This window comes from Sphaerisporangium corydalis, from assembly GCF_025506355.1.
Taxonomy (GTDB): Bacteria; Actinomycetota; Actinomycetes; order Streptosporangiales; family Streptosporangiaceae; genus Sphaerisporangium; species Sphaerisporangium corydalis.
Window position 1 is genome coordinate 20,109 of sequence record NZ_JANZYP010000026.1, and the last position, 84,128, is coordinate 104,236.

At 71.7% G+C, this 84,128-nt stretch carries 61 protein-coding genes; 22 read left to right on the forward strand and 39 right to left on the reverse strand.

Annotated elements, in window-relative coordinates:
* Window positions 1-11 precede the first annotated feature (11 nt).
* Window positions 12-725: a GNAT family N-acetyltransferase gene (locus NYZ98_RS19190; protein ID WP_262844191.1), complete on the reverse strand. Its 714-nt coding sequence runs from the start codon at window positions 723-725 to the stop codon at window positions 12-14.
* A gap of 63 nt (window positions 726-788) precedes the next feature.
* Between NYZ98_RS19190 and yaaA the strand changes: the two genes are divergently transcribed.
* Complete coding sequence (yaaA, locus tag NYZ98_RS19195; protein WP_262844249.1) at window positions 789-1,553, forward strand: peroxide stress protein YaaA; 765 nt, start codon at window positions 789-791, stop codon at window positions 1,551-1,553.
* Here the strand turns inward: yaaA and NYZ98_RS19200 are convergent.
* The 3 genes from NYZ98_RS19200 to NYZ98_RS19210 form a co-directional block, all read right to left on the reverse strand.
* A complete protein-coding gene (locus NYZ98_RS19200; protein ID WP_262844192.1) occupies window positions 1,540-2,424 on the reverse strand; it encodes a hypothetical protein in 885 nt (294 codons plus the stop codon). The two genes, yaaA and NYZ98_RS19200, sit on opposite strands and share 14 nt — an antisense overlap.
* A 223-nt stretch (window positions 2,425-2,647) precedes the next feature.
* Window positions 2,648-4,363, reverse strand: coding sequence for an RNA polymerase sigma factor (locus NYZ98_RS19205; protein WP_262844193.1), 1,716 nt, complete (start codon window positions 4,361-4,363; stop codon window positions 2,648-2,650).
* A 237-nt stretch (window positions 4,364-4,600) separates the two neighbouring features.
* Window positions 4,601-6,700: a SpoIIE family protein phosphatase gene (locus tag NYZ98_RS19210; RefSeq protein ID WP_262844194.1), complete on the reverse strand. Its 2,100-nt coding sequence runs from the start codon at window positions 6,698-6,700 to the stop codon at window positions 4,601-4,603.
* A 468-nt stretch (window positions 6,701-7,168) separates the two neighbouring features.
* On the opposite strand from NYZ98_RS19210, the gene NYZ98_RS19215 reads away from it, so the two are divergent.
* Window positions 7,169-7,456 carry a hypothetical protein gene (locus NYZ98_RS19215; protein ID WP_262844195.1) on the forward strand — a complete coding sequence of 96 codons (288 nt, stop codon included), beginning with the start codon at window positions 7,169-7,171 and terminating at the stop codon, window positions 7,454-7,456.
* A 291-nt stretch (window positions 7,457-7,747) separates the two neighbouring features.
* Window positions 7,748-9,508 (forward strand): hypothetical protein, encoded by a 1,761-nt coding sequence (locus NYZ98_RS19220; protein WP_262844250.1) that lies wholly within the window; start codon window positions 7,748-7,750, stop codon window positions 9,506-9,508.
* A 69-nt stretch (window positions 9,509-9,577) separates the two neighbouring features.
* Here the strand turns inward: NYZ98_RS19220 and NYZ98_RS19225 are convergent, their stop codons facing one another.
* The 6 genes from NYZ98_RS19225 to NYZ98_RS19250 form a co-directional block, all read right to left on the reverse strand.
* Window positions 9,578-11,284 (reverse strand): ABC transporter family substrate-binding protein, encoded by a 1,707-nt coding sequence (locus NYZ98_RS19225; RefSeq protein ID WP_262844196.1) that lies wholly within the window; start codon window positions 11,282-11,284, stop codon window positions 9,578-9,580.
* A 39-nt stretch (window positions 11,285-11,323) separates the two neighbouring features.
* Window positions 11,324-13,435, reverse strand: a complete 2,112-nt coding sequence (locus tag NYZ98_RS19230) for a dipeptide ABC transporter ATP-binding protein (RefSeq protein ID WP_262844197.1) — start codon at window positions 13,433-13,435, stop codon at window positions 11,324-11,326.
* Window positions 13,432-14,340, reverse strand: a complete 909-nt coding sequence (locus NYZ98_RS19235; protein WP_262844251.1) for an ABC transporter permease — start codon at window positions 14,338-14,340, stop codon at window positions 13,432-13,434. The genes NYZ98_RS19230 and NYZ98_RS19235 overlap by 4 nt, the downstream gene beginning before the upstream one ends.
* 3 nt (window positions 14,341-14,343) lie before the next feature.
* Window positions 14,344-15,327 (reverse strand): ABC transporter permease, encoded by a 984-nt coding sequence (locus NYZ98_RS19240; protein ID WP_262844198.1) that lies wholly within the window; start codon window positions 15,325-15,327, stop codon window positions 14,344-14,346.
* 141 nt (window positions 15,328-15,468) lie between these two features.
* Window positions 15,469-17,826, reverse strand: a complete 2,358-nt coding sequence (locus tag NYZ98_RS19245) for an AAA family ATPase (protein ID WP_262844199.1) — start codon at window positions 17,824-17,826, stop codon at window positions 15,469-15,471.
* Window positions 17,827-17,966: 140 nt separating this feature from the next.
* Window positions 17,967-19,781: a CHAT domain-containing protein gene (locus tag NYZ98_RS19250; RefSeq protein ID WP_262844200.1), complete on the reverse strand. Its 1,815-nt coding sequence runs from the start codon at window positions 19,779-19,781 to the stop codon at window positions 17,967-17,969.
* Between the two features lie 300 nt (window positions 19,782-20,081).
* On the opposite strand from NYZ98_RS19250, the gene NYZ98_RS19255 reads away from it, so the two are divergent.
* From NYZ98_RS19255 to NYZ98_RS19270, 4 genes are all read left to right on the forward strand, one after another.
* The gene (locus NYZ98_RS19255) at window positions 20,082-21,692 is read left to right on the forward strand and encodes an MFS transporter (protein WP_262844201.1); all 1,611 of its coding nucleotides are present in this window, start codon (window positions 20,082-20,084) and stop codon (window positions 21,690-21,692) included.
* A gap of 60 nt (window positions 21,693-21,752) precedes the next feature.
* Window positions 21,753-22,538 carry a DoxX family protein gene (locus tag NYZ98_RS19260; protein ID WP_262844202.1) on the forward strand — a complete coding sequence of 262 codons (786 nt, stop codon included), beginning with the start codon at window positions 21,753-21,755 and terminating at the stop codon, window positions 22,536-22,538.
* 251 nt (window positions 22,539-22,789) lie between these two features.
* Window positions 22,790-23,359, forward strand: a complete 570-nt coding sequence (locus NYZ98_RS19265; protein ID WP_262844203.1) for a dihydrofolate reductase family protein — start codon at window positions 22,790-22,792, stop codon at window positions 23,357-23,359.
* Window positions 23,360-23,482: 123 nt separating this feature from the next.
* Entirely contained in the window at window positions 23,483-24,658 is a 1,176-nt protein-coding gene (locus NYZ98_RS19270; RefSeq protein WP_262844204.1) for a low temperature requirement protein A, read from the forward strand.
* 4 nt (window positions 24,659-24,662) lie between these two features.
* Here the strand turns inward: NYZ98_RS19270 and NYZ98_RS19275 are convergent, their stop codons facing one another.
* From NYZ98_RS19275 to NYZ98_RS19285, 3 genes are all read right to left on the reverse strand, one after another.
* Window positions 24,663-25,670 carry a LacI family DNA-binding transcriptional regulator gene (locus tag NYZ98_RS19275; RefSeq protein ID WP_262844205.1) on the reverse strand — a complete coding sequence of 336 codons (1,008 nt, stop codon included), beginning with the start codon at window positions 25,668-25,670 and terminating at the stop codon, window positions 24,663-24,665.
* Window positions 25,667-28,555, reverse strand: coding sequence for a glycoside hydrolase family 3 protein (locus tag NYZ98_RS19280; protein ID WP_262844206.1), 2,889 nt, complete (start codon window positions 28,553-28,555; stop codon window positions 25,667-25,669). The genes NYZ98_RS19275 and NYZ98_RS19280 overlap by 4 nt, the downstream gene beginning before the upstream one ends.
* Before the next feature lie 213 nt (window positions 28,556-28,768).
* The gene (locus tag NYZ98_RS19285) at window positions 28,769-29,980 is read right to left on the reverse strand and encodes an ROK family transcriptional regulator (protein WP_262844207.1); all 1,212 of its coding nucleotides are present in this window, start codon (window positions 29,978-29,980) and stop codon (window positions 28,769-28,771) included.
* 385 nt (window positions 29,981-30,365) lie between these two features.
* Here NYZ98_RS19285 and NYZ98_RS19290 point away from each other — a divergent pair, with 385 nt between their 5' ends.
* From NYZ98_RS19290 to NYZ98_RS19300, 3 genes are all read left to right on the forward strand, one after another.
* Window positions 30,366-32,075, forward strand: coding sequence for an extracellular solute-binding protein (locus NYZ98_RS19290; RefSeq protein ID WP_262844208.1), 1,710 nt, complete (start codon window positions 30,366-30,368; stop codon window positions 32,073-32,075).
* 165 nt (window positions 32,076-32,240) lie between these two features.
* Window positions 32,241-33,179, forward strand: a complete 939-nt coding sequence (locus NYZ98_RS19295; RefSeq protein WP_262844209.1) for an ABC transporter permease — start codon at window positions 32,241-32,243, stop codon at window positions 33,177-33,179.
* Window positions 33,180-33,252: 73 nt separating this feature from the next.
* Window positions 33,253-34,158: a carbohydrate ABC transporter permease gene (locus NYZ98_RS19300; RefSeq protein ID WP_262844210.1), complete on the forward strand. Its 906-nt coding sequence runs from the start codon at window positions 33,253-33,255 to the stop codon at window positions 34,156-34,158.
* Window positions 34,159-34,215: 57 nt separating this feature from the next.
* Here the strand turns inward: NYZ98_RS19300 and NYZ98_RS19305 are convergent, their stop codons facing one another.
* The 8 genes from NYZ98_RS19305 to NYZ98_RS19340 all read right to left on the reverse strand — a co-directional run bounded on the left by NYZ98_RS19305 (window position 34,216) and on the right by NYZ98_RS19340 (window position 44,496).
* Window positions 34,216-34,467 (reverse strand): hypothetical protein, encoded by a 252-nt coding sequence (locus NYZ98_RS19305; RefSeq protein ID WP_262844211.1) that lies wholly within the window; start codon window positions 34,465-34,467, stop codon window positions 34,216-34,218.
* Window positions 34,468-34,659: 192 nt separating this feature from the next.
* On the reverse strand, window positions 34,660-34,860 hold the full coding sequence (locus NYZ98_RS19310) for a DUF397 domain-containing protein (protein WP_262844212.1): 201 nt from the start codon (window positions 34,858-34,860) through the stop codon (window positions 34,660-34,662).
* The gene (locus NYZ98_RS19315) at window positions 34,851-35,681 is read right to left on the reverse strand and encodes a helix-turn-helix domain-containing protein (RefSeq protein ID WP_262844213.1); all 831 of its coding nucleotides are present in this window, start codon (window positions 35,679-35,681) and stop codon (window positions 34,851-34,853) included. The genes NYZ98_RS19310 and NYZ98_RS19315 overlap by 10 nt, the downstream gene beginning before the upstream one ends.
* A 265-nt stretch (window positions 35,682-35,946) precedes the next feature.
* Window positions 35,947-38,904 (reverse strand): glycoside hydrolase family 3 protein, encoded by a 2,958-nt coding sequence (locus NYZ98_RS19320; protein WP_262844214.1) that lies wholly within the window; start codon window positions 38,902-38,904, stop codon window positions 35,947-35,949.
* A gap of 69 nt (window positions 38,905-38,973) precedes the next feature.
* Entirely contained in the window at window positions 38,974-39,861 is an 888-nt protein-coding gene (locus NYZ98_RS19325) for a carbohydrate ABC transporter permease (protein ID WP_262844252.1), read from the reverse strand.
* A complete protein-coding gene (locus NYZ98_RS19330) occupies window positions 39,861-40,799 on the reverse strand; it encodes a carbohydrate ABC transporter permease (protein WP_262844215.1) in 939 nt (312 codons plus the stop codon). The genes NYZ98_RS19325 and NYZ98_RS19330 overlap by 1 nt, the downstream gene beginning before the upstream one ends.
* A 69-nt stretch (window positions 40,800-40,868) precedes the next feature.
* Window positions 40,869-42,179: an ABC transporter substrate-binding protein gene (locus NYZ98_RS19335; RefSeq protein ID WP_262844216.1), complete on the reverse strand. Its 1,311-nt coding sequence runs from the start codon at window positions 42,177-42,179 to the stop codon at window positions 40,869-40,871.
* A 19-nt stretch (window positions 42,180-42,198) separates the two neighbouring features.
* The gene (locus NYZ98_RS19340; RefSeq protein ID WP_262844217.1) at window positions 42,199-44,496 is read right to left on the reverse strand and encodes a TIM-barrel domain-containing protein; all 2,298 of its coding nucleotides are present in this window, start codon (window positions 44,494-44,496) and stop codon (window positions 42,199-42,201) included.
* 185 nt (window positions 44,497-44,681) lie between these two features.
* Between NYZ98_RS19340 and NYZ98_RS19345 the strand changes: the two genes are divergently transcribed.
* Window positions 44,682-46,886 carry a beta-galactosidase gene (locus NYZ98_RS19345; RefSeq protein WP_262844218.1) on the forward strand — a complete coding sequence of 735 codons (2,205 nt, stop codon included), beginning with the start codon at window positions 44,682-44,684 and terminating at the stop codon, window positions 46,884-46,886.
* A 242-nt stretch (window positions 46,887-47,128) separates the two neighbouring features.
* Window positions 47,129-47,308: a hypothetical protein gene (locus NYZ98_RS19350; RefSeq protein ID WP_262844219.1), complete on the forward strand. Its 180-nt coding sequence runs from the start codon at window positions 47,129-47,131 to the stop codon at window positions 47,306-47,308.
* Window positions 47,309-47,380: 72 nt separating this feature from the next.
* On the opposite strand, the gene NYZ98_RS19355 is transcribed toward NYZ98_RS19350, so the two are convergent.
* Entirely contained in the window at window positions 47,381-47,851 is a 471-nt protein-coding gene (locus tag NYZ98_RS19355) for a MarR family winged helix-turn-helix transcriptional regulator (protein ID WP_262844220.1), read from the reverse strand.
* Between the two features lie 81 nt (window positions 47,852-47,932).
* Between NYZ98_RS19355 and NYZ98_RS19360 the strand changes: the two genes are divergently transcribed.
* Complete coding sequence (locus NYZ98_RS19360) at window positions 47,933-49,351, forward strand: MFS transporter (RefSeq protein WP_262844221.1); 1,419 nt, start codon at window positions 47,933-47,935, stop codon at window positions 49,349-49,351.
* On the opposite strand, the gene NYZ98_RS19365 is transcribed toward NYZ98_RS19360, so the two are convergent.
* Window positions 49,323-50,738 carry an MFS transporter gene (locus NYZ98_RS19365; protein ID WP_262844222.1) on the reverse strand — a complete coding sequence of 472 codons (1,416 nt, stop codon included), beginning with the start codon at window positions 50,736-50,738 and terminating at the stop codon, window positions 49,323-49,325. The genes NYZ98_RS19360 and NYZ98_RS19365 overlap by 29 nt on opposite strands.
* Window positions 50,739-50,854: 116 nt before the next feature.
* Here NYZ98_RS19365 and NYZ98_RS19370 point away from each other — a divergent pair, with 116 nt between their 5' ends.
* Window positions 50,855-51,682 carry a LysR family transcriptional regulator gene (locus NYZ98_RS19370; RefSeq protein ID WP_262844223.1) on the forward strand — a complete coding sequence of 276 codons (828 nt, stop codon included), beginning with the start codon at window positions 50,855-50,857 and terminating at the stop codon, window positions 51,680-51,682.
* Window positions 51,683-51,788: 106 nt separating this feature from the next.
* Here the strand turns inward: NYZ98_RS19370 and NYZ98_RS19375 are convergent, their stop codons facing one another.
* A complete protein-coding gene (locus NYZ98_RS19375) occupies window positions 51,789-52,598 on the reverse strand; it encodes an MBL fold metallo-hydrolase (protein WP_262844224.1) in 810 nt (269 codons plus the stop codon).
* 91 nt (window positions 52,599-52,689) lie between these two features.
* The gene (locus NYZ98_RS19380; protein WP_262844225.1) at window positions 52,690-53,871 is read right to left on the reverse strand and encodes an epoxide hydrolase family protein; all 1,182 of its coding nucleotides are present in this window, start codon (window positions 53,869-53,871) and stop codon (window positions 52,690-52,692) included.
* A 61-nt stretch (window positions 53,872-53,932) separates the two neighbouring features.
* On the opposite strand from NYZ98_RS19380, the gene NYZ98_RS19385 reads away from it, so the two are divergent.
* On the forward strand, window positions 53,933-54,913 hold the full coding sequence (locus NYZ98_RS19385; RefSeq protein WP_262844226.1) for a helix-turn-helix transcriptional regulator: 981 nt from the start codon (window positions 53,933-53,935) through the stop codon (window positions 54,911-54,913).
* On the opposite strand, the gene NYZ98_RS19390 is transcribed toward NYZ98_RS19385, so the two are convergent.
* The 6 genes from NYZ98_RS19390 to nrdR all read right to left on the reverse strand — a co-directional run bounded on the left by NYZ98_RS19390 (window position 54,903) and on the right by nrdR (window position 61,791).
* A complete protein-coding gene (locus NYZ98_RS19390; protein WP_262844227.1) occupies window positions 54,903-56,090 on the reverse strand; it encodes a Cmx/CmrA family chloramphenicol efflux MFS transporter in 1,188 nt (395 codons plus the stop codon). The two genes, NYZ98_RS19385 and NYZ98_RS19390, sit on opposite strands and share 11 nt — an antisense overlap.
* 296 nt (window positions 56,091-56,386) lie before the next feature.
* Entirely contained in the window at window positions 56,387-56,959 is a 573-nt protein-coding gene (locus NYZ98_RS19395; RefSeq protein ID WP_262844228.1) for a TetR/AcrR family transcriptional regulator, read from the reverse strand.
* A 180-nt stretch (window positions 56,960-57,139) separates the two neighbouring features.
* Entirely contained in the window at window positions 57,140-57,532 is a 393-nt protein-coding gene (locus tag NYZ98_RS19400; protein WP_262844229.1) for a VOC family protein, read from the reverse strand.
* Window positions 57,533-57,774: 242 nt separating this feature from the next.
* The gene (locus NYZ98_RS19405) at window positions 57,775-58,140 is read right to left on the reverse strand and encodes a hypothetical protein (protein WP_262844230.1); all 366 of its coding nucleotides are present in this window, start codon (window positions 58,138-58,140) and stop codon (window positions 57,775-57,777) included.
* A gap of 179 nt (window positions 58,141-58,319) precedes the next feature.
* A complete protein-coding gene (locus NYZ98_RS19410) occupies window positions 58,320-61,199 on the reverse strand; it encodes a vitamin B12-dependent ribonucleotide reductase (RefSeq protein ID WP_262844231.1) in 2,880 nt (959 codons plus the stop codon).
* A 130-nt stretch (window positions 61,200-61,329) separates the two neighbouring features.
* A complete protein-coding gene (nrdR, locus tag NYZ98_RS19415; protein ID WP_262844232.1) occupies window positions 61,330-61,791 on the reverse strand; it encodes a transcriptional regulator NrdR in 462 nt (153 codons plus the stop codon).
* A 647-nt stretch (window positions 61,792-62,438) separates the two neighbouring features.
* Here nrdR and lexA point away from each other — a divergent pair.
* Complete coding sequence (lexA, locus tag NYZ98_RS19420; RefSeq protein WP_262844233.1) at window positions 62,439-63,152, forward strand: transcriptional repressor LexA; 714 nt, start codon at window positions 62,439-62,441, stop codon at window positions 63,150-63,152.
* A 117-nt stretch (window positions 63,153-63,269) separates the two neighbouring features.
* Here lexA and leuS read toward each other — a convergent pair whose 3' ends face one another.
* A complete protein-coding gene (gene leuS / locus NYZ98_RS19425; protein ID WP_262844234.1) occupies window positions 63,270-65,732 on the reverse strand; it encodes a leucine--tRNA ligase in 2,463 nt (820 codons plus the stop codon).
* Window positions 65,733-66,320: 588 nt separating this feature from the next.
* Between leuS and NYZ98_RS19430 the strand changes: the two genes are divergently transcribed.
* Window positions 66,321-68,222, forward strand: a complete 1,902-nt coding sequence (locus NYZ98_RS19430) for a hypothetical protein (RefSeq protein ID WP_262844235.1) — start codon at window positions 66,321-66,323, stop codon at window positions 68,220-68,222.
* 51 nt (window positions 68,223-68,273) lie between these two features.
* Here the strand turns inward: NYZ98_RS19430 and NYZ98_RS19435 are convergent, their stop codons facing one another.
* From NYZ98_RS19435 to NYZ98_RS19450, 4 genes are read right to left on the reverse strand one after another with little or no spacing between them, the layout of a single operon-like run.
* Window positions 68,274-69,554, reverse strand: coding sequence for a cytochrome P450 (locus NYZ98_RS19435; RefSeq protein WP_262844236.1), 1,281 nt, complete (start codon window positions 69,552-69,554; stop codon window positions 68,274-68,276).
* Between the two features lie 48 nt (window positions 69,555-69,602).
* Window positions 69,603-70,463 carry an alpha/beta fold hydrolase gene (locus tag NYZ98_RS19440; protein ID WP_262844237.1) on the reverse strand — a complete coding sequence of 287 codons (861 nt, stop codon included), beginning with the start codon at window positions 70,461-70,463 and terminating at the stop codon, window positions 69,603-69,605.
* A 21-nt stretch (window positions 70,464-70,484) separates the two neighbouring features.
* The gene (locus NYZ98_RS19445) at window positions 70,485-71,744 is read right to left on the reverse strand and encodes a cytochrome P450 (protein ID WP_262844238.1); all 1,260 of its coding nucleotides are present in this window, start codon (window positions 71,742-71,744) and stop codon (window positions 70,485-70,487) included.
* 47 nt (window positions 71,745-71,791) lie between these two features.
* Window positions 71,792-73,336 carry a GMC family oxidoreductase gene (locus NYZ98_RS19450; RefSeq protein WP_262844239.1) on the reverse strand — a complete coding sequence of 515 codons (1,545 nt, stop codon included), beginning with the start codon at window positions 73,334-73,336 and terminating at the stop codon, window positions 71,792-71,794.
* A 155-nt stretch (window positions 73,337-73,491) separates the two neighbouring features.
* Here NYZ98_RS19450 and NYZ98_RS19455 point away from each other — a divergent pair, with 155 nt between their 5' ends.
* Entirely contained in the window at window positions 73,492-75,045 is a 1,554-nt protein-coding gene (locus NYZ98_RS19455) for a long-chain-fatty-acid--CoA ligase (RefSeq protein ID WP_262844240.1), read from the forward strand.
* Window positions 75,046-75,176: 131 nt separating this feature from the next.
* Entirely contained in the window at window positions 75,177-76,484 is a 1,308-nt protein-coding gene (locus NYZ98_RS19460) for a M14 family zinc carboxypeptidase (protein ID WP_262844241.1), read from the forward strand.
* A 116-nt stretch (window positions 76,485-76,600) separates the two neighbouring features.
* Here NYZ98_RS19460 and NYZ98_RS19465 read toward each other — a convergent pair whose 3' ends face one another.
* Both NYZ98_RS19465 and NYZ98_RS19470 read right to left on the reverse strand, forming a co-directional pair.
* Entirely contained in the window at window positions 76,601-77,860 is a 1,260-nt protein-coding gene (locus NYZ98_RS19465) for an SAM-dependent methyltransferase (protein WP_262844242.1), read from the reverse strand.
* A gap of 13 nt (window positions 77,861-77,873) precedes the next feature.
* Window positions 77,874-79,256, reverse strand: a complete 1,383-nt coding sequence (locus NYZ98_RS19470) for an FAD-binding oxidoreductase (RefSeq protein ID WP_262844243.1) — start codon at window positions 79,254-79,256, stop codon at window positions 77,874-77,876.
* Window positions 79,257-79,490: 234 nt separating this feature from the next.
* On the opposite strand from NYZ98_RS19470, the gene NYZ98_RS19475 reads away from it, so the two are divergent.
* The gene (locus NYZ98_RS19475; protein ID WP_262844244.1) at window positions 79,491-80,651 is read left to right on the forward strand and encodes a CaiB/BaiF CoA transferase family protein; all 1,161 of its coding nucleotides are present in this window, start codon (window positions 79,491-79,493) and stop codon (window positions 80,649-80,651) included.
* Window positions 80,652-80,775: 124 nt separating this feature from the next.
* Here the strand turns inward: NYZ98_RS19475 and NYZ98_RS19480 are convergent, their stop codons facing one another.
* Window positions 80,776-81,282: a GyrI-like domain-containing protein gene (locus NYZ98_RS19480; RefSeq protein WP_262844245.1), complete on the reverse strand. Its 507-nt coding sequence runs from the start codon at window positions 81,280-81,282 to the stop codon at window positions 80,776-80,778.
* A 195-nt stretch (window positions 81,283-81,477) separates the two neighbouring features.
* Here NYZ98_RS19480 and NYZ98_RS19485 point away from each other — a divergent pair, with 195 nt between their 5' ends.
* The gene (locus tag NYZ98_RS19485; RefSeq protein WP_262844246.1) at window positions 81,478-82,917 is read left to right on the forward strand and encodes a GuaB1 family IMP dehydrogenase-related protein; all 1,440 of its coding nucleotides are present in this window, start codon (window positions 81,478-81,480) and stop codon (window positions 82,915-82,917) included.
* A 341-nt stretch (window positions 82,918-83,258) separates the two neighbouring features.
* On the forward strand, window positions 83,259-84,128 hold an 870-nt coding region (locus tag NYZ98_RS19490), incomplete at its 3' end, for a general stress protein (RefSeq protein WP_262844247.1).

Sequence of the window (84,128 nt, forward strand, 5' to 3'; positions counted from 1 at the left end):
CCGGGGTAGGTTTACCGCCCCGCCGGGGTTAACCCACCCCCGGGGCACCGGGGGGGGGCGGGGGGGTGCGCGCCCACGGCCACCAGATACGCCCGCACGGCGCCCTGCCCCCGTCCGTGGGCCAGCAGAGCGCGCAGCACGCTGCGGCCGAGTCCCCTGCGCCGCGCGGCGGGCATGGTGGCCATGCAGTAGATCCCCAGCGTGCCGTCCTGGAGCACCGAACGGCCCACGGCCACCGGCCGCCCGTCCTCCGCCACGGCCGCGTAGGCCGAGGGCGCCCCGCGGACGATCCGCGCGGCGGCGGCCCGGCCCCCGTCGCCGAACCGCCCGTCCACCGCCCACCACGCGTCCAGCCACGCCTCCGAGGGCATATCGGACACCTCCACCTCGTGGGCGGCGGGCCGGGGCTCCTCCTCTAGCGAGGCGACCATGTAGGCGGTCTCGTCCACCACGCGGTAGCCGCGCGCGGCCAGCGTCTCGTCCAGGCCCGGCGCAGCGCGCGGGCCCATGGAGAACACGCACGGCAGCCCCCGCCCGGCGTAGAACCCCTCGGCGGCCTCGATCGCCTTGTGAACATCGTCCGGTTCCGCCCAGGGAAGGACGGAGTTGGCGCGCTTGGTCACTCCGTCCGCGAAGCGCAGGACCCAGCCGCCGAGCGCCTCCTGGTACGGCGCCGGCCACGCCCGGTGGACAAGATCGTCGAAATCAAGATTCTCCCCGCTCACGCCGCGCAGACTAGCCGATCCGGCGCACCCGGCTGACCTGCGGGGAGGCTAGGATCGGTGGCCGTGCTGATCCTGCTGCCGCCGTCCGAGGGCAAGGCCGCCAAGGCCGCCGGGCCCGCCCTGGAACTCGGCGCGCTGAGCTTCCCCGCCCTGACCTCCGCGCGGGAGAAGACCCTCGACGCCCTCGAGGCGCTGCTCCGCGGGCCGGACGAGGCGGCACTGGCCGTGCTGGGCCTGACGCCCGGCCAGGCCGGCGAGCTCGGCACCGACCGCCGGCTGCGCACCGCCCCCGTCCTGCCGGCGGCGCGGCTCTACACCGGCGTCCTGTACGACAATCTCGGCCTGGCGACCATGGACAGGGCCGCGCGCCGCCGGGCGGATCGCTCGGTGATCGTGTTCTCGGGGCTGTGGGGCGCCCTGCGGCTCTCCGACCGCGTTCCGCCCTACCGGTTGTCCATGGGGGTGCGCCTGCCGCCCCTGGGGGGCCTGGCGGCCCACTGGCGCCCTCACCTGGCCGAGGTCCTGGACCCTCAGCGGGGGATGGTGGTCGATCTGCGGTCCTCGACGTACGCCCAGGCGTGGCGGCCGGGCTCGCGGGCCACGACGGTACGGGTGCTGCGGGAGGCCGCCGGGGTGCGCACGGTCGTCAGCCACATGGCCAAGGCCACCCGGGGCGCCGTCGCCCGCTCGCTCGTGGAGTCCGGCTCGGCCCCCCGGACCCCACGCGATCTCGCCGACCTGCTGTCCGGTCTCGGCCACCTCACCGAGCTCGGCCCCCCGCCCCGCGCGGGCGGCCCCTGGACGCTGGACGTCGTTATCCGCTCGTGATCACATTCAGCCGCGAGCAGGCCTTGGTGAACTCCCTCGCCGGATCGCCCAGGTGCGACCACGGCAGGGCGCTGAACCTGCCGTCGGTGCGCGACAGGTGGCCTCTGGCCGGGCGGCGCATGTCCGCCAGGTAGAACGCCGCGCCGAACGCGTTGTGCGCCTCGACCGCTCGCGGGTGGGGCCGCGCGCCTCGGGCCTCGTGCCACTGCCCGGCCGCCGCGGTGATCTCCCGCTGCACCTCGTAGGAGATCCAGGCGCGTGACCGTCCCGACCGCTCGCCCTCGACGTGCTCAAAGTAGGCGAGAGGGAGCAGCGCGGCCATGGGGTCGCCTGCGGGGGCCTGCCGGGCGGCGGTGCGGGCGAAGTCGAACATCTCCTGGCTCGTGCCGCCCCAGCCGGGCGACAGCGTGATCAGCCGGGCGACGCCGGAGGCGAACAGCGTGCGGTGGCGCCGCCAGGACTCCGCCCAGATGGAGTCCTTCTCCTCCCTCGGCCGGTCCATGCCCAGGGCCAGCCAGAGCAGGGACGCCCAGGGCGCCGGGTCGGCGGGCATGAGCTGGGCGGCCGTGAGCAACGGGCCGCGCGCGGCCTCCATCGCCCGGTGGAACACGCGCGTGCGGTCGGCCTGCACGGCCCGCGCGCGCACGTCGGGTTTGATCTCCCATGCCTCCTCGACGCGGGTGCGGCCGAGCCACAGCCACAGATCGGGGTTGACCCGATCGCGCGAGATGAGGGCCTCGATGCCGTCCGTGAGACCCACGGCGGCCCTGGACAACGCCTCGACCCGCAACGCGCGCACCTCGGGATCGCCCCGGGACGCGACGAGCGCGGGAATGGCGGGTTCGAGATAACCACGTCCCAGAGCGTCCACCGCATGGTCCAGCACGGTGTCCGCCCACGGACGGCTTGCGATCAGTCGTGGCCCCCGAGCACGCGCCCGATCCACTTCGATCACACCCATGGCGGGTGAGCCTAGAAGCCGTCAAGACTCCTGCCGCTACCGGGCCGTTACGGCTGCGTTAACGACGATCTCAGGCGGTACCCCGCCGGGCATGGCGAGGCCCCCGCCCGGTGGGGGCGGGGGCCGGCCGTCATCAGTCGAGGTAGTCGCGCAGGACCTGGGACCGCGACGGGTGGCGAAGCTTCGACATGGTCTTGGACTCGATCTGCCGGATGCGCTCCCGCGTCACCCCGTAGACCTTGCCGATCTCGTCGAGCGTCTTCGGCTGGCCGTCGGTGAGGCCGAACCGCATGGACACCACGCCCGCCTCGCGCTCCGACAGCGTGTCGAGCACGGAGTGGAGCTGCTCCTGGAGCAGGGTGAAGCTGACCGCGTCGGCCGGGACGATGGCCTCGGAGTCCTCGATCAGGTCGCCGAACTCGCTGTCACCCTCCTCGCCGAGGGGGGTGTGCAGGGAGATGGGCTCCCGGCCGTACTTCTGGACCTCGACGACCTTCTCGGGGGTCATGTCGAGCTCGCGCGCCAGCTCCTCGGGAGTCGGCTCGCGACCGAGATCCTGCAGCATCTGCCGCTGGACCCGGGCCAGCTTGTTGATCACTTCGACCATGTGGACCGGGATGCGGATGGTCCGCGCCTGGTCCGCCATGGCGCGGGTGATCGCCTGGCGGATCCACCACGTGGCGTAGGTGGAGAACTTGTAACCCTTGGTGTAGTCGAACTTCTCGACCGCGCGGATCAGGCCCAGGTTGCCCTCCTGGATCAGGTCCAGGAAGAGCATGCCGCGGCCGGTGTAGCGCTTGGCCAGCGAGACCACCAGGCGGAGGTTGGCCTCCAGCAGGTGGTTCTTGGCGCGGCGGCCGTCCTCGGCGATCCACTCGAGCTCGGCGCGCACGTCGACAGGGAGCCGCTCCCCGTCGTTGGCGAGCTGCTCCTCGGCGAACAGGCCCGCCTCGATGCGCTTGGCCAGCTCGACCTCCTGCTCGGCGTTGAGCAGCGGGACCTTGCCGATCTGCTTGAGGTAGTCCTTGACCGGGTCGGCGGTGGCACCGGCGGCGGCGACCTGCGCCACGGGCGCGTCGTCGTCGTCGTCGGAGAGGATCAGGACCTCGTCGTCGCTCTTGTCCTCGACGCCGGGCTTGGGCTCCTCCTCGACCTCGGCCTCGGGCTCCACCTCGACCTCGGGCTCGGCCTCGACGGCCTCCACCTCGACCTCGGGCTCCGCCTCGGCCTCGACGTCGATGTCGATGTCGATGTCCTCGAGTTCGAGGTCACCCTCGATATCGAGCTCCTCGTCATCATCGGAGGCGGCCTTGGGCTTGGTTTCGATCTTTGGCGATGGCGACGCGGGCACGGCGACCTCCGGCTTGGCCTTCTTGGCGAGGGCGGCAGGGGTTGCGACCTTGGCGGGAGCGCCAGGGGCTGGGACGGCCTTCTTCGCCGGCGCGGCCTTCTTGGCCACGGGCTTCTTGGCTACCGGCTTGTCGCCGGACGCCACGGCCTCGCCCCCGGCACCGCTCACCACGGCCGTGACGGTATCGGGCTGCTCCTTGGCCGCCGCGGTGGCGGTCTTGGTCTTCTTGACGGGGGCGGCGGTGCGACGCTTGGCCGGGCCACGAGATTTCTTGGGCGCCGCCGAGTCCGCGGCGGTCACCACGACGGTCACACCCTCCTTGCTGAGGTTCCGCAGGAACCCAGCGGCGTGCGACATCGGGATGTCCGCCTCCTCGAAGGCCTTGCGGACATCCTCAGACTCGAGGAAACCCTGCGAGCGCCCACGCTCGATGAGCCGCTGAATGACGGGCTCGTTCAGCTCAGACGGCTTCGAGCGAGTCGAACTTGCAGGCGACACGAACACCTCTCGAACGAACGCGTGGTGAGAATGGACCCAGGTGCCCGCTAGGGGCGCTTGCTTCTTTTCGGTGGTGGGCCGTGCGAACCGCGATGGACCTGCCCAGCATTCTGGCACGACCCCGCCGTCCATACGGCCGCCTCACGGCGGTTGCCCTCCACCCTAGGCCGACCTGAACAGTAGTGCGTACGGAAGCGGGTCACCGATACCCGAAAGCAACCCTTATGACTGTTTCATTCAGTCACTCTTTGTGGCGGCCGGGACGTGGACGGCGAGCACCGTGACGTCATCGTCCTGCTCATACCCTGCCAACATCCGATCGACAAGGAAGTCCAGCAACATATGCGGATTTCCGAGGACTTCAGGGGGTGCCTCGCCGACGACAGAACAAAGTTCCGCCAGCCCGGCGTCCAGGCCGCGCTTGCGGTTCTCCACCAGACCGTCCGAATACAGGACGGCGGTGTGGCCCGGCGGGACGCAGAACCGGAACTGCTTGCGGATCGTCGGCCAGCCGAGCGGCGTGCCGGGCTCGCCCTCCGACAGCACGCCCGTGCCCTGCGGCGACACCAGCAGGGGCGGGGGGTGGCCGGCCAGCGCGAGGGTGCCCTCGCCGGTGCCGGGCTCGACGACCATGTAGGCCAGGGTCGTGACCTGCTCCTCGTCCTCGGTGGCGTCGAAGACGCGGTCCAGGCCCGTGAGCACGGCCGCGGGCGGCGGGTTGGTCAGGGCCAGCGCGCGCATGGCGTTGCGGATGCGGCCCATGCCCGCCGCGGCCTTGACTCCCTTGCCCATGACGTCGCCGACGACGGCCGCCACCCGGGCGTCCTGCAGGACGAACGCGTCGTACCAGTCGCCGCCGACCTGGACGTGGCGGCTGCCCGAGCGGAAGCGCTGGGCGAGCACCAGGCCCGGGATCACCGGCAGCCGGTCGGGCAGCAGGCTGCGCTGGAGCGTCTCGGCCGTGCGGTGCTCACGCTCGAACAACGTCGCGCGCTCCACCGCCAGCGCGCACTGCCCGGCCAGGGCCTCCAGGAAGACCCCGTCCTCCTGCGAGATCTTCTGCGGGCGGGTGAAGGCGAACCGCAGCGCGCCGAGCGCGCGCCCGGCGGCCAGCAGCGGGAGCCCGACCCAGGCCCGCTCGTCGCTGTGGGACAGGAAGCCCGAGATCACCGCCTCGTCGCCGCCCGCCTCCATGAGCTGGGCGCGCAGGCTGTCGGGCGACTCGGCGAACACCGGCCTGCGGCTGTTGACCGCCATTGTCATGACGCTGGACTGCGAGAGCGGGATCTCCTCGCCGGCCGCTCCTGGCACGTCGGGCACCGAGCCGCTGTTGGTCAGCTTCAGCGCGGCGCGGTCGGTGTCCAGCAGGGCCACGGCCGACCTGTCGGCGGCCAGGGCGGTGCGGCCGACGTCGATGATGACCTGGACGACCTGCTCAACGGTGAGGGCCTCGGCGAGCATGGCGGTGGCGCCCTGGAGGCGGGCGGTGCGCAGGGCGGCGGCGCCGAGCTGGTCGGTCAGGCGCCCGCGCATCTCCTCGGCCTCGCGCTGCGGGGTGACGTCGCTGTTGGCGCCGACCCACTCGACGACCCGCCCGTGGCGGATGATCGGAACGGCGCGCACCTCGAAATGGCGGTAACCGCTTGCCCGGGTGCGCACCCGGTAGCTCCACTCGAACAGGGTGCGGCCGCGGAGCGCGTCGCGCCAGGCCTCGTCGGCGGCCGGGCGGTCGTCGGGGTGCACGGCCTCCAGCCAGCCGTAGGCGAGGTACTCCTCGAGGCTCTGGCCGGTGATGGCGCGCCACTGCGGGGCGTCCTCGATCACCGCGCCGGTGGGCGAGGTGATCCAGACGAGCTGCTGCTGCGACTCGACCAGCGAGCGGTAACGCTCCTCGCTGCGGCGCAGCTCCTCTTCGGTGACCTGGCGCTCGGTGACGTCGACGCCGAACATCGCGACCCCGGCGACCGACCCCTTGTCGCCGTGGATCGGGTAGAACGACAGGCTCCAGTGCCGCAGCTCGCCCGTGGTCGACATGCTGCGGTAGCGCTGGTCGCCGTTGGCGACCGCGCGGTGTTCCTCGACGACCCTGCGCAGCGCGGCGTCGATCAGCGCGGACAGGTCGGCGGCGAGGATCTCCGACGCCGTGTGGTCGACGTGCTCGTCGGCCGCGACCCCGCTGACGTCGGCGAAGATCTGGTTGACCCGCCGGAACCTCCCGGCCGTGTCGAAGAACGCGAAGGCGAAGGGCGCCTCGGCGAGCAGGCCCTGGAACAGGGCGGGGTCTGAGATGTCCACACCCGACTCCCGGGGACGGGGCACGGAGGTTTCGGCGCTCATGGTCGGCACCTCCGTCGCGTGCCAGGGTCTCCCACGAGGCACATCTCCATAACTTTGATTGGTAGCGCGGAACTGCACTACATCATCGGCGATGGGCACACGCGGACGGAAGCCCCGGCCGCGATGCGGTCAACGCATCCTGTCAAAAACGCGCCGCGGTACGCAGCAAGATCGACCGACTTTCTCGGCACCCGCCCTATGGTCTGCCCCGTCTGCGCCACCTCGGCCAAGCCTTCACCTTCCGCCGTGTCGGACCGGACATCATGCCTCGTGCCAGGGGGCACGGCCCGTCCGGAGCCGAACGCGCTTGGACCAGCTTCCCACAGGAGAGGCCGCGAGGTGCCGGATGTGCCCCTAACCCTTAGGGGTTGACACCTCCGGGATACAGGATGGAATGGGAACGCACGCTCCCCAGCGCACTGGTCCAGGGGAGGATCTCCCTTGGCACACCGGAGGATGGGAACGCTCATGCCTGCTGTAGCAACGCGTTTCACCGGGGGAACAGCCGACCCGCGCACATCCGGATCATGTGGGGCCCCGTCACGGGCCGCCCACGCACAAGAGCCCGTCAGCGCGAGGCTCTCCGACGAGTTCCTCACGGTTCCCGTCGCCACCGTCGACCGATGCGTCGAGGACGTACGGGCGTGCGCCGCCCACCTCGGCGTCGACGTCAGCACGGCCGTCGTCGAGCGCATCGCGCGCGAGCACCTCCTCGCCCGGGTGAACTCCGCCCCGCTCGTGGACCCGCCGGGCTAGCCCTGGTCAGCCAGGCGGCGGGGCCTTCTTCAGGCACGCGCGCGCGGCTCGGGCCGGCCGTGCGAACGGCCACCGCCCGGCCCCGCGCGCATGCTCCCGCGCGCCCGCGGCGGGAGGGTCTCCCCTGCCGTCTCCGGAGGACAGGCGTCCGGTCCTCCGGGTAACAGCGGGGTCACCAGGCGGCGTTCCGTGCACCGTTTGGGCCTGGAATGCGAGAAGGTAAGGGGCGTGAGCCGCCGACGACGACGAGACCCCCGGGGCACCCAGCCGCCGGACGACGTGTTCGCCGAGATGCTCCTGGCGGCCCGCGAGCTGCTCGCCGTGCGCACACCGCTGGACGCCGAGCTGATGGTCTCCGACATGCTGGGCGCGTGGTGGGGGCACCGCCTGCGGCGGGGCGACGTCGAGGAGTTCCTCGGCGAGGGCCTGGTCGACTACGCCGCCAAGGCCGGCACGCCCGCCGCGCTCACCCTGCTGATCGCCGTCGCCTACCTCGGCACCGCCAGGCAGGCCGCGAAGGCCGAGGGCGCCGCGCTGGCGCTGATGGAGTCCGACGTGGCCCGTCCGCGCTGGGCCGAGCGCGTTGGAGCGGTCAAACCCCGAGGCACCTACGTCTCCAGGGACGCCTACGGCGACCAGGACACCGTGATCTGCACCTTCGCCTACCGCGGCGTGCCCGACCCCGCCGCCCGCGCCGGATCGTCCGCCTCCGGGCAGGCCACGGTCGCGGTCCCCGGCCACCGCTCGGTCGCGGCCGGTCACGAGCGCGCCGCCGCCGCCAAGGCGGCCGACCCGTCCACGGCGGGCACGGCCGGGGCCGGCGCGGGGGTGCCGGGCGGGAGCGGTCCAGAAGAGGGCGCGCCGGTTCCGGAGGCGGCGGGCGCGGCCGTGGAGCCGTCCCCGGGCCCGCAGGCGCCGAGCGAGGACCCGCACGCCCTGGTGGTGATCGTCGACTACAACATGCGGGGCATGGCCCGCAACGCCTGGGTCTCCTCCCACGTCGACGAACTGCTGGAGAAGGCCGGGCTTGAGGCGGCGGGCAACCCCATGCTGCGCTTCGAGGAGATCGAGCCGAAGCAGGCCAGGGCGCTGCTGGAGTTCGCGATGAAGGCCACCACCGAGTCGCTCGGCCGCAAGTCGCCGAGGCTCGTCAGCGACAGCTACAGCGCCTACCACGCCTTCGCCAGGGCGCGCATCAAGGCGCTGCCGCCGGGCCGCAAGCGTCCCGCCCCGCTGTTCAGCGAGGCCCCCTACAGCAGGGACCGCCGGGCGATGCTCGCGGCGGAGTTCCTGGCCTCCGACGCGGCCGAGCACCTGTCCGACCCCTCGGCGGCGTCGCGGTGCGCCGACCACATCATCGACTACGGCTGCGACCAGGACTTCAACCGCCCGCTCCGGGTCAGCCCGACCAAGTGCGAGACGTTCCTGCTCGACTGGCTGCCGCGCAAGGTCCTGCTCGGCCCGGCCGAGCAGGACGCCATGCCCCACGTCATGCTGTCGTGGGTGCGCTTCGCCGCCCCGAAGACCGGCCTGCCCGAGGAGGGGCTGCGGGCTACGCTCGACGCGGTCTGGGAGGCCACGGGACGGTTCACCGAGGCCTACCGCGACCCGACGACGTTCGGGCTGGACCGCTCCCTGGTGGAGCGCCTGCTGCCCGACGGCGACCTGTCGGCCCTGGCCCGCCGGGCCTTCGCGTTCCCGTTCCTCGAGGGCACGCACGGCGACATCGACCTGGAGGCGCTCCACCCCGCCGAGGACGCCGACCGCCGCATCCTGCTGGAGATCGACCACGCCGCCGAGCGCGACCGGCCCGACTTCGCCGAGCACCTCGCCTGGCACGAGGAGATCGCCAAGCGGCTGTGGGACGGCGACCCCGAGCAGCTCTGGGAGGCGGCGCAGCGCCTGCTCGACCTCGGTCACGAGCGCCACGACGTGCTGCACGTGCTGATGGAGATCGCGGAGCGCATCGGCGACCATCCCGACGAACTGGCCGCCGCCCTCGACGACATCGCCGACATCCCGGACGAACCCCTCGAGGATCCGCCGGGCTGACGCCGCCGGGCGGACACACGGCGGCCCACGGACGAGCCCTGGCACCCCGGTCGAGCCCGGGGCGCCCGGTCAGCGGGTGTAGCCGATGTCGGCGTACCTCAGCGTGTAGAAGCCGGGCGGGCCGATGTTGGCGAGGCGGGACCGCACCCCCCAGTTCTGCGGGCGCTGGTAGAGCGGGAGCACGTTGACCTCGCGCCAGACCAGCTTGTCGGCCTCGTTGGCGTCGCCGCGCGCCCGCGCCGGGTTGAGGTCGGAGGACGCCCGCCGCATCGCCGCGTCGATGTCGGGCCCGCCCGACCTGCCGAAGTTCGCGTTCCACTGGAGCTTGCCGTCCGATCCCTTCACCCCGGCGGCGTAGGTGCCGTAGCTGCTGGAGACGGGGAACGGCGTGCCGATGTAGGAGAACGGCGCGATGTCGAAGTTGCCGGGGATGATGTATTTGGAGAAGAAGTCGTCGTTCGGCACGGACTGGATGGTCACCTTGACCCCGATCCGCGCGAGCATCGACTGGGCGATCTCGCCCTCCGCCTTGCTGAGCTGGAGGCCGGCGGGGATCACGAAGCGCACCTTCAGCTCCCTGCCGCCCTTGAAGCGGGTGGGGCTCGCGCGGTGCCAGCCCGCGGCGTCGAGCAGTTTCTCGGCCTTGGCCGGGTCGTACCGCCCGAGCCCGCCGGAGTTGTCCTGGTAGCCCGATTGGGTGTCCATGAAGAAGTGGTTGTTCAGCAATGTGCTGTTCCAGTTGAGGCCCTGGAGGTCGGATCGCGTGATCGCCTTCCGGTCGAGGCCGAGGACGATGGCCTGGCGGACCCGGACGTCGGACAGCGCGGGGCTCTCGCCGTTGAAGGTGAAGTGCCGGAAGTCGGGGCCGGCGGCCTGCCGGATCACCCCGTCCTTGGCGTTCGCGGCCCGCGCGTAGTCGGGCGCGGACGGCCCGATGTCGAAGACGTCCAGCTCGCCGTTGGTGAAGGCCCCGACCAGGCCGCCGGAGTCCATCGACCGGTAAATGATCTTGTCCAGCTTGGCCCTGGCGCCCCACCAGGCGTCGTCGCGGACGAGCGTGGTGGTCTTGGCGGTCTGGTCGAACGAGCCGAACTTGAACGGGCCGGCCGTCACGGGGACGCGGTTCAGCCAGCCGGTGTTGAAGGTGTCCGGCGTGGCGTTGGTCGACTTCGGATACAGCGGCCAGAACAACGACTGCCATTCGGCGAACGGGCTGGCGAAGGTGACCTGCACCTCGTAGTCGTCCCGGCCGCGGGTGACGCTCGCGATGTCCTGGTATCCGGTGGTCGCGGCGACGTGGAAGTCGGGGTTGCGCCCGTTCAGCGCCTTCCACTGGGCCGCGTAGTCCTGCCAGGTGATCGGCCTGCCGTCCGACCAGCGGGCCCGGCGGTTCAGGGTGTAGGTCACGACCTGGCGGGGGACGGTCGCGGTCACCCTGGCGTCGGTCACGTAGTCGGTGTTCGGGGTGGGGGCGGCCTGCTCGTCGGAGCGGAAGGCGGCCGGCATCAGGGCGTCGACGACCTTCTTGACCTCGGCGAGGTTGCCGTCGACGTGGTTGAGGTTCCACTGCGTCGGAAACTCGGTGAGCCCCCAGCGGAGCACGCCGCCCTCGACGACGCGGTCGCGGGGCGTGAGGTGGATGTCGAAGGCCTTGACGGCCGCCGGGACCTTCCCCACCGTCGTCTCGTCCCCGCTCCGGCCACCGCACGCGGTCAGCACGAGCGACACCGCGACGACGGCGGCGGCCGCCGGCCGGCCGTTCCGGAACACGGTCACGTTTCCTCCCTGGATCGGGTCCTCGTACGGCGCCGCCCGCTAGACGACGCCGGGCTCCTCCGCGTGATGGCAGGCCACCGCGTGGTCGCCCTCCAGCGGGCGCACCTCGGGCTCCTCCTGGACGCAGCGCGCGCGTGCCGCGTCGGCGAGGATCCTGAACTTCGGGCAGCGGGTGCGGAACCGGCAGCCCGAAGGGGGGTTCGCGGGGCTCGGGAGGTCGCCCTCCAGCAGGATGCGGCGGCGCTCCCGCTCCTTGCCGGGGTCGGGGATCGGCACGGCCGACAGCAGGGCCTGGGTGTAGGGGTGGGCCGGCGCCTCGTACACCAGGCCGGTCCCGCCGATCTCGGCGATCCGGCCGAGGTACATCACCGCGACGCGGTCGGCGATGTGCCGGACCACGGCGAGGTCGTGCGCCACGAACAGGTAGGACAGGCCGAGCCGCCGCCCGAGGTCCTCCAGCAGGTTGATCACCCCGGCCTGGACGGAGGTGTCGAGCGCGGACACCGGTTCGTCGAGCACGAGCAGCCGGGGTTCCAGGGCCAGGGCCCGGGCGATGGCGACGCGCTGGCGCTGGCCGCCGGAGAAGTCGCGAGGGTGGCGGGCGGCGTCGGACTCCTCCAGCCCGACGAGCCCGAGCAGCCGGCGCACCCTCGGCCCGGTGTCGCGGCCGCCGTGCGCGGTCAGGGGCTCGGCCACGATGTCGTGCACGGTCATCCGAGGGTCGAGCGAGGCGAGCGGGTCCTGGAACACGACCTGCAGGTCCCGCCGCACGGCCATCCGCTCGCGCGGGGACAGGGTCGCGGTGTCGCGCCCGAACACCGCGACGCGGCCCCGCTGGGGGCGTGCGAGCTCCAGGATCTCCATGAGCGCGGTCGTCTTGCCGCAGCCGGACTCCCCCACCAGGCCGAGCGTCTCGCCCTCGCGGATGTCGAAGCCGATGCCGTCGACGGCGTGGACCGTGCCGACGCGGCGCCGGAAGACCGCGCCGCGGGTCAGGGGGTGGTGCTTGACCAGGTCGTCGACCTCCAGCACCACGGCCCTCCGCTCGCGCGGCGGCCGCGGGGAGGACGCCGGGACGGCGCCGCCGGTCTCGCGGCCGCCGTACGCCAGGGCCGGGCCGCCGGGTTCGCGGGCGTCGTACGCCAGGGCCGGGCCGCCGGATTCGCGGGCGTCGTACGCCAGGGCCGGGCCGCCGGGTTCGCGGGAGCGCAGGCAGGCCGCGTGGTGGCCGGGGGCGACCGGGAGCAGGGCGGGCTCGGCGGCGGCGCACTCGGGGATCGCCACGGGGCAGCGGGGCTCGAACGGGCAGCCGGGCGGCAGGGCGGCCGGGGAGGGCGGGCCGCCCTCGATCGGGACGAGCGGCACGTCCTTGCCGGTGTCGACGCGGGGCACCGACCGGAGCAGGCCGATCGTGTACGGCATGCGGGGGCGGTGGAAGACGTCGCGCACGGCGCCGGACTCGACCGCCAGCCCCGCGTACATGACCAGGACGCGGTCGGCGAATCCCGCCACCACCCCGAGGTCGTGGGTGATCAGCACGATCGCCGCGCCGGTCTCGCACTGGGCCTTCTTGAGCACTTCGAGGACCTGGGCCTGGATGGTGACGTCGAGCGCCGTGGTCGGCTCGTCGCAGATGATGACGTCGGGGTCGTTGGCGATCGCCATGGCGATCATCGCGCGCTGCCGCATGCCACCGGAGAACTCGTGCGGAAAGGCACGCGCGCGCCGGCGGGGATGCGGGATGCCGACCAGGTCGAGCAGCTCCACCGCCCGCTCGGCCGCCCGCCCCCGGCCCACCCGCTGGTGGACGCGCACGGCCTCGGCGATCTGGTCCCCGACGCGGTAGACGGGGGTCATCGCCGACAGCGGGTCCTGGAAGACCATGGAGATCGACTTGCCGCGGAAGGCGGCCAGCTCGCGGTCGGAGGCGCCGACCAGCTCGTGGCCGTGCAGGCGCGCCGAGCCGGCGACCCTGGCGTGCCTGGGCAGCAGGCCCATCACCGCCAGGGAGGTGACCGACTTGCCGGCGCCGGACTCGCCGACGACGCCGAGCACCTCGCCCGCCTCGACGGAGTAGCTGACCCCGCGCACCACCCGGACGTCGCCGAAACGCACCTCCAGGCCGGTCACCGCGAGCACCGGGGCGCTCACGGCCCCCTCCTGGCGCCGGGGTCGAAGGCGTCGCGCAGGGAGTCGCCGATCAGGTTGACGGCGAGGATCACGACGATCAGCGCCCCGGCGGCGAACCAGAACGTCCAGGGCGCGTACAGGGCGGTCCTCGCGCCGTCGGCGATCAGGCCGCCGAGCGACACGTCGGGCGGCTGGATGCCGAATCCGAAGTACGACAGGCTGGTCTCGGTGAGGATCGCGGCGCTGACGTTGAGGGTGGCGTCCACGATCAGCAGGGAGGCGAGGTTCGGGATGACGTGCCGGAAGATGATGGCCGAGGACGGCACGCCCATGAAGCGCGCGGCCGTGACGTACTCCCGTTCCTTGATCGCCCTGGTCATGCCACGGACGATCTTCGAGGTGACCATCCACAGGAACAGCGCCATCATGATCACGAACAGCAGCCACCGGCCGCCGGTGAACAGCGGGGACATGATGGCCAGGATCAGGAACGCCGGCAGGACCAGCAGCAGGTCGGCGACCCACATGAGCGTGCGGTCGGTCCATCCCAGGTAGTAGCCGGCGAAGGACCCGGCGACGGCCGCGACGCCGGTGGACAGCACCGCGACGAGCAGGCCCACCAGCAGCGACCTGCGCGCCCCGCGCAGCGTCACGGCGAACACGTCGGAGCCGGTCTGCAGCGTCCCGAACCAGTGGTCGGCCGAGGGCGGGCGCATGAACGCCGAGAAGTCCAGCTCGGTGGCGGACCAGCGGCCGAGCAGCGGCCCGGCGAACGCCAGCAGGAACATGGACGCCAGCAGCCCGAAGCCGAGCCGCCCCTGCCGGGTGCCGAAGAAGCGGGCGGCCACCACCCGTCCCCGTGACGGCACGCGGACGCGCCCGGGCGCCGCCCGGACCCCGGCCGTCTCCTCCCTCGGCGGCGTCAGCACTCAGCCCACCCGGACCCTCGGGTCGAGGACGGCGTGCAGCAGGTCCGAGGCCAGGGAGGCGAGCAGCACGGCGAGCGCCGCGAAGCACGCGATCGCCGCGACGGTGTTGACGTCGTTGGTGCGGATGGAGGCGACGAGCTCCTCGCCCATGCCGTGCCAGCCGAAGACCGATTCGGTGATGGTCGCGCCGACCAGCAGCGAGCCGAACGTGAACGCGAAGTAGGTGACGGCGGGGATGAGGGCGGTGCGCAGGCCGTGCTTGACCAGCGCGGTGCGCCGCCGCAACCCCTTGGCCATGGCGGTGCGGATGAAGTCGGCGTCGAGCACGTCGAGCATCATGTTGCGCTGGTAACGGCTGTAGACGGCGACCTGGCCGAGCGCGAGCGACACCGTGGGCAACGCCAGATGCTTGGCCCGGTCGAGCAGCCCCGCCCCGGCGCCGCCCGCGAGCCCGGGGGTGACCTCCCCGCTCACGAGGAAGATCTGGGCGCCCAGGCGGTCGTTGAGCCAGATCGCGCCGATGATCAGCATGTTCGCCAGCACGACCGTGGGAATCGCGAGGACGACGAAGGCGGCGACGGTGGACAGCCGGTCGAACCACCCGTACTGCCCCACCGCGGCCAGGGCCCCGAGCAGGACCCCGCCCACGCTGCCGAGCACCACCCCGAGCAGGATCAGCCGAGAGGTGACGCCGAGGCGGCGCGCGAGGTCGTCGTTGACCCGGTCGCCGTTCCAGGTGCGGCCGAAGTCGCCGCGCACCGCCGCCCCGGCCCAGGTGAGGTAGCGCTCGAACAGCGGGGTGCGGTCGTTGAGGTTGAGCCGCGAGAGCCGGGCGTCGACCACCGCCGCGGGCGGGCGCGGGTTGCGGCCCTCGTAGTTGGACCGGGGGTCGAGGGCGGTGGCGGCCAGCATGTACGCCAGGCTCGTGGCCACGGCGATCAACACCACGTAGTTGACCAGCCGGCGGAGCAGGAATCCCGCCATCTCCACCCTTCCGCCGATTGCCGCGTGCCGGATCGCGCACCGCGAGGGCCGTTCCCTCGGTGCCCATCCTGCTACACGCCGTAACCATCCGGTGACAAGAAAGCCGTCAAACGGACCAGGTGTCGGTGGCGGGGCCGCGCGTCAGCGGTCGGCGAGCTCGTCGACGGCGGTGCGCACGTCGTCGCTGGTGATCGTGGTGAGCTCCTCGGCGCTGGCGGTGGTGCCGCCCTGCCCGGCGAGCCGCACGTCGCGCCCGAGCGCGGCGCGCTCGAACAGCGAGCGGGCGAAGCGGCCGTTGCCCAGGTCGTCGATCAGGCCCTCGGCGCAGACCCAGGAGAACACGTCGGTGACGTCGCGCTTGGCGGAGGCGTCGAACCGGTCGCCCGAGCGCTCGGCGAGCTGGACCGCGATCTCGGTCAGCTCGGCGGGGCTGTAGGAGGGGAACGAGACGCGCTGGTCGAACCGGCTGGCCAGGCCGGGGTTGGTGGCCAGCAGGCGCTCCATCTCGCCGGCGTACCCGGCGAGGATGATCACGAGGCGGTCCCGGTCGTCCTCGGCCCGCTTGAGCAGGGTCTGCACGGCCTCGGCGCCGAAGGCGTCCCCTCCCTGGTAGCCGCTGTTGACCAGGCTGTAGGCCTCGTCGATGAACAGCACGCCGCCGAGCGCCCGGTCGACCAGCTCGTTGGTCTTGATGGCCGTGGCGCCGAGGTGCTGGCCGACGAGGTCGGCCCTGGACCCCTCGACCACGTCGGGACGCGACAACAGCCCGAGCGCGGCGAAGATGCGGCCGAGCACGCGGGCCACCGTCGTCTTGCCGGTGCCCGGCGGCCCGACGAAGACAAAGTGCCGCATCTGCGGCGGCGCGGGCAGCCCCTGCTCCTGGCGCATCCGCGCGACGCGGAGCTGGGCCGCTATCGCGCGGACCTGGCGCTTGACCGGTTCCAGCCCGGCCATGCGGTCGAGGTCGGCCAGGGCGTCCGCGAGGCTCGGGGTGGCCTGGTAGCCGCGGAACCTCGCGGTGATCTCGTAGAACGCCTTGGTGAGGTCGGCGGTGGTGGTGGTGACGAGGTCCTCACGGCTCGGCGACCCGCCGGCGCCCACCACGCGCACGTCGCGGGCCTGGGCGGCCGCCTCGACCAGGCTGCGGGCGAACCGGGCGTTGCCCAGCTCGTCGATGAGACCGCGCCGGTGCACGTCCTCGAACAGGCCGAGCAGCACCGGTGGGGCGTCCGCCGAGAGCCGCTCGCCCCGGCGGGCGCGCAGCAGTTCGGTGATGCGCAGCAGCTCGGGCGGCGAGTAGGCGGGGAACTTGACGCGGGTGGAGAAGCGCGAGGCCAGGCCGGGGTTGGAGGTGAGGAAGGAGGCCATCTCCTTCTCGTAGCCGGCCAGGATGATGACCAGCCGCTCGCGGTCGTCCTCGGCCCGCTTCAGCAACGTCTGCACGGCCTCGGCGCCGAACCTGTCCGGCTGTCCCTCCCCGGAGTTGATCAGGCTGTACGCCTCGTCGACGAACAGCACGCCGCCGAGCGCGCGGTCGATCAGCTCGTTGGTCTTGATGGCGGTGGCGCCGAGGTACTCGCCGACCAGGTCGGCCCGCTGCGCCTCCACGACGTAGGGGCTCTCCAGCAGGCCGAACGCGTAGAAGATCTTGGCGACCGTGCGCGCCACCGAGGTCTTGCCGGTGCCGGGCGGCCCGACGAAGACGAAGTGGCGCATCGGCTGGTCGGTGGAGTAGCCGGCCTCGGCGCGCAGGCGGGACGCCTCGATCGAGGCCGCGATCGAGCGCACCTGTTCCTTCACCGGGTCCAGGCCGATCATGCTCTCCAGCTCGCCGAGCGCCTCCTCCACCGAGATCGGCGGGGGCGCGGCGCGCTCGGCCGGGCGGTCGCGGTCGCCGCCGCCGTCCCTGACCCGCTGGCGGGCCTGCGCGGCGGGCGTCTCGGCCGGCGCGGCCGTGAACCGGCGCCGCGCCTGCCCTGCCTGGACCAGGCGGTACACCAGGACGGCCGCCGCCGCGCCGTAGGCCGCCCAGACGGCGGCGTACGAGGAGAAGGTGGCCACGGCGAAGGTCAGCATGGCCGCCGCGCCGAGGGCCGAGAGCGTGGTCACCCACGGGGTCACCCACCTGATGAGGTGGGCGGCGACGCCGACCAGCACCCCGAGCAGGATGAAGATCGTGGGCAGCGCGGAGTGCGGCTGCACGTAGGAGCCCATGACGACCATCACAGACGACCACGCCACCACGACCAGCACGGTCGCGGCGGCGCGGGGGAAGCGCAGCGTCAGCTCGGCGAAGCCTAGAAGTAAGAGAGTTGTGACGAACGTCGAGAACAGCGACCAGCCGAAGACGACGGCGAGGACGAGCGCGCCGATGAGGACGGCGGCGAACACGGCCCGTCTCGCGCCACGGGAAAGCTGGAAATAGCGCAGCCGGACGTGCTCGAACGCATCACGGGCCGCGGCGCGCCCCGCCGGCCGGGCCCTGTCGGAGTCCCGCATTTTGCCTCCCCGGTCGCTTCCCGGTTATACCGCACCGGGGCCTGAAGCGCGCGTCCCCGGCCGCGTGCCTCGCGGGACGTGCCGCGAGACCGCCGCGCGGCGGCGGGGGCCGGGGTGGTGCGGGAGGGGATCGGGCGAGGTCAGGGGCGTCTGGGGGAGGTGCGGGCCTCGTGGCGTCCGGGGTACTCGCCGACGTGGACGTGCTTGGGCGTCACCCGCAGCACGTTGTCCTCCGCGTCGGCGACGGCGATCCCCCGGACCTCGGCCCAGAAGCGCCTTTCGATCGGGTCGGCGACGAAGACGGCCACCCTCGGGTCGCGCTCGGCCGCGGCCCACGCGTCGTCGGCGGCGATCAGGCGCAGCTCTCCCGACCTGCTCACCGAGGTCACGGCGCCGACGGCGAGCGTGCGGGGCCCGACGGCGTCGGTGTAGGAGAGCACGACGCTGCGCGAGTAGGTGAAGGCGCGCCGCACCTCGGGGCTGAGGCCGACCGACGGGCTCACCTCGCCCGGCAGCCGGGGACCGCACCCTTCGCACATGACCAGCGAGGCCCGCCACGGGCCGGCGGAGCCGCGCCACCAGGCCCGGGCCGCGCGCGCCATGAACGCCAGGACCACCACCAGCAGCGCGCCGGCCACCGTCCACCACGCCCGCTCGCCGACGCGCGGGTCCAGGCCCAGCGCGGGCACGGCGCCGGCCGTGACCAGCGCGGCGGCGGCCACCACCAAAAACGCCGCCGCCACCGCCAGCCACAGGTCGGCGCGCAGGACCCGGCGCGCGCGCAGGCCGCCCCGGTCGCGCACGTACAGCATCGCCACCGGGACGCACACCCCCGCGAGCGCGGCGCGCCGCTCGCCGGCCACCAGCGGGAGCACGGCGATGAGCGCCACCAGGAACCACAGGCGGGCGGCGACGATCCACAGCGTCACCCCGGTGTCGCGGCGGCCGACGCTCTCGGGCGGCACCGCGGTGAACTCGGCGAGCGCCCGCAGGGGCCTGCCCTGCCACGCCTCGGCGAACACGCGCAGGACCAGCACGGCGATCCCGTTGAAGAGCACCAGGCCGAGGAGCCCGGCCCAGAACCCGCCGAGGACGTCGTCCCAGCGGACGATCCCGAGCGCCGGGGCGGCGGAGACCAGGGGAAGCGCCTCGGCCCCGAGCGACCAGGACGGCATGGTGACCAGGGCCACGACGTAGGCGACGACGACCAGCAGCGCGACCGACACCGCGACGCTGAGCCACAGGTCGCGCGCGAGCATGCCCGGCACGTACGTCCACACCGGGACCGCGCGGGCCTGGCGCAGGGTGACCGCGAGGACCAGCACCAGGACGGCGGCGCCGCCGATCCGCGCCTCGGCGCGCAGGTCGTACCAGAAGGCCAGGACGGTGACGACGGCCAGGGAGAGCGCCAGCAGCACGCGTACCTGGCGGCTCCAGACTTCGAGGGCGCGGCGGGCGCGGCCGGTCTCGCGGGGGTCGACCGTCCAGGTCGGGTCGTGGTGGTCGCGGGATCGTTCCCAGCGCAGGAACGTCAGGCCGAGGTTGACGCGGGCGCCGGGGTGGTCCTCGTCCCTGCGCAGGGCGGCGCGGTAGGCCTGGGCGGCCTGCTCGTGGTCGCCGCGCAGCAGGGCGAGGTCACCGATGAGGACGTGCGGGTCGGGCTGTTCTGGGGCGAAGCGGACGGCGTGCTGCGCCTGGGCCCACGAGTCGCGCCACCGGCCGGGGAGGCCGCGGAGCACCGAGCCGAGCCTCAGCCGCGCGGCCCAGGAGCCGGGTGCGAGCCGGACGGCGTCCTGGGCCGCGACGACCGCCTCGGAGTCGCGGCCGAGGCGTTCGAGGGCGAGACTCACCAGCCGATGGCCCCATTCGCCGCCGGGATCGCGTTCGACCGCCTCTCCGGCGGCCTCCAGCGCCCCCTCCGGCTGGTCGCGCGCCAGTCTCGCGACGGCGACCACACACCACGCCCGGGGATCGGAGCGGTCTCGCGGGGGTGGCACCGGGGAGGGATCTGGCTCGCTGGTGTTCCCCACGCCGTCATGGTCTGTTGCGGATCACCGATTGCATAGATGTCGGACATATACCTATAGCTCTCTAGAGAGGTCGGCATCGCCCCAGCGTGACCACGCTCCCCAGGGGCCCCGGGAGACCTCGCGGCGGGCCCGCGCGAAGGCGGTTGCCCCAACCCGCTGAACATTCATCGGGGATGGCCTAGGCTGCCACGCATGTTCAGCAGGCCAAGCCCCTTTGAGTAGCCGATGACCCTTTTGGGCACTCGGCCGGGCGCCCGTGCCGGCGACACGCCCCCAGGCCGCCAGGCGAACCGGTGGTCGGTGCTCGCGCTGCTCTGCTCCAGCCTGCTGCTGATCGCCGTGGACGCCACCGTCCTGCACATCGCCGTGCCCGCGCTCACCGCCGCTCTGGAGCCGTCGGCCGTCGAGCTGCTGTGGATCATCGACGTCTACTCGCTCGTCGTGGCCCCCCTGCTGGTCACCTTCGGCACGCTCGGCGACAGGTACGGCAAGCGGCGCTTCGTCCTGGCCGGGTACGTCGTCTTCGGGGTCGCCTCGCTGTCAGCGGCCTTCGCCGGCAGCCCGCCGGCCCTCATCGCCTCGCGCGCCCTCCTCGGCGTCGGCGGGGCGATGATCATGCCCGCCACGCTGTCGATCATCCGGCAGGTCTTCACCGACCGCCGTGAGCGCGCGGTCGCCCTCGGCGTCTGGAGCGCGGTCGCGGCCGGCGGCGCCGCCGTCGGCCCGCTGGTCGGCGGTGTCCTGGTCGAGCACTTCTGGTGGGGCGCGGTCTTCCTGATCAACGTCCCGCTGCTCGTCGTGGCGCTCCCGGTGGCCATGCGCCTGCTGCCCGACTCGCGCGGCGACACCACCCACAGGTGGGACGCGCCGAGCGCGGTGCTGTCCACCCTCGGCATCCTGTTCCTGGCCTTCGGCCTGAAGGAGGCGGGCCACGGCGCGACGCTCGGGTCGCGCCCGGCGCTGGCCGTCCTGCTGACCGGCGCCGGCCTGCTCGTCTGGTTCACCGCCCGCCAGCGGCGGCTCGCCCACCCCCTGCTCGACGTCGGCCTGTTCGCCCGGCGCGGCTTCGCCATCGGCGTGGTGTGCGTGCTGCTGGCGGTCTTCGCGCTGGTCGGCCTGGAGCTGATGCTCGCCCAGTACCTCCAGCTCGTCCTCGGCGACAGCCCGCTGCGCGCCGGGGTGCGCATGCTGCCGCTGATGGTCGCCGCCATCGCGGGCGGCCTGTCCGCGGCCTGGCTGCTGCGGCGCCTCGGGCTGCGCGCGACCATGGCGGGCGGTCTGGCCCTGGCCGGGCTGTCCCTGGCGCCGACCGCCGCCTGGGGCGCCGAGCAGCACCCCCTGATGCTGTGCCTGTGCTTCGCGGGCATCGGCTTCGGCGTCGAGGTCGCGCTGCTCGCCGCCTCCGACACGATCATGGCGTCGGTGCCCGAGTCGCGGGCCGGCGGAGCCGCCGCCATCGAGGAGACGGCCTACGAGCTGGGCGCCGGGCTCGGCGTGGCCGTGCTCGGCACGATCACCACCATCGTGTACGCCCCGTCGGTGGGCGCCGTGGCCGGCATCGGGGCCGGGGCGATGGGGCAGGCGCGGGAGTCGCTCGCCTCCGCCGCGCACGTCGCCGGCGTGGTGGGCGGGCCGGCCGGCGACGCCCTGATGGACTCCGCGCGCGCCGCGTTCGTCACGGCCCTGCACTCTGCCGTGCTGGTCAGCGTCGCGCTCCTGGCCCTCACCGCGCTGGCCGCCGGCCTGCTGCTGCCGCGGCGCGACACCGGGCAGGCGGCCGAATCCGAACGGCTCGGCGTCCATCCGGACGGCGCGCCCGCCACCACGAGTGCATGACGTGAGCGATACAGGGCAATTGTCTGTGCAAGGCAGACCGACCCCGAAAGAATGGCTACCGTGAGACGAACCTTTACGGATCTCGCTTCGCTGGCCGCCCGGCTGGGCGTCGGCGGGATCTTCTTCGCCAACGGCTGGCACAAGCTCGAGTTCGGGCTGACCGCGACGAGCGAGCAGTTCGCGAAGATGGGCGCCCCCGGGCCGGGCATCTGGGCCCCCACCACCATGCTGGTCGAGCTCATCGGAGGGGCCCTGCTGGTCGCGGGCCTGGCCGTGCCCGCCTGCGGGCTCATCCTGTTCGCCGAGGCGCTGGCGGTGTTCACCCTGGTGAGCGGGGACACCGGCCTGCCGCTGACCGGCGGCGACATCAACCTCATCGTCGCGCTCGGCGCCGCGTCGGTGCTGCTGGCCGTCGTCGGGGCCGGCCGCCTGTCGATCGACCACCTCGTGGTGATCCGGCGCCGGGAGGCCGACGCCGCCGACGAGATGGCCGCCGACGCGGAGGCGGACGACGTCATCTCCTCCTGGCGCGAGACCACGCGCACGACCCCCGCGTCCCCGGACACCGGGTCCAAGGACGCCGCTCCCAAGGACGCCGTACGCGACGCGGACGGCACCAGCGCGAAGGGCCCGGTCACCTTCCCGCAGAAGAAGGCGGAAGCCGAAGAGACGGCCGAGGTCACCGCGCCGCGCAAGACGACCCGCCCGCGCCGGCCGTCCAAGCCCTCGGACGAACCGGAGGGCACCGCCACGCGGTCGCCGATGGACGCGCCGCCCGTGCCCGCCGACAAGCGCGACCGCCTCGTGGCCGGCGGGCGCAAGACCACCGCACCCGACGCCGAATAGCCCGGGCGCGGCACCCCGGCGGTCCCGGGCACGGCCGCCGCCCGCTCACTCTCCGTGCCCGGATTCCGGCCTTGAAGATCCGTCCCAGGGCGCACGACACCCTCGAACCGACAACTTAATTTGTCTTGACAATCAGCACGCTCGGTGGAAACGTGGAAAGCGTATTCGGCGGACGGCCGCACGAAAGGCGGTTCGCGGAACACGGCGGGCGATCCACCAGGGACCGCCCGGGCGACTCACGAGGAGGCTTCATGCGGAAGGTTATCGTGTCCTTGTTCGCGACGCTCGATGGCTACGCCACCGGCCCGAATGAGACGATGAATTGGGTAACCGACAATTTCGGGGAGGACACGGCAAAATACGCACATGACCAGCTCTTCGCCTCAGACCTCCTCATTCTCGGCCGGGTGACGTACGACATCATGGCGGGCTCCTGGCCGACCATGTCGGACGACGTCGGTTTCGCGGACCGGATGAACGGCCTGCCGAAGGTGGTCTTTTCCAGAACGCTGAAAGAGCCGCTCTCCTGGAACAACGCGACCGTCGCCGAGCACGAGGTCTCCGAGGAAATCCGCCGGCTGAGGAAAGAGCCCGGCCAGGACATCCTCGTTTACGGCAGCCTCTCCATCGTCCGGGAACTGATGCGGCTCGGCCTGGTCGACCGCTTCCGCCTGTGGCTGCATCCCGTCACCCTGGGTGACAGCGGGCTGAGCCCGATCTTCGACGGGTACGACACGGGCGACCTCAAGCTCATGGACTCCACGGTCCTGTCCTCGGGCGTCGTGATCCTCGACTACGAGCCGGTCACCACCGCCGGCTGACCGGCGGCCGGCAGGTACGGCGCGAGCGGCCCTCAGGGTGAGGGCCGCCCCGCGCGGCGGGAACACTTCCGCCCGACGCGAACCGATACCCCTATTTCCGGATCGGACCACAAAGATGGGCACATGCGCCTGCCCAGCTGGTTCGCGGAGAGCGTCGCGCCCGTCTCCCCCGATCAAGAGCTCCGCGTCTCCACGCTCGAGCTGTTCTTCGACCTCGTCTTCGTCTTCGTGGTCACCCAGCTCACCACACTGCTGGTGGACGGGTTCGCCGACGGCGCCGAGGCGCACGGCAGCCCGGCCGAGGGCGCTTTGCGGGTCCTGCTGGTGTTCGGCGTCATCTGGTGGATGTACTCGGGGTACGCCTGGCTGACCAACGCGATCCCGCCGAGCCGTCCCGCCCGCCGGGTGCTCATCCTGCTGGGCATGGCCGGGTTCCTCATCATGGCGCTGGCCATCCCCACGGCCTTCGACGGCGGCGGCTGGGCCTTCGCGCTCGGCTACCTGATCATCGTGCTGGTCCACTCGGGGCTGTACTTCCAGGCCACCGCCTCGTTCGTCCGCGTGGTGCCGTTCAACCTGGCGGCCACGGCGCTGTTGTTCGCCGCCGGCCTGGTCGACGGCCCCCTGATCTACCTGCTGTGGGCGGTGGCCATGGTGCTGCTCTGGGGCAGCCCGTACTTCATCGGGCAGAAGGGCTTCTCGCTGCATCCGGCGCACATCGTCGAGCGGCACGGCCTGCTGGTGATCGTCGCGCTCGGCGAGTCGGTCGTGGCCATCGGCATCGGGGCGCACGGCCAGGTCGACCCCGGGCTGCTGCTCGCGGCCACCCTCGGGCTGGCCCTCGCGGCGTGCCTGTGGTGGAGCTACTTCGGCCGCGATGACGACGTGGCCGCCGAGCACGCCCTCCTGCGCGCCGAGGTGGTGCGCCGCACCCGGCTCATCCTCGGCGCCTACTTCTACGCCCACATACCGCTGCTGCTCGGGATCGTCGGCGTCGCGGCGGGGGTGAAGAAGGCGCTCGGCCACCCCCTCGACCACATGCACCTTGCCCCGGCCATCGCCCTGGCCCTCGGCGTCACGCTCTACCTGGCGGGCGACACGCTGTACCGCAGGGTCCTCGGCCTGACCGCGCGCCCCCTCCGCCTCGCGGTCGCCGTCCTGGCCCCCGTCACGATCGTGCTGGGCCTGTGGGCCGCCGTCGCCCAGCTCGCGGCCCTCGTCGTCCTGTTCGCCGCCGCCCTGGCGGCCGAGCACCGCCGGACCCAGGCCGTCCCCGCCGAAGGACAGGTGACGGCCTGAGCGGTCAGCGGCCCCTGGTGCTCTGCCGGATGGCGAGACGCGGTTCGAGCAGCGTCGAGTCGGGGACCGCGACACCCTCCAGCTTGGCCATCAGCAGCCGCACGGCCTGGTAGCCGACGTCGGCGGCCGGGATGAGCACCGACGTCAGCGGCGGGCTGGCCCGCTCGGCCACGTCGTCGGGGCAGATGGCCATCACCGACACGTCCTCGGGCACCCGCCTGCCCAGCACCCGCAGGGCGCCCAGCACGTGCCCGGTCGCCGCCTCGTTGTGCACGACCAGCCCCGACAGCCCCGGATGCCGCTCCAGCAGGTCCCTGACGGTCGCGCACACCTCGTCGAACCCCTCCTCGCAGGGCGAGGCGATCGTCGTCACACCGTGCGTCCTGCCCGCCTCGACGAAGCCCTCCATGGTCCGCTCGGCGTACCCGGTGCCGCGCTTGTAGACGACGTTCGGCGCGCCGAGCAGCGCGATCTCCCGGTGGCCGAGCGAGGCGAGGTGGTCGGCGCAGGCGGCGCCCGCGCGGGCGAAGTCGAGGTCCACGCAGGTCAGCCCGGAGGCGTCCGCGGGGAACCCGATCAGCACGCTCGGCTCCCCGAGCTCGCGCAGCAGCGGCACGCGCGGGTCGTGGATCTCCACGTCCATCAGCACCATGCCGTCCACCAGGGCGCTCGCGGCGACCCGGCGGAGCCCGTCCGGCCCCTCGTCGGCGGTCATCAGCAGCACATCGTGGTCGAACTGCCGCGCCGTGGTCACCACCGAGGTGGCGAACTGCATCAGGACGGGCAGGTGCATGCCCGCCCGCAGCGGCAGGACCAGCGCGATCACGTTCGACCGCTTGCTGGCGAGCGCACGCGCGCCCGCGTTCGGGTGGTAGCCGAGCGCGCGCACGCTGCGCATCACGCGCTGGCTGGTGGTCGCGGAGATCGCCCGCTTGCCGCTCAGCACGTACGACACGGTGCTCACCGCGACGCCCGCGTGCTTGGCGACGTCGGTGATGGTGACCGTTCTCAACGAGCGCCCCCCGTGACTCCGTGCGCGGCCTCCCGCGCGGGCGCCGTCTCCGGCGCGACCGGCACGGCGGCCACCGGCGTGAACTCCAGCCGGCTCACCGTGACCCCCGCGTTCTCGAAGACGACGTACAGATCATGCGTTCCGGCGGCGCCGGCGAGCGGGCAGCCGACGGTCACGAGATCGTACCGGTCCATCGACGGCGCCACCGAGACCGCGCCGACGACCGTGCCGAAGAGCGGGTCGCCGAGCCGCAGGGTCAGCACGCCGCCCTCGCTGCTGGCGACCGTCAGCGCGCACGACGCGGCGCCGTCCAGGAAGCCCACCTCCCGGAAGGCGATCCACCCGCCGGCGTCGGTCCCCCGGACCGCGTCGCCGGCCGCTCTCGCGGCGTCGCACAGCACGATTCCGTCGTACTCGTCGTTGTCGGCCGCGTCCAGAGGGCGGGCGTAGGGATCGCGGGCGGGGACGCGCTCGCCGGCCACCGTGAAGCGCGCGCTCAGCCGGATGTCGCGGGCCGACCGGCCCACCTGCACCTTGTGCGGCGCCTCCTCCACGACGAACCTGCCCCGTGTGACGTCCCAGAACGCCAGGTCCTCGATGTCCACGGCCATGGTCACCACCCGGCTCTCCCCGGGGGCGAGCCGCACGCGCTCGAAGCCCCTGAGCTGGCGCAACGGCTGCTTGACCCGCGAGCGCCGCTGGTGGGTGTAGAGCTGGACGACCTCGCTGCCCGGCCGCTCCCCGGTGTTGGCGACGGTGACCCGCACCGTCAGGACGTCGCCCGGCCCGGCGGTCGTGTGCGAGAGCGACAGGTCGGAGTAGGTGAACCGGGTGTAGCTGAGGCCGTGGCCGAAGGGGTACAGAGGGGTGCCCCGGTAGTACAGGTAGGTCGAGTCGGTGGCGATGATGTCGTAGTCGAACAGGTCGGGCAGCTCGCGCGCCGAGCGGTACCACGTCTGGGTCAGCCGGCCTCCGGGGTCCTCGTCGCCGAACAGCACCCCGGCGAGCGCGTGGCCGTACTCCTGGCCGCCGTGCGAGGACCACAGGATGGCGGGCACGTTGTCCTCGGCCCAGGTCACCGCGAACGGGTAGCCGCTGCTGATGACCAGCACGGTGGCGGGATTGGCCGCGTGCACGGCCCGCAGCAGCGCCTCCTGGGCCGGCGGCAGCCCGAGGCCGGTCCTGTCCTCGGTCTCCCTGCCGTTGACCAGCGGGTGGTCCCCGGCGACCACGATGGCGACGTCGGCGCCCGCGGCCAGCTCGGCGGCGGCCTGGGCGCCGCTCTCGACCAGCTCCATGGTCAGGACGGCCGCCGCGTCCGGGTCGCCGGTCAGCCGCAGCGTCCCGTCCACCAGCCCGACGTGGTGGCCGGTGGAGATGTGGCGCAGGACCACGGTCCCTCGGGGCCGCTCGTCCAGGCGGAAGGTCTGGCGCACCTCCCAGCCGTTCGGGCCGGGCTGGTCGTTCACCAGCACCCCGTCGTCGCCCGCGGTCACGTACCTGCCGTTGGCGACCGCACGCAGGGCGTACGCGCCGCCGCCCCAGTCGAACAGGTCGAACCACGTGAGCCTCGGATCGGGGGCGGCGCCCACCGCCAGGGGCGCGCCGCCGAAGTCCTGCCCGGCCGTCACCAGGCCGCCGGGCGCGTGCAGGGCGACCCGGTCGACGCCTTCATGGAACTCCGTCACGCACCGCTCGGCGAGCCCGGCGTGCGCCGTCACCGCGTACGGCAGGGTGCCGCTGTACCAGTCCTCCATGAGGGTGTCGGCGAGCGGCCCGATGACCGCGACCCGGGAGGGCTCGCCCAGCGGCAGGATGCCGTCGTTCTTCAGCAGCACGATCGACTGCGCGGCGGCCCGCCGCGCCAGCGCCTGGTGCTCGGGACGGTTGACGACCGCCTCGGTGATGTCGTCATAGGGCGTGCCGGGGTCGAACTCGCCGAGCCGGAAGCGGATCGCCAGCGCGTGGCGGGCGGCGGTGTCGACGTCGGCCTCGGTCAGCAGGCCGCGGTCCAGCGCGGTCCGCAGGTGGCGCAGCGTGTCCCCCGGCCGGTCGTCGTCCTGGGTGAAGCTGTCGAGCCCCGCCCTGACGGCGGCGGCGCAGGCCTCGGCGGGGTCGGCGTAGTAGGCCTGGGAGCCGGTCAGGTTCGCGGGCGCGTGGGCGTCGCTGACCACCAGCAGGTCCTCGTCGGTCCACGACCGCACGACGTCGTTGATCAGCGGGCTCAGCGTCGCGGGGCGGCCGTTGACCAGGTTGTAGGACGGCATCAGGGAGACGGCGGCGCCGGCCGCGATCGCCGGGCGGAACGCCTTCAGCTCGTACTCGTGCAGCACCCTGGGCGGCAGGTTGCTGGAGGTGACGCACCGGTCGGACTCGTTGTTGTACGCCAGGAAGTGCTTGAGCGTGGGCGCGGTCTTGAGCGTCGGGTGGTCGCCGCGCAGTCCCCTAGCGTAGGCGGTGCCCATCACGCCGGTCAGCCACGGGTCCTCGGAGTACCCCTCCTCGTTGCGCCCCCACCGGGGGTCGCGCAGCGGGTTCACCACGGGGGCCCAGACGTTGAGCCCGGCGGCCGCGGGGTCCTTGCGGTGGAACGCCACGACCTCGTCGCCGGTGGCCGCGCCGACGCTCCGCACCAGGTCGGGGTCCCAGGTGCTCGCCAGCCCGATCGCCTGGGGGAAGACGGTCGCGGGCCCGAGCCACGCCGGGCCGTGCAGGGCCTCGGTGCCGGTGCGGAAGGCGCCGATCCCGAGGCGGGGCACCGCCGCCTGGTACTGGTGCAGCAGGCCGAGCTTCTCCTCGACGGTGAGCCGGCCGAGCAGGTCGGCGATCCGGGCCGCGATCGGCCGGCCGGGGTCGCGGAAGGTGCCGGGCACCGGTTCGTTCATCTGGGAACCATCCTTCGCTCACCGGGGGGCGTATCGAAGCGCGTCGACGTCGAGCGTCTCTGGGCCGTCGAAGCGCTTCGACGCTTCTGACGTGCGAGAGGCTGTCGAAGCGCTTCGACGGTGTATACGAAGATTTCAGCGGTGTTACATCCGGGGTTCTCCAGAAGAGTGCCGCTTTGCGGGCCTCGGGTCAAGAGCCCTTTTCGTACCCGGTCAGCCGTGAGCGGGCAGCCGGCCGGAGTCGATCGAGTCGAGGAGCCGGGCCGCCGCGCCGAGGGCCGCGGCCCCGTATCCGAGCGCGGAGGCGACCAGCCGCGTGCCCCCCGAGTCCGGCGCGAAACTGCGGAGCGCGAGCTCGTCCTGGGCGGCGGGCAGCACCCACGGCGCGAGCGCGACGTAGTACCCGCCGAGGACGACGACCTCCGGGTTGAGCACGTTGGCGATGATCGCGACGCCTCTGCCCAGGTTCGCGCCGATGGCGGTGAGCGTGGCGAGCGTGGCGGCGTCCCCGCCCTCCGCGAGCCGTACGACCTCGTCGACCTCCGGCTCCAGCTCGGCGGGCGTGGCGTCCGGCGCGGTGTCCTTCAGTACGGCGCCGATGCCCGCGACGGCCTCAAGGCAGCCCCGGCGGCCACAGCGGCACTCCGGCCCCGAGGGGTCGATCTGGATGTGGCCGATCTCCCCCGCGAACCCCAGCCCGCCGCGGCGCAGCCGGCCGTCCAGGATGACGCCGGCCCCGACGCCGACCTCGCCGGTGAGGTAGACGAGGTTCTCGGCGCCGCCGTGCGCGCCGAAGCGGTGCTCGGCGAGCGCGGCGAGGTTCGCGTCATTGTCGACCAGGACCGGGAAGCCGGGGTCGCGCAGCGCCTTGGCCAGGTCGCCGGCGAGGTCGACGTCGCGCCAGCCGAGGTTCGGCGCGATGCGCACCGAGCCGTCCACGTCGACCAGGCCGGGCACCGCGACGGTGATGCCGAGGACCTGGCGGGCCTCCTTGCCCATGCGGTTCAGCACGCGGCGGGCGAGCGCGGCCACGGCGGCGACCGCCTGGTTGGGCGTCGCGGTCGCGCCGGGGAAGGAGCGGCGCCACGACAGCAGCTCGGTGCCCGCGAGGTCGACGGCCACGGCGGTGAGGTAGTCGACGTTCACCTCGAGGCCGATCGCGGCGTAGGGGGAGCCGTCGAGGACCAGCATCGTCGCGGGCCGGCCGACGCGGTTCTCGGTGAGCCCGGTCTCGCGCAGCATGCGGCGGTCGATGAGGTCGGCGACCAGGCTCGACACCGTCGCCTTGTTCAGGCCGGTGGAGGCCGCGATGTCCGCGCGCGAGCACGGCGCGTTCTCCCGGACGAAGCGCAGGACGACCGCGAGGTTGGTGGCCCTGACGTCGGCGAAGTCCGCCGGTTGAGGGCCGGTGTGCGTGTTGATCAAAATCAGCCCCGTTCCCGCTGAACCCCGGTGGGCTCATCATGCCGCATCGCCGAGCAGGTGGTCATGCCTCGCCCTCTGCGCTCCCTCGTCACGCGTGCCGTCACCGGCCCACGTCATCAATCTGTGACCGCAACCCGGGCGAACGCCGCCGGGCCTCCCTTGTGGCGCCGGTCACCCTCGACTAATTTGTTTGGTCGAAAGACGAACTAACTCTACCCCGGAGCCCGCCTCTCCCGACACCCTTGACGACCGCACCGCAGAACCCGAACGAAGGAACGTGCCGTGAGACAACCTGACCACAGTCCCACGCCCGCCGCCCGCCCCGGCCAGGGGAGCGCGTCATGACCGCGCCGCCCGCCGCACTCCCCCGCGAAGGGACCGCGCCGTGAGCGGCGGCCCGGACCTCACGGCCGCCGCGCCCGGCCCCGGCCGCCGGGGATTCCTCCGGCTGGCCGGCCTCGGCGCCGCCGCGCTCGCCGGAGGCGGCCTGCTGGGCGCGTGCGCCCCCCCGGCCGGGCGCAAGCCCGGCAGCGGAGGCGCCACCGCCGCCGCGGCCGACAAGCTGAAGTCGCTCACCCCGTCCTACCTGCCGTTCAAGGCCGTCACGCCCGACATCCCCGGCACCGTCTCCACCCTGCCCGGGGTGCCCGACGTCGGCGGCGGCTTCCTGAAATATCCGGCGAACCTCGCCGACGGGATCACGGGTCCGGCCGGCAAGGGCGGCGCCTACAAGGCCATGACCCCCCTGTGGGGCCCGCCGCCGCCCGGCCTGGCCGACAACGCCTACTTCCAGGCGTGCAACGCCGACATCGGCGCGACCATCGAGTTCCAGATCGCCGACGGCAACACCTACGCCGACAAGGCGACCGCCCGGCTCGCGGCCGGCGACATCCCCGAGATCATGGTCATCCCCCAGTGGGAGATCGAGAAGATGGCGGACTTCAACCTCGCCGTCGACAAGGCCTTCGAGGACCTCACCCCCTACCTTCAGGGTGACAAGGTCAAGGCCTTCCCGATGCTGGCCAACCTGCCCAGCGCGGCCTGGGCGTTCTCGGTGTTCAACGGCAAGCTGATGGCGGTGCCGTTCCCCACCGAGCCGTACCCGTTCGCCCTGCTCTACCGCAAGGACATCTTCGACGCCAACAGCGGCTGGGCGCTGCCCACGACCGCCGACGAGCTGTACGAGCTGGGCAAGACGATCACCGACCCGAAGGCCAAGCGCTGGGCGTTCGGCGACATCCACGAGATGGTGTGGCCCATCTTCAAGGTCCCGCAGGAGTGGCGGTACGAGGGCGGCAAGCTCGTCTTCAAGTACGAGACGCCCGAGTGGGAACAGATGATCATCTTCATGCGGAAGCTGTTCGCGGAGAAACTGATCCACCCGAGCGTCGTCAGCAGCAAGGGCGCCAACGAGAAGGACCTCTTCGCCTCCGGTCAGATCATCTTCTACCGCGACGGCCTCGGGGCCTGGAAGGAGCTCCTGCAGCAGCACCGCGGCAGGAACCCGGACTTCGCGATCGGGGCCGTCCCCCTGTTCTCCAGCGACGGCAGCACGCCGATCATGTACCACAACAGCCCGGCGGGGATCTTCACCTTCGTCAAGAAGGGCCTCGGCGCCGCGAAGATGCAGGAGATCCTCGGCATCCTCAACTGGTGCGCCGCGCCGTTCGGCACCAAGGAGTACGAGCTCGCGACCTACGGCGTCGAGGGCAAGCACTTCACCCGCGACACCGACGGCGTGCCGCAGTTCACCGAGCTCGGGCGCAAGGAGGCGCAGCCCAGCTACGTGTTCCTCGGCGGCCGGCCCATCGTGGCCGACTACGTCATGTTCCCCGACGCCGTCAAGGGCAACCTGGAGTGGCAGAACGCCAGCTTCCCCCACATCCAGAAGACCCCGCTGGACGGCATCCGGCACCAGCGGCCCTCCCGGATGTCCGGCCTGCAGATCCCCACCGAGGACAAGTTCACCGACGTCATGCGGGGGCGCCGTCCGGTGAGCGACATCAAGCAGATCGCCGCGGAGTGGCGGCAGGACGGCGGCGACGAGGCCCGCGACTTCTACATGAAGGTCCTGCGGGACAACGGCCGTGCCTAGAGTCGCGCGCCGAGGCGTCGCGGAGCCCCCGGGAACCGGGCGGCCCGCGTGCTGAGAAGGGACGCGGGAACCGGCCCGGCGGGTGACCTGACCTCACCCGCCGGGACCGGCACCCCCAACAATGTCCGCAAGAGGACCTCCAAGGCAAGCCGGACCACCGGAAACATGACCGGAAGGCGGGCGATTGCTGCCCCAAAGCCGTTCCGCACCCGCCTGAGGCGCGACTGGCCCCTTCTGCTGATGACGCTGCCGGCGGCCGGTCTGCTGCTGGTCTTCCACTACGTCCCCCTGCTCGGGAACGTCATCGCCTTCCAGGACTACTCGCCGTACGTCGGGATCAAGGACAGCCCGTTCATCGGCCTGGCCAACTTCCAGTGGCTCCTGCAGGACCAGAGCTTCTGGGACGCGACGCTCAACACCCTGGGCATCACGACCTTCCAGCTCATCTTCTACTTCCCGATCCCGATCGTCCTGGCGATCCTGCTGGACAGCGTCGTGCGCCCCCGGCTGCGGCTGATGATCCAGGCCGTCGTCTACATGCCGCACTTCTTCTCGTGGGTGCTGGTCGTGACGCTGTTCCAGCAGATGCTGGGCGGGGCCGGGCTGATCTCGCAGATCCTGCGCGACCACGGCCGCCAGGGCATCGACCTGATGACCGACCCCGGCACGTTCCTGCTGCTGGTGACCGGCGAGTCGGTCTGGAAGGACGCGGGATGGGGGACGATCATCTTCCTGGCCGCGCTGGCGGCGATCGACCAGAACCTGTACGAGGCGTCGGCGGTCGACGGCGCCGGCCGGTGGCGGCGGATGTGGCACATCACCCTGCCCGGCCTGCGCCCGGTGATCATCCTGCTGCTGATCCTGCGCCTGGGCGACGCGCTCAACGTGGGCTTCGAGCAGTTCTTCCTCCAGCGCGACGCGGTGGGCAGGGAAGCGGCCGAGGTGCTGGACACCTTCGTGTACTGGCGGACGCTGACCACCGGCGAGTGGAGCTACGGCGCGGCGGCCGGCCTGGTCAAGGGCCTGGTCGGGCTGCTGCTCATTTTGGTCGCCAACAAGGTGGCCCACCGGTTCGGCGAGCAGGGGATCTACCGGCGATCATGACGACCTCACGCGATCCCGACGGGACGGCAGGAGCGACGATGACGGCACCGTGCGACGGCCCGGGGCGGCGGCCATGACCGCGTTCACGTCCCGGCCGGTCTGGGACGAGCGGCCGAGCCTGGCCGGACGGCTGGTCAAGGGCACCGTCCTGACGCTCATCGTGGTGAGCGTCGTGTTCCCCATCTACATGGTCGTGCTCACCAGCCTGTCCACCCAGGACACCGTCACCCGGGCCGGCGGGCTCGTCTCGGTGCCGGGTGAGCTGTCGATCGGCGCCTACCAGGAGCTGTTCGCCGGCGGGGTGGTGACCAGGGCCGTCCTGGTCAGCCTCGGCGTCACGACCGTGGGCACGGCCATCAGCCTGGTCACGACGGTGCTGGCCGCGTACGGGCTGTCGCGGCCCGGGTCGCTGTTCCACCGGCCGCTGCTGTTCATGGTCCTGCTGACGTTCCTGTTCGGGCCCGGCATCATCCCGAACTACCTGCTGGTCAGCTCGCTCGGGCTCATCGACAGCTACTGGTCGCTGATCCTGCCCTCCGCGGTCACGGCGTTCAACCTGGTGGTCATGCGGGCGTTCTTCATGAACATCCCCGGCGAGGTGACCGACAGCGCGCGCATCGACGGCGCCGGGGACTTCCGCATCCTGTGGCGGATCGTGCTGCCCATGTCCAAGGGCGTCGTGGCGGTGATCGGCCTGTTCTACGCGGTCGGCTACTGGAACGCGTTCTTCAACGCGGTCCTGTACCTGAACGACAACGCCAAGTGGCCACTGCAGGTCGTCCTGCGGCAGTACGTGCTGCAGGGGCAGTCGCTGGTCACCGGGCAGACCAGCGCCACCATCGCCGGGGAGGCGCTGCCGCCCAGCCTGGCCATCCAGATGTCCATCGTCGTGGTCGCGCTGGTCCCCGTCCTGTTCATCTACCCGTTCGTGCAGCGCCACCTGACCAAGGGAGTGATCATCGGCGCGGTCAAGGGCTGAGCGGGCATGATGAGGGGCCGCCGGTGGGCGGCTCACGGGCCGGGCCGGCGGGCGAGGTCAGTGGGCGGCGGCCCCGACGCGGTCGACGAGCTGGGAGACGCCCTTCTCCCTGGCGCAGTGGGCGCAGCAGTACCAGTGGCCGTTCGCCTCGACGCCGTGGCCGATGATCCGGCACGCGCAGTGCTCGCACGAGGGTGCCATGGCCTGGATCGCGCACTCGAAGCTGTCGAACGTGTGCACGCCCCCACCGGTGGCATGCACTTCAAAGCTCATATCGTAATCATTGCCGCATACTTCGCATTCAGCCATGATCTTCCTTCCCGGTCTGCTTTCTACCGGGTTACCCAGGAAGGGTGGGAGGGGACTCCCCGCCAGGGGTTCCCAGACGCACAATTGATGCTCTCCGTACGCGTTTGTTAAGAAGACGGGCGGTCGCGCGGCCACGGCCTTCTGGCCCGCCGCACCCGGGACCGGGCGCGGCGGGGCCAGGCGGCCGCGGGGTCAGTGGCCGAACGTGCCGCGCCGGACGCCGCCGAGGAACGCCCGCCACTCGCCCGGCGAGAGCACCAGCGAGGGACCCTGGCGGTGCTTGGAGTCGCGGAGCGCGACGACCCCGGGCAGGTTGGTCGCGACCTCGACGCACTCGCCGCCGTCGCTCCCGGACCGGCTGGACTTACGCCACAGCGCGCCGCTCAGGTCCACTTCTGCTTCACCACTTCCTCGATCATCTTGCACGAAAGGTGCTGGGGGTAGGCGTCGGCGCGGATGGCGTCGAAGCAGCCGATCAGCTCCGCGATCGTGCCCCTGTCGGCCACCGTTCGCCCCCACGGCTGGGACTCCACTCGCACCGTATACGGATTCCCCCGCATCTCGGCAATGGTGAAGGCCCCGCTCAGCCCGGACAGCGCCTCGGCGCCGTAGGGGACGATCTGGACCGTCACCTTGGGGCGCCTGGCCATCTCCAGGAGGTGCTCCATCTGCTCGCGCATCACCGCGGGCCCGCCGATCGGACGGTGCAGGACCCCTTCGTCGATCAAGGTCGTCACCGTCGGCGGGTTGTCGCGGGACAGGATCGCCTTGCGCTGCATCCGCCCCCTGACCCGTTCCTCCACCTGCTCGGGGCTGGTGCCCGGCAGGCGCGAGAGCACCTGCCGGGCGAAGTCCTCGGTCTGTAAGAGGCCGGGCACCAGCAGCGGGGCCCAGAACCGCAGGGCGGTGGCGCGCTGCTCCTCCACCGCCCAGTCACGGAAGTGTGCCGGGACGGGGGGCGGCGGCGGCCAGACCTCGGCGTAGAGGCGCGCCATCACGCCGTCCAGCCCGAAGACCTGGTCGCACAGCTCGGCGAAGCGCTCCGACGGCCGGAACTTGGACGTCTCGACCATGGCGACGGCGCTGGTGGAGAAACCGATGCGCCGGGCGAGCTGCTTCTGGGTGAGCTCCGCCGCCAGACGGTGGCGGCGGAGCTCGTAGGCGAACCGAGCACGCGGCGACTCGTCGGGGTCGATGTCGATCATTTTGGTCATGAGGTCCCCTCGCGACACCTGGCCAGACCTGACTCACTGACGTCAGAACAACTCCGGAGTCATTCCGTAGTCAATTCGCTACCAAGCGTAATGCCCCGCATCAAGCCTTGGGGCAAGAAATCATGACTCCAGGCACGCGTCGGGAAGACCGATCCACCCCAGCACCTCACCCCGCCCCGGGTGACGGCCTCATCCGGCACGACGGCGGGAACGGCGCCCGCCTCGTGCGAGGCGTGGCGCCGTTCCGCCGGCGGGCCGGGACGGGCTACCTGGTCAGGGCGAAGTCCCTGACGCGGACGTCGCCGGTGAAGACGAGGTAGACGTCGTGCACGCCGCCGGTCCTGGCCAGCGGGGCGGTCACCGTCACATAGGAGCGGACGTCCCCGGTCGCCGGCACCGTGGCGGTGCCGAGGAGCCGTCCGGCCGGCGAGCCGAGACGGACCTCGATGCGCCCGGCCGCCGTCGCGGCGACCCCGGCCCGCAGGCCGGTGGCGCCCCGGCCGAGGTCGGCCCCCGCGAACGAGATCCAGTCACCGGTCGCGGTCCCGCCGACGGCGTCGCCGGAGGCCTTGGTCTCGTCGACGAGCTCGACGCCCTGGTAGTCGTCGAAGCCGGCGGCGCGGGTGACCCGGAACAGGTCCCGGGCGGGGATCGTCTCCCCCTGGACCTCCAGCGTCGCGCGCCGGCGCACGTCGTCGGAGGAGCCGCCCACCATCACGTCGTGCGCGGACCGCTCGACGACCCACCGGCCGCGGGTGACGTCCCACAGCGCCAGGTCGGCGGCCCTGAACGACAGCGTGACCGTCTTGCTCTGCCCGGCGGCGAGATGGACCCGCCGGAACGCGCGGAGCTGCTTCTCCGGCTGGACGGCCCGCGAGGACCGCTGGTGGGTGTAGAGCTGGACGACCTCGTCACCGGCGACCCGGCCGGTATTGGTCACCTTGACGCTCGCCTCGACCCTCCCGTCCGGCCGTACCGGGCCGGCGGCCAGCCGCAGGTCCTGGTATCCGAAGGTCGTGTAGCTCAGGCCGTGGCCGAACGGGTAGAGCGGCCTGGCCGTGGAGTACAGGTAGGTCGCGCGGGTCTTCACGATGTCGTAGTCGAGGTTGTCCGGCAGATCGGCCGCCGACCGCGGCCAGGTCTGCGTCAGGCGGCCGGCCGGGTTGGCGTCGCCGAAGAGCACGTCGGCAAGGGCGTGCCCGGTCTCGGCGCCGGCGTGCGTGGTCCACAGGATCGCCGGGACGTTGGCCTGCTCCCATCCGATGGTCGCCGGGTAGCTGTTCTCCAGCACCACCACCGTGCGCGGATTGGCCTTCCGCACCGCCTTGACCAGGGCCTCCTGGCCCTCGGCGAGGTTCATGTCCGTGCGGTCGTGGTCCTCGCGGCCGTTGATGAACGGCATGCTGCCGACCACGACCACCGCCACGTCCGCGCCCTTGGCCGCCGCGACGGCCGCGTCCACGCCGCTCGCCACGGTCTCCTTGGCGAACCTGGCGGCCTGGTCGGCCGTGGTGAGGACCAGGGTGCCGTCCGCGTCCGCCTTGAGGTACTTGTTCGGGCCGAACCAGTCGTAGGCGGTCTCGTACCCGGCGTACCGCAGGAGCTGGGTGCCGTCGGGCTGAGGCTCCAGCTTGAACTGCTGCTGGACGAACCACCCGTTGGGCTGGTCCTGGTCGTTGACGAAGTTCGACCAGTTGTAGCCGACGTACTTGCCGTTGGCGGCGCTGCGCAGGGTCAGGATGCCCTGGCCCCAGTCGAAGGCGTCGAACCTCTCGGTGTCGCCGGCCGTCGTCGCGCCCTCCTTGAGCACCGCGCCCGTGCCGGTACCCGCGGTCACGTACCTGCCGGTGGCCACGTCCTTGAGCGCGATGCGGTCCGCCCCCTCGGTGTCGGTGACCGTGCCACCAGGGCCGAGCCGCTCCTTGATCCCCTCCAGCGGGGTGACGCGGTAGGGCATCTCGCCGGAGTACCAGTCGGTGTACAGGGTCTTCTCAAGCGGGCCGATGACCGCGACCTTCCTGGCCGAGGCGCCGAGGGGCAGGGTGGCGCCCGCGTTCTTCAGCAGCACCATGGCCTCGGCGGCGGTCTGGCGGTTGAGGCTCCGGTGCTGCGGGGTGTCGATCGCCTCCTTGCCGATCCCGCCGTACGGGCCGCCGCCCGGGTCGAACTCGCCGAGCCGGAAGCGGACGGCGAGGATGTGCCGGACGGCGGTGTCGACGTCGGACTTCTTGAGCAGGCCCTGGGCCAGGGCCGTGGTGATGGCCGTCGTGGTCGGGCCCGCGTCGGTGTTGTCGGTCGTGTAGCTGTCGATGCCGGCCTTGAGCGCGGCGGCGTCGGCCTCGGCGAGGGCCGGGTAGTAGGCCTGCGAGCCGGTCAGGTTGTTCGGCGCGCCCGCGTCGGTGACGTTGAGCAGCGCCCGGGAGGTCCACGACCGCGCCACGTCGTTCAGGTCGGGGTTGACCGTGGCCGGGCGCCCGTTGACCAGGTTGTAGGAGGCCATGACCCCGGTGGCGGCGTCGGCCGCGATGGCCGGCCTGAACGCGGCCTGGTCGTACTCCTGCTCCACGCGGGGCCGCAGGCTGGAGGAGGTGGTGTCCCTGCGCACCTCGTTGTTGTTGGCGAGGTAGTGCTTGAGCGTGGGGGCGGCCCTGAGGTGGTCGGGGTCGTCGCCCTCGATGCCCGAGCCGTAGGCGACGGAGATCGCGCCGGTGAGGGCCGGGTCCTCGGAGTAGCCCTCCTCGTTGCGGCCCCAGCGCGGGTCGCGCAGCAGGTTCACGACCGGCGCCCACAGGTTCAGGCCCCAGACCCTCGGGTTCACGGCGTTGAAGCCCCTGGCCTCGTTTCCGACGGCCGCGCCGACCCGCTTGACCAGCTCGGTGTCCCAGGTGCTCGCCAGGCCCACCGCCTGCGGGAAGACGGTGCCCTTGGCCGTGACGACGTTGCCGCCGTCGTCGATGTTCGTCGACCAGGCGACCCCGTGCAGCGCCTCGGTGCCGGTCTTGAACAGGCCGATGCCGAGGCGCGGGATGGCGGGCTGGTACTGGTGGAGCAGGGAGATCTTCTCGGTGAGGGTGAGCCGTCCTATGAGGTCGTCGATCCGGGTGTTCAACGGCAGGGCGGGGTCGCGGAACGGAAGGTCTGCGGCCGCTCTGGCGGGGACCGCCAGCAACGTGATGAGCAGGCCGAAGACGGCCGCGAGCCATAACGGTCGTCGCAGGGACATTGCGCCTCCAGGTCAGGTGGGTGACGCGGTTCTCGTTCGATCAGGTGAGGTCGGGGGGTGCCGGCGGGGTCACTTGACGGCGCCCACCGTGACCCCCCGGGTCAGCGTCCGCTGGAAGATCAGGAAGAACGCGACGGCCGGCACGATGCCGAGCAGGGCCGACGCGCTGGACAGGGTGGCGTCCATCATCTTGTCCCCCTGCAGCACCCCCAGCGAGACGGGGACGGTCTGGTTGTCGTTGGAGATCAGGAAGATCAACGGCAGGAAGAACTCGTTCCAGGTCCAGATGAAGAAGAAGATCATCATGACGCTGAGCGTGGGGCGGCTGATCGGCACGACGATCCGCCACAGCACCCGCCAGCGGCCGGCGCCGTCCATGGCCGCCGCCTCGATGATCTCCCTCGGGAACTCGCCCAGCACGGCCGACAGCAGGTACGTGCCGAACGCGCTCTGCACGACGGTGAAGATGATGATCACCGCGAGCCGGGTGTCGTAGAGTCCCGTCGCCTTGGACAGGTAGTACAGCGGGTAGGCCAGCGCCTCCTGCGGGAGCGTGTTCGCCATTAGGAAGACCACGAGGATCCACAGCCGGCCCCGCACCCGGCCGACGCCGAGGGCGTAGGCGTTCAGCACCGACAGGACCACGGCGAGCACGGCGACCGACGCGCTGATCACGAAGCTGTTGAGCAGCTTGCGGCCGAAGTCGACCCGGTTCCAGAACTCCACCAGGCCGTCGAGGTAGAAGCCGCGCGGCAGGCTGAGCGGGCCGTTGGAGGAGTACTCCGCGGGACTCTTGAGCGCGTTGAGCGTGACGATGGCGAAGGGCAGGAGCATCACCACGGCCAGGACGACGAGCGCGGCGAGGACCGCCCACCGGCCGGGCCCCGGGCCGGTCACGTGGCCGCGCGCGCGCCTGGCCCGCCGGGCCTCCTCCCGCCGCAGCGACAGGGAGGTCATCACGCACGCTCCTGGACGCGCAGGAACAGGAAGGTCACGATCACGATGACGAGCGCGAGCACGGTGGCGATGGCCGAGCCGTAGCCGACGTTGGCCTTCTCGAAGAAGTTCTGGTAGCTGAAGTAGGACGGCACGATCGTCGCCTTGCCCGGCCCGCCCCGCGTCAGCACGAAGATCGGGCCGAAGACCTTGAGCGCGGCGATGGTGCAGGTCAGCAGCACCACGCTGATCTCGGGCCTGATCTGCGGCACGGTGATGTGCCAGAACCGCCGCCACCACGACGCGCCGTCGATCTCCGCGGCCTCGTACAGGGCGGGGTCGACCCGTTGCAGCCCGGCCATGAAGATGACGACCGGGTAGCCGAGCTGGAACCAGACCATGATCGCCATGACCGACGCCAGCGCGAAGTCGGGGTCGCCGAGCCAGTTCTCCGCGAGCGCGCCGAGCCCGACGGCTTCGAGCGCCTCGTTGAGCGCGCCGTAGGAGGGGTGCAGCATCCAGCCCCACACCACGCCCGCGACCGCCACCGGCAGCACCTGCGGCAGGTAGTACGCGGCCCGCAGCGCGCTGGCCGTGCGGGTGCCGAACCGCTTGCCGATGTAGTCGAACAACGCGGACGCGAGCACCAGGCCGATCAGGGTCGGCAGGATCGCCATCGCGACGATCAGCGCGACGTTGTGCTGGAACGACGCCCAGAAGGTCGCGTCGGCGAACAGCCGACGGTAGTTGTCGAGCCCGGTCCACCTGGGCGTGCCGACCCCGCTCCACCTGGTGAAGCTCGTCCCGATGTTCATCAGGAACGGCACGATGACGACCGCGAACAGGAGCACCGCGCTGGGTACCAGGTAGACCCAGTACCCCGGGCTCCTCCGGAAGCGGCGGACCGGCTCGGGCGCCCGGGTCCTCGCCGGCCTCGTCGCCGGAGCGTGAACTGCCATCAGTGAACCGGCGGGAGCCACACCGCGCGGCGTGGCCCCTGCCGTCCCTCCTCTACGCGCATGGTGCGGTCAGTTGCCGATGTCGGCGAGGTTGTCGTTGTACGGCTGCGCCAGGTCGTCCAGGACCTTGTCCGGGGCCTTGCTGCCGTTGATGAGCTCCTGGACGCCGGACACCAGCACGTCGTAGTAGCCGGGGGCGGGCCAGTCGGGGTAGAACGCCAGGCCGTCCTGCGCGGAGAGCTTGTTGAAGTTCTCGATCAGTTCCTTGTTCTTCTCGTCGGTGATGGCGGCGGGGTCGGCCGCGACCGGGACGCCGCCCGCGTTGCCGAGCTCGTTCTGGATGTCCTTGCTCATCGTGATGTCGATGAAGTCGTAGGCGAGGTCCTTGTTCTTGGACTTCTCCGGGACGACCCACAGGTTGCCGCTGGATCCGGCGCTCATCTGGTTCCCGGGCCACAGGAACGTCCCCCACTTGAACTTCTTGACGTCGGAGCCGAACCGGCCGTACAGCCAGCTCCCCGACACCAGGACCGGGAACTTGCCGGAGATGAACCCGACGATCATGTCCTCGGCCTTCAGCCCGGCCGAGTCCTTCGCGACGTACCCCTTCTTCACCCAGTCGGCGAAGGCGGTGGCGCCGTAGGTCAGCTCGGGCCCGTGGAAGTCGACCTTGCCCTTGTAGAGCTGGTAGGCGTCCACCCACGGCCGCTGCGCCTTGCTGAGCGCGAGCTGGTACATGATCTGCTGGGCGGGGTACTCGGCGCCGCCGGTGGAGACGGGGGTGACGCCCGCCTTCACGAACTTGTCCATGGCGGCCGTGAACTCTTCGTAGGTGGCGGGCACCTCGATGCCCTGCTTGGCGAAGGCGTCCTTGTTGTAATAGACCATGACGTACTCGGCGTAGTTCGGCACGCCGAACCACTTGCCCGAGCCCATCACCCCCCGCTCGTCGTACCTGGCCGTGGTCTGCAGGCTGGGGCTGAGCAGCTTGTCCCAGCCGCGCTTGGCCGCCTCCTCGCTGAGGTCGGTGAGCAGCCCCTGCTTGGACAGCAGTCCCGCGGTCGCGTTGCCCTTGTTGTACTCCATGATGTCGGGGGCCTGGTCGGACCCGAGCACCATCCCGGCCGTCTTCTGGATCTGCTCGAAGCCTTTCTCCTCGAACTTCACCGTGACGTTCGGGTGGCTCGCCTCGAACTTCTTGATCGCGTCGGCCCAGGCGACGCCCATCGCGCTGGTCTTGCCCTCGTAGTGCCAGAGGGTCAGCGTCCTCGCCTCGGGCGAGCCGCCCCCCGCGCTCGGGGCCGGGGAGCCGGACGAGCCACAGGCGGCCAGTGTCAGCGCCGCCGCGACGAACGCGGCGGCGATCCCTTTTTTGGACATGGTGTTTCTCCAGTTGGTGCTAGTCGATGACGACCGTGGAAGGGGCGCCGGCGACGGGAGCGATGTCGACGTCGGTGATCTGCTTGGGCCCGGTGACGCGGACGTGGAGCACGTCGCCGTCCCGGGTGGCGGTGACCGTCGTGTCACCGTCCACGTCCCTGACGGTGGTCCGGCTCTCCGCTCCGGGCTCGGCGCCGTAGCTGACGACGGTGACCTCGGCGAACGGTTCGCCGCCGACCGTGTCGCCCACCTCGGTCACCGGGATCAGCGCCCCCTTGCGGACGAACAGGGGGATCTGGCCGAGCGGCTTGGTGACCGCGAGGTAGCGGCCGCCGGTGTGGACCTCGTGGGTCCAGTGGTCGACCCACTCCCCGGCGGGCAGGTAGACCTGCCGGGTCCCCTCGGGCGAGGTCATGGGGGCGACGAGCAGGTCGGGCCCGAGGAGGTACTCCAGGTCGGCCTGCCAGGCCACCGGGTCGTCCGGGAAGTCCACGCACAGCGCGCGCATCATCGGGGCGCCGGTGCGGGCCGCCTCGACCGCCGCCGAGTAGATGTAGGGCATGAGCCGGTAGCGCAGCCGGATCGCCTCGACCGCCAGGTGCTCCACCTCGGGGAACTCCCACGGCTCGCGCGAGGTGGTGCCGTGGAAGCGCACGAGCGGCGACAGCACGCCGAACTGCGCCCACCGCACGTAGAGGTCGTCGGACGGGGTGCCGGTGAAGCCGCCCGCGTCGTGGCTCCAGAACGGGATCCCCGACAGCCCGTGCGACAGCCCGCCCCGCAGGGTGCTGCCCATGGCGGCGTAGGAGGTGTAGGTGTCGCCGCCCCACTGGGCGGCGTGCCGCTGGCCGCCGAGGAACGACGAGCGCGCCCAGACCATGCCGTGCCCGTTCACCTCGCGGGTCACCTCGGAGACCGCGTCGTTGAACAGCAGGGAGTACACGTTGTGCAGCTCGGTGCCGGTCATCCCGTTGGCGGCCACCGCGTCCACCGGCACGCCCTCGGCGAAGTCGGTCTTGAAGACCGAGACGCCCTGGCGGAGCAGGGGTCGCAGCAGGCCCTTGTACCACTCGACGGCCGCCGGGTCGGTCAGGTCCACGATCCCGCAGGCGGGGTAGGAGCCGTGCCAGGAGTCGGCGACGTAGGCCGCGCCGGCGGCGTCCCGCAGCAGGTACCCGCTGGCCGCCGCCTCGGCGAAGACCGGGCTGAGGTGGGAGATGTAGGGGTTCATCCACAGGCAGGTCTGGAAGCCCTGCTCCTTGAGCGTGGCCAGCATCCCCTCGGGGTCGGGGAAGCTCTCGGGGTCCCACCGCAGGTCGGACCAGTGGCCGGTCACCTGCCAGTAGCAGTCCAGGTGCAGGACGTCGCAGGGGATGCCCCGGTCGCGGATCTTCCTGGCCCGCGCCAGCACCCGCTCCTGGGTGTCCTTGAAGAAGCCCGAGGAGATCCAGCTCCCGAAGGCCCACTTCGGCGGCAGCACGGGGGCGCCGGTGAGCAGGTCGTACCGCGCGAGGATCCCGGGCACGTCCGGCCCGGCGATCACGTAGTAGTCGATCAGGTCGTCCGGGACGACGATCTCGACGCAACTGTGCGTCGAGCGGCACATGTCGAACTCCACCGGCATGCCACTGTCCACCAGCAGACCGTAGCCCCGGCTGGACACATAGAATGGAACGTTCTTATACGAACGATCGGATTCAGCGCCAAAAGCATCAAAGTTCCACATCAGCGGGCGCTGGCCGCGCTTGTCGAGCGGGGTGAACTTCTCGCCGAAACCGCCGAAGTGCTCGTCCGGCTGGGCCACCAGGCTCTCCTGGTAGGCCACTGTCACGCCGCCCGCGTGGGAGCGCCCGAAGGGCAGGGTGCGCAACCGGCCGCTGATGTCGACGTGGCCCGGGTCCTGCTCGGTCAGCATGCGGCCGGCGGCGTCGGTGAAGCGCAGGTGCCACGGATCGAGGGTGATCTCCGCGCGCAGGGCGCCCGCGTCCACGACGACCAGCGCGTCACCGGTACGCACCCGCGCGCCGGCGTACTCGCCGGGGTGGACCATCTCGATGACCCGCGCGGAGCGGGTGCGCGCCTCGGGGTCCTCGCCCAGCCGCACGCGGATCACGCCCTCGCCGGCCACGGTCACCTGGACGACCAGGACCTCCTCGGCGGTGGTCGACCCCTTGAAGGTCACGCCCTGCCCGTCGGCGGCCATCAGCTCGGCACGCGCGAGGGCCGAGAGACCCTGCTCACCCTGCGCGCGCACCGGCAGCTCCGGCGGGTCCGCGCTGAAGTACTCGTGCGCGATCAGAGGGGGACGGTACGGCATCGCGGCGCTCCTGTACGGCACTCGGGAAGGACTCGCGAATTAGTTTGCCGACTATACGAACAAACGTCAACGCCATCCCGGCCGCGCCGCCGTACCGTTGACATCGCCGTGGCCGCTACTTAGTTTGGCTACCGTACGAATTCCGTGCCGCCCGGCGGGCCGGCGGGACGAGCGGGGAACGCGGCGTGAGATGGCCGGAAGGGCTGGACGGGCTGTGCTACGGGGGCGACTACAACCCCGAGCAGTGGCCGGAGGAGGTCTGGCACGAGGACGTCGCGCTCATGCGCGAGGCCGGGGTCACCCTGGTCACGGTCGGCGTCTTCTCCTGGGCGAGCCTGGAACCCGCGCCCGGCCGCCTCACCTTCGACCGGCTCGACCGCGTGCTCGGCCTGCTGGACGCGGGCGGCGTCCGGGTCGCCCTGGCCACCCCCACCGCCTCACCCCCGCCGTGGTTCGGCCTCGCCCACCCCGACGCGCTGCCCGTGTCCGCCGACGGCACCCGCCTGACGCACGGCAGCCGCGACACCTACTGCGTGTGCGCCCCGGCGTACCAGGAGGCGTCGGCGCGGATCGTACGGGCGCTCGCCGAGCGCTACCGCGACCACCCCGCCCTGGCCATGTGGCACGTCCACAACGAGTACGGCACCTGGTGCCACTGCGACCACGCGGCGGCGGCGTTCCGCGCCTGGCTGCGGGCGCGGCACGGCTCACTGGACGCGCTCAACGACGCGTGGACCACCGCGTTCTGGGGCCAGGGCTACGGCGCGTGGGAGGAGGTCATGCCGCCCCGCGCCACGCAGTACCTCCCGAACCCCTCGCAGGCGCTCGACTTCCGCCGGTTCCTGTCGGACGCCACACTCGGCCACTTCCGCGCCCAGAAGGCGATCCTGCGCGAGCTGACCCCCGGCGTGCCGGTGACCACGAACCTCGCCTACGGGGACTGGGTCCCGGTGAACCCCTGGGAATGGGCGGGCGAGGTCGACCTGATCGCCGTCGACCACTATCCGCCGGACCGCGAGCACGCGGCCGAGCACGTCGCGTTCGCCGCCGACCTGGCCAGGGGGTGGGCCGGCGGGCGGCCGTGGCTGCTGATGGAACAGGCGGCCGGCATCGTCTACACCGGCCCCCGGATGCTGCCCAAACGGCCCGGCGAGATCGCCCTGCACAGCGTCCAGCACGTGGCCCGGGGGTCGCGCGGGGCGATGTTCTTCCAGTGGCGGGCCTCCCGGGGCGGCTCCGAGCTGTGGCACGGCGGGATGGTGCCGCACGCGGGGCCCGGCGGCCGGGTCTTCCGCGAGATCCGCGACCTCGGCCGCCTGCTCCCCCGCCTCGCCGAGGTGCCCGGCGAGGCCCGGGTCGTGGCCGGGGTGGCGATCCTGTGGGACCCGGAATGCTGGTGGGCGCTGTCCGCGCCCGCGTTCCCCTCGTCCGAGGTGTCGTATCTGGAGGAGGTACGGCAGGCGCACCGGGTGCTGTGGCGCGGCGGCGTCACCACCGACTTCGCGCGCCCGTCCGGCGACCTCTCCGCCTACCGGGCGGTGCTGGTCCCGAGCCTCTACCTGATCTCCGACGCCGACGCCGGGAACCTCGCCGCGTACGTCGAGCGGGGCGGGACGCTGGTCGTCTCGTTCTTCAGCGGCGTCGCCGACGAGCACGCGCGGGTGCGGCTCGGCGGGTACCCGGGCGCGCTCCGCGACCTCCTCGGCATCCGCGTCGAGGAGTTCCTCCCCCTGGACGCCCCCGCGCCGATCCTTTTGGACTTCGCGCTGGACGACGCTCTGGACGTCGCCGTCCCCGACTCGGCCGCTGTCGCCGTCGCGAGCGGGACCGGTACCGGTTCGGGGGCCGACGGGCGTACGGGCGGGGGGCGTGGCCTGGTGGAGGGGACGCTCTGGAGTGAGCGCGTCGAGGCGCTCGGGGCGACGGTGCTCGCGCGCTACGAGAGAGGCGTCCTGGACGGCCTGCCCGCCGTCACCCGGCACCGGCACGGCGCGGGCCAGGCGTTCTACCTGTCCACCCACCTGGACGACGCCGCCTATGCCACCGTCCTGTCCCGCACGGGCGCCCTGCCGTCCTCGGACGTTCTGGCGGGCGGCGATGCCGAGCCCGGCGCAGGTGGCCTGGCCGGTGGCGGCGCGCTTGTGCCCGCCGGGCTGGAGCTGGTATGGCGCGGCGAGGAGGGGGCGGGCTGGCTGTTCGCCCTCAACCACACGGCCGCCGAGCAGACCGTGACGGTCAGCGGCACGGACCTGGTCACCGGCCTGCCGACCGGCGGCGCCCTGCGACTGGCCCCCGGCGGCTTCGCCGTGATCCGCGCCCACGTCGCCGGTGCGACCGCAGGCCCCGCCCGGCGTTCCGGTGACGAGGCGTCGCGGAGTGCAACCGCCTGACAAGAGGACGTCAAGCGGCCGGAGCCATAGTCTCCTCAGGAACTCGATCCTCGACCGGAGGAGACAGCGATGAGACGCATCAGGATCGCCCGGCCCCGCGCGGGCCGCCGGACAGGCACGGCATTCTCCCTGGACCTGCGCTCCCCCTCGGGTCGCACGCTCCCGTTCTAGATCTTTACAAGGGTCTTACGCCTTCATCTGTAGACATCTCACGTAACGAAATCATCACGCCGGGGGGCTCGATGAAAAGGCTGACGGCGGTACCGGAGTTCGTTCCACGCCACAAAGTGCGCGACATCCGGTCGGGGCGGCGCCGGAAGCCCGCCCACGACGCCTCCGTGCCCATCGTGGTCAACCTGCAGGCGTACGCGGGGCGCAACGTCATCCGCTTCCCCCGCTCGGGCCCGACGCCCGCCGCCTGAACCGCCCGGCGGGCCCGCCGATCAGTGGCGGCCGCTCGGGCCGACGCCTGAGCCGTTCCGAGGGCACGCCGATCAGTGGTGCAGGTCGTACAGGCGCTGGAAGTGCGCGTCGAGGTCGTCGGCGAGCTTGGGGACCAGCCGGATCAGCTCCTTGCGGTCCTCCTCGGGCCAGTTGCGCAGCGCCGCGTCGAACCAGGCGCCGGTCACCCCTCGGCACCGGTCCGCCGCGTCCTCACCGATCGGAGTGAGGCGGATCAGGCTCGCGCGCCTGTCGTGCGGGTCGGCGACCCGTTCCACGTAGCCTCGGCGTTCCAGGACCGCGACGTGCCTGGTCACGTGAGGGCTCTCGACCTGGAGCTCGTCGGCGATCGCGCCGATCCGCCGGGGCTCCCCCGCCACGCGCAGCGAGCCGAGGATCTTCTCGGCGGGCCGCTCGATCTGGACCCCCGCCTCCTGGGTCAGCATGTCGTGCGTCCTCGCCCGCCCGAGCGCCCGTATGAGACGCGAGAGCGCCATGACCACGTCGTCAAGAGCCTCGGGCATGGACCCACCTCGCTTGCTTACCTAACTTAGGTATGTATCATGTCGACTCAATTACATACCTAAGTTACCTAAGGAGATGCCGTGCCGCTGACCGCCGCCCTCCCGGCCACCCGCCCTCCAGAAAGCCGGCGGCGTGACCGGATCGTCGTCGGCACCCTCGCCTTCGCCACCGCCACGGCCGCCCTCCAGCAAAGCGTCGTCGTCCCCCTGCTCCCCCGGCTCCAGGCGGATCTGCGCATCTCGGTGACCGCCGTGACCTGGACCCTGACCGTCAGCCTGCTCGTCGGCGCCGTCACCACTCCGCTGCTCTCGCGGTTCGGCGACATGTACGGCCGCCGCCGCATGATCATGATCGCCCTGGTGCTGCTGACGGCCGGGTCGGTGCTGAGCGCGGTGTCGTCCTCCCTGCCCGTCCTCATCGCCGGGCGGCTCCTGCAGGGCGCCTCGATCGCCCTGGTGCCGCTGTCCATCGGCGTCGTCCGCGACGTGCTCCCCCTGCGCGAACTGCCCACCGCGATCGGGGTGCTCAGCGCGACACTGGGGTTCGGTAGTGGGGGCGGCATGATCCTGGCCGGGCTGTCGGCGGGCGACTACCACGCGGCCTTCTGGACGACCGCCGCCCTGGCCGTCGTGGCGACCGTACTGGTGGCCGTCCTGGTCAAGGACGTCGTACCCGCCGTCGGGGGCCGGCCCGACCTGCCCGGGGCGATGCTGCTGACCATCGCCCTCATCGCGTCGCTGCTGGCGATCAGCCAGGGCCGGTCCTGGGGGTGGGGCTCGTGGCAGGTGCTCACCCTGATCGCGGTCTTCGCCGTCGCGTCGGTGGCGTGGGTGCTGGTGGAACGCCGGACGGCCGATCCGCTGGTCGAGATCCCCATGCTGACCCACCGCGGAACCGTCGGGGCCACGATCGCCTCCTTCCTGCTCGGCTTCGCGTTGTTCTCCAGCATGACGGCGATCTCCCCGTTCGTTCAGGCGCCCGTCTCCACGGGGTACGGCTTCGGCGCCTCGACGCTGCAGGTCGGGTTCTACCTGCTTCCCACGACCCTGCTGATGCTGGTCGTCTCGCTGTTCGCCGGGCGGCTGATGCGCCGGTTCCCCGCCGCCTCGCTCGTCACCGTCGGCGCCGTGCTGGTCGCGCTGGCCGACGTGTGGTTCCTGGTCTCGCACACCCGCCACGCGGACGCGTACGTCATGACCACCCTGCTCGGCGCCGGGGTCGGCCTCGGGTACGCCGCGCTCGGCACCATGGCCGTCGAGCACGTCGACCAGGGCAAGACCTCGGTCGCCAGCGGCGTCAACGTCCTGGTCCGGATGATCGGCGCCAGCGTGGCCGGTTCTGTGGTGGGCGCCGTGCTCGGCGGCCACACCTCCGGCGGCGCGTTCCCCTCGGTCCAGGGCTACCTCTCCTGCTTCGCGCTGGCGGCCGTCGTCGCCGGGCTCGCCGCCGTCTCGGCCGCCACGTTCGGCGTCATGAACCGGCGCCTCGGCCGGGCCTGACCGCCGCCTTAGGAGCCTTAGGAGCCTTTGGGGCCCTTGGAGCCCTTTGGGCCCCGCCGCCCGTGAAGGCCCATCCGATCGCCGGCGCCGCGAGCAGGACCAGGCCGGCGGCCAGGAAGAGCGCGGCCGACGTGCCGTCCCCCGTCGTCCCTTTCGCGACCACCCCCATGACCGCGACGCCCAGGGTCGCGCCCACCTGCCGTACGGCGTTGAGCACGCCACCGGCCGTACCGGCCAGGCCAGGAGGCGCCGCCGACACCACCCCGGCCACCAGCGCGGGCAGGCAGCACGACAGCCCGAACCCCATGAGCGCCAGCCCGCAGACCAGCAGCGGCCCGAGACCGGAGGCCGCCCGGACGGCGGCCCCCGAGGCCACCAGCCCGGCGAACAGCAGGACCAGCCCGGCGGCCACGGAGGGCCGGGGACCGAACCTCGCCACGACGCGGCCGGTGACCAGCGCGTTGAAGGTCATCGGGACGGTCAGCGGGAGGAAGGCGAGCCCCGTCTCCAGCGGGGTGAGCCGCCCCGCGCCCTGGAGCAGCAGCGTGATCACGAACAAGGCACCGGCGAACGCGAAGTTGACCACCGCGCCCGTGGCGAGGCCCGGCCCGGTGGCCCTGAGCAGGCCGCCCGGCAGGGCGGGGGCCGAACCGCGCCGCTCCCGCCACACGAGCAGCGCCAGGACCACGGCCGAGGCGACCAGGGGCGGCAGGCTGACCTCGGTGGCGGCGTCGGCGAGCAGGGCCAGGAACGCGCAGGCGGCGGCCTGGACCGGCCAGTCGATCCGGGTGCGCCCCGCCGGCGAGGTCAGGCCCCGGGTGACCAGGACCCCGGCGGCGGCGAGCAGGGGGTTGACCAGGAAGACCGCGCGCCAGCCGTACAGGCCGGTGAGCAGGCCGCCGGCGAGCGGGCCCGCGGCCAGGGCGGTCCCGCTGACCGCCGCCCACACGCCCATCGCTCGGGCGCGCCCGGCGGGGTCGGGGTACAACTGGGCGATCAGCCCGAGCGAACCGGACAGGCAGAGCGCACCGGCGACCCCGAGCAGGGCCCTCAGCACCACGAGGACCCCAAGGCCGGGGGCCAGCGCGCACAGCAGTGAGACGGCGCCGAACGCCACGATCCCGGCGCGGAAGACGCGGGCCGCGCCGTAACGGTCCGACACCGCCCCGCTGGTCAGCAGGGACGCGGCGAACGCGACGGTGTATCCGTTCACCGCCCACTGCTGCCCGGCGAACGACCCGCCGAGCGAGGCGCGCAGATCGGGAAGCGCGACCGTCAGGACGGTGGTGTCGAGCAGGACGAGGAAGTAGGCGAGCGAGAGCCCGACGAGGGTCTTCGGCGAGGTCCGTGACCCGGTGAGGGTGTTCGAGAAGGTCCGTGAAAGCACGCCGCGAACTCTCCCCGCTCCACCGCCCCCACCCAACAGGCCGAACCGCACCCCCCATTCGGCAAAGCCGAACGCCCCTGGTCCGCCGCGCCCGGGAGGATCGTAGGCTCGGGGGCGTGGAGTTGCGGCAGTTGCGGGGGTTCGTGGCGGTCGCCGGGTGTGGCACGGTCACCGAGGGCGCCCATTCGCTCGGCCTGGCGCCCGCGTCGGTGTCGGAGCAGATCCGCCGGCTGGAGGACTCGCTCGGGGTCAGGCTGTTCGACCGCACCCCGTCCGGCATGCGGCTCACCGGGCACGGCCGCGCCTTCCTGCCCGAGGCGCGCGGCCTGCTCGACCACGCGGACGCCGTGCGCGGGTCGGTGCGGGGGCACCCCCGGACCGTGCGGGTCGGGACGCTCGAAACGCTCGTGGCGACCCACGTGCCGGGCATCGTCCGGCGGCTGGCGGACCGGCGGCCCGACATCGGGCTCGACGTGCACGCACTCCCCCGGCGGCGGCTGCTCGACGAGGTGGCGCGCGGCGGCCTGGACGCCGGGCTGCTCCTGGACGCGGGCGCCGAGATCGGCTCGCTCGGGTTCGACCCGCCGTCCGGGCTGGAGTTCCTCGACGTCGGCGAGGTCGGGCTGACGCTGGTGGCCGCGCCGGGCGGCTCGACGGAGACCCTGCTGGTCACCGAGGGCGCCTGCTCGTTCAGGATGGCGGCCGACCAGGTGCTCGGCGACCACGCCGTGCGCAGGGAGTTCTCAGGCGTGAGCACCGTACGGGCGTGGGCGCGGCAGGGTCTCGGCATGGCCCTGCTGCCGGACTTCGCCGTGGCGGAGGACCTCGCCTCCGGCGCCCTGGTCGACCTCGCGTTCCCGGCCCCGACGCTCGCGCTCCGCCTGGTATGGCAGTCCGGCCGCGAACCCCACCTCCGCGACGTCCTGTACGCCATGAGCGCCTGACCCCCACCCCGCCACCAGACGAAACCGGTCACGACGGAACGGGACGCCTTCCGACGGAACGGCCGCGGGGGACGTCGTCAGGTGGCGGTGGTCATGGTGGGCGCCGTCAGGTGGTGGTGGTCGTGGTGGGGCGGGCGAGGGCTTCGGTGGTGAAGTCCTCGGGGTACGGGGAGCGGGCGAGGGCCTCGGCGGGCGGGAGGGCGCCGGTGGCGACCGCCCGGCACAGTGCCGCCACCTCGGCCAGCTCGGCCCGCTGGCGGGTCACGAACGCGGCGTCCACCGGCTCGCCGTGCCCGGGGACCACCGTGCGCGCCCCGAGGGCGAGGACCAGGTCGAGCGCGGACGGCCACGCCTGCGGGAAGGCGTCCCCGAACGACGGCGGCGCGCCCTCCTCCACCAGGTCCCCGGCGAACACCAGCCCGCTGTCGGGGACGTGGACCACCAGGTCGTGATCGGTGTGCCCCGGCCCAGGATGGACCAGCCGTACGAGACGGCCGCCGAGGTCGAGCTCGGCGGTGCCCGTGACGGTCCGGCCGGGCGGCACGATACGCGCCGCCGCGATGCGCTCGGCGGCCTCCGGCCTGCCCTCCCTGCGGTAGTGCTCCGCCCAGGTGGCCCTCTGCGCCTCGCCCGTGCCGGCCAGCGCGGCCCGGCAGCCGGGATGGCCGAAGACCGGGCGGTGCCCGAACGCGGCCGTGCCGAAGGCGTGGTCGAAGTGCGCGTGCGTGACCACCACCGACCAGGGCAGGCCGGTCAGCTCCCGCACGGCCTTCGCGAACGCCGCGCCCTGCGTCTCGTCGGCGCCGGTGTCCACGACCAGGCAGGCGCGGTCGCCGGCCACCAGGCCGAGGGAGAGGTCCAGTTCGGCGTGCCGCCGCACCCAGGCCCGGTCACCGACCTCCACCCACCGGCCCACCCGCCACCTCCGCTCACGCCGCCCGGCCCAAGTGTAATGATCCCCGCCCGGCCCCCGACGGTCTCGTATTGCGCGGGCGCGGGGCCCTCTTTCAGCGGTGGCGGCGGAAGAAGGCGCGTACGTCGCCGGTGTACAGGGTGGGGACCTCCATCGCGGGGAAGTGGCCGCCGCGGTCGAACTCCGACCAGTGCTCGGCCGTGCCGTCCGGGTCGACCAGGGAGCGGATGCCGTCGTCGGCCGCGAACACCGCGTACCCGGTCGGCCGGGGCGCCGGCGGCGGCCCAAAGTCCTCGCCGCCGGACCGCGACACGAACTCCCTGAACGCCCGCATGCCCTCGTACACGAAGTTGGCCGAGGAGGCGCCCGCTCCGGCGAACCAGTAGACGCTGACGTTGGTGAGCAGCTGGTCGCGGTCGATCGCGTCGTCGGGCAGTTCGGCGGCGGGGTCGGTCCACTCCCGGTACTTCTCGGTGATCCACGCGAGCTGCCCCACGGGCGAGTCGTTCAGGGAGTACGCGAGGGTCTGCGGCCGGGTGGCCTGGAGGTGGAGATAGCCGAGCCCGCTCGCCTGGAACTCGTTGAACCGGGCGGCCCGCGCCTGGTCGGCCTCGCCGAGGCCGTCCGGGTCCACCGGGGGCCCGAACGGGTACTGCCCGGGGCCGTTGACGTGGACGGCGACGACGCGTTCTGGCTCGATCGCCCCGAGCATCCCCGCCACCCCCGCCCCCACGTCACCCGCCTGGAGGCCGTACCGCTCGTATCCGAGGCGGCGCGTCAGCTCGGCGAACGCCTGGGCGACGCGGAAGAGGTTCCCCCACCCCGTCTCGGTCATCGTGGAGAACCCGAAGCCGGGCAGCGAGGGGATCACCAGGTGGAACGCGTCCGCCGGGTCGCCGCCGTGCGCCGCCGGGTCGGTCAGCGGGCCGATGACCTTGAGGAAGTCGACGAACGAGCCCGGCCACCCATGGGTGAGCACCAACGGCAGCGCGTCCGGCTCGGGCGACCTGACGTGCAGGAAGTGGATGTCCTGGCCGTCGATGGCGGTGGTGAACTGCGGGATCTCGTTGAGGGCGGCCTCCTGGGCCCGCCAGTCGAACTCGGTCCGCCAGTACCCGGCCAGCTCCCTCAGGTAGGCGCCGGGCACGCCGCGGGTCCACCCGATGCCGGGCAATTCGGCCGGCCAGCGGGTGCGGGCCAGCCGGTCGCGCAGATCGTCGAGCGCGTCCTGGGGGATGTCAATGCGAAACGGGCGGATCTTGGTGTCATCGCTCATGGGGGGAAGCTAGAAGCCATCGCGGAAAGGTTCCTTCCGCGTTCGGCGCGAGAATGACGGCATGCTGGAAACCTCGGCCCGGATGCTCCGCCTGCTGTCCCTGTTGCAGATGCCGCGCGACTGGTCGGGACCGCAGCTCTCCGAACGGCTCGGCGTGACGACCCGGACGATACGCAACGACGTGGAGCGCCTGCGCGAGCTGGGTTACCCGGTCCACGCCACCCCGGGCGCGGGCGGCGGGTACCGGCTCGGCGCGGGCGCGTCCCTGCCGCCGCTCCTGCTGGACGACGATGAAGCGGTGGCCGTGGCCATCGGGCTGGGCACGGCGGCGGCCGGGACCGTCTCCGGCATCGAGGAGTCCTCCCTGCGGGCGCTCGCCAAGCTCGAACAGGTGCTGCCGTCGCGGCTGCGCCACCGGGTCACCACGCTGCAGCGGTACACGGTCGCGGTCCCCGGCTCCGGGCCGGCCGTGGACCCGGAGGTGCTGATGACCCTCGCCGCGGCGGCGCGCGCCCACGAGGGGCTCCGCTTCGACTACCAGGACCACCACGGCACCACCGGCGTCCGCGTCGTCGAACCGCACCGCCTCGTCCACGCGCGGGGCCGCTGGTACCTGGTCGCCTGGGACCGCGAGCGCGACGACTGGCGCACCTTCCGTGCCGACCGGATCCGCCCGCGCACGCCGAACGGCCCGCGCTTCACCCCGCGCGAGGACCCGGGCGGCGACGTCGCGGCGTACGTGTCCAGGGGGCTCGGGGCCGCGCCGTGGAGGTGCCGGGCCCGGGTGACCGTGCACGCGCCCGCCGAGGCCATCGCGCCGCGGCTGCCGCCGCCCGTGGTGGTGGAGGCGCTCGGCGAGGGCAGCTGCGTGATCGACGTCGGGTCGGACACCCCGCACATGCTGGCGGTGTACCTGGGGATGCTGGACGCCGACTTCGAGGTCACCGGGCCCCCCGAACTGATCGACCACCTCCGCCACCTGGCCGCCCGCTACCACCGCGCGACCGGCTTTCGCGCGCCCTCGGCGGGGCTTACGACGTGACGGGTTGTCCCTCGGACGCGCGGGGTGCGGGTGCGCGGTGCAGCGCGGAGGCGAGGGCGATGGCGCCCAGGGTCACCACGCCGATCGCGGCCCCGGCCCAGGCGACGGACGGGTAGCCGAATCCCGCGGCGATGGTCAGCCCGCCGAGCCAGGGCGCCAGGACGACGCCGACGTTGAACGCCGAGGTGGCCGTGGCGCCGGCGATCGTCCTGGCCTCGCCGGCGATGGCGTAGATGCGGACGTTCAGCGCGGGGTTGACGAAGAAGCCGAAGCCGCCGAGCAGGAAGACCAGCACGGCCACGGGTGCCACGCTGGTCGCGGTCAGGGCCAGCAGGACCGAGACGGCGACGATGCCCGCCGTCCCGGCGTACAGCGCGGCGAAGGGCCGCGTGTCGCCGAACCGGCTGCCGAGGATGATGCCGGTCAGCGAGCCCACGCCGAACAGCGCGAGCACGACGGGCACCCAGCCCTCGGGGAGTCCGGTGGTGGCGGTCAGCAGCGTGCCGAGATAGCTGAAGATGACGATCACGCTGCACGCCGACAGCGCGGCCACGCCGTAGGCCAGCCAGAGGCGGGGTTCGGCCATGGTCCGCAGCTCGCGGCGCAGGCGGGGCATGGACTCCGCCGCCGGGCGTCCCCCTCGGATGGTGGCGGGGATGCCGATCGCCGCGAGGGCGGACATCGCGGCCACGGCCCAGAAGGCGGCCCGCCAGCCGAGGTGCTGGCCGATGAACGTCCCCGCCGGGACACCGAGGATCGTGGCGATGGTGAGGCCGCCGGTGACGATCGCCATGGCCTTGCCGCGCGCGCCTGGAGCGACCATGCTCACCGTCGCGACGGCCGCCACGGCCCAGAACCCCGCGTAGGCGAAGGCCGCCACGATCCTGGTCGCCAGCAGGACGCCGTAGCTGGCCGTCAGCGCGCCCACGACGTGCGCGGCGATGAAGACCGCGGTGAACGTGAGCAGGGACGTACGCCGTGGCCATCGAAGGGTGACGATCGCGAGCACGGGGGCACCCACCAGCATGCCGACGGCGAACGCCGAGATCAGCAGTCCGGCGTCGGGAATGGTGATCCCGAGATCGGCGGCGATCTCAGGGAGCAGCCCCGAGAGCATGAACTCCGAGGTCCCCTGGGCGAAGATCGCCAATCCCAGAAGATAGACGGCGAGGGGCACGACACTCTCCCAATTTGGATCAACCAGTACAAAACAAAAGGACAAATCACCCGGCCAAGCGAAAGACCGCCCCACCAGAGCAGGACCAGAAGTGCGATGAGAGCTCCGTCGGGCCGGAGGAACGACGAGGCGGTGGCCGGGGTGGGGTGGGGCTCGTCGCATCGGGGGAAGGGTCAGAAGGCGGACAGGGCGGTGGTGACGACCGCTTCCAGGGCGGGGCGGCCGGCTCCATCGGGCCGGAGGAACGACGAGAGGGTGGCCGGGGTGGCGCGGGGCTCGTCACGTCAGGGGGAGGGCTAGAAGGCGGACAGGGCGGTGGTGACGACCGCTTCGAGGGCGGGGCGGTCGGCGCCGCCGCGGGCGGCGATGCGGAGGCCGCCGGCCGTGGCGTGGACGAAGTGCGCGAGGGCCAGGGCGTCGCGGTCCGGCGGGATGTCGCCGTCGAGCTTGCCCGACTCGATGGCGGCCCTGATCGCCTCGACCTGGCGGTCGTAGTCGCTCTTGAGCGTGGCGGCCACATCCTGGTCGCGGTGGCCCAGTTCCAGGCTCGCGTTGACCACGAGGCACCCACGCCGCTCGCCGCACTCATCGTCGACCACCTGGACCAGGATCGTGCGGATCTTCTCCCGGACGGGCAGCGGCCCTTCCAGTATCTCGACCTGCCGGCCGGTCATCTCCTCGACGTAGCGGCGCAGCGCCTGGCCGAACAGGTCACGCTTGCTCTTGAACGTGTTGTAGATGCTGCTGCGCCCAAGGCCGGTCGCCTCGCACAGGTCCTGCGTCGAGGTCGCCTCGTAGCCCTCGGCCCAGAACGCGCGCATCGCCGCGCCGACCGCCCACTCCTCGTCGAACTTCCTCGGTCTCGCCACTCCTCGACCGTATCCATTTTGGACCGATCAGTGCAATACCCCGCCCCAATTCGCCCTTCCCGAGCCCTTCTCACCCGGGCGGCGACCGTCGACGGCGGACCCCCTCCAGAGCCCGAGGCTGATCATCCCGGGCTCCGGAAGCCGACACTCCGGAGCCCGAGCGATCGTGCGTCCGCGGCGTCAGGCGTTCGGGGCGAACAGGTCCACGGAGTTGCCGTCCGGGTCGTGGACGATGGCGTACCGCTGGCCCCAGAACGCGTCCCACGGCTCCTTGTGCCCGTGGTGGCCGGCCGAGAGCAGCTCGGCGTAGGCGGCGTCCACGTCCGCGGGGCTGTCGAGCCGGAACGCCAGCGCGACGCGGTGCCCGCCGGACGGGGGCTGCCACTCAGGGTCGAACGAGCGGATCGTGTCCACCGTGTCCCAGGCCAGGCGCGCCCCGCCGGGGAGCACCGTCTCGACGTGCGCCTCCGCGTCGGCCTCCGGCGGCAGTTCCACCCCCAGCAGCCGGTAGAACCCCAGCGACTTGGCCATGTCGGCCACGACGAGCCCGACGAAATAGAGGTCGGCCTTCATATTGAGCACTCTCCGATCCGCGAACACCACTGGGGCGACGAACACGATTCCGCCGCCTCAGGAAGCGTACCGCCATTCGAAATCCTGTTCGACGGAATCCGTGAACCCCCGGGACCCGCTCGATGCCGAGACGCGACGTGCGGGAGACGCGACGTCCTGGAGACGCGACGTCCTGGAGACGCTGGGCGCCGGAGAAACGACGCTGGGCGGCTGCCCGGGTTCGGGGCCCGGGCAGCCACGCCTCACTTCTTCTCAGAGTGGGATGGCGTCTGCGACAGTGCGCTACCGGCGGCGGACTTCTCCGCGTCGGTCTCCCTCTTGCCGGCCAGCGTCTTGCCCGCGTCCGAGGCGGCCTTCGCACCGGTCTGGCCGGTGCTCTCGGGTGCCTGGGACAGCGCGCTGCCCGCGGCGGACTTCTCCGCGTCGGTCGCGTTCTCGCGGTTCAGCGTCTTGGCCGCGTCCGAAGCGGCCTTCTCACCGGTCTGACGAGGATTATTCGAAATGATCAACACCTCTTTCCGGGGCGGATGCGCGTCGCGACCTCCGGAAGCCGATGTCGTACGTGGTCTGACTGAGCGCATCGACAGCGGTCCGGTGCCGCGACGCACGTCTGCCCCCTACAGGGCCGGGCGTTCGTCGTGCCGGCCGCCAGGCGAAGGCGGCCGCGACGAACGCGACTGCCCCCGGTTCCGGCGCGGAAACCAGGGGCGGTCGAGTCAGGCCGAAGCGGGCCGGCCCTCCGCGTCGGACGGCCGGCCCGGCCGTCCGACGCGGGCCGTGCCCGAGATCAGCTGCAGCCGCTGGTGCTGCCGCAGCCCTCGCAGACGTAGCAGCTGCCGGCGGGCCGCATCTTGGTGCCGCAGGTCATGCAGAGCGGGGCGTCGGCCGTGCGGCCCTCGTGGCTTTCCAGGGCCGCCGCGGAGCCGTTCGGCCGCGAGGAGACCACCGGGGCGGACGGCACGCCGGCGGCGGGCGTCTCCACGGTGTTCCCCGAGGACCGCTTCTCGGGCTTGTCCTCGGACTTGTCCTCGATCGGGGCGGACTGGGCGAGCGCCGCGGTGTCGATGATGACCTCCTGCGGCGCCCCCGGGTTCTCGCCGCGCTGCTGCGCCGCCCGCTCGGCCGCCGAGAAGACGCCGAGGGCCGCCCGCTCGTCGTACGGCAGGTGGTCCAGGGCCAGGCGGCGGAAGATGTAGTCCACCACCGAGGCGGCCATGCGGACGTCCGGGTCGTCGGTCATGCCGGCCGGCTCGAACCGCATGTTCACGAACTTGCTGACGAAGGTGTCCAGCGGGACCCCGTACTGCAGGCCCACGGAGATCGCGACCGAGAAGGCGTCCATGACGCCGGCCAGGGTCGAGCCCTGCTTGGACATCTTCAGGAAGACCTCGCCGAGGCCGTCGTCGGGGTAGGACGACGCCGTCATGTACCCCTTGGCGCCGCCCACGGTGAAGCGTGTCGTGGTGCTCGGCCGCTGGTTCGGCAGGCGCCGGCGCTTGGGCTTGGGCACCTCGACGACCTGGACGACCGGCGCCGTCGCCTTCTCCTCGGTGCGCTTGGAGATCGACAGCGGCTGCCCGACCTTGCAGTTGTCGCGGTAGACCGCGAGGGCCTTCAGGCCGAGCTTCCAGCCTTCGAGGTACACCTGCTCGATGTCCTCGACGGCGGCCGACTCGGGCAGGTTGACCGTCTTGGAGATGGCGCCCGACAGGAACGGCTGGGTGGCCGCCATCATGCGGACGTGCCCCATCGGGGCGATGGCCCGCTCGCCCATGGCGCAGTCGAACACCTCGTAGTGCTCGGGCCGCAGCCCGGGGGCCGCCATGACGTGACCGTGCTCGGCGATGTACTCGACGATGGCCTCGACCTGCTCGGGCTGGTAGCCGAGCTGCCTGAGCGCCCTCGGGATGGTCTGGTTGACGATCTGCATCGACCCGCCGCCGACGAGCTTCTTGAACTTCACCAGGGCCAGGTCGGGCTCGATGCCGGTGGTGTCGCAGTCCATCATCAGGCCGATGGTGCCGGTCGGGGCGAGCAGCGAGGCCTGCGCGTTGCGGTAGCCGTGCTTCTCACCGAGGCGCAGGCACTCCTGCCACTGCTTGGTCGCCTCCGACAGGATCGGCCGGTCGAGGGAGTCGTTGGGCCGCAGGTCGTCGCCGGCGGCGGCGTGCTTGCGCATCACCCGCTTGTGCGGCTCGGCGTTGCGCTTGTAGCCGTCGTAGGGCCCGACGATCGCGGCCAGCTCGGCGCTGCGGCGGTAGGAGACGCCGGTCATCAGGCTGGTGATGGCCGCCGCGACCGACCGGCCGCCGTCGGAGTCGTAGGCGTGGCCGGTGGCCATCAGCAGCGCACCGAGGTTGGCGTAGCCGATGCCGAGCTGGCGGAATGCGCGCGTGGTCTCGGCGATCTTCGGGGTCGGGAAGTCGGCGAAGGTGATCGAGATGTCCATCGCGGTGATGATCAGCTCGGTGAGCCGGACGAAGCCCTCGACGTCGAAGGTGTCGTCGTCGCGCAGAAACTTCATCAGGTTGATGCTGGCGAGGTTGCACGAGGAGTTGTCCAGGTGGACGTACTCCGAGCACGGGTTGGAGGCGGTGATCCGGCCGGACTCCGGGCAGGTGTGCCAGTCGTTGATCGTGTCGTCGTACTGGACGCCGGGGTCGGCGCACTCCCAGGCGGCCGTGGACATCTTGCGGAACAGCGACCGGGCGTCGATCTCCTCGATCACCTCGCCGGTCAGCCGTGCCCGGAGGCCGAACTTGGCGTCCGACTCGACGGCGCGCATGAACTCGTCGGAGACCCGGACGGAGTTGTTGGCGTTCTGGTACTGCACCGAGACGATGTCCCTGCCGCCGAGGTCCATGTCGAACCCGGCGTCGCGCAGCGCGCGGATCTTGTCCTCCTCGCGCGCCTTGGTCTCGATGAACTCCTCGATGTCGGGGTGGTCGACGTCCAGGACGACCATCTTGGCGGCCCGGCGGGTCGCGCCGCCCGACTTGATCGTGCCGGCCGAGGCGTCGGCGCCGCGCATGAACGACACCGGGCCGCTGGCCGTGCCGCCGCTCGACAGCAGCTCCTTGCTGGAGCGGATGCGCGACAGGTTGACCCCGGAGCCGGAGCCGCCCTTGAAGATCACGCCCTCTTCCTTGTACCACTCGAGGATGGACTCCATCTGGTCGTCCACCGCGAGGATGAAGCACGCGGACACCTGCTGGGGCGAGGCGGTGCCGACGTTGAACCAGACCGGCGAGTTGAAGCTGAACACCTGGTGGATCAGGGCGTGCTTCAGCTCGTGGTCGAAGATCTCGGCGTCCTCCTCGGAGGCGAAATAGCCGTTCTCGCGGCCCGTGCGGGTGTACACGCCGACCACCCGGTCGACGAGCTGCCGCAGGCTCACCTCGCGCTGCGGCGTGCCGACGGCGCCGCGGAAGTACTTGGTGGTCACGATGTTGGCCGCGTTGACCGACCAGGAGTCGGGGAACTCGACGCCGCGCTGCTCGAAGTTGACCGAGCCGTCCCGCCAGTTCGTCATGACGACGTCACGATGCTCCCAGCGCACCAGGTCGTACGGGTGCACGCCGGGCGTGGTGTGGATGCGCTTCATCTTCAGGCCTTTGTGGGGCCTTTTGCCCCCGCGCCCCACTGAGCCACTCACCGTCTCCGTCATGGTCCTCCCCCTTCCGGGGCTCCAAGGAGCCCTTGTGTCCGAAACACTTCAAAGCGCCGTTCGCATCCCCGGCGCCGGGGCCCGGCACGGCCCCTGGCCTGCTCGGGCCCGCCGGGTGTTCGCTGTCCGTTCAGTCTTCTTTGACGGCCCGCGCCGCCCGTAGCTGCTCGATCTCCTCTTCGAAGTCGGCGAGGGTCTCGAAGCCGCGGTACACCGAGGCGAAGCGCAGGTAGGCCACCTCGTCCAGCTCGCGCAGCGGCCCGAGGATCGCCAGCCCCACCTGGTGGGCCGGGATCTCCGCCGAACCGGTCGCCCGGATGCTCTCCTCGACGCGCTGGCCGAGCTGCGCCAGCGAGTCCTCGCTGACGGGCCGGCCCTGGCAGGCACGGCGCACGCCGGCGATCACCTTGTCCCGCGAGAACGCCTCGGTCACCCCGCTGCGCTTGCTCACCATCAGCAGGACGGTCTCCTGGGTGGTGAACCGGCGCCCGCACTCAGGGCAGGTGCGCCGGCGGCGGATCGCCGCGCCGTCTTCGGTGGAACGGCTGTCGATGACCCGCGTGTCCGGATGACGACAGAATGGGCAATGCACGCGTCGCCTCCCTTTTCTCGCGGCTCCCAGGAGTTACGCCGGCGCGCCCTCGAATGCCGAGGTCCCCGGGGCGCCGACCCCAGGGGAAAATGCCGCCATATGTTTCGCATTCCACGCGCTTTTCGCCCTTCCCAACTAAACGGGAATAGGCGTACGCACGCACTGCGGTCTTCCCCAGTGCGGTGACGGAAACACAACCTATGGTGAGCCCACATCGGTGTAACTACTAGATGTTGTGGTCTCTAACCGTAGGAGGGCCGCACCATGAACGCAAGTCGGCAAGGGGTCCCCTACTGAAACCGGCCGCCCATCAGGGCGAACGGACCTCGCCCGGCGTGTCGCGGCCCGCCGGCCCGCGCCGCCGCCGCCGGGCGGGGCGGCCGTCCACATGCCGGATCGCTCGCGTGATCGACTTCCGGCGTCCCTCAGGCATAAGATCAGAAAGTCGAACACGATATCGATCGAACTCCCGTACGATGTCCTTCACCGGACGGTCCGACATTACGGTGAGTCTCGAACAACTGTTTGATGACGATCTTGAACGGAGCTATTGTCGCTGTGTGCGACATCAGGAATACAGACCGGGAGCCGGCCGGGCGGGCACGGCGTGACGGAGCGCCTCACGGGCGCCCGGCGAGGAGGAGCATATGAGCGAGCAGGACGAGGTCGGCACGGTCGTGAGCGATCTGGCGGTGCGCCGGCGCGACTCCCTGGGCCTGACCCCACGGCAGCGCAAGATCCTTGAGGTGATCCGCGATTCGGTGCAGCAGCGCGGTTATCCGCCCTCCATGCGAGAGATCGGCGAGGCCGTCCAGCTCACCAGCACCTCCAGCGTCTCCCACCAGCTGACCGCCCTGCAGCGCAAGGGCTACCTGCGCCGCGACCCGCACCGGCCGCGCGCGCTGGAGGTCCGCCTGCCCGGCGAGCCGGCCCTGTGGGTCGACCCGGTCGGGCCCGGCGAGGAGGAGCAGCTGATCAGCCGCCCTACGGCCACGTTCGTCCCGCTGGTCGGGCGCATCGCCGCCGGTGGTCCCATCCTGGCCGAGGAGCGCGTCGAGGACGTCTTCGCCCTGCCCAAGCAGCTGGTCGGCGAGGGCACGCTCTTCCTGCTCCAGGTCGCCGGTGACTCGATGATCGAGGCCGCCATCGCCGACGGCGACTGGGTCGTCGTGCGCCAGCAGCCGGTGGCCGACAACGGCGACATCGTCGCGGCCATGATCGACGGCGAGGCCACGGTGAAGACGTTCAAGCGCAAGGACGGCCACGTCTGGCTGGTCCCGCACAACGCCAACTACGACCCGATCCCCGGCGACGAGGCCACCGTGCTCGGCAAGGTCGTGGCGGTCCTGCGCAAGCTCTGACCCCCACACCGCCCGTCCCGCCTGAGCGCCCACCCCGGTGAGCGCTCAGGCGGTTCTGATTCCGGCCCGATCACGGGTCCCGCCTGACCTGTTGATAGCGGTACCGCTATCAACAGGTCAGGGGACGATGTTGACGAGCTTGGGGGCGCGGACGATGACCTTGCGGGGGGTGCCGTCCAGGTGGAAGCGGACCTTCTCGGAGGCCAGGGCCAGCTCCTCCAGTTCCTGCGCGGTGATCGACGGGGACACCTCCAGGCGGTCCCGCACCTTGCCCGCCACCTGCACGACGCAGGTGACCGACTCCTGCACCAGCAGCGACGGCTCGGCCACCGGCCAGCCCGCCCGGGCCACCGACGGCGGCTGCCCCAGCCGCTCCCAGCCCTCCTCGGCCACGTACGGCGCGACCAGCGACAGCATGACGGCCAGCGTCTCCGCGGCCTCGCGCACGGCCGGGTCGGCCGCGCCGGGACCGGAGTCGATGGCCTTGCGTGCCGCCGAGGTCAGCTCCATCATGCGGGCGACCGCCACGTTGAAGCGGTAGGAGTCGACCAGCCGGGTGACCTCGTCGATCGTGCGGTGGACGACCTTGCGCAGCTCCAGGTCGCCGGTCGCGGTGTCCACGCCGGGGGCCGACGCCGCGCCGGCCTCCGCCATGACGCGGAAGGCCCGGGCCAGGAACTTCTGCGAGGCCGCGGCGGACACGTCCGCCCAGTCGATGTCGTCCTCGGGCGGACCCGCGAAGACCATGGTCAGGCGGACCGCGTCGACGCCGAACGCGTCGATCTGCTCGCCCAGGTCGACGCCGTTGCCCAGCGACTTGGACATGGACTTGCCCTGGTTGATCACCTGGCCCTGGTTCAGCAGCCGCTCGAACGGCTCGGTGAAGTCGACCATGCCCATGTCGTGCAGGACCTTGGTGAAGAACCGGGAGTACAGCAGGTGGAGCACGGCGTGCTCCACGCCGCCGACGTACTGGTCGATCGGCCCCCACAGCCTGACCTTGTCGACGTCGAACGCGCCGTCCTCGAAGCCCGGCGAGCAGTAACGCAGGAAGTACCACGAGGAGTCGACGAAGGTGTCCATCGTGTCGGTGTCCCGCTTGGCGGGGCCATCGCACTTGGGGCACGCGACGTTGACCCACTCGGTCGCGCTCGCCAGGGGCGAGACGCCCTTCGGGGACAGCGCCTCGCCGCGCAGGTCGGGCAGCGTCACCGGCAGCTGGTCGTCCGGGACGGGGACCTCTCCGCAGTCGGCGCAGTGGATGATCGGGATCGGGGTGCCCCAGAACCGCTGGCGGGACAGCAGCCAGTCGCGCAGCCGGTAGTTGACGGCGCCGGCGCCCGTGCCGCGCTCCGCCAGGATGCCGATGATCCGGGGGATGGCCTCGGCCTTGGTCAGGCCGTCCAGCGGACCGGAGTTGACCATGGTGCCCTCGCCGGCGGTGGCGACGCCGGTCTCCCCGGGGTCGGCCATCCCGGTGTGCAGGACCACCCGCACGGGCAGCTCGAACTTCATGGCGAAGTCCAGGTCGCGCTGGTCGTGCGCGGGCACGGCCATGATCGCGCCGTGCCCGTAGTCGGACAGGACGTAGTCGGCGGCCCAGACCGGGATGCGCTCGCCGTTCACCGGGTTCACGGCGTACCGGCCCAGGAAGACGCCGGTCTTGTCCTTGTCGGTGGACAGCCGCTCGATGTCGCTCAGCTTGGCGACCTCGGCGCGGTAGGCCTCGAAGTCCGAGAACCGCTCGGGGTCGCAGATCTCCTCGGCCAGCGGCGCGTCGACGGCGACCACGAAGAACGTCGCGCCGTACAGGGTGTCGGGGCGGGTGGTGTAGACCGTGACCGGCTCGTCGCGGCCCTCGATCTCGAACCGGACGTCGGCGCCCTCGGACCGGCCGATCCAGTTGCGCTGCATGGTCAGCACGCGGTCGGGCCAGCCGCCCTCCAGCCGCGCCATGTCGTCCAGCAGCCGGTCGGCGTAGTCAGTGATCTTGAAGTACCACTGGGTCAGCTCACGCCGGATGACCTCGGACCCGCAGCGCTCACACCGGCCGGCGACGACCTGCTCGTTCGCCAGCACGGTCTGGTCCTTCGGGCACCAGTTGACCAGGCCGCCCTTGCGGTAGGCCAGGCCGCGCTCGAAGAAGCGGTTGAACAGCCACTGGTTCCAGCGGTAGTACTCCGGGTCGCTGGTGTGCAGGCGCCGCGACCAGTCGAAGGAGATCGCGTACCTCTTGAAGGAGGTGGCCTGGGTCTCGATGTTGGCGTAGGTCCACTCGGCGGGGTGCGCGTTCCGCTTGATCGCGGCGTTCTCCGCGGGCAGGCCGAAGGAGTCCCAGCCGATGGGGTGCAGCACGTTGTACCCGCGCTGGAACCAGTAGCGGGCGACGACGTCGGCGATCGCGAAGACCTCGCCGTGACCCATGTGGAGGTCACCGGAAGGGTAGGGGAACATGTCGAGCATGTACCTGCGGGGACGCTCGTCCCCGGCGTCCTCGACCGCCCGGAAGGGGTCCAGTTCCTCCCACCGCGGCTGCCATTTCGCCTGCAGCGCCTGCGGATCGTACTGCTCGTCACTCACGGCCCATGTCCCTCGGTTGGCTCAGCGCGGATGGCTCGACCAATAAAGAAACCCCCCGTGTGCACGAGGGGCAGCCGCGTCGACCGCTGTCTCAGCTCAGTCGACGCGGCCCGCTAAGAAGCAGGGTGCTGCCACGCATAGCCCAAGGGTAGCGCAGGGGACAATCGGTCTTCGTCTCGTTTCCCCCGCTCCCCTGGTGGGCCGGGAAAAACGGCCATCTTGCCATCCGATGGTGATAGATCCGTTGTGACCTCGTATGTCCCTTTAGATTACTCTTTCGCCGTGGTGAACTCGTCTGAAGAGGAACGCGGCCAGGATTTCGCGGAGGAGGGCCTGCCCATGCAGGACCCGCCGACCGATCCGACCGGCTTGCAGTTCCGCGGGGCTTTCTCCTATTCTCCTGCGGACCCCCCCGCTTCGCATGAGATCATGCCGAGCACCCCCAATCCGGGCATGATGTCGGGAGGTTCGCCAGCGATGGCCCCTGAGTACGACAACCGGTCCACGCGACCTCCCGCGTGGCCGGAGAACCCCCCCGCATGGCCGGAAATGCCCCCTCCGCCACCCCCCCCGCCCCCCCCCCCGGGGGTGGGGGCCGCCTCGGTCTTCGAGCCGCTCCCGTACGGCAGCCGCGCCGCCGCCGACCCGCAGTCGTCCTGGGACTCCACCCAGCAGTACGCGCCGGTCGCCTCGCTGGACCCCGCGCAGCAGTACGCCCCCCAGCAGGCCGCGCCGACCTCGTTCCCGCCGCCGGCCGCCTCTCCCGCGTCCCCGTTCGCCCCGCAGCCGACCGGCCCGCAGCCCGGTGGAACCGGACCTCAGCACTACACGCCGCAGCCGACGGGCCCGCAGCAGTACACCTCGCAGCCGTCCCCGGCCGGCCCGCAGCACTACGCCCCGCAGCCGGGCGCGCCCACCGGCCCCCAGCACAGCGGCCCGACCACGGGACCCCAGTCCGGCGGCCCTGACACGGGCCCGCAGTCCGGCGGCTCGTACGCCGGTCCGCAGTCCGGCCCCCAGCCCACCGGGCCGCACTACGCTCCCCAGCCGTACACCCCGCAGGCCACCGGCCCGCAGCAGCCGCCCTCCTCGGGACCGCAGCGGTTCTCCCAGCACGGCCCGACGACCGGGCCCCAGAACCAGCGGCAACAGCCTCCCGTGACGGGCCCCGGCGGGTTCCCGCAGCAGCCGCCGGCGACCGGCCCGCAGCAGTTCCCGCAGGACGCGGTGCGCCGGCAGGCCGACGGCAGGCAGTTCCCCGAGGCCCCGGCGCAGCCCCACCAGTTCCAGGAGGGCGCCGCGCCCGCCTACGTCCCGCCCGGCACCGAGACGACCGTCCGGGTGTCCGCCCACATGGCGGCTCCGGCACGCCAGGCCCCGCCCGGCCCGCAGGCGCAACCCGGTCAGCCGGGGCAGCAGCCCGGCCAGCCGGGACAGCCCGGTCCGATGGGGCAACCCGGCCAACAGCAACCCGGCCAGCAGCGGCCAGGCCAGATGGGGCCCGGCCAGATGGGGCCGTCCGAGCAGCAGGCCTCCCCCGGGCGCCGGGCGCGACGCTCGGTGGGGCCCTCGAACGAGCCCGCCGACCCCTACAAGCCGTTCGTCACCGCCGGTCAGATCAGCGGTCCGAAGACGCCGCCGCCCGAGCGCCAGCAGGAGCTGTGGAACACCGTCTTCGGCGACAACTACGAGGCGATCGGCGAGGAGGGCGAGGAGGCCGGGCACGGCAAGCGGGTCTGGCTGTTCGCCCTGATCGCCTCGGTGGTGGTCGCCCTGCTCGCGGCCCTGCTGTGGGCGTTCCTCGCGGGCCCGCTCCGCCCGGCGGCCGAGGAGACCGCGGCGGGCGGCGACGGCGGTGCCAAGAGCACGCCGAAGTCCACCTCGACCGGCAAGGCCGGCACCGGCACGACCAAGTCGCAGTCCGCCAGCCGGCTCCCGAAGTACACCGGCACCGCCTCGCCGCGCGCCGGGACGCTGACCGACAAGGCGTCGTCCATCAGCCTGGCCCGGCTCGGCGGCCCGTGGCAGCTCGACCTGCGGTCCCAGCACGTGCGTACCACCTACGGCTTCGAGACCCGCCAGTACGTCGCGGCGGGCAGCGACACCGCGGGCACCCCGCAGTTCGCCCAGGTGATGACCGGCCCGCTCGCCCAGAACCTGGCAACCAAGTACTCCTCGGCCGCCCCGGACAAGCTCGCCCCGGTGATCAGCTCGGTGGCCTTCGCGGCGCGCAACAAGTTCTTCCCCGACGGCAACAAGGTGGTGAAGACCGCCGAGCAGCGCCTGTCGGCCGGCGGCCGTCCCGCGCGCGTGGTGGCGTACCAGATCCTCACGGGGACGGCCAAGACCACGCTGGTGGTGGGCGCGGTGAGCACCGGCGCCGACCTGCCGGTGATCGTCTACATGTCGGTGCCGGACAGCAAGAAGGCGCTCCTGCCCGACATCAACACCGTGTTCTCCTCGATCCGCCCCACCGCCCCGGCCTCCTGACCGGGCGGGCCGCGCGGCGGGGCGGTACGGGCCGATCCGCTGGAAGATCGGCTAGAAGTCGCAGGGCAGGTGCTTGACGCCGTTGATGAAGCTGGAGAACAGCCTCTTCGGCCGGCCCGCCTCGATCTCCGGCACCCGCTGGAGCAGTTCGCGGAACATCACCGTGATCTCGCGCCTGGCCAGGTGGGCGCCCAGGCAGAAGTGCGGGCCCGGCCCGCCGAACCCCAGGTGCGGGTTCGGGTCGCGGGTGATGTCGAAGCGGTACGGGTCGGCGAAGACGGCGCCGTCGCGGTTGGCCGCCCAGTAGTACAGGACGGTCTTCTCGCCCTTCTTGTAGTGGGTGCCGTTCATCTCGAAGTCCCGGGTGACCTTGCGGCGCATGTAGTTGACCGGCGCGGCCAGGCGGACGATCTCCTCGACCGCCTTGGGCGCGCGGCCCTCGATGTCGGCCAGCCACCGGGCCTTCTCGCCGGGGTTGCGGGTGAGCAGGAGCAGGCCCTGGGAGATGGCGTTGCGCGTGGTCTCGTTGCCCGCCACGACCAGCAGGATGAAGAACGACCCGAGCTCCTGCAAAGTGAGCCGTTCCCCGTCGATGTTGGCGCTGACCAGCGCGGACGTCAGGTCGCCCGTCGGGTTCTCCGTGCGGTGGGCGGCGAGGTCCTGGACGAGCTGCTGGAGCTCCAGCCCGGCGTTGAGCATGGCCGACACGACGTTGTCCATGTCGCCGCCGGGGACGTACTCGGGGTCGGAGGCGCCGAGGATGATGTTCGACCGGTCGAAGACGAAGCGGTAGTCCTTCTCCGGGATGCCCATCATGTCGCAGATGATCTTCAGGGGCAGCCGGGCCGCCACCTCGGTCACGAAGTCGCACCCCGGGCCGGTCTCCAGCAGGTCGTCGACGATGCCGACGGCGGCGGTCTGCACGTCCTCCTCGAACTTCTGAATCATCTTCGGGGTGAAGGCCCGGGACACGATCCGCCGCAGGCGCGCGTGCCGGGGGTCGTCCATGTTGATCATCGACCCGAAGTACTCGGCGAACTCGGCCGGCATGTCGGCGATGTTGGTCGCGCCGCCCTCCCCCGAGGAGAAGACATCAGGGTTGCGGCTGATCTCGATGATGTCGGCATGCCTGACGATCGCGTGGTATCCGTCGCCCCTCGGCGCGAAGGACAGCTCGGGCTCGGCGAAGAAGACGGGCGTGTCCCGCTCACGCAGCAGGTCGAACGCGTGCTCACGCTCGGCCAGGGGCCGCGCCCAGAAATCCCAGTCCGACAGGTCGATCTGGTCGTAGGAGGTGATGGGCGCGCGCTCCTGGGGTGTTTCCACAGTCATGCTTCCATGATTGAGAAAAGCGGTCACTTACGTCAAACGGGACACGGGTCAGGCGTCGAGCCAGCCGAGGACGAGGTCGTTGACCTCGCGGGGCCGTTCGAGCTGCAGGAAGTGCCCCGCCCCCGCGACGTACTCGACCCGTGAGCCCTCCGGGAGGTGGGCGCCCGCGTCCTTCACCAGCTCGGCGCCGAGGCAGCCGTCGTCCAGCCCGTGCAGGTACAGCACCGGCCGCCCGGCGACGCCGCCGGCCGCCGCCTGCTCGCGCTCGTAGCGGCCGGTCGGGGGCGTCGTGCCGAGCATGGCCCGGTAGTAGCCGATCGCGGCGGCGAGGTTGGCGGGGTCGCGCAGGCAGTCCTTGACGTGGGCGACGTCCTGCCCGGCCGCGTAGCCGGGCGACCAGTCGCGCCACAGGCCCTCGAAGAAGCCGTCGGAGGTGGCCGCGACCTCGGCGAGCCCGGTCTGGAAGAGGAAGATGTAGAACGACCGCTTGAGCTGGTCGTACTGGAAGAAGGTCCCCAGCATGGCCGCCAGGGGCGGCATCGCCATGGCGACGGCCTTCCGCCACCGGCCGGGGGCGAAGGCGGTGGCCCCGTACACCGGCAGCGCGCCCCAGTCGTGGCCGATGACCACCGCGTCGGAGCCGCCGCCGAGTGCCTCGTGCAGGGCCACGACGTCGGCGACCAGCGCCCCGCCCTCATAGGCGCCGTCGGCGGGGACGCCCGTCGGCGCGTAGCCCCGCATGAACGGCGCGACGGCGTGGTAGCCGCGCTCGGCCAGTTCCGGGAGCAGGTGCCGCCAGGTGTGGGCGGAGTCGGGGAACCCGTGCAGGCACAGCGCGAGCGGCCCCGAGCCCATGGACAGGTAGCCGAACTCGACGCCGTTCGCCTCGACGGTCCTGATCTCGTCCATGCGTCCCCTCCCGTGCGGGCGCTAGCTCGTCGCGTAGCCCATGTGCTTGATGCCGTTGATGAAGTTCGACAGCAGGTAGTCGGGCTCGCCGGTCGAGCGGATGGCGGGCAGGCGGGTGAACAGCTCGCGGAACATCACGGTGATCTCGCGCCTGGCGAGGTGGGCGCCGAGGCAGTAGTGCGGGCCGGGGCCGCCGAAGCCGACGTGCGGGTTCGGGCCGCGGGTGATGTCGAAGGCGCCGGGGTCGGTGAACACCGCCTCGTCGCGGTTGGCCGAGTTGTAGAAGAGCAGCACCTTGTCGCCCTTGCGGTACTCCTGGCCGTTCATCTCGTGGTCCTGGGTGAGCGTGCGGCGGAACTGGATCACCGGCGTGGAGTAGCGGATGATCTCCTCGACCGCGCCGGGGATGTGGGTCTCGAAGTCGCCGAGCAGCAGCTCCCGCTGCTCGGGGTGGTCGGTGAACAGCTTCAGCCCGTGGGAGATGGCGTTGCGCGTCGTCTCGCTGCCCGCGACGACCAGAAGGATGAAGAACGACCCGAGCTCCTGCGGGGTGAGGTGCTCGTCGCCGTTGACCAGCATGCTGGTGAGGTCGCCGCTGGGCTCGCCCCGCCGTTCGCGGCCGAGCCGCCGGGCCAGGCCGCTGAGCTCGTGCCCGGCGCCGAGGAGCTTCACCAGGCCCTTGGCGACGTTCCACCGGGTGATGTCGGGCCGGATGCCGGTGTACTCGGCGTCGGCGTTGCCGAGGATGATGTTCGTGTTCCGCAGCACCATGTCGTGATGTGTCGGCGGAATGCCCATCATGTCGCAGATGACCTGCACGGGGAGCCGCGCGGCGATCTGCGGGACGAAGTCGCCCTGCCCCTCGGAGACCGCCCGGTCGACGATCTCCCGGGCCGCCCTGGCGACGTCCTCCTCCATCTTGCGCAGGATCTTCGGGGTGAAGGCGCGCGAGACGATCCTGCGCAGCCTGGCGTGCCGGGGGTCGTCCATGTTGATCATCGAACCGAAGTAGACCGCCAGCCACCTCGGCATGTCCGGGATGCTGTTGGACGTCGGCTCGCTGCTGAAGACGCCCGCGTTGCGTGAGGCCTCGGACACGTCGGCGTGCCGCACCAGCGCGTAGTAGCCCGGCCCGCTGCCGATGAAGGGGACCTTGTTCTCCTTGGTGAAGACCGGCCGGTCGAGCTCGCGCAGCCGCCGGAAGGCGTCGTCGCGGCGGTCGTGCGGCAGCCCCCAGAAGGGGATGTCGGAGAGATCGATGTCGGACACGCCTACTGTCATCCCTGACGCACCTCCGGGTCCATCGTTTGAGAAAGTGACCACTTACGTCAAGAGGCCCGGATGAGATCGGCCGCCCTTTCGGCGATCATGATGGTCGGCGCGTGGGTGTGTCCCCGGTTGAGCATGGGCATCACCGACGCGTCCACCACCCGCAGCCCTGGCACCCCGACGACCCTGAGGGACGGATCCACCACCGCGTCGTCGCCGACGCCCATCTTGCACGTGCCGGCCGGGTGGTACAGCGTCTCGCTGTGCTCGTGCACGAACCGGGTGAGCTCCTCGTCGGTCTCCTCGCCGCCGTAGGGCGCCATGGGCCCGCCCGCGTACGGCCGGAGCGCCTCCGAGGCGAACACCTCCCTGGCCCTGCGCAGCCCGGCGACCAGGCGGCGCGCGTCGGCGGGGGCGGTGAGGTAGCAGGGGTCGATCACCGGCTCGCCGTCGGCCACCGTGATACGGCCCCGGCTCTCCGGCTGGAGCAGCACGACGCCGATGGTCAGCCCGTGCCCGGACGGCGGGGTCAGCCCGTGGTCGGCGAACGCCACCGGCGCGAACAGCAGCTCGATGTCGGGGGCGGGCTCCTCGGCGGAGGTCCTGATGAACGCGACCGCCTCGCCCACGTTGGAGGTCAGCATGCCGCTGCGGCCCAGCAGGTAGCGAGCCAGGTTGCCGGCCGACTCGGCCCGCGCGAGGGTCACCGGCTCGGGGCACGCGAGGATGACCGCCGAGGCCAGGTGGTCCATGAGGTTGCGCCCGACGCCGGGCAGCTCGTGCCTCGGCTCGACGCCCGCCGCCCGCAGGTCGTCGGGGTGGCCGATGCCCGAGAGGATCAGCAGGTGCGGCGACCCGATCGCGCCCGCGGAAAGGATCACCTCCCTGGTCGCCGTCACCCGCAGCCCCTCGCCGTACTCCACGCCGGTGGCCCGCCCGTCCTGGTCCAGCACGATCCTGCGGACCTGCGCGCCGGTGAGCACGGTCAGGTTGGGGCGGCGCGTCGCGGGCCGCAGGTAGGCGTCGGCGGCGCTCCACCGCCGGCCGCGGTCCTGGGTGACCGGGGTCGGGGAGAAGCCCTCGTTGGAGGGGCCGTTGAGCTCGTCCAGCCGGGTGAGCCCGATCTCCTCGCACGCGCGCAGGAAGGCCAGGGTCGTCACGTTGGGGCTGCGCAGCTCCGAGATGTGGATCGGGCCGTCGGTCCCGTACACCTCGCCCCGGTTGGAGCCGGACCGCCGCTCGGCGCGCTGGAAGTACGGCAGGACCTCGTCGTAGGACCACCCCGGCAGGTCCCAGCCGTCGTAGTCGGCGCGGTGCCCGCGCACCCACATCTGGGCGTTGATGGAGGAGGAGCCGCCGAGGGTCTTCCCGCGCGGCCAGTACAGCTCGCGCCCGGACATCTCGGCCTGCTTGGCCGTGCTGTAGTTCCAGTCGTACGGCGTCTTGAACAGCTTGGAGAAGGCGGCCGGGATCCTGATCTCCGTCTTGCGGTCAGGGCCGCCCGCCTCCAGCAGGGCCACCCGCACCGAAGGGTCCGCCGACAGCCGGTTGGCGAGGACGCAGCCCGCCGAACCGGCCCCGACGATGATGTAGTCGTATTCCATTGACGCCTCCGAGGGATGGTAAGCAGCCCTTCACGTACTTACGCCGGTTCTGGCGCTACGTCCACGCTCGTTACCGATTAGTAGCTATCTGCTGCCAGGATGACGCCAGCAACAGGCGGGGTCGCGGCCTCGACCGCCCAGCGAGGAGGACATCCATGCTCAATCTGTCGGTCGTCCTGGAGGACAGCGCCCGTGAGCACCCCGACCGCACGGCCGTGGTGCTCGGGGACGTGCGGATGCCGTACTCGCTGATCGACACCCTGGCCAACCAGGTGGCCAACCTGCTGGTCTCCCGGGGGATCGGCAAGGGCGACAAGGTGGCCCTTGCCTGCCCGAACATCCCTTATTTCCCGTTCATCTACTTCGGCATCCTGAAGGCCGGCGCCACCGTCGTCCCGCTCAACGTCCTGCTCCAGGCGCGGGAGATCGCCTACCACCTGCGCGACTCCGAGGCCAAGGCGCTGTTCTGCTTCGAGGGCACCCCCGAACTGCCGCTCGGCGCGCGCGGTCACGCGGGGTTCCGCGAGGTGATCCCGGCGGGCGAGCCGCACGCGGACGACTTCTTCATGCTGCCCACCCTCCCATTCGGCACCGAGTCCGGCATCGAGGGCGTGCCGACCCTGTGGAAGGCCCTGGAGGGCCACTCCGGCCGGTTCGAGACCGTGGCGACCGCGCCGGACGACACGGCGGTCATCCTCTACACCAGCGGCACCACCGGGCAGCCCAAGGGCGCCGAGCTGAGCCACCAGAACATGCTGATGAACGCCATCGTCTCCGACGAGATGTTCGAGGTCGCGGGCGAGGACGTCTTCCTCGCGGCGCTGCCGCTGTTCCACTCCTTCGGCCAGACCGTCATCATGAACGCCGGGTTCCGGCGCAGGGCGAGCCTGGTGCTGGTGCCGCGCTTCGAGCCGGCCGCCGCGCTGTCCCTGATGCGGGACGAGGGGGTCACGCTGTTCGCGGGCGTCCCGACGATGTACTGGGCCATGCTCACCACGATCCACGCCGGCGGCGCCGAGGTGCCGATCAGCGTGCGGACGGCGGTCTCCGGCGGCGCGTCGCTGCCCGTCGAGGTGCTCAAGGACTTCGAGAAGACCTTCAGCGTGCCGGTGCTGGAGGGGTACGGCCTGTCGGAGACCTCGCCGGTGGCGAGCTTCAACCGGGCGGGCGGGGGCGCCAAGGCGGGGTCGATCGGCACGCCCGTGTGGGGCGTGGAGATGCGGCTCGTGGACGCGGAGTGGAACGACATCGAGGGCGAGGAGCCCGGCGAGATCGCGATCCGGGGCCACAACGTGATGAAGGGCTACCTCAACCGGCCCGAGGCCACCGCGGAGGTCATGCGCGACGGCTGGTTCCGCACCGGCGACATCGCCACCCGGGACGCGGGCGGCTTCTACTTCGTCATCGACCGGGCCAAGGACATGATCATCCGTGGCGGGTTCAACGTCTACCCGCGCGAGCTGGAGGAGGTCCTGATGACCCACCCGGCGGTCTCGCTGGCCGCCGTCGTCGGGGTCCCGCACGAGTCGCACGGCGAGGAGATCAAGGCGTTCGTCATCCCGAGGGCGGGGGCGGACCTCACCGAGGAGGCCCTGGTGGCGTGGGGCAGGGACAACATGGCGGCCTACAAGTACCCGCGCCTGGTGGAGTTCCGTGAGTCCTTCCCGATGACCGCGAGCGGCAAGATCCTCAAGCGCGAGCTGCGCTGACCCCGGCAGGACCCCTGGGCGTCGACCGCCGGACCCCGGCGCGCGAGTCCACATCATCTATGCCATGAATTCCCCCCTAATGGGGGCAAACCTACGAGGAGGCCGGTTCGGCGATCTCTGGAGGCGATGGCATGGACGTCCGCGAGCAGATGCGGCGGATCCCGGACTTCGACAGGTTCCCCAGCGTGGACGAGATGCACGCCGAACTGGACGAGATCGCCGCGCGCCACCCCGGTCTGGTCCGGTTGCGCCGCATCGGCACCTCCCGGCTCGGCGAGCCGCTCCGCGTGCTCACCGTCGGGGACGGCCCCCGCGACGCCCTGGTCATCGGCGGCCCGCACCCCAACGAGCCGATCGGCTCGCTGACGGCCGGCCAGCTCGCGTGGCGGCTCTGCGAGGACGCCGGGCTGCGGGAGGAGCTCGGCTACCGCTGGCACCTGATCCCCTGCGTGGACCCCGACGGGGCCCGCCTCAACGAGGGCTGGTACGCCGCGCCCGGCGACCGCCGCCGGTACGCCAGGCACTTCTACCGGCCCGCCTGGGCCGACCAGGTGGAGTGGACGTTCCCGCTGACCGGCGACGGCTACACCTTCGACAGGACCCTGCCCGAGACCGAGGCGCTGATCGGGGTCATGGACGAGGTGCGGCCCGCCTTCGTGTACTCCCTGCACAACGGGGAGTACAGCGGCGCCTACTACTACATCAACCGCGACGACACCGTCCTGGCGGCCCGGCTCACCGAACTGCCCGGCCTGGAGGGCATCCCGCTGCACCACGGCGAACCTGAGCTGCCCGGCGCCACGCTGATCGCCCCGGCCGTGTACCGCAGCCCGGGCGGGGCCCGCCAGGCCGAGATCTTCGGCGCCGGGGGCGGCAGCGCGGACTACGCGGCCCGGTTCGGCGCCCTCCACCTGATCACCGAGCTGCCGTACTGGGCCGACGCCCGGGTGGCCGACACCACCCCGACGTCCACGCCGTACGGCGACGTGCTCAAGGCCGGGCTCTCCGCCCAGCGGGACCTGATCGACACCCTGCGCCCGGCCATGGACGCGGTGCGGCGCGACCTGACCGTGCGCTCGCCGTTCCGCCGGTCCGCCGAGGACATGTTCGACACCTACCGGAAGTTCGGCGACGAATGGGAGGGGCTGCCCGGCGCCGACCGGCCGGCGACGGTGGCCGAGCGGTTCGGCAACCGCCAGACGCTCCACATGCGCCGGCTGCGCTTCGCCGGGACCTTCTGCCGGATGCTGGACGCCGAGGCCGCCGCCGGCAACCTCACGCTCGCCGTGCGCCGGGAGCGGGCACGGGTGCGTGAGCTGTTCGAGGGGTGGTGCGACGAGGCCGAGGAGGAGTCGGGCGGGCGCCCGATCCCGCTGCGCGGCCTGGTCGCCGTCCAGCTCGCCGCCGCGCTGGTCGCCGCCGAGCACGCCAGGACCTGAACGCCGCGCCGTCCACGACGCCGCCCGTGAACGACGACCGGCGCCCCGCCTGGGCAGGCGGGGCGCCGGTTCACACGCCCGTCCGGGAGGGCCGGCTCACCGGCCCGTCCAGGAGGTCAGGGCCAGTCGATCGACGGGCGCAGGGTGACGCCCGACTCCCCGTCCGCGCCGAGCTTGACGCCCAGCACCTGGTGGAGCTGCACCTTGTTGCGCTCGAAGCCGACGATGCACCCGGCCATGTACAGCCGCCAGACCCGCGCCGTCCCCTGCCCGACCTCGGCGACGGCCTCGTCCCAGTGGGCGTCCAGGTTGGCGCACCAGCCTTCGAGGGTCTTCGCGTAGTGCTCGCGGAGGTTCTCCTCGTGCCGGATCTCGAACCCGATGTCCTCCATCTCGCGGACCAGGACGCCGACCGACTCCAGCTCGCCGTCGGGGAAGACGTACCGGTTGATGAAACCGGTCTTGTTGATCGTCCTCTCCTTGCCGGTGGGCCGGGTGATGCAGTGGTTGAGCAGCCGCCCGCCGGGCTTCAGCTTCCCGTACAGGAACTTGAAGTACCCGGGGAGCTGGTCCTTGCCGATGTGCTCGGTGAGGCCGATCGAGCTGACGGCGTCGAAGTCGCCTTCGGCGACGTCGCGGTAGTCGAGGTGGCGGACCTCGGCCAGCTCCGACAGCCCCGCCTCGGCGATCGCCTTCTGCGCCCATTCGGCCTGCTGCCGCGACAGCGTGACGCCGAGCGCCTTGACCCCGTAGTGCTCGGCGGCGTGCATGACCATGCCGCCCCAGCCGCACCCGACGTCCAGCAGGCGCATGCCCGGCTCGAGGGCGAGTTTGCGGGCGACCAGGTCGAACTTGGCGTACTGCGCCTCCTCGAGCGAGGAGTTCTCCTCAGGGAACACGGCGCAGGTGTAGGCCATCGACGGGCCGAGCACCCACTCGTAGAACCGGTTGGACACGTCGTAGTGGTGGTGGATCGCCTCCGCGTCACGCTGCTTGGCGTGGCGGCTGCCGAGTTTCGCCAGCGTGCTCCGCCGTACCTCCTGGGGTGGTGGAGGAACGCGCATGAGCAGCGGCTTGACCCCGAGCGACCTGGCGACGGAGATCTTCTCCTTCACCGGCAGGTCGTCGAGGGTGACGCGCGCCATCTCCGACAGCAGGGTGTACATGTCCCCCTGCACGTCGATATGACCGGCGATGTAGGCCCGCGCGAGCCCCATCTCCCCTGGCGCCTGGGCCAGGTAGGCGACCGCGATCGGGCTCTTCACCTCGATGCGGACGGCGGCCTCGGAGGGACCCGCCTTGCTACCGTCGTAGGCGGCGAACTCGACGTTCGCCTCCGGCCCCACGATCTTCTCGAAGATCTGGGCGAGTGTCATCGAACCAACCTCCTCAACGCCCCCGTACGCATTTGTCATAGAGGTCGAGCAGCCGCCCTCCCGGGTCGTAGGCCCGTTTGACCGGCCAATAGGCGTCACCGTTGTAAAGACGCCAGAACTCCTCACGGGGGTAGAACGATGTCGAATACAGGGACTTGTGGCCGCCGAGTCCGTGCACGGAGTTCTCGATCAGACGGTTGTGGTACCCGTCGGACTGTCCGCGCGGCAGGGCGACCATGCCCCAGAATCCGAAGTTCACGTAGAGCTTTCCCGGCTCCAGCGGGTAGACCGGCCACTCGCCTGTGGCCTTGAGGGGGCACATCCAGACCGGGGCCATGCCCACCTTGTCGTGGAAGAACGAAAGGAAGTCCGCGCCCCTCTCGACGGGCACCTCGACGTCCTGGATGACCGACTCCTGGGTGGCGTTGTCGCGCCACCGGTCGATGCGGGCGGTCACGCCGTACTTCTGGTCGAGCCCGACGAGCCTGCGGTAGACGTCCGAGCGCAGCCAGCGCCGGGGCATCAGCGAGCGGACCAGCGGCTGCTGCACCCCGAAGGCGCGCGAGCACCAGAACCAGTCGGTGTCCCAGCGCCACAGGTAGTCGCGGACGGTGAGCCAGTCGCGGGTGCGGGTGCGGATCGACTGGTAGTAGATGCGCATCCCGGTGTAGTCCGAGGCGTACGGCGCCCGCTCGGCGAACTGTCCCACGGTGATGTACATCTCGCCGGGCGCGAAGAACGTCCCGTCGATGAAGTCGATCTCCTCGCCGTCGTACCGCCCGGTGTCGCAGATCTCCTGCATGGCGAGCATGCACTTGTCGGCGTCGGAGAACGGGATGTGCGTCAGGCGCACGTACGGCTGGACGGGAAGCAGCTTGATGCGCAGCCGCAGGGCGTAGCCGAGGGTGCCGTAGGAGTTGGGGAACGCCTTGAACAGGTCGCTGTGCTCGTTGTCCGCGCGGGCGACCACGATGCGGCCGTCGCCGGTGAGGATCTCCATCTCCTCGACCGACTCGTGCGGCAGCCCGTGGCGGAAGCTGGACGACTCGATGCCGAGCCCGGTCACGGCCCCGCCGAGAGTGATCGTCTTGAGCTGCGGCACCACGTGCGGCATCAGCCCGGACGGCAGCGTGGCGTCGACGAGGTGCTCGTAGGTCGTCATACCCTGGACCTCGGCGGTCCTGGTCTCCGGATCGACCTGGATCACCTTGTCGAGATCGCGCGCGGACAGCTTGGCCGACCTTCCCGCCTCGCGGAAGCGGAACAGGTTGGTGGTCGGCTTCGACAGCCGCGGGGAGGAGCCCTCGGGGAGTGCGGTGTAGGACTCCCTGATCTGCTCGACGGCCCTGCGATGGGCCGTCATCTGGGCGGTCGTCCTCACCGTGCGATCTGGCATGCCACCACCCCCTAGTACTAAGTGTGTGGAGATCGTCGCTAGAACGCTATCTCCTGAGATGACCACCGACCAGAGTAGACACGTTAAACCCGCGCAAACTCAGGGCCCCCCTCCGAAGCACCGGGACGCGCGAGCTAGCGTCGTTCCCGCGGGCGGGCGAGGTCGGCTTACCAAGCGTTTGCTCGCCCGCGTGGCGGCCGTCTATCGTCGGCATGGCACCTGAGGAGAGAACCGATGAGCCGGAACGACGGCGAGCAGATCACATCGTACGACCACGGCCGGGGTCCGCTGGCCGGAGTGCGCGTATTGGAGCTGGCCGGGCTCGCCCCTGGTCCGTTCGCGGGCATGATGCTGGCCGACCACGGCGCGGAGGTCCTGCGGGTCGACCGGGTCGCCACCGTCGCCAAGGCCGGCGACCGCCCCCGCACCGACGTCATGGACCGGGGCAAGCGGACGATCGGGCTCGACCTGAAGTCGCCCGACGGCGTCGCCGCGTTCAAGGACCTGGCCACCCGCGCCGACGTGGTCATCGAGGTCTTCCGCCCGGGCGTGGCCGAACGCCTCGGCATCGGCCCCGCCGACCTGGCCGCCGTCAACGACCGGCTGATCTACGGCCGGATGACCGGCTGGGGACAGGACGGCCCGCTCGCGCCGACGGCCGGGCACGACATCGACTACATCGCCGTCGCGGGCGTGCTCTCGACGCTCGGCCGGGAGGGCGGCAAGCCCACCCCGCCGATCAACATCCTCGGCGACTTCGCGGGCGGCGGGCTCATGCTGGCCTACGGCGTGCTCCTCGCGCTGTTCGAACGCGAGCGCACCGGCAGGGGCAAGGTGATCGACGCCGCGATGGTGGACGGCGCGGCCACCCTGTTCGCGATGTTCTACCACACCGCCCAGGCCGGGTTCTGGGGCCCGCGCGGCACGAACCTGCTCGACACCGGCGCCCCGATGTACGACACCTACGAGACCGCCGACGGGCGGTATGTGGCGGTCGGGTCGCTGGAGCCGGCCTTCTGGGCCGAACTGGTGGCCAGGACCGGGCTCACCGACCTCCCCAGCCGGGACGACCGGGCCAACTGGCCGGCGATCCGCGAACGGCTCGCGGCGGCGTTCAGGACGAAGACCCGCGCGGAGTGGGAGGAGATCTTCGACGGCTCCGACGCGTGCGTCTCGCCCGTCCTCGACATGAGCGAGGCGGCCGGGCATCCGCACAACGTGGCCCGGGGCAGTTTCGTCGAGGTCGAGGGGGTCGTCCAGCCCGCGCCCGCGCCGCGCCTGATCGGCAGCGGCCGGGGCGACCTCGCCCAGGCGACCCGGCTGCACGACCTGACCTCCTGGGGCCTTCCCGACGACCGCGCCAAGACCCTGCGCGCCGCGGGCGTCCTCGCCTGACCCTGCGGCGGCTTCCCTGGACCACGGGTGGCCATCGGCGGGTGATGCCGGGCTGCCCGGACGCTCCAGGCCCGGTGGGCGTCCTGGGGCCGTCCGCTCGCCGATTGTCCGGGTTCGTGGCCGGTCAGATCTGGGCGCGGTCCCGGGTGTGGCCGGCCGGGATCGGGTTGTGGCCGGGCAGGACGGCCAGGTAGAGGTCGACGCCCGCGCGGTGGTGGACCTCCAGGTCGGTGGTGAAGGCCCGCGCGGGAATGCCGCCTCCCTCGGTGTGCCGCCACACCTGCTGCCAGGCCTCGATCAGCGCCTGGGGCATCGGGCCGTGCGCCTCGACCTTGAGCGACTGCACGCCCGGGACGCGGACCGCCACCATGCCCTCGGGCAGCCCGGCCGCCGTACGCACCGCCACCCCGACGATCTGCGTGTACGCCCCCTGCTGGCCGCTCTCGTAGTCGATCAGCACGGCGTAGAGGTTCTCGTCGACGCGCCCCGGCACGTGGGCGAAGGCCCCCGGCGCCCCGGCCCGCGCCCACAGCGCGGGGAGCTGGGCCCGTGACGGGTCGGCCTCCGCGGCGTTGTTGGTGCGCACTGCGTGACCGACCACGAGCACCTCCGGCCGTTCAACGATGATCATCGCGCCTCCAACTCCAGGGCCGTCCATTCGCTCGACTCGATCGCGCCGTCAATGTATCCGTACTGCACGATCGACGTCTCGATCATCGCGCACAGAAGGATCGCCCCGGTCATTCGATGACCCCATCGGCGGACATAGCACTTAAATAAGCTGGAAAGTCCCATTGTTCCCGCGAATCGCATAGGCTGGACCAACGTGCGATTCCTCAACGATCAGGCGCCGATCTACGACCTGACCTACAGCGACGTGTTCATGGTCCCCTCGCGGTCGGCCGTGGGCTCCCGCCTCGCCGTGGACCTCTCCTCCGGCGACGGTACCGGCACCACGATCCCCGTCGTGGTGGCCAACATGACCGCGGTGGCCGGCCGCCGCATGGCCGAGACGATCGCCAGGCGCGGGGGCGTCACCGTCATCCCGCAGGACATCCCGATCGACGTCGTCGCCGACGTCATCGACTGGGTCAAAAAGCGCGACCTGGTCCACGACACGCCGATCACCCTGGCCCCCCACGAGACCGTCGGCGAGGCGCTGAACCTCCTGCCCAAGCGGGCGCACGGCGCCGTCATCGTCATCGACGGGGAAGGACGGCCCATCGGCGTCGTCACCGAGGCCGACTGCCACGGAGTCGACATGTTCACCCAGCTCTCCCAGGTGATGTCGGGCTCCCCGCTCACCATCCCCGCCGGGACCGACCCGAGGGCCGCGTTCGAACTGCTGCACGGCGGGCGCCACCGCCTGGCCCCCGTCGTGGACGGCGAAGGCCGGCTCGTCGGCGTCCTCACCCGCACCGGCGCGCTGCGCGCCACCCTGTACGAGCCCGCCCTGGACCCGCGCGGCCGCCTGCGGGTCGCCGCCGCCGTCGGCATCAACGGCGACGTCGCGGCCAAGGCCAAGGAACTGCTCGACGCCGGAGTGGACTGCCTGGTCGTCGACACCGCGCACGGGCACCAGGAGAAGATGATCGCCGCCCTCTCGGCCGTACGCGGCCTCGACCCGGGCGTCCCGGTGGCCGCCGGGAACGTCGTGACGGCGGCCGGCACCCGTGACCTCGTCGAGGCGGGCGCCGACATCGTCAAGGTCGGCGTCGGGCCGGGGGCCATGTGCACCACCCGGATGATGACCGGCGTCGGACGGCCGCAGTTCTCCGCCGTCCTCGAATGCGCGGCCGAGGCCCGGCGGCTGGGACGCCACGTCTGGGCCGACGGCGGCGTCCGCCACCCGCGCGACGTCGCGCTGGCACTGGCGGCCGGCGCGTCCAACGTGATGATCGGATCATGGTTCGCCGGCACCTACGAGTCGCCGGGCGACGCCCACACCGACGCCGACGGCCGCCGGTACAAGGAGAACTTCGGCATGGCCTCCGCGCGGGCCGTACGGCTGCGCACCGCCGAGGACACCCCGTTCGACCGCGCGCGCAAGGCGCTCTTCGAGGAGGGCATCTCGACCTCCCGGATGTACCTCGACCCGGTCAGACCGAGCGTCGAGGACCAGATCGACGCGATCGTCGCCGGCCTGCGCTCCTCCCTCACCTACACGGGCGCCACCACCCTGGAGGAGTTCCACGACCGTGCCGTGATCGGCATCCAAAGCGCCTCCGGCTACACCGAAGGCAAACCCCTCCACCAAAGCTGGTAACCCCCACCCCACCCGCCCCGCGCCAACCAGCGCAGGCCACACACCCACCCACGCGCGCCACGCCGACCCAGCCCCAACCCCCCGCCGCCACACCTGCCTCAGCCCTCCCCCACTAGGTACACCCTTGCCGGTCGAGAAAACGACCACCCGAAGGCGGCACTGACGTCCCCGGACGGGCCTCGAATCCCGGCGGTAACAGGCGTCACAGCCTGATAGGGCTGAGACGTGACGCGCATGATGTCCTGACCGGTACGTCGTCACCCCGAGAATGGTGATAACCCGCCTCCGGCGGGTAGTCGGCGCGAAAAGCGACTCCCTAGCCGCGGAGGCGGAATCCCCCCATGATCGGTTCTTCACCCGGGCTGACCCCGGCACCCGCCGTAGACCGGCGGCTCCTGGTCAGCTACGACAACTACCCTGCCGCGCAGCGTGTCGTCGACACGCTCTCGGACTCCGGATATCCCGTGCAGAACGTCGCCATCGTCGGCAACGACCTGCGCATGGAGGAGACGGTCACCGGACGGCTGACCAACGCGCGCGCGGCGCTCTCGGGCGCGATCAGTGGCGCGGTCTTCGGTCTCGTCGTCGGCCTGTTCCTCGGCCTGTTCACCTCGACCACGGCGTCGTTCTTCGCGCTGACGGTGTGGGCCATACTGTGGGGCGCCGTGATGGGAGCCGCTTTCGGCTTCGCCAGCCACGCGTTCAAGGGCGGCACGCGCGACTTCACCTCGCGCAGCGCGATCGTTGCCGGCCGCTACGACGTCCTCGTCCCCTCCGCCGGGCTGGACGAGGCCCTCGCCGTGCTGGAAGGCGGCACCAGACCCGCCGACACGGTCGTGGTCGCCCGCCCCCCGTCCAGCGGCCTCCTCCAAACCCCCACCCCCTCCACCCCCGAATCCATCCCCACCCCGAACTACACCCCCACCCCGGAACCCGGCTTCACCCCAGAGTCCGACTTCACCCCGGAACCCGATTCCACTCCGGAACCCGACTTCACCCCGGAACCCGATTCCACTCCCGAATCCAGCCCCACCCCGAAGTACACCTCTCCCCCAAAGTCCAGTTTCACCCCGGCGTCCGACTTCACCCCCGAACCTGACTCCACCCCGGAGCCCTACTCCACCCCGGAGCCCCGCCCCGTCCACGAGGCCGCCCCGACCCCGGAGCCCAGCCCCGTCCAGGAAGCCCGCCCGGGGCGAGAGACCCCCGCC

Excerpts from the sequence above, each read along its gene's own strand:
- NYZ98_RS19335 (WP_262844216.1), bottom strand. The coding sequence starts at position 42,179 with ATGTCCAAAAAAGGGATCGCCGCCGCGTTCGTCGCGGCGGCGCTGACA.
- NYZ98_RS19455 (WP_262844240.1), top strand. The coding sequence starts at position 73,492 with ATGCTCAATCTGTCGGTCGTCCTGGAGGACAGCGCCCGTGAGCACCCC.
- NYZ98_RS19220 (WP_262844250.1), top strand. The coding sequence starts at position 7,748 with ATGCTCCTGGCGGCCCGCGAGCTGCTCGCCGTGCGCACACCGCTGGAC.
- NYZ98_RS19470 (WP_262844243.1), bottom strand. The coding sequence starts at position 79,256 with ATGCCAGATCGCACGGTGAGGACGACCGCCCAGATGACGGCCCATCGC.
- NYZ98_RS19460 (WP_262844241.1), top strand. The coding sequence starts at position 75,177 with ATGGACGTCCGCGAGCAGATGCGGCGGATCCCGGACTTCGACAGGTTC.
- NYZ98_RS19320 (WP_262844214.1), bottom strand. The coding sequence starts at position 38,904 with ATGTCCCTGCGACGACCGTTATGGCTCGCGGCCGTCTTCGGCCTGCTC.
- NYZ98_RS19350 (WP_262844219.1), top strand. The coding sequence starts at position 47,129 with ATGAAAAGGCTGACGGCGGTACCGGAGTTCGTTCCACGCCACAAAGTG.
- NYZ98_RS19340 (WP_262844217.1), bottom strand. The coding sequence starts at position 44,496 with ATGCCGTACCGTCCCCCTCTGATCGCGCACGAGTACTTCAGCGCGGAC.
- NYZ98_RS19445 (WP_262844238.1), bottom strand. The coding sequence starts at position 71,744 with ATGACAGTAGGCGTGTCCGACATCGATCTCTCCGACATCCCCTTCTGG.
- NYZ98_RS19380 (WP_262844225.1), bottom strand. The coding sequence starts at position 53,871 with ATGAGCGATGACACCAAGATCCGCCCGTTTCGCATTGACATCCCCCAG.
- NYZ98_RS19330 (WP_262844215.1), bottom strand. The coding sequence starts at position 40,799 with ATGGCAGTTCACGCTCCGGCGACGAGGCCGGCGAGGACCCGGGCGCCC.
- NYZ98_RS19210 (WP_262844194.1), bottom strand. The coding sequence starts at position 6,700 with ATGAGCGCCGAAACCTCCGTGCCCCGTCCCCGGGAGTCGGGTGTGGAC.
- NYZ98_RS19280 (WP_262844206.1), bottom strand. The coding sequence starts at position 28,555 with ATGAACGAACCGGTGCCCGGCACCTTCCGCGACCCCGGCCGGCCGATC.
- lexA (WP_262844233.1), top strand. The coding sequence starts at position 62,439 with ATGAGCGAGCAGGACGAGGTCGGCACGGTCGTGAGCGATCTGGCGGTG.
- NYZ98_RS19295 (WP_262844209.1), top strand. The coding sequence starts at position 32,241 with ATGACCGGAAGGCGGGCGATTGCTGCCCCAAAGCCGTTCCGCACCCGC.
- NYZ98_RS19245 (WP_262844199.1), bottom strand. The coding sequence starts at position 17,826 with ATGCGGGACTCCGACAGGGCCCGGCCGGCGGGGCGCGCCGCGGCCCGT.
- NYZ98_RS19385 (WP_262844226.1), top strand. The coding sequence starts at position 53,933 with ATGCTGGAAACCTCGGCCCGGATGCTCCGCCTGCTGTCCCTGTTGCAG.
- NYZ98_RS19300 (WP_262844210.1), top strand. The coding sequence starts at position 33,253 with ATGACCGCGTTCACGTCCCGGCCGGTCTGGGACGAGCGGCCGAGCCTG.
- NYZ98_RS19435 (WP_262844236.1), bottom strand. The coding sequence starts at position 69,554 with ATGACTGTGGAAACACCCCAGGAGCGCGCGCCCATCACCTCCTACGAC.
- NYZ98_RS19480 (WP_262844245.1), bottom strand. The coding sequence starts at position 81,282 with ATGATCATCGTTGAACGGCCGGAGGTGCTCGTGGTCGGTCACGCAGTG.
- NYZ98_RS19440 (WP_262844237.1), bottom strand. The coding sequence starts at position 70,463 with ATGGACGAGATCAGGACCGTCGAGGCGAACGGCGTCGAGTTCGGCTAC.
- NYZ98_RS19270 (WP_262844204.1), top strand. The coding sequence starts at position 23,483 with ATGCGCCTGCCCAGCTGGTTCGCGGAGAGCGTCGCGCCCGTCTCCCCC.
- NYZ98_RS19325 (WP_262844252.1), bottom strand. The coding sequence starts at position 39,861 with ATGACCTCCCTGTCGCTGCGGCGGGAGGAGGCCCGGCGGGCCAGGCGC.
- NYZ98_RS19450 (WP_262844239.1), bottom strand. The coding sequence starts at position 73,336 with ATGGAATACGACTACATCATCGTCGGGGCCGGTTCGGCGGGCTGCGTC.
- NYZ98_RS19400 (WP_262844229.1), bottom strand. The coding sequence starts at position 57,532 with ATGAAGGCCGACCTCTATTTCGTCGGGCTCGTCGTGGCCGACATGGCC.
- NYZ98_RS19410 (WP_262844231.1), bottom strand. The coding sequence starts at position 61,199 with ATGACGGAGACGGTGAGTGGCTCAGTGGGGCGCGGGGGCAAAAGGCCC.
- NYZ98_RS19265 (WP_262844203.1), top strand. The coding sequence starts at position 22,790 with ATGCGGAAGGTTATCGTGTCCTTGTTCGCGACGCTCGATGGCTACGCC.
- NYZ98_RS19240 (WP_262844198.1), bottom strand. The coding sequence starts at position 15,327 with ATGGCGGGATTCCTGCTCCGCCGGCTGGTCAACTACGTGGTGTTGATC.
- NYZ98_RS19465 (WP_262844242.1), bottom strand. The coding sequence starts at position 77,860 with ATGACACTCGCCCAGATCTTCGAGAAGATCGTGGGGCCGGAGGCGAAC.
- NYZ98_RS19255 (WP_262844201.1), top strand. The coding sequence starts at position 20,082 with ATGACCCTTTTGGGCACTCGGCCGGGCGCCCGTGCCGGCGACACGCCC.
- NYZ98_RS19315 (WP_262844213.1), bottom strand. The coding sequence starts at position 35,681 with ATGACCAAAATGATCGACATCGACCCCGACGAGTCGCCGCGTGCTCGG.
- NYZ98_RS19305 (WP_262844211.1), bottom strand. The coding sequence starts at position 34,467 with ATGGCTGAATGCGAAGTATGCGGCAATGATTACGATATGAGCTTTGAA.
- NYZ98_RS19355 (WP_262844220.1), bottom strand. The coding sequence starts at position 47,851 with ATGCCCGAGGCTCTTGACGACGTGGTCATGGCGCTCTCGCGTCTCATA.
- NYZ98_RS19475 (WP_262844244.1), top strand. The coding sequence starts at position 79,491 with ATGAGCCGGAACGACGGCGAGCAGATCACATCGTACGACCACGGCCGG.
- NYZ98_RS19215 (WP_262844195.1), top strand. The coding sequence starts at position 7,169 with ATGCCTGCTGTAGCAACGCGTTTCACCGGGGGAACAGCCGACCCGCGC.